Annotated in this window: 78 protein-coding genes, 1 rRNA gene and 1 riboswitch; of the genes, 46 read left to right on the top strand and 33 right to left on the bottom strand. The window is 47.6% G+C overall.

The genetic code is table 11. The features are described 5' to 3' along the window. Window positions 1-856 (bottom strand): 16S ribosomal RNA (locus MK185_13915); the annotation flags it as partial. A 704-nt stretch (window positions 857-1,560) separates the two neighbouring features. Between MK185_13915 and queC the strand changes: the two genes are divergently transcribed. Next, window positions 1,561-2,235 (top strand): 7-cyano-7-deazaguanine synthase QueC, encoded by a 675-nt coding sequence (gene queC, locus MK185_13910; protein ID MCH2041722.1) that lies wholly within the window; start codon window positions 1,561-1,563, stop codon window positions 2,233-2,235. After that, entirely contained in the window at window positions 2,235-2,975 is a 741-nt protein-coding gene (gene queE, locus MK185_13905; GenBank protein MCH2041721.1) for a 7-carboxy-7-deazaguanine synthase, read from the top strand. The genes queC and queE overlap by 1 nt, the downstream gene beginning before the upstream one ends. Window positions 2,976-3,169: 194 nt before the next feature. On the opposite strand, the gene MK185_13900 is transcribed toward queE, so the two are convergent. The 3 genes from MK185_13900 to MK185_13890 are packed head-to-tail and all read right to left on the bottom strand — an operon-like array spanning window position 3,170 to window position 6,047. Then, window positions 3,170-4,144 (bottom strand): zinc-binding dehydrogenase, encoded by a 975-nt coding sequence (locus tag MK185_13900; GenBank protein ID MCH2041720.1) that lies wholly within the window; start codon window positions 4,142-4,144, stop codon window positions 3,170-3,172. Beyond that, window positions 4,141-5,562 (bottom strand): AmpG family muropeptide MFS transporter, encoded by a 1,422-nt coding sequence (locus tag MK185_13895; GenBank protein ID MCH2041719.1) that lies wholly within the window; start codon window positions 5,560-5,562, stop codon window positions 4,141-4,143. The genes MK185_13900 and MK185_13895 overlap by 4 nt, the downstream gene beginning before the upstream one ends. Then, on the bottom strand, window positions 5,562-6,047 hold the full coding sequence (locus MK185_13890; GenBank protein MCH2041718.1) for a YajQ family cyclic di-GMP-binding protein: 486 nt from the start codon (window positions 6,045-6,047) through the stop codon (window positions 5,562-5,564). The genes MK185_13895 and MK185_13890 overlap by 1 nt, the downstream gene beginning before the upstream one ends. A 143-nt stretch (window positions 6,048-6,190) precedes the next feature. On the opposite strand from MK185_13890, the gene MK185_13885 reads away from it, so the two are divergent. From MK185_13885 to MK185_13805, 17 genes are all read left to right on the top strand, one after another. Continuing rightward, window positions 6,191-7,255: a hypothetical protein gene (locus MK185_13885; GenBank protein MCH2041717.1), complete on the top strand. Its 1,065-nt coding sequence runs from the start codon at window positions 6,191-6,193 to the stop codon at window positions 7,253-7,255. Window positions 7,256-7,276: 21 nt separating this feature from the next. Continuing rightward, on the top strand, window positions 7,277-8,164 hold the full coding sequence (locus MK185_13880; GenBank protein ID MCH2041716.1) for a 2-dehydropantoate 2-reductase: 888 nt from the start codon (window positions 7,277-7,279) through the stop codon (window positions 8,162-8,164). Window positions 8,165-8,216: 52 nt separating this feature from the next. Further along, the gene (locus MK185_13875; protein ID MCH2041715.1) at window positions 8,217-10,211 is read left to right on the top strand and encodes an ATP-binding protein; all 1,995 of its coding nucleotides are present in this window, start codon (window positions 8,217-8,219) and stop codon (window positions 10,209-10,211) included. 87 nt (window positions 10,212-10,298) lie between these two features. Beyond that, window positions 10,299-10,543: riboswitch (cobalamin riboswitch) on the top strand. Window positions 10,544-10,638: 95 nt separating this feature from the next. After that, window positions 10,639-12,618 carry a TonB-dependent receptor gene (locus MK185_13870; protein ID MCH2041714.1) on the top strand — a complete coding sequence of 660 codons (1,980 nt, stop codon included), beginning with the start codon at window positions 10,639-10,641 and terminating at the stop codon, window positions 12,616-12,618. A 5-nt stretch (window positions 12,619-12,623) separates the two neighbouring features. Continuing rightward, window positions 12,624-13,820 carry a hypothetical protein gene (locus MK185_13865; protein MCH2041713.1) on the top strand — a complete coding sequence of 399 codons (1,197 nt, stop codon included), beginning with the start codon at window positions 12,624-12,626 and terminating at the stop codon, window positions 13,818-13,820. Window positions 13,821-13,829: 9 nt separating this feature from the next. Further along, window positions 13,830-14,387, top strand: a complete 558-nt coding sequence (locus MK185_13860) for a cob(I)yrinic acid a,c-diamide adenosyltransferase (protein ID MCH2041712.1) — start codon at window positions 13,830-13,832, stop codon at window positions 14,385-14,387. A gap of 12 nt (window positions 14,388-14,399) precedes the next feature. Beyond that, the gene (locus MK185_13855; GenBank protein MCH2041711.1) at window positions 14,400-15,743 is read left to right on the top strand and encodes a cobyrinate a,c-diamide synthase; all 1,344 of its coding nucleotides are present in this window, start codon (window positions 14,400-14,402) and stop codon (window positions 15,741-15,743) included. Beyond that, entirely contained in the window at window positions 15,740-16,423 is a 684-nt protein-coding gene (locus tag MK185_13850; GenBank protein ID MCH2041710.1) for a sulfite exporter TauE/SafE family protein, read from the top strand. The genes MK185_13855 and MK185_13850 overlap by 4 nt, the downstream gene beginning before the upstream one ends. Before the next feature lie 11 nt (window positions 16,424-16,434). Then, window positions 16,435-17,619 (top strand): cobalt-precorrin-5B (C(1))-methyltransferase, encoded by a 1,185-nt coding sequence (locus MK185_13845; protein MCH2041709.1) that lies wholly within the window; start codon window positions 16,435-16,437, stop codon window positions 17,617-17,619. Next, on the top strand, window positions 17,616-18,464 hold the full coding sequence (locus MK185_13840; GenBank protein ID MCH2041708.1) for a precorrin-6A/cobalt-precorrin-6A reductase: 849 nt from the start codon (window positions 17,616-17,618) through the stop codon (window positions 18,462-18,464). Before MK185_13845 ends, MK185_13840 begins: the two co-directional genes overlap by 4 nt. Then, the gene (locus MK185_13835) at window positions 18,454-19,122 is read left to right on the top strand and encodes a precorrin-8X methylmutase (GenBank protein MCH2041707.1); all 669 of its coding nucleotides are present in this window, start codon (window positions 18,454-18,456) and stop codon (window positions 19,120-19,122) included. Before MK185_13840 ends, MK185_13835 begins: the two co-directional genes overlap by 11 nt. Then, complete coding sequence (gene cbiE / locus MK185_13830) at window positions 19,122-20,420, top strand: precorrin-6y C5,15-methyltransferase (decarboxylating) subunit CbiE (GenBank protein ID MCH2041706.1); 1,299 nt, start codon at window positions 19,122-19,124, stop codon at window positions 20,418-20,420. The genes MK185_13835 and cbiE overlap by 1 nt, the downstream gene beginning before the upstream one ends. Continuing rightward, complete coding sequence (gene cobI / locus MK185_13825; protein MCH2041705.1) at window positions 20,417-21,127, top strand: precorrin-2 C(20)-methyltransferase; 711 nt, start codon at window positions 20,417-20,419, stop codon at window positions 21,125-21,127. Before cbiE ends, cobI begins: the two co-directional genes overlap by 4 nt. A gap of 4 nt (window positions 21,128-21,131) precedes the next feature. After that, window positions 21,132-21,935, top strand: a complete 804-nt coding sequence (locus MK185_13820; protein MCH2041704.1) for a cobalamin biosynthesis protein — start codon at window positions 21,132-21,134, stop codon at window positions 21,933-21,935. Then, a complete protein-coding gene (gene cobJ / locus MK185_13815; protein ID MCH2041703.1) occupies window positions 21,932-22,723 on the top strand; it encodes a precorrin-3B C(17)-methyltransferase in 792 nt (263 codons plus the stop codon). Before MK185_13820 ends, cobJ begins: the two co-directional genes overlap by 4 nt. Then, window positions 22,720-23,529: a precorrin-4 C(11)-methyltransferase gene (cobM, locus tag MK185_13810; protein MCH2041702.1), complete on the top strand. Its 810-nt coding sequence runs from the start codon at window positions 22,720-22,722 to the stop codon at window positions 23,527-23,529. Before cobJ ends, cobM begins: the two co-directional genes overlap by 4 nt. 50 nt (window positions 23,530-23,579) lie before the next feature. Beyond that, a complete protein-coding gene (locus MK185_13805) occupies window positions 23,580-24,776 on the top strand; it encodes a sirohydrochlorin chelatase (GenBank protein ID MCH2041701.1) in 1,197 nt (398 codons plus the stop codon). 86 nt (window positions 24,777-24,862) lie between these two features. Here MK185_13805 and MK185_13800 read toward each other — a convergent pair whose 3' ends face one another. From MK185_13800 to aceE, 3 genes are read right to left on the bottom strand one after another with little or no spacing between them, the layout of a single operon-like run. Continuing rightward, entirely contained in the window at window positions 24,863-26,884 is a 2,022-nt protein-coding gene (locus tag MK185_13800; GenBank protein MCH2041700.1) for a methyl-accepting chemotaxis protein, read from the bottom strand. A 57-nt stretch (window positions 26,885-26,941) separates the two neighbouring features. Further along, on the bottom strand, window positions 26,942-28,561 hold the full coding sequence (locus MK185_13795) for a dihydrolipoyllysine-residue acetyltransferase (protein MCH2041699.1): 1,620 nt from the start codon (window positions 28,559-28,561) through the stop codon (window positions 26,942-26,944). Between the two features lie 43 nt (window positions 28,562-28,604). Next, window positions 28,605-31,298, bottom strand: coding sequence for a pyruvate dehydrogenase (acetyl-transferring), homodimeric type (aceE, locus tag MK185_13790; GenBank protein MCH2041698.1), 2,694 nt, complete (start codon window positions 31,296-31,298; stop codon window positions 28,605-28,607). A gap of 131 nt (window positions 31,299-31,429) precedes the next feature. Between aceE and cobO the strand changes: the two genes are divergently transcribed. Next, window positions 31,430-32,074: a cob(I)yrinic acid a,c-diamide adenosyltransferase gene (gene cobO, locus MK185_13785; GenBank protein MCH2041697.1), complete on the top strand. Its 645-nt coding sequence runs from the start codon at window positions 31,430-31,432 to the stop codon at window positions 32,072-32,074. A gap of 7 nt (window positions 32,075-32,081) precedes the next feature. Here the strand turns inward: cobO and MK185_13780 are convergent, their stop codons facing one another. Continuing rightward, window positions 32,082-34,055: an EAL domain-containing protein gene (locus MK185_13780; protein ID MCH2041696.1), complete on the bottom strand. Its 1,974-nt coding sequence runs from the start codon at window positions 34,053-34,055 to the stop codon at window positions 32,082-32,084. Window positions 34,056-34,442: 387 nt separating this feature from the next. Between MK185_13780 and imuA the strand changes: the two genes are divergently transcribed. Genes imuA through MK185_13760 form a run of 4 tightly spaced genes read left to right on the top strand, consistent with a single transcriptional unit; the run spans window position 34,443 to window position 41,492 of the window. Then, complete coding sequence (imuA, locus tag MK185_13775) at window positions 34,443-35,135, top strand: translesion DNA synthesis-associated protein ImuA (GenBank protein ID MCH2041695.1); 693 nt, start codon at window positions 34,443-34,445, stop codon at window positions 35,133-35,135. After that, window positions 35,132-36,607 carry a DNA polymerase Y family protein gene (locus tag MK185_13770; GenBank protein MCH2041694.1) on the top strand — a complete coding sequence of 492 codons (1,476 nt, stop codon included), beginning with the start codon at window positions 35,132-35,134 and terminating at the stop codon, window positions 36,605-36,607. Before imuA ends, MK185_13770 begins: the two co-directional genes overlap by 4 nt. Further along, on the top strand, window positions 36,604-39,738 hold the full coding sequence (locus tag MK185_13765) for an error-prone DNA polymerase (protein MCH2041693.1): 3,135 nt from the start codon (window positions 36,604-36,606) through the stop codon (window positions 39,736-39,738). The genes MK185_13770 and MK185_13765 overlap by 4 nt, the downstream gene beginning before the upstream one ends. 44 nt (window positions 39,739-39,782) lie before the next feature. Then, the gene (locus tag MK185_13760; GenBank protein MCH2041692.1) at window positions 39,783-41,492 is read left to right on the top strand and encodes a GMC family oxidoreductase N-terminal domain-containing protein; all 1,710 of its coding nucleotides are present in this window, start codon (window positions 39,783-39,785) and stop codon (window positions 41,490-41,492) included. Window positions 41,493-41,499: 7 nt separating this feature from the next. Here MK185_13760 and MK185_13755 read toward each other — a convergent pair whose 3' ends face one another. Continuing rightward, window positions 41,500-43,758: an EAL domain-containing protein gene (locus tag MK185_13755; GenBank protein MCH2041691.1), complete on the bottom strand. Its 2,259-nt coding sequence runs from the start codon at window positions 43,756-43,758 to the stop codon at window positions 41,500-41,502. A gap of 305 nt (window positions 43,759-44,063) precedes the next feature. Next, window positions 44,064-45,587: an FMN-binding glutamate synthase family protein gene (locus MK185_13750; protein ID MCH2041690.1), complete on the bottom strand. Its 1,524-nt coding sequence runs from the start codon at window positions 45,585-45,587 to the stop codon at window positions 44,064-44,066. 175 nt (window positions 45,588-45,762) lie between these two features. Between MK185_13750 and MK185_13745 the strand changes: the two genes are divergently transcribed. From MK185_13745 to MK185_13730, 4 genes are read left to right on the top strand one after another with little or no spacing between them, the layout of a single operon-like run. Further along, window positions 45,763-47,292 (top strand): cryptochrome/photolyase family protein, encoded by a 1,530-nt coding sequence (locus MK185_13745; protein ID MCH2041689.1) that lies wholly within the window; start codon window positions 45,763-45,765, stop codon window positions 47,290-47,292. 35 nt (window positions 47,293-47,327) lie between these two features. Continuing rightward, a complete protein-coding gene (locus MK185_13740; protein MCH2041688.1) occupies window positions 47,328-47,492 on the top strand; it encodes a DUF2256 domain-containing protein in 165 nt (54 codons plus the stop codon). Continuing rightward, window positions 47,482-48,939 (top strand): DASH family cryptochrome, encoded by a 1,458-nt coding sequence (locus MK185_13735; protein MCH2041687.1) that lies wholly within the window; start codon window positions 47,482-47,484, stop codon window positions 48,937-48,939. The genes MK185_13740 and MK185_13735 overlap by 11 nt, the downstream gene beginning before the upstream one ends. Beyond that, the gene (locus MK185_13730) at window positions 48,917-50,443 is read left to right on the top strand and encodes a deoxyribodipyrimidine photo-lyase (GenBank protein ID MCH2041686.1); all 1,527 of its coding nucleotides are present in this window, start codon (window positions 48,917-48,919) and stop codon (window positions 50,441-50,443) included. The genes MK185_13735 and MK185_13730 overlap by 23 nt, the downstream gene beginning before the upstream one ends. A gap of 22 nt (window positions 50,444-50,465) precedes the next feature. Here MK185_13730 and MK185_13725 read toward each other — a convergent pair whose 3' ends face one another. The 4 genes from MK185_13725 to MK185_13710 form a co-directional block, all read right to left on the bottom strand. Further along, window positions 50,466-50,801 (bottom strand): DUF6482 family protein, encoded by a 336-nt coding sequence (locus tag MK185_13725; GenBank protein MCH2041685.1) that lies wholly within the window; start codon window positions 50,799-50,801, stop codon window positions 50,466-50,468. Window positions 50,802-50,982: 181 nt separating this feature from the next. After that, the gene (locus MK185_13720; GenBank protein ID MCH2041684.1) at window positions 50,983-51,312 is read right to left on the bottom strand and encodes a hypothetical protein; all 330 of its coding nucleotides are present in this window, start codon (window positions 51,310-51,312) and stop codon (window positions 50,983-50,985) included. Between the two features lie 289 nt (window positions 51,313-51,601). Beyond that, the gene (locus MK185_13715; protein ID MCH2041683.1) at window positions 51,602-52,516 is read right to left on the bottom strand and encodes a TIGR01777 family oxidoreductase; all 915 of its coding nucleotides are present in this window, start codon (window positions 52,514-52,516) and stop codon (window positions 51,602-51,604) included. A gap of 41 nt (window positions 52,517-52,557) precedes the next feature. After that, a complete protein-coding gene (locus MK185_13710) occupies window positions 52,558-54,327 on the bottom strand; it encodes an acyl-CoA dehydrogenase C-terminal domain-containing protein (GenBank protein ID MCH2041682.1) in 1,770 nt (589 codons plus the stop codon). Window positions 54,328-54,469: 142 nt separating this feature from the next. Between MK185_13710 and MK185_13705 the strand changes: the two genes are divergently transcribed. The 15 genes from MK185_13705 to MK185_13635 all read left to right on the top strand — a co-directional run bounded on the left by MK185_13705 (window position 54,470) and on the right by MK185_13635 (window position 70,138). After that, window positions 54,470-55,462, top strand: a complete 993-nt coding sequence (locus MK185_13705) for an FAD-dependent oxidoreductase (protein MCH2041681.1) — start codon at window positions 54,470-54,472, stop codon at window positions 55,460-55,462. A gap of 15 nt (window positions 55,463-55,477) precedes the next feature. After that, complete coding sequence (locus MK185_13700) at window positions 55,478-55,861, top strand: CbiX/SirB N-terminal domain-containing protein (GenBank protein ID MCH2041680.1); 384 nt, start codon at window positions 55,478-55,480, stop codon at window positions 55,859-55,861. A 224-nt stretch (window positions 55,862-56,085) separates the two neighbouring features. Further along, on the top strand, window positions 56,086-57,063 hold the full coding sequence (locus MK185_13695) for a DUF523 and DUF1722 domain-containing protein (GenBank protein MCH2041679.1): 978 nt from the start codon (window positions 56,086-56,088) through the stop codon (window positions 57,061-57,063). Continuing rightward, window positions 57,053-57,982, top strand: coding sequence for a MerR family transcriptional regulator (locus MK185_13690; GenBank protein MCH2041678.1), 930 nt, complete (start codon window positions 57,053-57,055; stop codon window positions 57,980-57,982). Before MK185_13695 ends, MK185_13690 begins: the two co-directional genes overlap by 11 nt. Further along, entirely contained in the window at window positions 57,982-59,544 is a 1,563-nt protein-coding gene (phrB, locus tag MK185_13685) for a deoxyribodipyrimidine photo-lyase (protein ID MCH2041677.1), read from the top strand. Before MK185_13690 ends, phrB begins: the two co-directional genes overlap by 1 nt. Further along, on the top strand, window positions 59,544-60,485 hold the full coding sequence (locus tag MK185_13680) for an acyl-CoA desaturase (protein ID MCH2041676.1): 942 nt from the start codon (window positions 59,544-59,546) through the stop codon (window positions 60,483-60,485). The genes phrB and MK185_13680 overlap by 1 nt, the downstream gene beginning before the upstream one ends. After that, entirely contained in the window at window positions 60,482-60,913 is a 432-nt protein-coding gene (locus MK185_13675) for a nuclear transport factor 2 family protein (GenBank protein MCH2041675.1), read from the top strand. Before MK185_13680 ends, MK185_13675 begins: the two co-directional genes overlap by 4 nt. Next, a complete protein-coding gene (locus tag MK185_13670; GenBank protein MCH2041674.1) occupies window positions 60,910-61,695 on the top strand; it encodes an SDR family NAD(P)-dependent oxidoreductase in 786 nt (261 codons plus the stop codon). The genes MK185_13675 and MK185_13670 overlap by 4 nt, the downstream gene beginning before the upstream one ends. Before the next feature lie 15 nt (window positions 61,696-61,710). Then, a complete protein-coding gene (locus tag MK185_13665; protein MCH2041673.1) occupies window positions 61,711-63,075 on the top strand; it encodes an FAD-dependent oxidoreductase in 1,365 nt (454 codons plus the stop codon). After that, window positions 63,075-64,034 carry a DUF1365 domain-containing protein gene (locus MK185_13660; GenBank protein MCH2041672.1) on the top strand — a complete coding sequence of 320 codons (960 nt, stop codon included), beginning with the start codon at window positions 63,075-63,077 and terminating at the stop codon, window positions 64,032-64,034. The genes MK185_13665 and MK185_13660 overlap by 1 nt, the downstream gene beginning before the upstream one ends. Then, window positions 64,031-65,383, top strand: coding sequence for a cyclopropane-fatty-acyl-phospholipid synthase family protein (locus MK185_13655; GenBank protein ID MCH2041671.1), 1,353 nt, complete (start codon window positions 64,031-64,033; stop codon window positions 65,381-65,383). The genes MK185_13660 and MK185_13655 overlap by 4 nt, the downstream gene beginning before the upstream one ends. Before the next feature lies 1 nt (window position 65,384). Beyond that, window positions 65,385-65,978: a DUF2878 domain-containing protein gene (locus tag MK185_13650; protein ID MCH2041670.1), complete on the top strand. Its 594-nt coding sequence runs from the start codon at window positions 65,385-65,387 to the stop codon at window positions 65,976-65,978. A gap of 34 nt (window positions 65,979-66,012) precedes the next feature. Beyond that, window positions 66,013-66,786, top strand: coding sequence for a hypothetical protein (locus tag MK185_13645; protein ID MCH2041669.1), 774 nt, complete (start codon window positions 66,013-66,015; stop codon window positions 66,784-66,786). Window positions 66,787-66,867: 81 nt separating this feature from the next. After that, window positions 66,868-68,958, top strand: a complete 2,091-nt coding sequence (locus MK185_13640; protein ID MCH2041668.1) for a hypothetical protein — start codon at window positions 66,868-66,870, stop codon at window positions 68,956-68,958. 202 nt (window positions 68,959-69,160) lie between these two features. Beyond that, window positions 69,161-70,138, top strand: coding sequence for a LysR family transcriptional regulator (locus MK185_13635; GenBank protein MCH2041667.1), 978 nt, complete (start codon window positions 69,161-69,163; stop codon window positions 70,136-70,138). Window positions 70,139-70,292: 154 nt separating this feature from the next. Here the strand turns inward: MK185_13635 and MK185_13630 are convergent, their stop codons facing one another. From MK185_13630 to MK185_13555, 16 genes are all read right to left on the bottom strand, one after another. Further along, the gene (locus tag MK185_13630) at window positions 70,293-70,916 is read right to left on the bottom strand and encodes a hypothetical protein (protein ID MCH2041666.1); all 624 of its coding nucleotides are present in this window, start codon (window positions 70,914-70,916) and stop codon (window positions 70,293-70,295) included. Further along, window positions 70,894-73,062 carry a polysaccharide biosynthesis tyrosine autokinase gene (locus MK185_13625; GenBank protein MCH2041665.1) on the bottom strand — a complete coding sequence of 723 codons (2,169 nt, stop codon included), beginning with the start codon at window positions 73,060-73,062 and terminating at the stop codon, window positions 70,894-70,896. Before MK185_13625 ends, MK185_13630 begins: the two co-directional genes overlap by 23 nt. 39 nt (window positions 73,063-73,101) lie before the next feature. After that, window positions 73,102-73,668 carry a polysaccharide export protein gene (locus MK185_13620; GenBank protein ID MCH2041664.1) on the bottom strand — a complete coding sequence of 189 codons (567 nt, stop codon included), beginning with the start codon at window positions 73,666-73,668 and terminating at the stop codon, window positions 73,102-73,104. Window positions 73,669-73,835: 167 nt separating this feature from the next. Beyond that, entirely contained in the window at window positions 73,836-75,059 is a 1,224-nt protein-coding gene (locus MK185_13615; protein MCH2041663.1) for an outer membrane beta-barrel protein, read from the bottom strand. Between the two features lie 126 nt (window positions 75,060-75,185). Beyond that, window positions 75,186-75,566, bottom strand: coding sequence for a hypothetical protein (locus MK185_13610; protein ID MCH2041662.1), 381 nt, complete (start codon window positions 75,564-75,566; stop codon window positions 75,186-75,188). Beyond that, on the bottom strand, window positions 75,556-76,959 hold the full coding sequence (locus MK185_13605) for an undecaprenyl-phosphate glucose phosphotransferase (protein ID MCH2041661.1): 1,404 nt from the start codon (window positions 76,957-76,959) through the stop codon (window positions 75,556-75,558). Before MK185_13605 ends, MK185_13610 begins: the two co-directional genes overlap by 11 nt. Window positions 76,960-77,136: 177 nt before the next feature. Then, window positions 77,137-78,303 (bottom strand): nucleotide sugar dehydrogenase, encoded by a 1,167-nt coding sequence (locus MK185_13600; GenBank protein MCH2041660.1) that lies wholly within the window; start codon window positions 78,301-78,303, stop codon window positions 77,137-77,139. A gap of 171 nt (window positions 78,304-78,474) precedes the next feature. Next, entirely contained in the window at window positions 78,475-79,950 is a 1,476-nt protein-coding gene (locus MK185_13595) for a mannose-1-phosphate guanylyltransferase/mannose-6-phosphate isomerase (GenBank protein MCH2041659.1), read from the bottom strand. A gap of 86 nt (window positions 79,951-80,036) precedes the next feature. Further along, the gene (locus tag MK185_13590) at window positions 80,037-80,342 is read right to left on the bottom strand and encodes an acyltransferase (GenBank protein ID MCH2041658.1); all 306 of its coding nucleotides are present in this window, start codon (window positions 80,340-80,342) and stop codon (window positions 80,037-80,039) included. Then, window positions 80,335-81,621 carry an oligosaccharide flippase family protein gene (locus MK185_13585; protein ID MCH2041657.1) on the bottom strand — a complete coding sequence of 429 codons (1,287 nt, stop codon included), beginning with the start codon at window positions 81,619-81,621 and terminating at the stop codon, window positions 80,335-80,337. Before MK185_13585 ends, MK185_13590 begins: the two co-directional genes overlap by 8 nt. Next, on the bottom strand, window positions 81,611-82,921 hold the full coding sequence (locus tag MK185_13580) for an O-antigen ligase family protein (GenBank protein ID MCH2041656.1): 1,311 nt from the start codon (window positions 82,919-82,921) through the stop codon (window positions 81,611-81,613). The genes MK185_13585 and MK185_13580 overlap by 11 nt, the downstream gene beginning before the upstream one ends. Continuing rightward, complete coding sequence (locus MK185_13575; GenBank protein MCH2041655.1) at window positions 82,902-83,867, bottom strand: glycosyltransferase; 966 nt, start codon at window positions 83,865-83,867, stop codon at window positions 82,902-82,904. The genes MK185_13580 and MK185_13575 overlap by 20 nt, the downstream gene beginning before the upstream one ends. Further along, entirely contained in the window at window positions 83,867-84,826 is a 960-nt protein-coding gene (gene murB, locus MK185_13570) for a UDP-N-acetylmuramate dehydrogenase (GenBank protein ID MCH2041654.1), read from the bottom strand. The genes MK185_13575 and murB overlap by 1 nt, the downstream gene beginning before the upstream one ends. A 5-nt stretch (window positions 84,827-84,831) precedes the next feature. After that, window positions 84,832-86,133 carry a UDP-N-acetylglucosamine 1-carboxyvinyltransferase gene (locus MK185_13565; GenBank protein MCH2041653.1) on the bottom strand — a complete coding sequence of 434 codons (1,302 nt, stop codon included), beginning with the start codon at window positions 86,131-86,133 and terminating at the stop codon, window positions 84,832-84,834. Next, window positions 86,130-86,945: a WecB/TagA/CpsF family glycosyltransferase gene (locus MK185_13560; GenBank protein ID MCH2041652.1), complete on the bottom strand. Its 816-nt coding sequence runs from the start codon at window positions 86,943-86,945 to the stop codon at window positions 86,130-86,132. The genes MK185_13565 and MK185_13560 overlap by 4 nt, the downstream gene beginning before the upstream one ends. Then, complete coding sequence (locus MK185_13555) at window positions 86,935-87,924, bottom strand: NAD-dependent epimerase (GenBank protein MCH2041651.1); 990 nt, start codon at window positions 87,922-87,924, stop codon at window positions 86,935-86,937. Before MK185_13555 ends, MK185_13560 begins: the two co-directional genes overlap by 11 nt. 435 nt (window positions 87,925-88,359) lie before the next feature. Here MK185_13555 and MK185_13550 point away from each other — a divergent pair, with 435 nt between their 5' ends. The 3 genes from MK185_13550 to MK185_13540 all read left to right on the top strand — a co-directional run bounded on the left by MK185_13550 (window position 88,360) and on the right by MK185_13540 (window position 90,989). Beyond that, window positions 88,360-88,926 carry a hypothetical protein gene (locus tag MK185_13550; protein MCH2041650.1) on the top strand — a complete coding sequence of 189 codons (567 nt, stop codon included), beginning with the start codon at window positions 88,360-88,362 and terminating at the stop codon, window positions 88,924-88,926. A gap of 79 nt (window positions 88,927-89,005) precedes the next feature. After that, window positions 89,006-90,310: an O-antigen ligase family protein gene (locus MK185_13545; GenBank protein MCH2041649.1), complete on the top strand. Its 1,305-nt coding sequence runs from the start codon at window positions 89,006-89,008 to the stop codon at window positions 90,308-90,310. A gap of 16 nt (window positions 90,311-90,326) precedes the next feature. Further along, complete coding sequence (locus MK185_13540; protein ID MCH2041648.1) at window positions 90,327-90,989, top strand: metallophosphoesterase; 663 nt, start codon at window positions 90,327-90,329, stop codon at window positions 90,987-90,989. A gap of 41 nt (window positions 90,990-91,030) precedes the next feature. On the opposite strand, the gene MK185_13535 is transcribed toward MK185_13540, so the two are convergent. From MK185_13535 to MK185_13525, 3 genes are all read right to left on the bottom strand, one after another. Then, a complete protein-coding gene (locus MK185_13535; protein ID MCH2041647.1) occupies window positions 91,031-92,185 on the bottom strand; it encodes a response regulator transcription factor in 1,155 nt (384 codons plus the stop codon). A gap of 209 nt (window positions 92,186-92,394) precedes the next feature. Further along, window positions 92,395-95,052, bottom strand: coding sequence for a LuxR C-terminal-related transcriptional regulator (locus MK185_13530; protein ID MCH2041646.1), 2,658 nt, complete (start codon window positions 95,050-95,052; stop codon window positions 92,395-92,397). A 172-nt stretch (window positions 95,053-95,224) separates the two neighbouring features. After that, window positions 95,225-95,779: TonB-dependent receptor (locus MK185_13525; GenBank protein ID MCH2041645.1), on the bottom strand; the 555-nt coding region annotated here is incomplete at its 5' end.

Raw genomic sequence — 95,779 nt, 5'->3', positions numbered from 1 at the left:
CGCCACTAAGGAATCAAGTTCCCCAACGGCTAGTAGACATCGTTTACGGCGTGGACTACCAGGGTATCTAATCCTGTTTGCTCCCCACGCTTTCGCACCTCAGCGTCAGTATCAGTCCAGGCAGTCGCCTTCGCCACTGATGTTCCTTCCCATCTCTACGCATTTCACCGCTACACAGGAAATTCCACTACCCTCTACTGTACTCTAGTCTGCCAGTTCGCAATGCAGTTCCCAGGTTGAGCCCGGGGCTTTCACATTCCGCTTAACAGACCACCTACGCGCGCTTTACGCCCAGTAATTCCGATTAACGCTTGCACCCTCCGTATTACCGCGGCTGCTGGCACGGAGTTAGCCGGTGCTTCTTCTGAAGGTAACGTCACAGTTGCAAGGTATTAACTTACAACCTTTCCTCCCTTCTGAAAGTGCTTTACAACCCTAGAGCCTTCTTCACACACGCGGCATGGCTGCATCAGGCTTTCGCCCATTGTGCAATATTCCCCACTGCTGCCTCCCGTAGGAGTCTGGGCCGTGTCTCAGTCCCAGTGTGGCTGATCATCCTCTCAGACCAGCTAGAGATCGTCGCCTTGGTAGGCCATTACCCCACCAACTAGCTAATCTCACGCAGGCTCATCTAATAGCGCAAGGTCCGAAGATCCCCTGCTTTCCCCCGTAGGGCGTATGCGGTATTAGCAGTCGTTTCCAACTGTTGTCCCCCACTACTAGGTAGATTCCTACGCGTTACTCACCCGTCCGCCGCTCGACGCCTGATAGCAAGCTATCATCGTTTCCGCTCGACTTGCATGTGTTAAGCCTGCCGCCAGCGTTCAATCTGAGCCATGATCAAACTCTTCAGTTTAAAAAGTTTCGACTGGAGGAATATCCAATCTAAATCTTGCTCAAGAATAAAACTGACAATAAATCTATAAATGAATTATCGACGAGTTCTTACTTGAAATTTTGTGTGCCGACTCACTCGAAAGAGCAAAATCAGCGTGTCTCCACAACACCTCAGTAAGTACCCACACGAATTACTTAATGCTAATTTTTAAAGAACGTCGCTTTGTTTCTCTCAAAGCGGGCTGCGTATTTTAATGATCTAGCGCAGCGTGTCAAGCGTTTATTTTTAAAAGATTTTTCAGATCTTTTCGCCTGACGACAACCCCGAAGAGCTGCCTCAAATCAAGGTGGCGCATGTTACGCATTTGACTCAACGAGTCAACCCTTAACTTGTTTATTTCGCTTGACTAAGAATTCTTAATAAATTACTTAACCTGTTGAAATAAAAGAGCTTTTTAGCTCTTTCCGAACCACCTCAGTGGTCAGGAGCGGCGCATTCTACAGACTGAGAAAAAACCGTCAATACCTTTTTGTAAGTTTTTTACAGAAAGTTGTATGACTCAGTGTCAGCAGTTTATTTCTACTTCCTTAACTGAAGAGAACTAACGCGCTAATGGTGAATGACCGTATACTAAGCATTGCCGTCGGACACTGCTCCGATTGCCTGATCCGGACTGTTTTCCGTTTCAGTATCTTGGTAATAAAAGAAAGAGACACATCATTATGACTGCAGCAGTTGCTGATAAAGCCGTTGTTATCTATTCCGGTGGCATGGATTCCTTCACTATTCTTAACAAGGCAAAAGAAGAACATCACGAATTGTACGCACTGACTTTCGACTATGGTCAGAAGCACTCAAAGGAAATCGAATTTGCTAAGCGTGTATGTGCGGATCTTGGTATTCATCATAAGATCATTGATATCACCGCCATTAATCAGTTGTTGCAGAGTTCTTCTTTAACCTCTGATATAGAGATTCCAGAAGGCCACTACGAAGCAGCCAATATGAAGTCTACGGTTGTACCAAACCGGAATATGATTCTGTTGTCACTCGCCATTGGCTATGCAGTGGATATCGGCGCGAGTAAAGTATTTTATGGTGCGCACTCCGGTGACCATGCAATCTACCCGGACTGTCGCCCTGACTTTGTTCATGCCATGAATAGAGTTGCCAAGCTCGCTAACTACGAACCCGTTGATATTGTTACCCCTTACCTCGACAGCGATAAGATTCAGATCCTTGCAGACGGTTTAGCGATGGGTCTTGATTACGGAAAATCCTGGACCTGCTATAACGGTCGCGCAAAAGCTTGTGGCAAATGTGGTTCTTGTGTTGAGCGCCTGGAGGCGTTTGAAAAGAACAATGCAACCGATCCACTGCAATACGAGACTGCCTGATGGCCTCAGCTAACACCGGTAATCAGGCACGAGAAAAGCTTTACCGAGTCAAAGAAATTTTCTACACCCTCCAGGGCGAGGGCGCTCAGGCTGGTCGTCCTTCGGTATTCTGCCGTTTCAGTAAATGCAATTTATGGAATGGTCGCGAAGACAGCCGTGAAAGCTCTGTTTGTGATTTTTGCGACACCGACTTTATTGGTACCGACGGCCACATGGGTGGCAAATACACGGCTTCAGAACTTGCACAACAGATTGCCGATCTTTGGCCAGGCGCCAATGGTAATAAAGTTGGCAAACCTTACGTCGTTTGCACTGGCGGCGAGCCATTACTTCAATTGGATGAAGCGCTGATCGCTGAACTTCACAAACAAAAGTTCGAGGTCGCAGTGGAAACTAACGGTACTTTGCATGCGCCAGACGGCATCGATTGGATTTGTTTAAGCCCCAAAGGTAAATCAGATATTGCACTGATTCGCTGTGATGAACTGAAGCTGGTTTACCCTCAGCCGGATGCTATGCCGGAGCGTTTTGATTATATCGAAGCCGATCACCGCTACTTACAGCCAATGGCGGATTATCAGCCGGTTGTTTTGGCCAGCGACAAAGATCTGGGTGCGCAATTAGAGGGAGCTAAAGAGGGTCTTTCGAAAACCAATACTCAAAAAGCGGTGGATTTTTGCTTAAAGCACCCCGAGTGGAAGCTGAGCTTGCAAACTCACAAAATGCTGGGTATTGAGTAGATCGGATCGAAAGATAAAGAACGGATTGTTTTTCGTAGCAGCAACAGGATGTTGCGGTAGGATCAAGGATGGCCCACTGGTCCGGCGGCTGAAACATAGTCGGTTTTTTATCTATACAGCAATAGGGCAAGCCAAACCCCGTTATTTTTCACCGCCGCCCAGAAGGCACATCCCGGTGCCTGCTAAGCTACCGATTAGAAATCCGCTTTCATCACGACTTTATTTTTTAATTCACCTGCCTCGTAAGCACGGTGAATATCAGCAACATCCGACATCCGCTTTTCCTCTGCTTGCGGCACCTCAATGAAACCGGCATCTATTTTCCTACTTAATTCAGCTAAAAACTCGCCATGCGCCTTACGACCCTTCCCCGTTAGAAGTGGTAGCAACATAAATACCGCATGTAACGTTAGCGACTTAGCGTGAGCCTGAGTCAGATCGTAAGTATTTCGGGCATTGATGGTTGCTACCTGCGCATAAGGCGCAGCCATCTCCAATGCCTTTTGCAGACTGCCACCACCGAAGGTATCCAACACTTTCTCAAACCCTGCAGCAGATAACTCAGCAACATCGTTATGCAGCGCCGCATTGATACCCTGTTGATTCAGTTGTTCAACACGCTCTTGATTTCCAGCGGTACCGTAAACCGAAACACCGGTTGCTTTCGCCAAACGAGTAGCCCACTGGCCAACTCCGCCAGAAGCGCCCATCACCAGCAATGTTTCATCGGATTTCGGCGCTAACCGTTGCAAAGCTTCAAACGCAGTAATAGCAACAAGAGGAATCGCCGCGGCCTGAGTCAGAGAAACAGCAGTAGGCGCTTTCGCTAACAGGTCAGCATCACACACCATTTCTGCAGCCAACGCTCCGCCATTGCCCTTTACACCTCCGGCGCAGCCATACACTGAATCTCCAACAGTGAGGTGAGTAACACCTTCTCCGATCGCAATCACTTCACCACTGACGTCACAGCCCAGCACACCAGCGTCATTAAGAATGGGAGCAAGACCTGCACGTATTTTGGTATCAATTGGATTAAAGCCCGCAGCACAAACCCGAATGATTACTTCGCCCGACTGAGGCTCAGATAATTCAATGATGCCTTTTTCTAAAACAGCCGGTGTGCCGGTTTGTTTTACCCGCCATGCAGGGGCCGATGTTATTGTCATACTTTAACCTCTTCTTTCTCGTGCTGGCTTTTCTGCTCATGCCATATCAAAACCAACACTAACGAAATCGCCGGGACTCCCAAGGCAGAAGCCACAATAAAGAACTCACTATAACCCGCACTGTCGACAACCCAACCGGAAAATCCGCTGATAAATTTGCCCGGCAAGGTCATCAGGGAACTGAACAAGGCATACTGAGTGGCGGTATAACTGCGATTCGTCAGGCTGGATAGATACGCAATAAACGCGGTGCTGGCAATCCCGCCTGAGAGATTATCGGCGCTGATCACAAAAGCCAGCCAGGCTAATGTTGGTGTAATCACATCTGAGAGCGGGTTATCAATGCCAGACTGCAAAGCCAGGACAGCGAATAATAAATTGGTAACCGACACCATGACTGCGCCGATAAAAAGTGGCTTGTAAATTCCCCAGCGAACCACCAGCACGCCGCATAACGCTGAGCCGGCAATTGTCATGAAGAAGCCAAAAACTTTCGCAACACTGGCGATATCCGCCTTGCTGTAACCCAGATCGAGATAAAATGGATTCGCCATCACCCCCATGGTGATATCGCTAAGACGAAATACCGCAATGAACGTCAGGATTAACAGCGCAAATAATCCGTTGCGCTGAAAGAACTCGAGAAACGGGCAAACCACTGCACCGAGCAACCATCGCTGCCATCGTGGTCGCTGCGTCAGATACATAGGCCGCCCCATGATGTCATCAACCATGGCAGCCTCATCAGTGGCACGCTGCTCAGGTGTTTTGCGTGTTGTGGCATCGGCCCACAGAGTCGCCAGCATCGCGAGTCCCATCAGAGCAGCCATCGCGCTGTATGCCATGCTCCAGTCAGACCATTCAGCGATGTACAAAGCACCAGCCCCTGCCATCAACAGAGCCAGCCGATAGCCAAAGATGTAGGCCGCCGACATAGCGCCTTGAAGATTGTCTTCTACAATTTCGATGCGATAGGCATCCAGTGCAATGTCCTGGGTCGCTGAGGAAAACGCCACCAACACAGCCGCAGCGGCAATCCACCATAAAGAATGCTGAGGATTCATTGAACTCATCAACAACAGCCCGACTGCAATGCCAATCTGACCAAGCATAATCCAGCTCCGGCGCTGGCCAAGCCATCGTGATAACAAAGGGATTTCCAAACGATCAATAATCGGTGCCCAAAATATCTTGATGGAATACGTCAACCCGACCCAGGCAAAAAAACCGATAGCTGTGCGCTCAACACCTTCGTCCCGCAACCAGGCAGTTAAAGTAGAAAAAACCAATAGAAATGGTAACCCGGCAGAGAAACCGAGCATGGCGATAGCAACAACTGGTTTTTTACTATACACCAGCAACGCCGCTCGCCAGCTGTTCGCTTCGGGCGTGGCTAGCGGTCGAGTAGCAGAGGTCATCAGTCTTTGAAGTTCTTAAACAAGAGCGGCATCGTAATGGTTTCATCAGCGCGATAGAGTGCCATCACATCCTGCAGTTCATCACGCTTCTTACCGGTAACACGCACCATTTCACCCTGAATCGATGCCTGAACTTTAAGCTTGCTCTCTTTGACGATTTTCACCATTTTTTTAGCCAGTTCTTTATCAATACCCTGACGCATGGTGGCATTTACTTTCACCTGCTTACCAGCGCCAACACAGTCACCGTATTCGAGACAACTCACTTTGATCTTACGCTTGATCATGGCGCCCTCTAACATCGGCTTCATCTGCTCGATCTGAAACTCTTCATTGGCCGTCATTACGACAACAAAATCTTTTAACTCAAAACTGGCATTCACACCTTTGAAGTCAAAGCGGGTTGAAAGCTCGCGATTGGCCTGGTCTACCGCGTTTTGCGCTTCGTGCTTATCGACTTCAGACACCACATCAAATGAAGGCATTACCTACTCCTGCACAATTCGTTCAAATTTGACTAATGCCGCCTTGTATACCGCGAGTGTCACGGAATTGCAAAATTCCCCGACCGACAAGGAACGCTGGAAAATGCACAAAAGTCAGCTACCTTTTTGCTATGGAAACGAAAATGACACTGCACGGTGCCGGAACGTATTACTTCTCGGTACACGGAGCCAAAGATCAGCCTATCTTCCACTCGGTATTTGAGTACGAATACGGAGTGCAGATTCTGTCGAGCGTAAAACAAACCCGGCTACTGGCGTATGTTTTTGATGATCATCACATCCAGTTCGTACTGCAAAGTGAGCGTGACTGGACGGAAGTGATGGACGATATCCAAATCGCTTTCGATGACATGCATGAGCGCAGCTGGCATAAGCGCAAGCAGCTGTTGTCTGATCAGGGCATTGTGATGCTGGTTGATGAGCAGGCTTATCTCACCGACCTCGTCATTCAACTGCATCGTTGGCCGGAAACTTCACGCAAAGTGGTCGACGCCAGTTTGTATTCATGGAGCAGCGATGGCGGTTATCGTTCATTAACGCCGCCAAAGGGCCTACATGTCGACCCCATGCTCAACCTTCTCTGTCATAGCCGACATGGGCGGGCGCAACGGTATGAAGCCGTCATGCAACAGCCACAAAATAACACACTGGATCTGCAGCATGGCAGTCATCCAACGTATCAGGCCCTGGCGCGCGACGGTTTCGTTAATCAACATTTGAAAAAGCAAGCGTTATCACAGGCCGCACGAACCGATGAAGACTTACGCCGACTGTTCGATGATGCCTGTCAGCTGGTTGGTGAGCGCTTCGACGTATCGGCACAACAAATGACCGATTCACGCAATCGCAGACAATTTAATCGCCTCATGCCGATTGTGGTTTGGCTGTTACAAGAACGTGGTGCCCATCTCGACGACATAACCAAGTTGGTGGGTGAGGATGAAGAACGGCTGCAATTATGGCTGCGAAATTTACCAGCGGATCACTCTCCGGAGTTGCTAGCCAGATTGCAAAAGCTCTGGTCACCGATGCCCCTGAGCACATTAAACCTGGATTCCGATCAGCCGAGCGCGGAGCTTCAAACTCAGATTCAAAACCAGAAAGCTGACGTTCAACCAGATGCCGATCAACAGGAGCATATTGTCGCTGAAGATAACGAAGCGCTGCCTTCCCATTCAAATTCGTAAAACGCGTCTTATAATCGGCGCATGACTCAATTTACGAACCCTTCTATCGCGATTGTTGGAATGGGTGCCATTGGCACCCTGTTGGCCTATCATTGGCGTGATCTGGATCCATTCTGCGTCAACCGTGATCAGACCCCCTGCCATCGACAGCTGACCACCACTAACCACCGTCAACACACGCTCGACTTGCCGGCCTGGCCAGTTAATCAGCACCAACAACATCCGCTGGAGTGGTTGGTGATCACCACCAAAGCGTCGGATACCTTAACGGCACTCGAGCCTCTGAAGCCGGCAATGATTTCAGTAAAGCGCATTCTGTTATTGCAAAATGGCATGGGGCAACAGCAACAAGTAGCCGACTGGCTGGAGACGCAGGAGCAGGTTCCGGAGCTGTGGGCAGGCATTTCCACCGAAGGCGCTTACCGCCGCGGAGACAAAGAGGTTGTGCATGCCGGCCACGGAGAAACCTTGATAGGCTGCTGGTTTGACCACCATAAGCCCACCACTACTGATGTAACCCCGCCCGCAGTGAATGAAGTGAGCGACATTCAACAACGCATTCGGGCAAAGCTGGCAATCAATGCCGTTATCAATCCGCTCACTGCCGTCTTGCGCTGCCGCAATGGAGAGCTGGTTGAACGCCCGGCTTATCGAGAAAAACTGGAACAGCTGGCACAAGAAACACAAACGTTTATCGAACGTTGTGGCTGGCAACTGCCTTTTGACCTTAAACATCGAGCGGCTGAAGTCGCGCAAGCAACGGCAGCCAACCAATCATCAACGTTACAGGATGTTTTGAATCAGCGGCCAACCGAGTTAGCCTACATCAATGGCTTTCTGCTGCAGCAAGCGCAGCCAGGAGATTTACCGCTAACGCGCCAACTGATGCAGCAACTTGGGGAAATCTGAACATCACCATGAAAGGATTCATAGGCAGACATTTCAACCGGATTCCTCCCTCATGATGCTGGCGCGGCAAAAGGCCATGCTGGCGACGATTGTTGCCATCAGCCTCATCATCACCGTCACCACCGTTGCCTATATCGCGGCAGCAGACCGTGTTGGCCGTGAACATCTGGCGCCGCAGATCAGCCAGACATTTGCTGATCTGATTCAGATTGAGTTAACTCAACAACGGGATGATCTGGTGCTGCGTTCTGTTATCGAACGAATGACTCAACATTATCAAATCAGCGAAGTTGCTTTGTATAACCCTCAAAATCAGCGGTTGATGCACAGCTATCACCACGATCATCAACCCGGTTTACCGCCACAATTAACAGACGGTTATCATCAACCCTGGCTAACGCTGTATCGTATCAATCGCCAGACCCCTGGCAAATTGCCTGAAATGTTTACCCTGGCAATTGTTAGTCAGGTTTCTTTACCTTATTTCTTTCTGCTGGATACCGTCACAACCACCTTATTTATAGTGTCATTCTCGGCCCTGCTGGTATTCCTTCTGTATCTGATCATTCGACAATGGCAGCGCCAGCCTTACCTTCAGCTGCTGGCGGAAGTTCACAAATATTCCAACAAAGGCAAATCTGCAGCCGATGAGAATCCTCAAGACGAACCCATTCGTATCCAGACACAGGACCCGGATATTCAACCTCTCGTCCATGCGTTAAATGATTTATTCTGGCTGCGCGACCAACGTCACTTGCATCTGAAAAGTGCCCATCAACAAGCCGAAAGCGCCCGCATAAGGGCAACACGGTTATCGGATGAAACCCGGATGATGAATGATAACCTGGCCAGAGAAGTATCTGTGCGACGCGGGATTGAGGTGCAGTTACAACACACCAAGCTGTTGCTCGACAGTATTCTGAATGCCATGCCATCCGCCATTTTTGCATTGGATAAACAACAACGGATTGTTCAGTGTAATCAGCAGGCAGGTTCCTGGCTGCAAATGGATGCATCTCAGCTTATTGGTCGCCCGCTCTATCAGCTCATACCCGAATTGGAAAAACAGCCACAGATCACACGACCCAGCACTGGTTATGCTGCAAACGACCGAAATAAAATAGAACGCTTAAAACTGAGCAGTCTGACCCCAGCCATCATTGCCGATGTTCAACTTTTTTTAATGGAGAACGAACAACAAGCACACTGCGTGATACGTATTGATGACATCAGCCAACGTCAACGCATGGAAGAAATCATGGTACAGACTGAAAAAATGATGTCTGTTGGTGGGCTTGCAGCCGGTATGGCACACGAAATTAACAACCCATTGGGCGCCATGCTACAAAACCTGCAGAATATTCGTCGACGATTATTGGCTGACTTGCCAGCCAATAATCGGGTTGCCGACGAACTTGAGATGACGCCACAGCAAATAGAACATTACGTACAAGGCCGGGAAATCGATAAACTTCTCGATAACATTCAGGATGCCGGTGAGCGTGCCGCACGTATTATTCGCTCGATGCTGCAGTTCGCACGCAATAATCATCTGCAGAAGAACTGGGTGAATGTTCGCGATTTAATCGACACGACCGTCACAATCGCCACCACAGATATCGACCTGAAACAATTACAACTGCATAAACACATTGCTGCTAACCTGCCCGATATTTATTGCGTTCCCGGAGAAATTGAACAGGTACTTCTGAACCTGATTAAAAACGCCCAGCAGGCCATCGACAAACACACGCAAGTCACGCCAGAAACAGCAACTAACGCACATATCTGCATCTCCGCATCCATAAAGGAAGATTATCTCAGTATCCTCGTTGAAGATAATGGCCCCGGCATTCCTGCAGAAGTCGCATCGCATATGTTTGAGCCATTTTATACCACCAAAGATGTTGGAGAAGGGACTGGTCTTGGTTTGTCCGTTTCTTACTTCATTATCACCGCTCACCATCACGGTAAACTGATCTATCAACCGATTGAAGAAACAGAAGAAGACAGCGGCTCACGATTCGAAATCCAACTGCCGCTTTAACTTCGGGTATGCCGCGCTCTAATATTACTTAATAGCAATATACAGATCATTCGAATGCCTCAAACTTGACCGAATATCATACAAACTATATCCTGCCCGCCCTCAGGTGCTCTGATCTTTGATCAAGTTAAACGGGAAGTTGGTGTCCTCCTTAGCTCCCGCTAAGACAGTCCAACGCTGCCCCCGCAACGGTGATCGGCTTAGCTGACTGATACATAGCCACTGTGATTGAACTGGTTTTCATACCAGTAAGTCGTGGGAAGGCATCAGTCAGTGTTATCTCAGGATAAAAGCCGTCAGCCCGGATACCGGCCTGTAACTGCTAACAAATACTAGCAAAGTGACCAATAGTTGCGGTGGGCGACGATGGGGAGAAATATTACTTCTGTCCTGTCGTACTGCTGCTCAGATTAAGAGCACAACTCTGATGAAATTCTTTGTATGGCTATCCACTATTCTGGTTGCCATATCAACTCAAGCCAACGAAGTGATTTTACCCGAAGTAGAAGCAACTGCCGATGTTTCGCTGGCCGATGTTGCACCAGCAGATTTTCCGGGAGACCACCAGCGCATAGAGTTGCAGGATCACCGTTATGGTTCTTTGCTGATCGAGAATATTCTGGAGCGTCAAGCTGGTATTCAGGTACGACATCTCGGCGGTAAAGGACAATTTGTCTATCCGAGCATTCGTGGTGCCAGCGGTCAGCAATTGCAAATAATCTGGGACGGTATCCCCCTAACAAACCTCAACAGTTCAGAGGGTGAACTGCCCAGTATTGGTTTTTCCGTGCTGAAGTCTATTGATATTTATCGAGGGATCGCACCTGTCGAGCTGGCTCCGACTGCAATCGGCGGAACAATTCATTTGGTATCAAAAGAGCATTTTGATCAATCGAGCTCCGGAGAAGCCAGCCTGGGAACGGGTAGCTTCTCCTCCCACATTGGCGGTGTATGGCAACAATGGCAGGATCACTCCTGGCAGGTCTTCGGGGCACTGGACTGGCTACAAGCCGAGAATGACTTTACACATATCCAAGAGATAAACTCCTACAAAAATCCGAACGAACCAACGAAAGAAAAACGATTAAATAATGCAGCGTCCCATCGTATTGGGTTATTTAGAATTAATTATCGTGCTCTTAAAAATTGGTCACCTTCTCTACTCATCCAGAAACAAAGAAAAAAGCGTGAGCTGCCTGGCGTACGCAATATCCCAGATAATAAAGCATTCTTCTCGACCGACGACACTCGCATGAGTTTCAAACTTGGTTATCAACAAGGGGATCGTTCACTAAAATTCATTACCGCATTTTATGACCAAAAAGAGATTTATGATGACAAAGCCGATCTTATTGGCTTAGGACAACAAAGAGACAGATACAATACAGAGGGAAAATTACTCAAGTTTAACTACAAAAATAAGCTTCCATATAACATCGGTTTTGTAGCTACTCTATCCCACCAGCAAGAAGATACTGAACAACAAAACGATCTCTTTTCACAAGAGGTAATTAAAAGTAACTGCCTGAATGGCGGTTCTTGCCCATCGGCCTATAACCGCAAACAATCATCCATCGGTACTCGTTTATCTTGGATATCCACTAACGGCAATATGGTTTATGGGCAATTCAACCATCTGGCTCTTAAAGACAAGCAAAACAGTCGCTACGTCGATAAAAGAGAGCACCGTGAGAACGATCACTGGGTGTATGACACAGGTATATCTCTGGTCATTGGACAATACTTAACCCTAGATACAATCTATGCGAGACAAATTCGTCCTGTAGCTACCCGAGAATTATTTGGTGATCGCGGCCTGACCCTGGGTAATCCAGATTTGAAAAATGAAAGCTCTGAAAGTAAAAGTGTGTCTTTACAGCTTCAGCATGAACATTTGACCGCGTCTGTTTCGGGATATATGAGAACCCGGGATAACGCTATTGTCGGCTCAGCTGACAGCCGGGGAGTTATTCGTTATGAAAATCTTGCTCAGACCGAGCATGAGGGATTTGAGTTTAATGGCAGTATTGATCTGACTAAAAACCTATCCTTGTCGGGAAACAGTGGTTGGCATAACCAGAAAATCAGCAAGCATGACCGTCCATCTTTTATCGGAAAACGTGTTCCAAACCAGCGTACCTGGGATCACAACTATCTTATCTCTTACGCAACAAACCAATGGAATATTTCAGCGAACTACCTCCGCCAGAGTGGTGGGTTTTATGAAACTACCAACCTCCGGCCGATAAAAACGCGGTCTCAACTTGGTCTATCGCTGTCTCTTTGGTCAAACAGTAGTCGCCTGACACTGGAAGCAAACAATCTAAACAATAACCGGGTGTCTGACTTTACGCAGTTCCCAAGCCCGGGAAGAAACTATTTTATTAAATTCACTCAATCATGGTAATCACAATGAAAAAACTCTTAACATTGGCAATCGTTAGCAGCAGTTTGCTTCTGACAGCTTGTGATGATGAAGATAAAGTTGATACAGCTGGGAACCCGACAACGCCACCCGTTTCGGAGAAAGTTTTTGCTGTTATTCAGCAGGCAATATACGGTACTGGTTCAAATGTTATTGTGGCTGATGCCAACAATTTATCGGATGCTACGGAAGGACTTTACGCCGATACCAGAACTGACTTTTTTCTGACGTCGTATAAAGATCATTTCTTCTATGTTGGAAAAGATGGTATCAATAGCATTAACAAATATGATCCCGATAATCCTAATGCCGGTTTCTATGGTACCGACGGCTACTCGTTAAATACAAATGATGGTGTTGCGAGCTCCAATGTTCATGACATCGGTTTTATCTCAGATACTAAATCGTACCTGACCCGTTACGCCGCTAAAACAGCCTGGATTGTTAATCCTGCCGCAACACTCGCTAATAACTTCAAAACTGGTGAAATTGATTTGTCGGCCTATGTTGCGACTAATGATAAAGCCTCACCGGCGCCAGAAATGGATGACATTCATATATATAATGATAAAGCCTTTATTGTTATGCAGCGTCTCGGCAATGATACTAATGGTTATGCAGCAGTACGCTCAGGTTATGTTGCAGTCATTGATACCAGTACGAATCAGGAAATTGATACCCTAAAAGGGCAGTCTGGCCTTAAAGGTATTGAACTCCAAATCAAGAATCCACAAAACACTGCAGTTTCTGGAAAATACCTCTATGTTCAGGGACTCGTCTACAGCGGTAATACTCAATTCGACGGTGGGCTGGTGCGAATTGATATGGAAACTTATGAGCAGGAAATCATTTACGATGCGACAGCAGAAACCGGGAAAATTTTCACTGCTACGATTATTAACGACAACGAAGTTTATGTTTCTATATACCATGGCTGGAAAAATAATAGCCTGGCCAAGGTTGAAGCCGACGGCAGCCTGACTCCGGTTGATGGTTATAAAAATATAAATATTACTTTGCTCTCCAGCGGTCCCGAAGGAAACCTTTGGTTAGGTATCGGTGGTGGAGATAATAAAGATGCAGTGCTCTATAAACTTTCGAAAACAGATATGTCTGTATTGGATTCGCGTACCCTGACTCTGGACGCAGAAGATATAACGTTTGTTTCAATTGCAACTAACTAAGGTATTCACATGGGCAACCGACTTTCTAAAATCGCTACCAAAACGGGCGACAAAGGGGAAACAGGGCTAGGCGATGGATCACGCATCAGTAAGAGCAGCGAGCGCATGCATGCCATTGGTGATGTTGATGAGCTGAATTCCTGGGTTGGTATGCTCAGAGCTGAACTGGATGAAGCAGACGCTTTGATTCCTCTGCTTCATCAGATTCAGCACGATTTGTTTGATCTTGGCGGTGAGTTATCCGTACCAGGCTTTAATGCGTTGCAGGAAGTTCTGATCTCAGATCTGGAAGATCATCTGGAAGCACTGAACGATACCTTGCCTCCGCTCAAAGATTTTATTCTCCCCGGAGGCAGCAAAGCAGCAGCTTTGTGCCATATGACGCGTACTGTATGTCGCCGGGCAGAGCGCTCATTAGTCCAGCTTAACCAGGTTGATGAACTGAACCCACTGGCATTGCGCTATGTTAATCGTCTGTCGGATCTGCTATTTGTAGCGGCACGCGTCTTCGCACGGCGCGAGAATGGTTCAGAAATACTGTGGAAAAGTCGCCACCAACCCGAATAGCAGGCAACCTCCATGCAACAGCCTCCAGCAACATGTCCCGCCGTATTTTTAACGGCGCCTGCATCCGGTCAGGGCAAAACCACGATCACTGCGGGTATTGCCCGGTTACTGAAACGCCAGCAATGTAAGGTAAAAGTCTTTAAGTGTGGACCGGACTATCTCGATCCTCAGATTCTGGAGCAAGCGTCGGGTCAGGCAGTCGAACCTCTTGACCTGTGGATGGCAGGCGACCAGTATTGCCAGCAGCGTTTCTTTGAAGCCGCTCAGCAAAACGATCTGATTATTGTCGAAGGTGCGATGGGAATGTTCGATGGCACTCCTTCAAGTGCAGATCTTGCAGCGCGTTTTAATATTCCTATGGTGCTGGTCATGGATGTCAAAGGCATGGCACAAACAGCCGCAGCCGTGGCTTCAGGATTGGCTTCATTTCGTCAGGACATCACAGTCACCGGGCTGATAGCCAACCACTGCAGTACCGCAAGGCATCGGGAGTTAATTGAAGACAATTTACCCGAGTGTTTACCGCTGTGGGCGAATTTGCCACGGGCAGAGAATATCGCGCTACCAGAGAGACATCTGGGACTGGTCCAGGCAAACGAGATACATCAAGAGCTGGAACAAAGATTTGAAGCAGCCGCAGATGCTTTACAGCTGGCGGGTCTATTACCGTTAATACAATCGCTACCCGCTACCGAGTTTTATGCCGTTGACAGTTATTCCGGGGGCTGCGACAACATTGATCAGGCATTAGCTGGAAAAACCATCGCAATTGCCAAAGATAATGCGTTCAGTTTTATTTATCAGGCAAATGTCGATTTACTCAGAAAAATGGGGGCCAAGGTCTGTTACTTCTCCCCTTTGTCAGATCATGAACTCCCGGCTTGCGACGCCATTTGGTTACCTGGCGGCTACCCTGAGTTACACGCTCGGTCATTGTCAGAAAATACCCAAATGTTGCAGCAAATTCGTGAATCGGTTCAATCTGGGTTGCCGGTATTGGCTGAATGTGGGGGTTTCTTATACTGTCTCGAAACGCTGACAGACCTGAACGATCAACAATATCCGATGGCAGCCGCATTAACCGGTCATGGAGCGATGCGTGGTAAGCGCGGCTGCCAGGGCATGCAAACCGCACCATTACCGGAAGGGAATGTGCGAGCACACGCGCACCACAGGTCACTTGCCCATGGTACGCCTGAAGCAATCTCCTATGGCAAACGTCAGCGGCACAGCGCCCCCGGCGAGGCTGTGTTTCGCCAAAATCGGTTAACGGCCAGCTATTTGCACTTATTTTTTCCATCCAATCCACTCGCCATCGCTAAATTGTTTGGCTACCAGGAAGTACCCTCAATATGACTCCAGAAATTATGACACTTTTATTCACCGGGCTAGGGTTAGGACTGTTACACGCACTGGATGCTGATCATGTGATGGCTGTTTCTGCATTGAGTAACCGTCAACCCGGCCTGCGCCGCACATTAAAGTTCAGTGCTAATTGGGCAGTGGGTCATGGTGGCGTGTTACTGATTCTCGGTATGCTGTTATTTGGTTTGGGCATTGCATTACCTGAACCTGTGCAGCGTGTGGCCGAATCCAGCGTTGGTGTTCTGCTGATTGTTTTAGGAATGGTGTGTTTCTGGCAATTCCGTAAAGAAAAGCTGAGTATTACAACTCATAGTCACGGAACCTTACGTCATACCCATATTCGCGTTGATGGCCATGAACAGACACCGCAACATCAGTTTCAGGAAGCACATACTCCGGTCATGGTGGGTGTACTTCATGGCTTGGCCGGCAGTGCACCTGCTCTGGCCTTAATTCCGGCCATGATCCAGGCCGAAACCAGTACGGCCTTAGCATACCTACTGTTATTTTCTGCCGGTGTTCTGGTATCCATGGTCACCTTTGGACTGATCTTCGGACACGTGCAGAAACAGTTACAGCAAAAATCGATTCGCCTGTTTATGATTTGTCGTCAGATCATTGCAGGTGCGGCCATCGCTATTGGTGGCTTCTGGCTGTATCAGGCGACCTGAGACTTTATCCTGTGTGGCCCGAAAGTCAGGAGACCAGTCCGACAAAAGCACTGCGTACCGGCTACACCACAGGCTGCTGCGCAACGGCCTGTTGTGTCGCAGCTGCGGAGTTTTTATTGGGTAACAGAAAACCCAAAACGGTTTCAGTCCTACTGCCACAAAAACGCCGTAAACAAACAACCGATACCTCCGCCGAGGCGGAAAAATATGCCGAGCTGATGATCGAAGGTTATCAACCCATCGAAGGCTCTGATCGCGCGGTTCGGACCAGTACGATTAAAGATGCAGGCGATGATCCTGACGTCACCCATGGTGCCGAAATCATTGCTGAGCTGCATTTAACCGAGCAGCCCGGTATTGCATTTCGTGCCGCGGAAGGTGTCGGCACGGTTACCCGTGAAGGCCTGTCCCTAGCCGTGGGCGAGCCAGCCATCAATCCGGTGCCACGACAAATGATCTGCCAACACTTACAGATCCAGGCGAAACACTACAACTACGCCGGCGGTTTTGAGGTTGCCATTGGTGTTCGGGACGGCGAAAAAATTGCTCAAAAAACGATGAATCCCCGATTGGGTATTGTCGGTGGTTTATCCATTCTGGGAACAACCGGTATTGTCAGACCGTTTTCCTGCGCCGCATTTATCGCCAGCATTCATCAGGGTGTTGATGTCGCAAGCCATAATAACCATCGTCATATTGGAGCCAGTACCGGCACCAGCAGCGAGCGTTTGTTAGTTAAACGCCATCAATTAGCCGATATGGCATTGATTGAAATGGGCGACTTTGCCGGCGCTCTGCTGAAGTATCTGCGCAACAATCAGAAAATTACTCATCTGAGTTTGTCGGGCGGATTCGGAAAAATATCCAAACTGGCTCAGGGGCATCTTGATCTGCACAGCCGCGCTTCTTCAATCGATCTGACATTTATCAGCAATACCGCTGCTGAAATCGGCGCTGATAGTGACCTGTGCGAAAAAATCATCGCAGCGAATACCAGTATCGAAGCACTCGCATGGTGTCAGCAGAACGACATTCCACTTGCAGATGCGCTGTGTCACAAAGCACACACCTTTGCCAGCCGCTATTTACCGGAGCACATGAAACTGGAAATACTGGCGATTAATCGCCAGGGTGATCTGGTGGGATCAAGCAACGCCTTCGCAACGCCGCCTTTGGGCGCCAGTCCATTGCTATGAATATTCTGATCCTTGGCGGTACGGCCCTTGCTAAACAACTGGCGCAAGCACTGTCCCAAGTACATGGTATTCATGTCACGTACAGCATTGCTGGCCGTGTTCGCCAGCCAAACCTGAACTGTGCTGTCATCAGCGGTGGGTTCTCACAATATGCTGCCAATGACCAATGCCCCAGGTTCCTTAAAACATCATTAGCTGACAATAATTGCCATCACGATGGTTTATTTCACGTCTGCAAGCAACAGGCGATTGATCTGATCATTGATGCCACTCATGCATTTGCAGCGGCCATCAGCCGACAGGCGTGGCAAACATCGATTACGACCAAGATACCCTTCTGGCGTTTACATCATTTGCCATGGCCAACATCCGATGCGTTGCAACGATGGCAATATGAGTCAATGGAAGGCGTGCTTGAGGCGGTAACGCAACACAGAATTAACGGACAAATATTCCTCGCACTGGGCCAGTTGGATAAATCAACCGTTGATGCTTTATCGCGTTTCAGTAATTCAGAAAAGAAAGGCAGCTCCGTCTCGTATCTGCTGCGCTCGATTCATGCCCCTGTTCAGTTACCGGAGAAGTGTCACTGGATTTCTGATATCGGCCCCTTTGACCTCAGTGCTGAAATAGCGTTATTAAAACAACATAACGTTCAGGCAATTATTTGCAAAAACAGCGGCGCGACCTCATCTGAAGCAAAACTGACGGCCGCTACAGAACTGAACATTCCCGTATTTATGCTCGCCAGACCGACATTGCATAGCGCTCAACGTACCTTTTCAGAGCTTTCGGCTTGTCTTCGGGCTGTACAACACTTTCAGGACTTAAATAATGCCCTTTGACTACATTATTGATCCGCAACAGATCGAGAAAAACAGCTTTATCACGATTCGTGAGCAAACCGATTTATCCTCCTTCGACAATCATCAGCAGCAGGTCGTGATGCGTATTGTTCATAGTATTGGTATGCCTGACGTTGCCGACAACATCCGCTTCAGCGCCGCAGCTTGTGAGCGAGGCCTGACCGCCTTAAAAAACAAGGCACATATTTTGTGTGACGTTGAAATGGTGAAGCAAGGAATCACCAAGCGTATGATTCAACAACCACCACTGTGTTTCCTGAATGATCCGAGAACCGCTGAACTGGCAAAAAAAACCGGTGAAACCCGTTCTATGGCAGCCGTTAAATTCTGGCGAGAGGTGTTGCCGGGAAGTGTCGTTGTTATCGGGAATGCGCCAACCGCATTGTTCCGTTTATTGGAAAACCTGGAGCAATTACGTGAAGCTGATAAAGAAGAATACGAACGCGTAAAACCCGCTCTTGTCATTGGGATGCCTGTGGGCTTTATTGGCGCTGCAGAGTCCAAACAAGCACTGTGGGAAGAGCATAAGCGACTGGAAATAGAATGTATTACCTTGATGGGAAATCAGGGCGGTAGCGCTGTCTCCAGTGCTGCCTGTAATGCTTTACTGCGGATTAACCGCGGAGAGATTTACTGATGCTGCATATTATTGGCCTTGGAATTGATCACCCGGTATCGCTCAGTCAACAGTCCCTTGCGGCTCTGCAACAGGCTGACTGTGTTATTGGTTCACAACGACAGTTGGCAAGTGTCGCGGCACTGCATCAGCAACCCAGTAACGTGCTCCCGAAATTAGCGGATCTCGAACAGCTGATAAATACCTTCGATATTGAAAAAAATGAGCTGGTGATTCTGGCTTCAGGCGATCCACTGCTGTTTGGTATTGGCCGCTGGTTGACGCGACAATTCAATCCTTTGTGGCTGCGCTTCCATCCAGCACCGTCCAGTTTACAGGCGGCTTGTCACCGTCTGAAAATTTCATTTCAGGACTGTCAGATTTTATCACTGCATGGACGACCGCCCGAAAATATCCGCTCCGCACTTAAAGATCATCAAACTCTGCTGATTCTCACCGACCAGCACAGCCATCCACAGCGCCTGGCCCAGGAGTGTGTGGCGGCAGGATATCATCAAGCAGAAATCACAATCCTCAGTGATATGGGGTATCCGCAGGAGCAGATACAGAACTTTATCGCCGTCGACCTCAGTGAACTCGATCAAAAATTTCCTGAACTGCAAGTCAGCGTTATAAAAACACATGGGGTTTCCCGCTGTTTTCCACAGTTTCCCGGTATTCCCGACGAAGAATTTATTACCGGTAAAGCACCGGGAAAAGGGCTGATCACTAAACGCGAAATCCGGCTTGCAGCATTAACCTTATTACAACCGGCTAATGGTGATACCGGCTGGGATATTGGTGCTGGCTGCGGAGCACTTGCGGTTGAATGGGCCTACTGGAATCAACAGCAAACGGTGTATGCAATCGAACATCACAGCCAACGCTTTCAATGCCTGCAGCAAAATCAAAAACGTTTTGGCGTCAGTCAAAATCTGAAGCCACTCCAGCGGCGTGCGCCCGAGGTGTTAACTGATTTACCGGTCGCGAATAAAATATTTATTGGTGGCAGCGATGGTGAGCTGGAATTACTTCTTAAGCAATGCTGGCAACAACTGCCTGTGTTATCGGATCAACGCAGCATTATAGTTGCCAGTGCAGTAACAGAAGACAGTAAACATATCCTGCTGCAGTTTTATCAATCGCTTCAGCAAATGTCTGCTTTATCGACTGACAATAAAAGATATCAGACTCGCTGTGAAACTCTCCAGCTGAGTGTCAGCCGGGGTGAACAACTGGCAGGACACATGTTATATCGACCCAATCTGCCAGTGACGTTATTCAGCTTTGAAAAAATACCTTTTGGAGAGTCAGCATGAGCGCTCAATTTGTTGGTGTTGGTGTTGGTCCGGGTGATCCAGAACTGCTGACTCTGAAGGCGATGCGGATTATTCAGCAGTCTGACGTGGTTGCTTACTTATGTAATCATGATGGAGAATCCCAGGCGCTGGAGATTGCCCAACTCGCGCTTGCAGACAGCGATGCTGTTCACTTTCCGGTGACGATGCCGATGAAAAACGATCGTACCGAAGCAAATGCAGTTTATGACAATGCGGCACAATGTATACGTGAGTTTATCCATCGGGGCAAATCCGTCACATTCTTATGCGAGGGGGATCCGCTTTTTTACGGTTCATTCAGTTATCTGCTCGAACGATTGAGCGACGAGGACATAAGCACGCAGGTTATACCAGGCATCACTTCTTTTACCGCGGCATCAGCTGAGTTACAAATGCCACTGTCAATGCTCACGGAATCTGTTGCTATTCTTAATGGGCGTCATACACAAGCCCAGCTTATACAAGCACTTGAGCAACACCACAGCCTGGTAATCATGAAAGCAGGTCCCTATCGCGCTAAAATTATTCAGGCACTGCGTCAGAGTAATCGTATGCGTGACGCTCGCTATCTTGAGTATGTAGGCCGTGAGCAGCAAAATATCGTTTATGATGTTGCTGAATTGCCTGAATCAAAGGGGCCTTATTTTTCCCTGTTTATTGTAACTGCAAACCAGCGGCCGGATTAATTGTATGAGTCCCGTCAAAATAATTGCTCTGACAGAAGCCGGCATTTTGCTGGCGCAGCGATTGCAAAAAATCGTTACGAATCAGGGGGCGGAATGCCAGATTTTATTTAAACCAAAGCCTTTTGCCGAGATCGTGCAGCGCGCTTATCAACAAGGCGAACGCCTGATAGCGATATGCGCTACTGGCATCATTATTCGCACTCTGGCCCCAGTGCTGACTGATAAATATCGTGATCCGGCCGTTCTCGCCGTGGATGAAGCAGGACAATTTGTAATCCCCCTACTCTCTGGTCATGAGGGCGGTGCTAACGACTGGGGTCATAAGATTGCCATGAAACTCGGGGCGACATGGGTTTCAACCACTGCCAACAACTATATTTCGCCACAATATACGCTGGGTTTGGGGTGCGAACGTAACTGTCCTGCTGAATACCTGGAAAGTCTCATTCATGACTGCCTGAAGCAAGCAGACATTACGATTGATCAAGTCCACAGCTTTAATAGCATCGACTTAAAGGCCGACGAGCGTGCCATGATTACAATCGCGCAGAAATATCAGCGTCCATTCTCAACCTGGACAGTAGCTGACCTTAATACCGTCTCCGCACGACTGAAAAATCCTTCTCAATACGTATTCGATACTGTTGGCGTTGCCGGTGTTGCGGAATCCAGCGCGTTATTAGCGGGCGATCGGTTAGCGGCATCCTCTGCCGAATTACTGGTGGAAAAACAAAAAAATGCAAAGGCAACCTGTGCTATTGCCCGGGTCTACCCTAATAAACAATCTGAGATAAAAAGCAGTTTATGAGTGGAAAATTATTTTTAATCAGTACCGGTCCCGGTGATCGTGATCTCGTTGCACCCAAGGCCAGTTATGCACTATCACAATGCAGTGATCTGGTTGCTTATGGTTTATACCTGGATTTACTTGGAGACGTATGCAATGGCAAACGACACCATGATCTGCCATTAGGAGAGGAGATTGGTCGTGCACGCCTGGCGCTTGATCTCGCCGCCCAGGGTAATAATACCGCCCTGATCTCAAGTGGCGATATTGGTATTTATGCCATGGCGACACTGGTGTTTGAACTCCTTGACCTGCAGCTACAGGGAAAAGAAACCGAATCGCTGCTATCAGCGCAATGGCTTGATGTGGACATTGAGGTTGTCCCGGGTATATCCGCCATGCAAGCCGGAGCCAGCCGTGTCGGCGCTATGCTAGGGCATGACTTTTGTACCATTTCGCTGTCGGATTTATTAACGCCGTGGCAAACCATTGAAAAGCGCTTACATGCATGCGGTAGCGGCGACTTTGTTGTATCGTTTTACAATCCAAGATCGAAGAAACGTGACTGGCAAATAAATAGTGCCCGCGACATTCTGTTGCAATACCGCCCTGGTAATACTCCCGTATTATTGGGACGACAACTAACCCGGGAAGACGAGTGTATTACCATTACGACACTTGAAAATCTCGATGCCAACGATGTTGATATGTTCACACTGGTGAGTGTCGGCAACAGCGAGTCACGCCATATTATCAATGGAGAAAAGCATTGGATTTATACACCGCGGGGTTACAGTAAAAAACTATGAAGGTTTACTTTATTGGAGCAGGTCCGGGAGACCCGGAATTAATCACCGTTAAAGCTCAGAAACGCATTAATGCTTGTCCGGTAATTTTATATGCGGGTTCTCTCGTTCCGCGTGCCATTATGGCTGATGTTGAAGACAGTGCCGAATGTATTATTGATACCGCATCGCTGAGCCTTGACGAAATTATCGGACATATTCAACAAGCCGCAAGTAAAGGTCAGGATGTCGCCAGAGTTCACAGTGGCGATCCATCAGTCTATGGTGCCATCGGTGAGCAAATCCGACGCTTAAAGCAGTTAAATATTGATTTCGAAATTATCCCGGGTGTTACCGCCACTTCAGCATCTGCTGCCTGGTTGGGTAAAGAGTTGACTCTTTCTGGTGTTTCGCAAACCGTTATTATGACCCGTTATGAGGGTAAGACGCCCTTTCCTGAGCGAGAACGTTTACCTGCCCTGGCTGCCAGCGGTGCGACACTGGCGATTCATCTGGGTATTACACGGATACATAAAATAGTCGATGAATTAATTCCACATTACGGTGAGGATTGTCCGGTAGCGGTATGTTACCGCACCTCATGGGAAGATCAGGATAAGGTCATGGGTACGCTGAAGGATATTGTCGAAAAGGTTCGGCAAAAGAAATTTACCCGAACATCGTTAATTCTGGTCGGTCATGTATTGGCCAGTGACGATTTTGCCGATTCCTACTTATATGACGAAAGTCAGGCCCACGTCTATCGTCCAAAAAATAAACGCAAAGTTGCCCGCGATGTAAACTTCAGCAGCGCACACCCAAAAATTTAAAAATAATAATTCGCGAACATATAAGACGAATAAACGACTGAGATCACCTCATGAAAGATTACAATCAACTATTAAGCCAATTACCTGAACGCAGTGGTGTACTTATCTGTGGTCACGGCAGTCGAGCAAAGATTGCCGAGGAAGAATTCAGCTTGTTGGCTAAAGGATTACGCCAGCGCTTCCCGCTGCTAAAAATCGAATACGGTTTCCTTGAATATTCTGCACCCAATATTCATATGGCGCTGGATCGTCTGCGTGAACAAGGTGTTGAAAATATTCTGGCTGTCCCGGGAATGCTGTTTGCAGCCACGCATGCAAAAAATGATATTCCCTCTGTACTGACTACCTACCAACAGAAATACCCAAACCTGAATATCGAATATGGCCGTGAGCTGGGATTACACAATGAAATGCTTCTTGCCTTTCAGCAACGTATCCTTGAATCACTCGGCTACGATCAAATTCCGGAAGCCGGTAGTTTGTACGACACCATGCTGATTGTTGTCGGCCGTGGAACTTCGGTCACCGAGGCCAACGCTGAAGCCGCTAAATTAACCCGCATGGTCAGCGAAAATCTCGGCTTTGGGTGGTCGGAAACGGTTTATTCCGGGGTCACCTATCCCAGCGTAGGACGTGGACTCGAAATGGCGTGTAAGCTTGGTTTTAAGAAAGTGGTGGTCGCGCCTTACTTCCTGTTTGGCGGACGCCTGATCGACCGGATTTACGCTTATGTCGATAGCGTTGCCGAACAGCAACCGGATGTACAGTTTATTAAGGCTGACTATCTGAGAGATCAGTCTCACGTACTGAATACCTTCATTACCCGTATCAGTGAGATTCAGCATCAGGCACAAAACCACACTGGACAGCTAACCCTGATGGAAGACTTTGAAAGGCGTTTGGCCGCAGGTGAAGTGGATGTCCATCATCACCACGCAGAATTCCAACCTGACCATTCACACGACCATTCAAACGACCATTCAAACGACCATTCAAACGACCATTCAAACGACCATTCAAACGACCATTCACACGATCATTCACACGATCATTCACACGACCATTCACACGATCATGGTCACCACCATGCTCCCTACAAACACATTGCTCATCCACATGGGCCACGCACGATGATTAATGACAATATCTGCTGTTGTTTTATGCGTCAGTTTCCACAACACGTTATTGATGAGGAGAAGGCGATTAAAGCAGAACAAGACAGAGTCCCCACCTGTAAACGCCGTTAAACCCGGATAGCGGTTATAATGCAAGACCCAATAAAAAGAGCGACCCATTAGTCGCTCTTTTTTTATCTGTCCGTCACTGTACCCGATTACTGTACCTTAAATTGTTCGACCCGTTGCGATAGGGAATCCGTAATTGCTTGCGCTTTGCGTACCGCATCCACGGTGCCTTCGGCATTGGCTGAGGTTTCCTCGCCACTCAGTCGAATGGCATCCAGATTGGTTTCCAAAGCACTGGCATTATTCTTCTGTTCTCCGGCGGTCACTACAATATCATTGGTTTTCGACTGTATATCGCCCATGCTTGTCTGAATTTCAGATAAGGTAACTCCCACTTGCTCTGAATTGGTTACGGTTGTTTCAACCATATCGCGATTCACCTTCATGGTATCAACAGCGCTGACAATATTCTGCTGAACGTCGCTGATGAGGCCCTCAATTTCTTGCGCTGAGCCTTGAGTACGACTCGCGAGCGTGCGAACTTCGTCTGCAACGACCGCGAAACCACGGCCCTGCTCACCCGCTCTTGCAGCTTCAATTGCAGCATTGAGTGCTAACAGATTCGTTTGTTCTGCAATACCTTTTATCGTTTCAAGAATGCTGGAAATACTCGTTGAATTTTCAGCCAATCGATTGACTGCCTCCATCGAGTTCTCCATTTCCTGTGACAGACGTCTGACCTCTCCCATCACATGAGTAACCACCTGACCTGCTTCATCCGATTTCACCTGGCCCGTTCTTGCTGCCTCTTCGGCAGCCTCTGCCAGTTCCGTAACCATTACTGCACGATCAACCATTGCTCCCAACGCATCAGAAACCTCATGCGTCTGATCAAGCTGGTTCTGCACGGCCTGACGACTGCGCTGGGCAATGCCTTCAACGTCGTTGACGTTGTTGGTAACTGCAGTAGCCGATTCCTTAACGGCTGCCAATGTCGTACGGATATTCGACACCATGCCGTTAAATGAGTCGCGTAATTGACCCATCTCGTCCTGCCCCTGGAATCTGATCTCCTGAGTCAGATTACCCTCTGCAATGGAGCTTGCCGTTTTCGAAAAACGTTTAATTGTGAATCGGATCGACATGAAAAATGCGAGATACAGGTATGCAATAATGGACAGTACAACCGCAATAACAATTAGAAAATTACGCACTTTACTTTGTTGAGTTTGCAGACGTTCCCGCAGCTTTTCGGCAATCAGTGGTAGAATCTTGGCTTCGATATTCTGTAATTGATTCATCTCCGTCTCAAAAAACTTATCATACTCCTGCCATGTCATTTCCACAGAAACAGCAGAGATGGCCTCGTCGTCGAGTTTGATGCGGATATTCTCCAGGGAGTTATTTGCTGCATAAGCCGCTTCCCCAAGCTTAGAAAAACCCGCTTCATTAGAAGCGGCAACAACAACCGCCATAACAGCTTCCGCAGAAATTAAGGCATCGTAAGCATCGTTTAATAAGTCGAAGGTGGTGGACTTAATGTACTTCTCAATCATCCCGTATGTACCAATCGCACGGGCAGTCCCCGCAGCTTCAATCACTTGTGGCATATCATTTAACAAGATGGATACCAGCCCCTGAATTTCGAAATCAGGATCTAAACTCACGCCGCTGGCCTGGCTGTATTGACGAATTAACGATTGAAATTCGTCAACGGCCGTCTGGTAATGCTGTAATTGATCGGCGTAAACCGATTGCCGGTTTTCTCCAACAATACTTAATCGAATGCCATAATCACGACGCCATGCTTCCAGGTTTTCACGCAGCGCCTCTGTTTGACTGTTATCAATCAAGCGCTTCAGCTGAATTTCAATGCCGTCTTTGTGGCGGGACATTTTTTGTTCAAGCTCAGCATTACTCATAAAAGGTAACACCGACGCCTGATCACGATAGAGTTCAAGATCATGAGAGAACTCTATCAGTTCTCCAATGGTGCCGATGGCGGATAGTTCATACTCGGTTTTTTTCACTGTTTCAAAAGCTGACAAAAATACCTGTCCACTAAGCACCACCAACGGCAAAGTAAACAGAAAACTAATCAGGCCAAATTTAGCGGCGTAATTGAGTCGCCCCATAAATTTAATAGCTGGCCACATAAGAGCCTTTAACATGAGCGATTAAACCCCTTGTATTTTTATAGTCGGCTGCATGCAACCCACTAATCACGATTACATCAGCACGTTTCTTAAATCTTGCAGGCAGTCAACCAAACGTTGGCTGAATCTGGCCGCTTCTGCCCCGTCAATTACCCGGTGGTCATACGATAAAGAGAGTGGCAACATCAGTCTCGGAACAAACTCCTGTCCATTCCATATCGGCTTCATTTCAGATTTCGATAGTCCAAGAATAGCCACTTCCGGTGGGTTCACAATCGGCGTGAATGCAGTACCACCAATGCCACCCAGACTCGATAGACTGAAACAGCCACCCTGCATATCTAATAAGGTTAGCTTACCATCACGGGCATTTTGCGCTTTTTCATTAATCTGCTGTGTGATTTCTGTAACAGAAAGTTGATCAACGTCACGAATTACAGGCACCAGTAATCCTTTTGGCGTATCAACGGCCACACCAATATGAACATAGTCTTTTAAGATCAAAGACTCGCCGTCACGACTCAGTGACGAAGCAAATTGTGGAAATTCCCGTAAAACCTTAGCCAGAGCTTTCAATACAAACGGCACGACAGAGAAACGTAAACCTTGGCTGAGGTACCGTGTGTTCTGGGTCTTACGATAGCTTTCAAGGTCAGTAATATCGGCCAGATCAAACTGGGTAACCTGGGGTACATTCAGCCAGGCAGCCGTCATTGCTTTGCTTGTCGCCCGTTTAATATTATTCAGAGGTTCGGTCGATACAGCACCAAATCTGGAGAAATCGATCTCTGGTATGGCCGGAATTCCTCCCCCTGCAGCGCTATGAGGGGCGTTAATACGTTGCTTAACAAACTGCTGAACATCATCCTTGGTGATACGTCCCTTACGACCACTGGCATTGACTTCTGACAGCTCGACACCGAATTCCCGCGCCAGTTTTCTCACAGCAGGCCCTGCATGCACCTGGCCAGAGACCCGCGTCGGTGGCGGCTGCACTACTGAATTTGGGTCAGGATTGACAGGTGTTTTCGGTGTTTCAGTGTGTAACGTTACATGGTTGCTGTTCTTTGAGGCGAGGTCCTGTGGAGACGAAACATCGTCGGACGTATGGTCGTCTGAGCTTGCCGCCAACCGCAGAGTCAGCATTGCATCCCCTTCGCTCACCTTGTCACCCACGACAACAGCCAGAGAAGTAATCTCACCGGCTTCGCCAGCTGGAATTTCCAGGGTTGCTTTATCGCTTTCCAGCACCAGGATGGTTTGCTCCTCCTCTACCTGATCTCCAACCACGGCATTCACTTCGATCACTTCTACGCCTTCACTCCCTCCCAGATCCGGAATAACAATGGCTTTTTCAGTACGTTCAGTCACCCTATTCGTCTGACTTTCCGACGCAGGAACCGTAACCTCCGTTGTTTCGACTTCCGCGACTGTGGCCTCGACAGATGAATTGTCAGAGCGGGATACAATGCTGATAAATACATCGCCTTCATTAACTTTATCACCAACCGCGATCTTTATAGCTTCTACCCGACCGGCATCTTCCGCTGGGATTTCCATACTGGCTTTGTCTGTTTCAAGCACCAGTAAAGTTTGTTCCGCTTCGATCTGATCGCCCACTGCGACGGAAATCTCGATCACTTCAACGTCGCCCGCCCCGCCCAAATCCGGAATTCGGAACTCTTTGCTCATACGTATTTCTCCTTACTACCCTGCCTGGTTATGAGTACGCTTATTACGAGTAAAGCGGATCGGGTTTGCTGGCATCGATGTTGAGCGCTGTGCGCCATTGTTCCAGTTCAGTCGGCTTCAGATCGCCCTGCTTCAGCAGTTCAAAACCCGCCGCCCAGGCCACATGTTGCCAGTCAACCTCAAAGAAACGACGCAGGTTTTCGCGTGAATCACTACGGCCAAAGCCATCGGTGCCTAAACAACGATAACGACGACCTTCAGGAATAAACGGACGAATTTGTTCAGCATATGCTTTCATATGATCCGTGGTTGCCAGGATAGGACCACTGGAAGCCGCTAACTGCCGGGTAACATACGGTTGTACCTGCTGATCCCCCGCGGATAGATATTCCTGACGCTCACAAGCCAGACCATCACGACGTAATTCATTAAATGACGTGACACTCCAGACATCTGCACTGATACCTTGATCGGCCAACCATTCCGCCGCTGTTTCGACCTGACGTAAAATCGAACCGCAGCCCAATAGCTGAATTTTCGGACCAGACTGAGTGTTGGCTTTTAGGCGATAAATACCACGGCGAATGCCTTCTTCCACACCGTCAGGCATTGCCGGGTGTGCATAGTTCTCGTTCAGACTGGTGATGTAATAAAAGACTTTTTCTTTCTTCTCATACATCCGCTTTAAACCATCCTGAATAATTACCGCCAACTCGTAGGCATAGGTTGGGTCGTAAGACACACAATTAGGAATGGTTGAGGCGAGAATATGGGAGTGACCGTCCTGGTGTTGTAAGCCTTCACCATTCAATGTGGTACGCCCGGAAGTAGCACCAATTAAGAAGCCCTGACATTGCATATCACCGGCTGCCCAGGCCAGGTCTCCAACTCGCTGGAAACCAAACATGGAGTAATAAATATAAAACGGTATCATCGCCAGGCCGTTAGTGCTGTATGAACTTCCCGCAGCCATCCAGGCAGAAAATGCGCCTGCTTCGTTGATGCCTTCCTCCAGAATCCGACCTTTTTTATCTTCGCGGTAATACATTACCTGACCCTGATCAACCGGCTCATACAATTGACCTTCCGAGGAATATATACCCAACTGGCGGAACATACCTTCCATACCAAAGGTTCGTGCTTCATCCGGCACAATCGGGACGACTCGATCCCCCATGGTTTTGTCTTTAATCAACTGTGACATGATGCGCACAAATGCCATGGTGGTCGAAATTTCGCGTTCTCCCGTACCATCGGTTTGTGCTTTGAAGAATGCTAAATCCGGTGCGGTCAGTGCGGTCCAGTTTTCATTGCGCTGTGGTAAAAAACCACCCAGTTTTTCCCGCTGCTTACGCATATATTGCAGCTCAGGGCTGTCTGCAGGAGGGCGATAAAAAGGCAGATGTTCCAGATCTTCATCACGCACCGGAATATCAAAACGATCACGGAATGCGCGAATACTTTCGATATCCAGTTTTTTTACCTGATGCGCTTGGTTCTGTCCTTCAGCTTCTGCTCCCATACCATAACCTTTTACGGTATGCGCAAGAATAACCGTTGGCTGCCCCTTATGGTTCATAGCCGCCTGGTACGCCGCAAATACTTTGTAAGGGTCGTGACCACCACGATTTAATTTATAAATATCGTCATCGGACAAATCTTTAATAATTTCTTTTAATTCAGGATAGGCTTCAAAGAAATGCTCACGTGTGTATTTTCCACCTTTGGCTTTGTAATTCTGAAATTCACCATCGACGGTTTCATCCATTCGCTTCTGCAATAGTCCTTTGCGATCTTTTGCCAGTAATGGATCCCAGAAACGACCCCATACCACTTTAATGACATTCCAGCCGGCGCCCCGGAACTGACTTTCCAGCTCTTGAATAATCTTGCCATTGCCCCGCACCGGGCCATCCAGGCGTTGCAAATTACAGTTAATGACAAAGATCAGGTTTTCCAGTTTTTCACGACCCGCAAGACCAATCGCTCCAAGTGTTTCCGGTTCGTCACACTCACCATCACCGAGGAAGGCCCAGACTTTACGATCTTTTCGTGGTACCAGCTCGCGGGCCGATAAATAACGCATAAAATGCGCCTGATAAATCGCCTGCAAAGGCCCTAACCCCATGGATACCGTCGGAAATTGCCAATAATCCGGCATCAGTTTCGGATGAGGGTAGGAAGATAACCCCGGACCCAGCGCCTCCTGACGAAAACGCTCAAGATCGGATTCCTGAAAACGGCCTTCCAGATACGAACGAGCGTAAATACCCGGTGCAACGTGACCCTGGTAGTACAGCAGATCACCGTGAGGACAGTCCTCATTGGCTGAATTCGGCGCCCGAAAAAAATGGTTAAAACCCACATCGTATAACGTTGCACTGGAAGCAAAACTGGAAATATGACCTCCCAGATCACCACCTCCTTCCTTATTTGCTCTCAGTACCATCGCCAGTGCATTCCAACGCACCAGCGAGCGGATGCGCCGTTCCATAAATAAATCGCCCGACATCGGGGCTTCATTTTCCGGTGAAATCGTATTGCGATAAGGGGTATTTAACGCATATGGCAATGGCATGCCGCTTTTCGTTGCCCGTTCGGCAATACGCTCAATCAGATAATGCGCCCGTTCGACACCTTCAGCACGGATGACAGAGTGAATAGCATCCTGCCACTCTTTGGTTTCCTGCGGATCGATATCAACAGTTTGGGCATTATCCAGCGGATTCTCGTCCATTAAAGGCTCCCGGAGTTTATCGGTTATTACTGAGTACCTGATTGCTCAAACACTGCAAAGTCGTTGGTGAGTGAGAACTGTTCCTTAATCCAGTATAGTCAAAGGATCTGGGGAACGACTGTGAAGTGAACATGAGCCAAGAAAACGAAAAGTTGACCGCTGAACAACTAACCGACAAAGAGATAGCAAATCAGCGCCATAAAGAAAAAATGGCGCGCCACAAAGCCAAAGTAGATGCCGCCATCGAACGCGCCCAGGAAGAGCGCGGTGTGGTGATCGTGTTAACCGGAACCGGTAAAGGTAAAAGCAGTTCGGGCTTCGGTACCGTTATCCGGACGTTGGGACACGGTTACCAGGCCGGATTGGTGCAATTTATTAAAGGCACCTGGAACTGCGGCGAAGCTAATATCCTGAAAAATCTGGATGGGCTGCAACATGAGGTCATGGGGTCCGGTTTCACCTGGGAAACTCAGGATAAAGAGCGCGATCAACTGGCATTTGATACCGTTTGGCCCAAAGCCAAAGCCATGCTGGAAAATCCACAACTGCGCACCGTAATGTTTGATGAAATTACGTATATGCTGGCTTACAAGCTGCTCGACTGGGAAACCTTAAAGGAAGCTCTGGATAACCGTCCAAAGGATCAGAACGTGATTCTTACCGGCCGCGGTGCACCGAGCGCTTTGCGTGAATACGCCGACACAGTTACCGATATGAAAATGGAAAAGCACGCCTTTAAGGCCGGAGTAAAAGCTCAGGCAGGGATCGAGTGGTAACAGCTATTTATTGGTGATGGATCACTTCGATACCAGCACGGGTAGCTTCCAGCGAGGTTAATGACTCCAGTGGCTGCGGCATAGCGTAGAAATACCCTTGCTGCAGTAAAATGCTGGTGCTACTCAGAATATCTTTCTGAGCCATCACCTCAACACCTTCAGCAATGCACTGCATATTAAATTTCTCGCATAAATCGCGGATAAAAATCAGTGTATTGTGATCTTGCTGCAGACGATCAATAAACGCTTTATCAATTTTAACGTAATGTGCTGGCAGCTGACTGATATAAGCCAACGAGGAATAGCCGGTACCGAAATCATCAATGGCCAGTTTAAACCCGGCTTCCACCAGCTGATCCAGGCAAGGATTATTTTCTTCGACAACGGGTACCAGTACACTCTCTGTCAGTTCCAGCACCACATCATCAGCCTGATAATTATACGAAGTTAACAACGCCACCAGTTTGTCGATGAAACCAGGCTGAACCATGTGTGCGCCTGATATATTAATAGTGACTTTTGCCTGCGGTGAAAAACGCTGACGAATATCCGTCAGATCACGGCAGACTTGTTGAATAACCCAGGATTCCAGACGCGCAATTTTACCGCTGTCTTCTGCTACCGCAATAAATTCCAGCGGCGACAAATGCCCTAATGTTGGATGATGCCAGCGTAATAGCGCTTCAACCATTACGGTCTCATTACTCTGAGCATTAATAATTGGCTGATAATGCAGAACAAATTCATTATTACTGATGGCTTCATCCAGATACTGCAGAATTTCAGTACGACGTCGCAGATACGATTCCATGCCCGGTTGATAAACCACAGCCTGATTACGTCCCTGTTTTTTCGCTTCGTACATTGCTGCATCCGCCTGAACGACCAATTCATAAATATCAGACGAGTCTTCCGGAGAACAGGCAATACCAATACTGGCGGACACTCTGACAACACAATCACTGGCCACTTCAAATGGACGTGATAAGTCGTATAACAACTGTCGTGCCTTTTCGAGAATACCTTTAGTACTGTTTTTACCGAGAAAAACCACAACAAATTCATCGCCACCAAGGCGCGCACAGACTTTTTTACCAGGCTGCGACATCAACACATTGGCCAGACGGCGCAGCAATGCGTCTCCGGCGTTATGCCCGTAACTGTCATTAATGGGTTTAAAACCATCCAAATCGATATAAAACAGCGAATATTCTTTACCCTGATGGCTCGACATATATTGCAGTAAACCACGACGATTCATTAATCCGGTTAACAGGTCGGAGCGGGCTTCATTAGCGGTTTCAATTTCGCGCAGCTTACGTTCCTGAATATCAATCAGGGTAAGGACATAACAAGGTGAAGAAGAAATTTTATGCTGGATATTCACTTCAGCGTGATGCCAGCGCATCCCTTTGAGGGTATTCAGCTCAATATCACGGCCATTGGAACTCATGACTTTAACGAACCAGACACTGATGTCGTCAACCAGAACCTGGCGCAGGTTTTCGATATTGTCACCGAACTGTTCGATAAACGGAGGATTAACGCTGATGATGCTGCCGTCTTCATCAAAAATAACGGCCATGGCAGCCGAAGGTATACCACCATCACTGAGCATTTCCGGTGAGAACTGCCCTTCCAGTAACATCACCATGCGCTCGCTACCGTCTTCCAGCTCGACCATCACGCCAGACAAACGACAGAAAACCCGTTTTTTCTGCCCTTTTGGTTGTATTTCCCACCAAACGTCGATGTGTTCACCGACGTTAAAGCGTTCCATATATCCCATCAGAGTTTGCTGTACCGCCTGAGATTGATCACTGGAAAAATCCCGGTTACAAAACTCGTCCAGGCTGTCAGCGTCCCATAATTCCAATGCAGATGCATTAGCCCAGACCATTTTCTGACCAACCACATCGTAGGCCCAGACCGGGGATCTGAGCTGGGAAACAGTTAAGGCATTCAGACTGGGTAACTTCATTGACAACTACTGCAGACTCGGAACAATTGATAAACCTCGGTTTATCAAAAGATAAATATATAAATTAACCTTGTTCACGAATTAAAGACGCTAATCAGACAAAAGTACAGAGTTATAGCGGCTAAGCATGGCATCTTATAAAAATCCTTACCGGGCCTTGCTTACGTCTCTAAGTACCTGAGTTTCCGGAGTTTATATGCAGGATTGTAAATTAATCGAATATCATTATTAAAATCTTAAAGCTGCAACTGGTGATAAACGTCAATAGATACCGGAATAACAAAGCAGCTGTCATTTCAGGCATCTCATGGTTGGTTGTGTTCCCAACCATTGAATACTGGTTATTTGTACAGTACTGTATATAAAAACATATACCGGCATTCAATAATGGTCAGCACACAACACACAGGGCTTTACAAAAAAACAGCAAAACAACCGGTCGATACGCTGCAGCAGATGATTGGTCTGGGCCAGGTTTGGTCTGCCAATGACTGCCAGGACGAATCCGATAACATACTGAGTAGTGGTTTTACCGAACTGAATCAGTACTTGCCTGGTGGCGGCTGGCAGCCTGGTCAGGTGTGTGAAATCTACGCCCAGCCAGGCAGTGCCGAGGTCAGTCTGCTTTTACCGGCACTGGCAACACTGAGCCAGCAAGCCAAGTGGTTGTTATGGGTCGCGCCACCCGCCATTCCTTATGCCCCCACATTAATGAGTGCCGGAGTCGAGCTGAAACAGATACTGGTTGTACACAGCCAGAGTTATGAGCAAGCTTTATGGTGCATGGAGGAAGGTTTGCGCAGTGGTCAATGCAGTGCCGTGCTGGGTTGGCCGCAACAATGGCACAAACAACATATCCGACGGTTGCAGATCGCGGCCCAGGACAGTCAGAGCTTTTGCTGGCTATGGCCACAAACTCCGTTTGATGCCAGCGGTTCTCCGGCGGCATTGCGGTTAAAACTGCAGCGCCAGCGACAAGGCCTGACACTGGAATTCCTGAAGCGCCGGGGCAGTTGGCCAAGCAGCCCTTTCACTCTGAACCACGATCTGGCGCACATCAGCCCGGCACCGTCTTTATGAATTTCTGGATTTATCTGTATTTTCCGGATTTGTACCTGCACAGCTTCCATCAGCAGCAGGCGGGTCCCTTCGCTCTGCTGGAAGCCCAGGGAGGGCAGTATTATGTCTGTCAGCGCAATACACGGGCAGCCGATGCCGGTGTCGAAGTGGATATGCCCTTAGCCAGCGCTCTGTGTCTGTGCAGCAACCTGCAAACCAGCCTGATGGATCCGCACAAGGCCGAACAGCTGCTACAGCAACAAGCGCTGTGGGCATACCGTTTTTCTGCTCAAGTATGTCTTGATCCGCCACAAGGACTTTGGCTTGAGGCTGCCAGTATGCAAAATTTGTTTGGTGGCGCATCCGCTTTGTGTCAGCAGATTCAGAAACGGGCTGAAGCGTATCAGTGGCCACTGCAAATAGCCCTGGGCTATACCCCCGCGGTTGCCAAAGTTCTGGCCGTCAATAACTGCGGCCAAACCCGGCAGTGGCAACATCCGCTTAAACACCAGCAGTTAAAGATGGATAACCAACAACAACTCCGGCCGTTATCGATGGCGCAGCTGGGGTTAGCAGAATCTCATCAGCTGGCGTTACAGCGCTTCGGTGTTCACCATTACCACCAACTACTGAAACTGCCACTATCGGAACTCGCCAGTCGCTTCGACAGTGACTTGATTCACTGGCTGATGCAGTTGAGTGGCGACAAACCAACCACAATGAAATTCTTCCAACCACCACTCGACTTCTGTGATGAAGCGTTATTCATTCACGACGTTGAACACGTTAACGGCCTGTTGTTTCCATTACGCCGACAGCTCAGCGTCCTCAGTGCTTTTCTGCACCAACGGCAACTGGCGATTGATCATGTCAGAATTCGACTGAAGCACCGCCAACATGCCGGGGATCTCAATAATGACAGTCATTGGTTGATTCGTTTTGCCCGGGCGGAATACCGTCAGCAGGAATTAACCCAGTTAATTCGTTACCAATTAGAGAAGAAGACGTTAACCGCGCCAGTACGGGAAATGGTTCTTCAGGTGTGTCGATTTGTCAGTCAGCAGCCACAGCAAACAGACTATTGGCCAGATTCTGTACATTGTCGCCAGGAACACGGCCAGCAGTTGCTCAATCGCCTGCAAGCCCGACTGGAACACAACCAGTTATTCCGTTTAACCAGTAATGCCGATGCCCGACCCGATCATGCCTGGCAGGCACTGCAGGCTGAACAGGTCTATCCGGCAAACAATCGTCATCGTGTGACGGGCCAAAACGACCGGCCATTATGGCTATTGGCACAGGCGATTCCCTGTGCAGAACCGGAACACATAATTTCTGGTCCCGAACGTATCAGTAGTGGTTGGTGGCAACACGGAGAGCAGCAACAACGTGATTATTATCAGGTGATCGAACAACAGAAAAATACACGGCAACACTTATGGGTATTTCGTGATGCCCGTAAACAATGGTTTATTCAGGGCTATTTTTCATGAGTGATGATTCTGGTAATAATACCATTCGCCCCCGACAATATGCCGAGCTGCACTGTGTCAGCAACTTTTCTTTTCTACGCGGTGCCTCACACCCACAGGAACTGATTGAACGTGCCGATCAGTTACAGTATCGCGCTCTGGCGATTACCGACGAATGCTCGCTGGCGGGTGTTGTGCGTGCACATCAGGCGATAAAAGACCAAAAGTTAAAAACTCGGTTAATTATTGGCAGTGAGTTTTATGATGAGAAAAAACGTAGCTGCTATGTATTAATTGCTCCGAATAAAAAAGCCTATAGCGAACTGAGCCAGTTGATCAGTCATTGTCGTCGTCAGGCAGAAAAAGGCCATTATCGGTTTTCCAGTCAAGATTTATTGCCTCTCAAACATCTCTTTTTATTGTGTCGTCCGGCAGATATTCATCAGTATGAAGAGCAACAGCTGATCAACCAATTTTATCATCCACAACCCGATAAAAATCGCTATTGGCTATTAGCAGAACGTCTGCTGGATGAACATGACAGTCACAACTATCAACAAATTCTGCAATGGGCAAAAAGTGAAGAGCTACCCGTTGTCTGTGCTAATGATGTTCATATGCATCATAGTCAGCGGAAATCACTACAGGATTGTCTGACGGCGATACGCATGAATCAGACCATTGAGCAAAGTAAAGACCGATTATTCAGCAATGCCGAGCGTCAGCTGCGCTCCACCCAAAAACTGCATCATCTGTATCCGCAAGAACTGATTTCAACCACGTCGGAGATCGCTGACCGATGTCACTTTAATCTTGATGAAATTTCCTATCACTATCCAGAAGACCTGGTACCTGAACATCAGTGCCCGCATCAGCATCTGAAAGATCTGGTCATGGCGGGTGCCAGAAAGCGTTTCCCCAAAGGTATTCCGAAAACTGTAAAAAAAACCATAGAAAAAGAACTGACACTGATTCAATACAAACACTATGAACATTATTTTTTAACCGTTTATGACATCGTTCGATTTGCCAGATCTCAGAACATTCTCTGCCAGGGACGTGGTTCAGCAGCAAACTCGATCGTTTGTTATTGTCTGGAAATTACCGAGGTCAATCCGACTGAAGTCAGCTTGTTATTTGAACGGTTTATTTCCGAAGAGCGCAACGAGCCGCCGGATATTGATGTTGATTTTGAAAGCCAGCGACGCGAGGAAGTGATCCAGTATATTTATCGCAAATACGGACGAGAACGAGCAGCACTGGCAGCCACCGTAATCAGCTATCGCCGTAAAAGTGCCATCCGTGATGTTGCCCGAGCACTGGGTCTTAATCTGCTGCAGTTAGAACAACGCATTGCCAACTACGGTTGGCGTTATCATGGCGAAAACTGGCTGGATGAACTGTTAACCGGCAGTCAGGAGCCTGGTCATTTATTGCGTTCGCTTAAACAACTGGTCGCTGATATTATCAATTTCCCCCGTCACTTATCTCAACATGTCGGTGGTTTTGTTATCTGCGAAGGTTTATTAGCCGATCTGGTCCCTATAGAAAATGCCAGTATGGCTGACCGTACTGTCATTCAGTGGGACAAAGAAGATCTGGAATCACTCGGACTGATGAAAGTTGATATTCTCGGGCTGGGTATGCTGTCAGCGATTCGCCGCTCTCTGGAAATGTTATCGACAACAGAACAACAAACAACGCTGGCAGATATCCCACGCGATGATCCGGCTACGTATCAGATGTTACAACGAGCCGACAGCGTGGGGGTTTTCCAGGTTGAAAGCCGGGCTCAGATGAATATGTTACCGCGGTTAAAACCTCGTAATTATTATGATCTGGTTGTACAGATCGCTATTGTCCGTCCCGGTCCGATTCATGGTGACATGGTTCACCCTTATTTAAAACGTCGTAATCAACAAGAAGCTGCAGACTACCCGATGGAGGCATTGAGACCGATTCTGGAGCGTACTCTGGGTATTCCTTTATTCCAGGAGCAGGTGATTGCTTTTGCGATGGTTGCTGCCGACTTTACCGCCGCCGAAGCCGATTTATTACGACGTTCAATGGCCAGCTGGCGTAAAAAAGGTCATATGCACCGATTACAGCAGCGGCTGGAAGCCAATATGTTGGTTAACGGCTTTGAACAGGAATATATCCGCCGTATCCAGCGTCAGTTGGAAGGGTTTGGTGAATACGGATTTCCCGAATCACATGCAGCCAGTTTCGCTCTGCTGGTCTATGTTACTGCCTGGCTGAAATGTCATTATCCTAATGTGTTTTGCTGTGCGTTATTAAATAGTCAGCCGATGGGGTTTTACAGCCCGGCGCAATTAATTGAAGACGCACGCCACCATGGCGTAAAAGTGTTACCTGTGGATATTAATCACAGCGGCTGGGATCATCGAATCGAGGTTGATCAGGGTATAAATAAAAGTCAGCCACTTCGTTTAGGTCTGCGACTGGTTAAAGGATTTAATCAGGATGCAGCGCAGCGCTTACAACAACATAAGCCTGAAAACGGTTACAACAGTATTGCTGAATGTATTCGCCTGGCACAACTGAATAAACAAGAACGGGAGTCACTTGCCAGCGCCGGTGCGTTTGATAGTTTATCGCAGCACCGATACCAGGCACGCTGGCAGGTCGCGGAACCCATTCAGGACGATTTATTAACCCCATTACAGTTAGATAATCCCTTCTCACAAGATTATCTGCAGGCACCGAATGAAATTGATAACTTACAGGAGGATTATCAAAGCCTCGGACTGACACTGGGTCGGCATCCGTTAGAAATATTGCGCGAACAAGGCAAACTCGGCGCCAGTGTCACCGCACTGGGCCTGACGCAATGCCAGCACAACAGCGAGGTGTATGTTGCCGGACTGGTTACTTGCCGCCAACGGCCCGGAACCTCTGCCGGAGTGACATTTATCACACTGGAAGACGAAACCGGCAGTATTAATATCGTTGTTTGGCTATCGACGGCCAAACGCCAACTCAAAACCCTGGTGAAATCTCGTATTTTACAGGTCTATGGCAAACTCGAAAAAGATGAGAATTCCGGTGTGATTCATATGATTGCCTACCGGCTACTGGATTTAACCGACACCATCAAACAGCTGGAAATCACCTCCCATGACTTCCATTAATCAGGTAGTCTGTGACCCTGTTAACAATACTGTAAGTTGAAATCATGCCCGTTTACCAAGCACACAAACTTCCGGAAACATTTCCACAGCAATTCGATTTTATTATTGTTGGCGCCGGTTCAGCCGGATGTGTACTGGCCAATCGATTATCGGCGAATGGCCATTATTCGGTGTGCTTACTGGAAGCCGGGCCTGTGGACCACTCTGCCGCGATTCGGATCCCGGCGATGGTCGCGGCTTTGATTCAATGGAAAAAATACAACTGGAAATTTTCCAGCCAGGAAGGTACGGCGTTGAATCATCGCCAGGTGTACAGCCCAAGGGGAAAAACGCTGGGTGGCAGCAGTGCAATTAATGCCATGGTGTATACCCGCGGCCACCAGCAGGACTATCAGCGCTGGCTATCTGTCGGCGCCAGTGGCTGGGGTTATGACGACCTATTACCCTACTTTCGTGCCACCATGAAACAACAGCGTTCACAGCTACAGGACGATCATTACCACGGTATTCATGGTGAATTAGTCGTCAGTGATTTAAATCATATTCAGCCTATCAGCCGTAATTTTGTATCGGCCGCCCAACAAGCTGGTCAGCCATATAATCACGATTTTAATGGTACCGAACAACGCGGTGTCGGTTTGTATCAAGCCACCATCAATCGCGGCGAACGCTGCTCCAGCGCCCATGCTTTTCTTCACCCGATACTGACACGAAAAAACCTGACGGTAATTACTGATTGCCAGGTAAATAAAGTACTGACAGAAACGACGGCTGACGATCAACTGACAGCCACCGGTGTCGAGATTCAATTATCACACACCTCGGGATCATCCAGAAATATCAGCGCCGTCAGGGAAGTCATCTTATCTGCCGGAGCATTTCAAAGCCCGCAGCTGCTGATGCTATCTGGTATTGGTGATCCGGAAGAACTCGGACGTCACCAGATTCCCTGCCAACTGGCGCTGCCAGCCGTCGGTAAACACCTGCAGGAGCACGTGGATGTTGTGGTAGTCAACCGGGCGAACAACCCCAAGATAAAAACCTCTGGGCTGAGTTTTTCTCCGGCCATATTGCCACGCCTGGTCAAAGAGGCGGGTAGATACTTCCGTCCGTTCAAGCAGCCGCAACGCCAAGGATTGCTCAGCAGCTGCCTGATTGAAGCCGGTGGTTTTATTTGCTCAGATAAGCAACAGTCAGTACCCGATTTACAACTGATGTGTACCCCAGGGTTATTTGATGATCACGGTCGTAATCTGAGATTTATGATGGGCTGGGGATTTTCAATGCACATTACCCTACTGCGCCCGAAAAGCCGTGGGCAAATACGTCTGAAGGACAATAATCCGGCATCATCACCCCATATTCATTTAGGGTTGTTAAGTAACGAGGCAGATATACAGCCTCTGCTCAAAGGTATTCGCCAGGCACGTGACATTATTCAGTGCGAGGCGCTGGCTCAATATCAACTCGAAGAGGTCTTTCCCGGAAAACACCAAACCAGCGATGAACAATTAATGGCTTTTGTCCGTGATAAGGCAAACCACGTCTATCATCCGGTCAGCAGCTGTCGCATGGGAGAAAACCCTCAGGATTCCGTTGTGAATAATCACCTACAGGTTCATCACTGTCGTCACTTGAGGATTATGGATGCATCGGTCTTTCCGGATCAGATCAGTGCTAATACGAATGCAACGGTTATCGCCATGGCAGCGAGAGCTGCAGACTTGATTTTGCAGCGCCCCGTCCTGAGGTAATCATCACCTAAGCCTGACCAGGCATGTCATCACAAACGGTATCGGCCGCAACGTTGCCAGCGGCAGACTCGACAAAATGACGCAGTCCCTCAACATCGAGGGGCCGGGAAAACCAGTAGCCCTGATAATGATCACAGCCCAAAGTATTCAACATGCGAACCTGTTGCTCGGTTTCGACGCCTTCTGCCAATACCGACATGCCATAGTTCTTCCCGATGGCAATGATGTTTTTAATCATCTGACGGGCTTTTTCGTCATGATGAATATCATCAACAAAGCTTTTATCCACTTTTAACTCATCAATTGGTAATTTCTGCAGCACACTCAGCGAAGAGTAACCGGTACCAAAATCATCAAGCGAGAGATTAAAGCCATGATCACGCAGCGCAAAAATAACCGAACCAACGTTATTCATATCCTCAATAAATAAGTTTTCGGTTATCTCCAGTACGATTTCGTGCGGCGAAAACCGGTAACGCTGGATAAGCTCTGCAAGCATGTGAACAAAGCCTGGCTGCAGCAACTGGCGTACAGAAATATTCAGTGATAAGTTGAAATGAGATGACAATACATCCTGTACCTGACGTATATCCCGCAAACTGCGTTCAATAATAAAATTTCCAAGCTCCGTCATCAAACCACTGGTCTCAGCCACAGCAATAAACTGATCCGGCGGAATAAAACCCAACTCAGCATTGTTCCAACGCACTAATGCTTCAACGCCGACTAAACTGCCGGCCCGATTCATCTGCGGCTGATACACCATAAACAGCTCGTTGCGATGATACGCCAGCCGCAACAGCTGCTCGATGCGATTATGCCGGAGATACGTGTCTTCAATTTCGTCACGATGTATCACAACACTGTTTTTGTCTTTTTTTGCCTCGTACATGGCGATGTCTGCTGCACGTAATAATGCGTTCAGAGAATCACCATGCTGAGGGTAACGGGCAATACCGATACTGGCGCCGAGATGAAACTGCATATTACGCACACTGAATACCTGGCCCAGACTGTTAATGATATTTCCGGCACAGGCTTTTAATTCCTGTTCGTCGGATCTGGTGGTGATAACAACAAATTCGTCCCCCCCCAAACGCGCCACTAACTCCGATTGACCAATCTCACGACCCAGGCGCCGCGCCACATCCTGTAACACCTGATCACCAACATCGTGACCAAAATTATCATTGATGCCTTTAAAGTTATCGATATCGATAAAAAGTAAACTGAAGCGTTCGACACCAATATCAATCAGATGAGATGTGCGATTGACCAAAAAATAACGGTTCGGCAATGCTGTTAATACATCGTGAGCGGCCTGATATTCCAAATGATTACGAGTTTTTTTGTCTGCTGCTGCGATAGATCGGAATAACGCCAGAATAATCAGCTGCAAGATCAGAAAAATCGCTGCGTAAGTCATCAGCGTAGGAATAAGCTCCATCACCACATCGTTAAAATCAACCGATGAAGACACCCATAAATCGTAACGGTTATCATACAGCGTCGCCTCTATACGCTGCCTGCCATCACGTTCAACCTTATACGCCATCGCACCCGGTAATTGGCGAATACCCGCAAAGTCTGTGTTGGCTGCAGCCATTAAAGCAGAAAAGCCGTTATCCAGTATCGTGTCAGACAAAGGTTGCTGGTAAATCACATCAAGATTTTTGGCACTGGATGAATGGTATTGCAGGTAAAAATCGCTGCCACGAATCAGGTTAACCTCATCGGTCGTGCCGTAATGCAGATCTTTCTCGAATATTTTTGACGCCCCCCGAACGCGAATACCGGCGGTCATTACCGCCAGTACATTGCCCTCGCTATCGCGCAGAGCTTTACGAATAGGAATGCTCCATTCCCCCATCGCTTTTATATAATAAGTGCGGCCAACCACCATATTGTGTGATAACAACGTATCACGAAAGGAATCTCGACTGCTGTCCTGGGTCGCCAGGTTAGGTAACAGGCTTTTATCCTGAGCCGAATTCACCAGCACCAGCTCACCATCTGGTCGGGCCAGACCAAAACCCGAAACCCAGGGGTTAACCACTAATAAATCGTCGAGTATTTGAGGCGATTGAGGGGATGTCAGATCACGATGTTCGCGCAGTAACTGTTGGCCTAAAACATCCAGTAGCATTTCCTGACTGACAAACACAGCATGAATGGCAGATGCAACCTGCTCCGCGCGATGAATGTGCTGCTGTTTATACTCGTTAACAACGCCCTGCCAACGATGACTGGAAATTACGCCAGCCAAAACAATACTTACCAGCAAAAATATAAAGTAGATGGTCCATATGTTACGTGTCAGCTGGACCATGATCCTGAATACCACATGTTTAGATAGCCACGAATTTTCCTTAGTGTGACAACTATAGTGACAAATCAATCATCTTCCAGCAGAGAAACCCGCAAATGACATAAATCAACAAAGTAATTGATAACGTAACTGTCAGTAAATAACTCACATCATACAATCAACACGTAAACCCGGAACCGAAACTGGAGTTTATATATCTTACGGTTATATACATTTAAATTAACAGCACGCAATAACGTCACTCAACCATGACGAAAGTCGCCATCCGGTCGAAAATCGTGACTGGCGTATAAATCCGACAGCAACACGGCAGCACCGCTGGGCTGAACCATGCGGGCATGAGTGCGTTTCAAGCGACGAGGTTCATCAACACCGCAGGAATGCGCAATCACCCCAACCTCCTGAATCATGGAGTCAACGTATTGTGCGACGCGACGCGCCTTATCGTTAACCACCAGGCCGTTCTGCAATTTAGGGTCGTGTGTCGTAATACCGGTCGGACAGGTATTCGAGTTGCACTGCAGTGCCTGGATACAACCCAACGCAAACATAAAACCACGGGCCGAAACGACAAAGTCCGCCCCCGTACACAAAGCCCAGGCAACCCGATCTGGATTAATCAACTTACCCGAGGCAATCACACGAATACGCGGGCGCAAATTAAATTCATCCAACGTATCGATCAACATAGGTAACGCCTGATTTAAAGGCAGCCCCATATAATCCATCAGCGGCTGTGGTGCCGCACCGGTTCCACCTTCGGCGCCGTCAAGCGTGATAAAATCAGGCGCAGAGTCAATGCCCCGCAGCATAATTTCGTGACACAAGTCGCGAATCCAATCCATGCCGCCGAGTACTGTTTTAAAACCCACAGGTTTACCGGTTAACGCGCGCAGCCGGGCAATCATGTCCAGCAAATCATCCACCGAGCGGATATCCGGATGACCGTTCGGGCTGATGGAGTCCTCGCCTTCGGGAATGCCGCGGATAGCCGCAATCTCAGCAGAGACTTTAGCACCCGGTAACATTCCACCTTTACCGGGTTTTGCCCCCTGGCTCAATTTAATCTCAAACATGCGTACCTGCTCATGGGCGGCAATGGTGGCTAATTTCCCCTCGTCCAGTTCACCCAGCGGCGTACGCACACCGTATTTGGCGGTACCAATCTGGGCCACCAGATCACAGCCACTCTCCAGGTGATAAGGCGAAACTCCACCTTCACCACTGTTGATCCAGCAACCTGCTTGTTTTGCACCGTGAGACAATGCCCGAACCGCCGGTTTCGACAGCGCACCATAACTCATCCCGGAAATATTAATCAGCGACTTGGTGGTGTAAGGATGCCTACAGTTTTCACCAATAGTGATTTCCGCCGGTTCCGCAAATGTCTTTTTTAATGCCGGGAATGGACTGTTCACAAACAACACGGTACCCGGTAAATCCAGTCGACGGGTGGAACCAAAAGCGACGGTGGTGTTCACCTTTTTGGCCGCTTTATAAGCCCAGCCACGCTCAGCTCGGTTGAAAGGCATTTCCTCACGGTCCATGGCAAAAAAATACTGGCGGAAAAATTCCCCCAGATGTTCAAAGAAATAACGAAATCGACCAATAACCGGAAAATTCCGTCTCACGGTATGACGGGTTTGGGTTACATCGACCAAATACGCCATGACCAGCCATAGCAGAGTGGCCAGTAGAAAAATGGCCAGCGCACCAAGCAACGCCAACACGCCATAGGCTGCAATTATCAGAACTTCTTCAGACATAGTCACCTCTCATCATCACGGCGTTAGGTTACTGCCCGGCTGTCATAGATAAAAGTCAAATTTATCAGGAAGGACAGTTTCACCATCACAAAGAGGGTGACTCAGACGCAGGACTCTGGACTAAAAAAGCCAATACCTATACATTACCTATACATCATTAATACAAGAGTGAGTTATGAAGCTTGGGCTGATACTTGCTGATCAACTGACAACCAACCTCGCCAGTCTCCGGGCACTGAATCCTGAGCAGGACATGCTGGTCATGGCCGAGGTCGCCGAAGAAGCACAATATGTCCCTCATCATAAGCAGAAAATAGCGCTGTTGTTCAGTGCAATGCGACACTTCAGCAGGCAACTCGAGGCAGCCGGATGGCGTGTTCATTACCATAAATATCAGTCAGACAGCGCTCACACACGGTTGATAGAAGTTATACAAGCCGTTTGTTTTGAGCACGACATCGAGGCCGTAGTCGTGACTGAATGCGGTGAGTACAGGTTGCAACAAACCATCGACGAAGATTGGCAGAATCAGTTGTCTCTGGCCGTCGAAAGTTATCAGGATGATCGCTTTATAAGCTCCCAGGAAGAATTCCGTGACTGGGCCAGCGGCCGTAAGCAGCTGCGGATGGAGTACTTTTACCGTGAGATGCGTCGCAAAACCGGGCTACTGATGGAGCAGGACGAACCCTGCGGAGGCCAATGGAATTTCGATCAGGATAACCGCAAACGCTACAAAGGAGAGGTGGCCCTCGTTCCCCGTATTTGTCACCAACACGATGACATTGATCGCGAGGTGATGGCGCTGGTCGAACAGGAGTTTTCCCAACACCCCGGTACTCTGGAGCACTTTAGCTGGGCCACAACCCGGGAGCAGGCACTGGCCGAACTCAGCCATTTTGTTCAATATCGGTTGCCACATTACGGCGATTATCAAGACGCCATGGTCATGGGGGAACACACCTTATTCCACAGCCTGATTTCACCCTATCTGAATTGCGGTTTATTAACACCGCTGGAAGTCTGCCAGCAAGTGGAACTGGCCTATCAGCAAGGCAAAGCTCCGTTAAACGCTGCAGAGGGCTTTATTCGTCAGATCATTGGCTGGCGTGAATATATACGCGGTATTTACTGGCTGCTAATGCCGCACTATGGACAACAAAATCAGCTGGACAACCAGCGCCAGCTGCCAGGCTATTTCTGGCATGGTAATACGCGTATGAAATGCATGAGCGAGTGTTTCGAAAATACTTTTCGTAATGCCTATGCCCATCATATTCAGCGTTTGATGGTCACTGGCAATTTCTCACTGCTGGCGGGTATCACGCCACAGCAGGTTTGCGACTGGTATCTGGCCGTGTATGCCGATGCGTATGACTGGGTGGAACTACCGAATACTCTGGGCATGGTAATGCATGCAGACGGTGGTCGCCTGGCGAGTAAACCGTATGCTGCATCAGGCAATTACATTAATAAAATGTCGGATTACTGCAAACACTGCAGTTACTCCGTAAAGACTTCCACCGAAGAAGACAGCTGCCCTTTTAACAGCCTGTATTGGCACTTTATTCAGAGGCATCGGCCACAATTCGAGAAAAATCCACGCATGGCCATGATCTACCGTAGCTGGGCAAAAATGGCCGACGATAAACAACAGGCAATCATCAATCGTGCCGAATACCTTCTTGATCATATTGAGGCACTTTAGCCATGGCTCATAAAAAATTAAACCTACCCGAGAAAATGTGTCAGCAATGCAAACGACCCTTTGCCTGGCGAAAAAAATGGCTTCGTTGCTGGGAAGAAGTGAAATATTGCAGTGACGCATGCCGCAGAAAATCGAAACAAAAAACTCAATCAGTCACACCGAATTTATGTCAGGCAGGTCAGGTCGAAGATGAATTTTAATGTAATCTGGTTACGTCACGATTTGCGTCTTAACGACAACCCGGGGTTTTCATTAGCCAAACAAGCCGGACTTCCATTGCGGGTTGTTTTCATTATGCCGCCGTTCTGGCTTAACGTGGATGAAGAAACACCTTTTACTTCAACTGTCCGGCCTCAGTGTAAAGCAGATACCGGCCGGATTGGACTGGCAAAAGCACGTTTTTTGCGTGCCTGCTTAATTGATTTACAACGGCAACTGGCACTGCAGAACATCGATTTTAAAATGGTTTATCAGCAGCCTGCTGAATTATTCCGTGACTGGAAAAAACAAGGTATGCAGCAGGTATTTACTCAACATGCTCAAGCACCAGAGGAGAGTCATTGGCTGGAACAGCTGGAGCAACAGAACATAGCGCTAACGCTGTATAACAACCAAACGTTGTTCGAGGGACAACAGATCGGTCATTTATTTGAACGCTGGCCAACCTCTTTCAGTGCATTCCGTCGAAAAATTGAAAAACAATCCATCACCCCCGATGCACCAAAACCGCCGGTAACCATCAGCCATCTTTCCGATCACTTCGATGGACGAATTCCTTCAATTCCCTGGCACAATGACTTTAACACCACGGCTAACAGCGCCAACCAGGACCCAGGGCAGTCGTTCAATCTGATTGGCGGCGAAAACGCCGGTCTTGCTCATCTGTCATCGTACCTTTGGCAGGCGCGCGGTCTGTTGCACTATAAAGACAGTCGCAATCAGCTGTGTGGATTAAATTTTTCCTCACAACTCAGCGCTCACCTGGCATGGGGGGCATTGTCTGTGCGCAACGTCTGGCATGAGACCGAACGTTGGGAGCAACAACATGGTGAAAATGAACACAGCCAATGGTTTAAACAAGAATTACTGTGGCGTGAATATTTTCACTGGAGCATGCGAATTTACGGCCGTAAGTTTTTTCGCTACCAGGGGCTGAAACAAGAACCTCTCACCCCCCCGCCATTTAATGCCAGTCACTGGCAGCAATGGGTGAAGGCCGAGACCGGTGTGCCTTTAATTGATGCAGGTATCAAAGAGTTAATAACCACCGGCTACAGCTCTAATCGCATGCGACAAAATCTAGCCAGCTATTTTATTCAGTATCTCAAGCTCGACTGGCGTCTGGGTGCTGCTTTTTTCGAGCGACATTTACTGGATTATGACGTCGCCAGTAATTGGGGAAATTGGGCCTATCTGGCAGGCGTTGGCCAGGACCCCAGAAGCAGTCCGGGCAAAGGCCGTATCTTCAACATTAATTTCCAGTTGCAGAATTACGATCCGGAGCTGACTCATATCAAACTCTGGCTGCCAAAGTTAGCACAATACAGTCTCAAAGATATTCAGCAGCATAGCCGTGGCGATAAACTGCTACCCGATTATCCAGCTCCGATAGCGACCGAAAAAGATGCTGCAACTGGTTTGGTTTAAACGAGATCTTCGCAGTACCGATCATCAGGCACTTCATCAGGCAGCTCAAGCAGGACCGGTATTGGCATTTTATTGTCTCGAACCGGATTATTGGCAGTTAGCCGACACCAGCGTACGGCAATGGCAATTTGTCAGAGAATCGTTACAGGATCTGAGTAACGAACTGGATGGCCGCCTACAGATATTTCAGGGTAATGTGGTTCCGTTATTAGCGCAGTTAAAAACTGTACTCGGACAATTTACTCTGCACAGCCACCAGGAAACCGGCAATAACTGGACCTATCAGCGTGATATCCAGGTCGCTGCATGGTGTCGGCAACATCAGATTAACTGGCAACAATACCAGCAATTCGGTGTACTTCGACCCAACCCCGGACGTGATCATTGGGCAAAAAACTGGCAACGTTTTATGCAGCAGCCAGCCGTTCAACCGACTGATCACTCCACGATAAGTGCCATTAATTGGCATGCCTTTACCGGAGATTGCAAATTACCGCTGGCCGAAATAAATCAGGATTATGGCAAGCTGCAGCTGCCCTGTCCGGGACGCCAACATGGTGGGCGGCAACAGGGTCTGGCATTATTAAACAGTTTTCTGCAGCAACGCGGTGAATTTTATCGTTCGTCGATCAGTTCTCCAATTTCTGCTGAACACGCGTGCTCTCGACTGAGCCCGTATCTGGCCTACGGTTGTTTGAGCATGCGCGAAGTATTAACTGCGGTGCAGCTAGCTCATCAGAAGCAGCCCACACGTTATTGGAAAAACAGTTTAAAAGCCTTTGAAAGTCGCCTTTGGTGGCACTGCCATTTTATTCAAAAGCTGGAAGATCAACCGGATATGGAGTGGCGTAATCTGCACTCTGCGTATAACGAATTACGCCAGCATTATAATCCACAGTGGTTGGTAGCCTGGAAAACCGGTAATACGGGTTGGCCAATGGTGGACGCGTGTATGCGCTATTTACACCATCATGGCTGGATTAACTTTCGTATGCGCGCCATGTTAATGTCGGTCGCCAGTTACCCTTTGTGGCTTCCCTGGCAGGTTACCGCTCCCTTTCTGGCCCAGCTATTCGTTGATTACGAACCCGGTATTCATTATCCACAAGCCCAAATGCAGGCCGGAACAACCGGCATTAATATCCCCAGGATTTATAACCCTACTCTGCAGGCACAGAAACTGGACCCCTCTGGTACGTTTATTCGTCAGTGGTTGCCGGAGTTACGCAACGTACCCAACAGTTGGATTCATCAACCTTGGTTGATGCCCGAAAAACTGCAACAGTCATCAGGCTGTGTTCTGGGCAGGCACTATCCACCACCACTTGTTGATTTCAGTGAGGCGTGTCGAACAGCACGCCAATTTATTAACAGCGTAAGAGACACAGACTTTCGTCAACAAGCTAATCAAATAGGGGAAAAACACGGCTCTCGAAAAAAGCAGAGCCGTCGTCGAGCAAAGAGTAATCGTCAAAGCAATTCCCAGCAAATGACATTATTCTGATCATTGTCATCTGCGAGACGATTTAATGCTCAGTACTGGTAACGCCTTTAGGATTGCCAAGCTGATTCCTGCCAAATGGCACTTCAATCGCATTGCTGCCCTCACGCACTGGTTGCCCCACCATTTCATCGTAAGCACTGGTATGACGCACCACCAGGTTTTTAATCGGGTATTTCTCGAACATTGCCTGAAAGGATAAAACACTGTGACTGCGCAGTAGTTTACCTTTGTCGTCAGTGATAAATTCTTCTTTATCATCAATAATAGCGGAAGCCTGATACAAGCATAAATCAAGAGAATGTATGATCACCTTTTCAATATGATCCCGCTTTTTTAATGCACTGATTTTAATCGTCATAACACGCAACCTTACTGGAAATAATCCGCTTTAGTATAAAGGATATAAATCACATATTCGCTCAATTCAATTCTAAAAATCGCAAAAAAAAGCCCGACATCTCTGTCGGGCTTTTCACTGGGTGCTAACCTACTGGGTGCTTTATTCTGTAGGTACCGGAATCCTTTTCCGGAACCTCATATCAGGCGGCAGGCGTAATATTTTTTACATTCTTTGCCGTAAAATAGGCAAATCCGCCCTCGGAATCACCGACCTCAATGCGATTGGGTGATAGCGGTGAACTTTTGATTGCCGCAATGTAGATTCCGTGGCTGGCAACCAGATTTTTATTCACATCACTGAACTGTGGTTGAGAGAACGCAAACGTTTTACGCTCGCAATCCCGTTCCAGGGTCAGAATTAATTGCGCATCCGTTAGTTCGTTAGCCCGTGAGAAGTTCACATAGGTAACGCGATATCCCTGATCGAATTCGTACAAATTTTGTTCAAGAGTTTGACGACTGATGCTCATAGGGGAAATAAACCTGTATCGGTAACAACTTAATTATCTTTAGGTTTAGCTTCTCCTAATCCGCACCGCAATGCGAAATAACACAAAACTACAGTCTTTTTGTAAGCGCTCAAAAACGGCAGAAATTTGTCGGTAATAGTCTTCAAAAACCCCGGTTTGCTAGGTTAGACAGGCGTCAAAAAAATGGGTTTTACATTGTGTTCACAGTATCTTACATACTCAGGAATACTGTATTTTTGTACATAGTCACCGGTCACTGGACTTGTAATCACTTTACGCGCTTGGTCCATCACCAATGAGTATGAATTTCCCGCAAAGCGTCGTGAATGTCAGCATAGTCGTACACAAAACCCTGACTGAGTAATTGTTGAGGTAACACTCGCTGGCCTTCAAGCAACAACTCCGACATCTCACCAAACAACATCTCCGCAACAAAACCCGGCATCGGAGCAATCGTTGGGCGTGACATAACCCGTCCGAGTGTTTTGGTGAATTGGCGGTTAGTGACTGCCTGTGGCGAAGTCATATTGACCGGCCCCGCTACAGCGTTGTTACTGATAAAATGCACGGCACGACGATAATCGTCGAGATGAATCCAGGAAAGAACTTGCTGACCACTGCCAATAACACCGCCCAAGGCGAGGCTGAATGGCAACCACAGCCGAGCTAGCATGCCGCCGTGTTGTCCCAATACCACACCGGTTCGTAAAATAACCAGGCGCTCGCACAGAGTTTCAAATTCATGGGCGACTGTCTCCCAGTCCCGGCACAGCTGCGAGGCAAAACCGGCGCCATTAGCCGATTGTTCGGTATACCCGGCTCCCTGCTGTTCGTCATCCAGGTGAGAGCCATAAAAACCGATGGCGGAACCCGACAATACAAGATCAAAGGCTTGGCGACTGTCCTTTGCCCATTGCAACAGATCTCTGGAGAGATCGATACGAGACTGGCGCAGCTGCTGTTTGCGCTTATCACTCCAGCGTTTATCAGCAATGCCTTCACCGGCCAGATTGACCAGCCAGTCAAAGCGCTGGTTCAGCGTCGCCAGTGAAGAGGCCGCATCAACACGACCTCCCCAACGCCGCTTCACCCACTCAGGGCGACGACTATAAACAACAACATGATGACCTTCAGTGACCCAGTCATCCACCAGACGCTGGCCGATAAAGCCGGTTCCTCCGGTAATCAGAATTGTTTTACTCATAATCGTCTCCTCATGGCTTCAGCAACTGCAGTCTGACACGATCAGAACTGGGCCATGGTCATTGCCATCAGGCTGTCTTTGCCCGATTCAATTTCGCTCATCAGCCCGCTGGTCTGTGGCAAAATTTTCGCCATGTAGAACTCAGCACTGTTCAGTTTAGCCTGATAGAAATCAGTCTCGGTGGTGCCATTGTCGAGCTGCTCGCGCGCAGTCAGTGCCATACGGCTCCAGAAATACGCCAGCGACGTTAATGCCATCAAGCGCAGGTATGGCGTTGCTGCAGAACCCGCTTGTTCGCGGTCGGTCATACCGTTCTGCATCAGCCACATGGTCGCTTTCTGCAGTTTCGCCATGGCAGCTTTTACTTCGCCAATGTGCGGTGCGCCTTCGTTCTCCTTACAGTAGCTTTCCAGCATCGCCAAGAAGCGTTTCAGCGGACGACCGCCAGCCATACCCAGTTTACGGCCTACCAGATCCAGTGCCTGGATACCGTTAGTACCTTCGTAAATACGGGTAATACGTGAGTCACGTACGTACTGCTCTACCGGCCAGTCCTGAGTGAAGCCATTACCACCCATCAACTGAAGGCCATCATTGGCGCAGAAGAAACCCTCATCGGTCAGGAAGGCTTTTACTACAGGCGTTAACAGCTGAACCATATCGTCTGCGTGTTCACGATCTTCCGCCGTTTCACCGTGCTGAGACACATCCAACTGCATAGCAGTGAAGTACGCCATTGCACGACCGCCTTCAATGGTTACTTTCTGACGCAACAACATACGCCGAACATCCGGGTGGACAATGATGCAATCGGCAGCCTGATCGGGTTCCTGTGGACCGGCCAGAGAACGCGACTGACGGCGGTCTTTAGCAAATTCCAGCGACGTCTGATAAGCAGCTTCGGCAATACCCAGACCCTGCAGACCAACCATCAGACGAGCACTGTTCATCATCACGAACATTGCCTGCAAACCTTTATGTGGCTCACCAATTAACCAGCCTTTGGCTTGCTCGAAGTTCATCACACACGTTGCTGAACCTTTAATACCCATTTTATGTTCCAAACCGCCACAGAACGCTGGGTTACGGCTACCGTCTTCCAGGAACTTAGGTACCAGGAACAGTGAAATACCTTTCGAACCGCCCGGAGCATCCGGCAGTTTTGCCAGCACCAGGTGGACGATGTTGTCGGCCAGATCGTGTTCACCACCGGTGATCCAGATCTTGGTACCAGAAATAGCGTGAGAACCATCAGCCTGAGGCTCAGCTTTGGTGCGGATCAGACCCAGGTCAGTACCGCAGTGAGGCTCGGTCAGACACATGGTGCCGGTCCACTCGCCACTGATCAGCTTTGGCAGGAATCTGTTTTTCAGTTCATCAGAGCCGTAGCTCAACAGCGCGTTGATTGCACCGTGAGTCAGGCCCGGATACATGCCCAGTGACAAGTTAGCAGAGCACACCATCTCTTCCGCCAGTGTATTCAGCGTGTGAGGTAAACCCTGACCGCCGTATTCCACTGGTGAAGAAAGCGCCGTCCAGCCGTTTTCAGCGAACTGTTGATAAGCCTCACGGAAACCTTTCGGGGTAGTAACGGCTTTGGTTTCTGGATCGTACTGACAACCCTCACGGTCACCCGGCATGTTCAGCGGAGCCATCACATTTTCAGCCAGCTTTGCACCTTCGGTGAGCACAGCGTCCATGATTTCACGGGTTGAATCTTCGAAACCCGGTAGTGATGGCAGTACCTGATCACCGTTCAGTACTTCGTACAATGCGAATTGCATATCGCGCAGGGGCGCCTTATAAGTCATGCTTTTATCCTCGTCATCAGCATTGAGCTTCATTAACTATACAAATGTTATACAACATTTGGACTATACAACAAATCAAGATACACTTGCCAGCCAATGTAGAATTAACATTTTGTTGTACAAGTTTAAGGAATCTCATCCTATGGCACACATTGCGATTGTAGGTGCTGGTATGGCGGGTCTCAGCGCTCTGCAGCGACTGAAAGAACACGGTCATCAAGTCACAATATTTGACAAGAGCCGTGGTTCTGGTGGTCGCCTGGCCACTAAAAAAGTGGGTGATGCCAGTTGGGACATGGGCGCTCAGTTCATGCGCAGCCACGATGAGGGATTTAAACAAGCGCTGCTTCAATGGCAACAGGAAGGATGGATTCAGCACTGGGATTTCCAGCCGCATGTCATCAATGACGAGGGCATTCACGAATCCCCGGATGATGTTGAGCGTTACGTCGGTGTCAGTCGCATGACTGCACTCAGCCGCAAACTGCTGGCGTGCGCCGATCAGTTCCACGCCAGTACACGCATATTGCAATGCCGCCGGAGCGACCAGAGCTGGCACCTCGAAGACGACATAGGTAATCAGTTCGATGGCTTCGATGGTTTGATTATCAATACCCCACCACTGCAGGCGCAGCCACTGCTGCAGGACATTGCACCTGAGCTGGCAGCGCAATGCGATGTTGACCTGATGCCGACATTTACCTTGCTGTTGGCATTCGATCAACGCCTCAGTAACGCCACGGCAAACGACATCAAAGGGGCGTTTGTGAAACATCCGATTATCGATTGGGTTTCACAGAATTCCAGTAAGCCTGAGCGGGATCAGAACCTGACCACCTGGGTGGTGCATGCTGATCATGATTGGACGCGTACTCACTCGGAAGCCCCGCGTGATGGTATACAACAACAAATGCTGGATGCCTTTTTCGAGGTAATGCAAAGTGATGTCATCACCCCGACAGAGAGCTGGCTGCACCGCTGGCTTTACGCAATCGCTGAACAGCCACTGCACAAGGGCGCACTGGTTGACGAGCAACAGCAGCTGGCCGTTTGTGGAGACTGGGTTGATCGGGGGGCTGTTGAAGGCGCCTGGCTCAGTGGCCAGAAGGCCGCGCTGCAATTTATCAATAACTGACCGGGGAATTCTCAGGTGAAAAAAGCAACTGTATTGCTCGCCCATGGCAGCTCCGACCCTCATTGGCTCGAGCCTTTTGACCAGCTGACACACAGTATTGCTCAGCAATTGCCTGCCGGTACACCGCTGCAGCTGGCTTACATGGAGCTGGCCGAGCCGATGCTGGAAGACGCCGTGATCGACTTAGTTAAGTCCGGCCATCAGCACATCGATATTCTGCCACTATTCTTTGCTGCAGGGCGCCACCTGCGCAAAGACGTGCCGGAAATGCTGGATGCCGTCAAACACAAGCTGCAGCAACAGGGATTCTCTTGTGAACTTGATCTGCACACACCAATTGGTCTGGAACCTGAAGTTGCCAGCGCAATCAGTCAGGTTGTTATACGCCAGCTAAGCTAACTGCTGATCGGTATGATCGGTCGATAGCGCTCTATGGCTTTCAGCTGCACAGCCACCCTCTTCGGCTGTGCAGCTTTTTTATATCCGTATCTTTCGCAGCCACAACCATTTCTTATACAACTTTACACTTTTCTTGTACAAAACCTTTGACAGATACAACCTGATACCGCTAAATTTTTCTTATACAGAGATGTACAACGTCAATGTACAACGAGGTAGAGAAGATGAGCGAGCAACACACCAGCAGCGTGAAAATCCCGATTGGCATCAGTGCCTGCCTGATGGGCCAAAAAGTACGATTTGATGGTGGTCATAAGCGCTCGCGATTCTGCACCGATGTGTTGGCCGAGTATTTTGACTATGTACCGCTTTGCCCCGAAGTCGCCATTGGTATGGGCACACCGAGGCAACCAATTCGGCTGGTCGGCGAATCAAAAGACACAACCAATGTTTTTGCCCGTGGTACCCGTGACACTGAGCTTGATGTCAGTGATCAGTTGCGCGCTTACGGTCAGGAGCAGGGTGAGCAGCACAAAAATCTGTGCGGTTACATCTTTATGCAGAAAAGCCCAAGCTGCGGCTTGTTTGGTGTGAAGCGTTATTTGGATAACGGCATGCCGGAAGGCACCGCCCGCGGTTTGTACGCTGAAGAATTCTGTAAAAAACAGCCACTGCTGCCGGTCGAGGAAGCTGGGCGATTGAATGATCCGGGTTTACGTGAAAACTTCCTGGTCAGGGTATTTGCATATCACGATTGGCAACAGTTTTTGGCCAGTGACTTCAGCGCCAAAGATCTGATCGGATTTCATGCGCGATACAAGTACCTGGTTATGGCCCACAGCCAGCAGTACTACAAAAGCCTTGGCCATCTACTGTCCGACCTCAGCAAAGCAAAGCTGCACACAATAGCCGAAGAATACTTTAAGCAGTTGATGGCTGCCCTTGCTAAACCGGCGTCTCGTAAAATGAATACCAATACGTTAATGCACTTACAGGGTTACCTGAAGAACTGCCTCAGTTCCGGCGACAAGCAAGAGCTTACCGATCTGATTCAGCACTATCACCAGGGAATTGTCCCTCTAATTGTGCCATTGACCTTGCTGAAACATCATCTCAGTCACCAGCAACAACAGCACTACGCCAACATGCAGGTGTACTTAAACCCATACCCTTATCAGCTGGGCCTGCGCAATGCCATCTGATAACGATGTACACACCATGACCATACAACGCTCATTTTCCGGCTTATATCCGATCCGCGAATTTGCCCGGCTGACTGGCGTTAACCCAGCGACCTTACGAGCCTGGGAGCGTCGTTACGGTATTGTCCAGCCACAACGAACCGACAAAGGACATCGTTTTTACAACGACGAGGATATTAAGCAGGTTGAACACATCCTCTACTGGCTTGATCAGGGTTACCCGATTCGCCAGGTTAAGTTATTGCTGAATGACAATATTAAATCCAGCCTGGATAACACCAACGATGAATGGCAAATGCAACAGCAGCAATTGCTTGATGGTATCGAAAATCTGAACCTGCCATTACTCGACAGTTTATGGAATGAAGCACTGGCCAACTACCCGATGGCGGTTTATTACCAACGATGCCTGACGCCAGTACTCTTCACTCTGCGACAATATTCCCACCTGCACCAACAGGTTTTTATCCAGCATTTTAAACGTAAGTTACTCAACTATATTCAGCATCAACAGAAACACAATCAGGGTGATGTGTTACTGCTGGTTGCCAATCATGTTGACGCCGAGCTGGAGTTACTCGCTGTTGCCTACGCACTGGGCGCGGCATCGTTCCACATCGAATATTTTGGTTATGAACTGACGCCAGCCGATATTCTGCAAGCCAGCGAGCAGCTGAATTGCAAAAAGATCTGGCTGCATTTGTCACCTGGCTTCCAGAGTGACCACCAACGCTGGCTGAACTGTGTAGACGATAATCCTCAATATCGATTTTTTGTTTCTGGTACGCAGGCCAGTGACTCATCGCCGCAACATTTACATTATTTAAACGGCGATTTTTCAGAACGGATAAAAACCTACATCACCGCCAACGGTGCATTTTCTGATGCATCCCCCGAACTGCCGCGAGGTCAACAATAATGAAACGCATGGTTTGGTTCCGCCGTGACTTGCGCGTACATGACAATCCTGCCCTGTGGCATGCGTGCCAGGGGAATGATGGCCAGCATATCGACGTTATTGCGGTCAGTTTTATTTGTCGCAAACAGTGGCGCCAGCATGGTATGGGCGACCGCCTGATTCAGCTTACCATTAATGCGATGAAGCATCTTGAGCAACAGCTTCAGGCACTGAATATTCCGCTGTTAATCATCGACAGCGATACTTTCAGCGACAACACCCAAGCACTGCAAACGCTCTGTACCGACCTTAAAATTGATCAGCTGTACTTTAATTACGAATACGAGATTAATGAAATCAATCGCGACATGGCGCTGAATCATTGGGCTGATAATAACCGAGCTTTTTCACCTCAGCTGTTCTGTTATCACGACCAGTGTATTATTCCTCCGGGGCAAGTACTCAATAAACAACAACAGATGTTTAAAGTGTACTCCCCCTTCCGCAAAGCCTGGTGTCAACACTTCCCCCAGTTTCAGCAGCCACCGCTTAATAAACCAGCCCAAATAACGTCTAACCATTTTGTAACAAAAGAAGCCGAAACTGCGGTCAACCTGCTTGTATCGCAAATCTCCGCAGAGAAGCTGGGCGATGAAGCAGGCGTAGAAGAAGTAGTCGATTCGCTCTGGCCAATTAATGAAGAACTGGCGCATCAGCAATTGCAGAACTTTTTACAGCAAAGGGCGAGCGATTATCACAATTGGCGAGACTTTCCGGCAAAACCAGCCACCAGCCGCTTATCCTGTTATCTCAGCCTCGGCTTACTCAGTGGACGCCAGTGTTTATACAGTGCCTGGCAGATGAATGCTTGTATGCTGACCGACGGTGAACCCGGTTTGAACGGTTGGATTAATGAAATTATCTGGCGTGAATTTTACCGTCATTTACTGGTAGCCTTTCCCGACCTGAACAAACACAAAGCATTCAAACCAGACACAGAGTCGGTTCCGTGGCGATACAGCAAAACTGATTTTGATGCCTGGTGCCAGGGAAAAACCGGTTACCCAATTGTCGATGCGGCACAACGTCAATTGCTGGAAACAGGCTGGATGCATAATCGTCTGCGGATGATCAGCGCCATGTTCCTGACCAAACATCTACTGATTGACTGGCGCTGGGGCGAAAGCTGGTTTGCCAGTCATCTGGTGGATTTTGATCTGGCCTCTAATAACGGCGGTTGGCAATGGAGCGCATCGACCGGCGCCGATGGTGCCCCTTACTTCCGTATTTTTAATCCAATTACGCAATCTCAGAAGTTCGATCCTGATGGTGAATTTATTGCGCAATTTGTTCCTGAACTGGCGACATTACCAATCAAAGCAAGACACCAGCCAAATGCCATTCAACGCAGTCAGTGTGGCTATGCCAATGAAATTGTAGAGCATAAATTCGCGCGATTAAGAGCACTGGCAGCATTTAAAGGTGAAGGCCTGTTAACCCAACCAGGAGTTGATGAGGCAACGCCCGAAACGGATTTATTTACTCTAACCGGAGCTGGCGCAGTCAGCAGTGAGAAAGCCTGATGGACACGAAATTATCCCCCTGGCGCAATGTCGTACGCTGGTTCGATTCAACCGCTGCAGAACAGGAAGAAATGAACTCAACCCAATTTAATTGGGTCAGAGTTATTCCATTTCTTACTCTCCATGTCGTGGCACTGATGGCCTTTTTTATCGATAGCAGCACCACCGCGATTGTTACCTGCCTGGCATTATATTGGTTGCGGCAGTTTGCGATTACCGCGTTTTATCACCGCTACTTTTCCCACCGCTCGTATAAAACCAATCGGTTCTGGCAGTTTATTTTTGCGTTGTTAGGCAATATGGCAGCACAACGCGGACCATTGTGGTGGGCGGCGCACCATCGGGCACACCACCAGCACTCTGACAAAGAGGGCGATTTACACTCCCCCGTACAACGTGGTTTCTGGTGGAGCCATGTCGGTTGGTTTACCTGTGATGCCAGCTTCAAAACTCAGTATCGTCGTATTAAAGATTTTTCCCGCTTTCCAGAACTTCGCTGGCTGGATCGCTTCGACAGCTTTGCACCGTTGCTCTTGATTGCTTTGCTGTATCTGGCTGGGGAATTGGCTGCCTATTTTTCCCCCGGCTTAAACACCAACGGTTTTCAATTGGTGATATGGGGATTTTTCGTGTCTACCGTGATGTTGTTTCACTCGACTGTCGCCATTAATTCTTTAGGCCATATCTGGGGGACCAAACGCTTCAAAACCAAAGATCAAAGTCGTAACAACGCTTTCCTGGCACTGCTGACACTGGGTGAAGGCTGGCACAACAATCATCACCGGTTTGCGGTATCCGCGCGTCAGGGGTTTTATTGGTGGCAGATTGACATTACCTACTACGTACTCAAGGTAATGAGTTGGCTCGGCATTATTCACAGTCTGAATCCCGTGCCAAAGCACATTCTCGCTGAAGGTCGCCAGACCGGAGAGTCATCATGAATGATGCTGCAGTTGCTGCGTTTCAGAACCTTTATCATCAGCTGCAACGTGGCAATGTCGACAAAACTACATTGGCCACGGTGTATGGTGAGTCCATTCAGTTTAAAGATCCGTTTCACAACATAAATGGTTTGGAAGCGATGACACGTTATTTCGTGTCCATGTACGAAAACGTCGAGAGTATTGAATTTACGTTTGGCCATTGCTGGCAGGAGGATAATCACGCTTTTATTCGCTGGCAGATGGTGTATCAGCACCCGCGTATTAATTCCGGCAAGCCAGTAACCGTCGACGGTGGCAGTGAATTGATATGGGGCAACGACAAAATTATCCAACACCGTGATTTTTTTGATGGCGGACAAATGCTGTACGAGCACTTGCCGCTGCTCGGTTGGGCAATTCGCAAACTAAAGGAGCGCATGTCATGAGCTCAACACAACGTACAGCCCCACCATTGAATAAACAGGTCATATGGCTAACCGGTGCCTCTTCGGGCATTGGTGAATCTTTGGTAAAACCCCTGGCAGAACGATGCCAGCAACTGGTTATCAGTGCCCGCAATCATGAAGCACTGGAGCGAATACGCAATGACACAGGATTCAATAATATTCTTTGTCTGCCAATGGATATTACCGACAACTGGTCTGTGCATCAGGCAGCCAATGAAATTGAGCACAAATATGGCCGCCTTGATACGCTGATTGCCAACGCAGGTACCTGCGAATACGTCGATGTAAATCAGTTTGATGCGCAGTTATTTCAGCGTGTGATTAATACCAATCTGGTGGGTCTGGCCAATTGTGTTGAAGCCGTATTACCTCTGCTGAAACATAGCCAGCGTGGTTATCTGGTGGGCATGAGTTCCAGCGTAGCCTGGTTACCCCTGAGTCGGGCTCAGGCTTATGGCGCCAGCAAAGCGGCTACTACACATTTTCTGGAAGCCATGAAAATCGATTTGGCTCCGCAACAGATTGATGTGTCAGTGATTGCCCCCGGCTTCGTAAAAACGCCGCTCACTGATAAAAATGACTTTCCGATGCCGATGCGTATCAGCTCCGAGAAAGCGGCTGAAGAGATTATTAATGGTCTCGAAAGTCGTCGCTGGGAAATTCATTTCCCGAAAAAGTTCACTCTGATTATGAAATTCATTGCGGCGCTGCCTGCTGGTCTGCGTATGCGTATTACCCAATCCATGGCACGACAATCTTAAGACGAGGCTAACCCTATGAACCCAACAACTGCTGATAACCCTGCTTGTCGTAAAAAAATTGCCATTATTGGTTCTGGTATTTCCGGACTGACATCGGCTTACTTGCTGAATCATAAGCATGATGTGCATTTGTTTGAGGCGAACGATTACCTGGGTGGTCATACTCAAACAACCGATGTCGATATCGCTGGAGAGATGTATCCGGTCAACACAGGATTTATCGTTTTTAATGACTGGACCTATCCGAATTTTATCGAACTGATGGATCAGCTGGGCGTGGCCAGTGAAGATTCAGACATGAGCTTCAGCGTAAAGTCGCCATTAAAAGACATGGAATACAACGGCCACGATTTTAATGCGCTGTTTGCCAAACGCTCCAACTTATTCAATCCAAAATTCTGGCTGATGCTGCGTGATATCTTACGTTTTAATAAAGAGACACGTGCCGAACTTGCAGCCGATGATATCAACCGTAATGAGACATTGGGCAGCTATCTGAATCGCAAACGGTATGGCGATTATTTCCGTCGTTATTACATTATCCCGATGGGTGCCGCTGTGTGGTCAGCCAGTGAAGAAATGATGATGTCATTTCCACTGTATTTCTTTGTCCGCTTCTTTAACAACCACGGTATGTTGAGCGTTGATGATCGTCCACAATGGCGCGTGATCAGTGGCGGATCACGTTCTTATGTCCGAGCCATCGAAGCTTTGTTACCAACCAACCAGGTTCACCTGAGTACCCCCGTCATTCAGGTAAGCCGTCATTCAAATGGTGTCGAGATTTGCTACCGCAAACAGGGCGAGGAATTATCCAGCCACTTTGACGAGGTGATTTTTGCTTGTCACAGCGATCAGGCTTTATCAATGTTGGCGGATGCCACCACCAGCGAACAGCAAATACTCGGGGCCATTCCCTATCAGATGAATGAAGTGGTGCTGCATACCGACCAAACCATTCTGCCTAAACGTAAAGCAGCCTGGGCCGCATGGAACTATCACATCGACGAAAATAACAGCGATCGCGAAACGGTTGCAGTAACCTACTATATGAATCGTCTGCAAAACTTTGATCACTGCCCGGAGCACTTCTGTGTCACATTAAATAAAACGGAAGATATCAATCCGGATAAAATCATCCGGATTTTTAACTACGCTCATCCCGTATTTACTCTTGAAGGCATGCGTGCTCAAAAAAATCACCACCGGATTAACAACCAGCAACACACACATTTTTGCGGTGCATATTGGCTTAATGGTTTCCATGAAGATGGAGTCAACAGCGCGCTTCGGGTCTGCCAGTCGTTTGGTATTGATTTGAAAAATCACAACCAGAGCGACAGCAGTCACACCGATACTGAGCAGACTCAGGTGGCCTGATGGACAGCTGCATATACAAAGGCTGGGTTCGTCATCGTCGCCATACCAGCGCGCGTCACGCATTTACCTATCAGGTTTTTATGGTATTGCTTGATCTCGATGACGTGGAAGACATCTTCAGCCGTTCGCCATTCTGGTCCACCCAGCGATGGGCTCCGGCACAGTTTCGTCGTCGTGATTATTTTACGGCAACAACACCCGCCGCCATTACCCGCCAACAGCGTGGTAGTGGTTCGGATGGCAGTTATGACAGCGCTGATTTAAAACACGCGGTGATTGATCAGTTTTATCGTGATACCGGATTAAGAGCCAGTAAAGTCAAACTGCTGACTAATTTGCGGTACTTTGGCTACCTGATCAACCCGGTGTCTTTTTATTACTGCTACGACGATCAGGGGAAATTGCTAGGAACGCTGGCAGAAATTACTAACACCCCATGGGACGAGCGATTTCATTACACGTTAATGGAACCTGGTGTGGACACACTGCAACCCTCACAAGCCGAAGGCAGAAGGGCCATCGCTGCCGTATCCACCAGCGGTCCGGAAAATCAGCCAGCGCATCATTATCAGTTCAATAAAAGCTTCCATGTTTCACCCTTTAATCCATTAGATATGCAATACCGCTGGGTTATGCAGCAACCCGGTGATGATTTGTTGATTCATATGGAAAACTACACGGATGAGAAGCGTGAATTTGATGCCACCATGCGACTGAGTGCAGAACCGTTCACCACTCAGACAATGAACCGGGTATTGCGCCAGTATCCACTGATGACACTCAAGGTATTTGCCGGGATTTATTGGAACGCGCTGAAACTCTGGTTAAAACGTTCGCCCTTTTATGACCACCCGCAAAACCAGCCAGAAAACACGTTTCGTCAGAAGCACCCTGAAAACTACTTTACCAATCCGACCAGTGATGACCAAGCGGTGCATCAAAAGGAGTCAATGTTATGAAAACTTCGTCAGCTAAAACACTCGCTTCCGATAGCCAAAACATACACTGGCTTGATCGCCTGTGTCGCCAGGGACTATTCAGTACGCTTGAAAAACTGCATACCGGATCATTAATTATTACCGAAGGTGATCAGACTTATCGCTTTGGTCAATCCGAGAGTGTAGGCCCTTATCAACAACACAACGCACGAATCGATATTCATGATTTTGAAGCCTATCGTAATATCGCTTTATACGGCAGTGTTGGCGCTGGTGAAGCGTACATGACACACGACTGGAGCAGTCCGGACCTGCCAATGGTGATTCGGGTGCTGGCGTTAAATAAAGATGTGGTTGATCAAATTGATGGTGGCTGGGCAACCGTCGGCAAGATTGCGCTGAAGTTTTTTCACCAGCTGAATAAAAATACCGAAAAAGGCTCCAAGCGAAATATCGCGGCTCACTACGACCTGGGCAACGATATGTTCGAATTATTCCTTGATCCAACCATGATGTACTCCAGCGGCATATTCCCCAGTGAAGACGCCACCATGGAGCAGGCGTCGGTTTACAAGCTGGATCGTATTTGCCAGAAACTGGACCTGAAACCGGAAGACCATCTGGTGGAAATTGGAACCGGTTGGGGTTCCATGGCGATTCATGCGGCTAAACACTATGGCTGTCGCGTAACCACTACAACCATATCCGATGAGCAGTACGCCTGGGCGGAAAACAAAGTCAAAGAACAGGGGCTGGAAGATAGAATTACGCTGCTAAAACAAGACTACCGTCTATTAGCCAGTGAACGCGCCGGACAATTCGACAAGCTGGTCTCGATCGAAATGATTGAAGCGGTGGGCTATCACTACCTCAACACTTATATTGATGCTTGCAGCGCACTGCTAAAAACCGACGGTGTGGCTTTAATCCAGGCCATTACAATCGATGACCAGCGCTATGAACAAGCCAAAACCGAAGTCGATTTCATCAAACGCTACATTTTCCCCGGCAGTTTTATTCCCTGCGTCACCGCAATACAAAGCGCTGTAACTCAGGCTTCGGATATGAAAATGACGCATATGGAAGACATCACACCCCACTATGCCCGCACTCTGGCAGAATGGCGTAAGCGTTTCCTCAGTAATGAACAGCAAATCAAAGCACTGGGCTACGACGATACCTTTATCCGTTTATGGGACTTCTATTTTGCCTATTGCGAAGGCGGCTTTGCCGAACGGGTTATTGGTGACGTACAACTGATGTTTGCCAAACCTTATAACCGTCGCAAACCGGTACTGGGAAATGTTGCAGATTCAGTGCTGGCTGGTGAGTCTGCTCAGCCATTGGCAGCTGAGATCCGGGAGCCTTGATATGCATACCCCGACCTCTACCTCGCAGGCTACGTCAGACCACACCGTGGTCTCAGAAACAATGACAGCCGCAACCAAAGGCAATCACTGGCCCAAGATTCTGGCCAATGCCGTGCTGTTTCAACTGTGTTGGGTAGCTTGTGTGATTGGTGGTGATAGCTGGGCGCTGGCAAGTTTAATCCTGCTGGCGATTGTGCATGTCGGTTGGGTGGTCGATCGGGCTGATTTACAGTACGAGTTCCGCCTGATCCTGCCGGTCATCTCGGTTGGTATTGGCTTCGACACCCTGTTATTTCATCTGGGCTGGTTGTCTTTTCCACAACATTCATCGTTTGTTATCCCGTTTTGGTTAATGGCGTTATGGCTGGCGTTTGCTACAACCTTGCGCCATTCACTCGCCGGGCTTCTGAAACGCTATTGGATTGCTGCATTATTTGGTGCTGCCGGTGCACCCTGGAGTTATTTTCTTGGCAGTAAATTTGGTGCCGTAGAGGCATCATCTGCAGCTTTGATTGCCATCAGTCTGTTTTGGGCAGCGTTACTGATTTGGGTATCTGCGCAACCAAATCAACAGCAGCGTGGTCAAACATTGTGATACCCACACTACGATGTAACCACGGAGCAACATAATGAGGTCGTTCGACGATAATCGGATTCGAATAAACTTCCGCACGCTGTCAGGAATAGCAGCCTTCACCCTGTCGGCATTAACAGTCAATGTTGCTTGGGCAGAAACACAGTCTGTTGATTACATCGGTGAAGCTTACGATCTGGAACAACCTGATAAATTGCTGTACCGGGAACAGCACAGCCTGAGTCAGCGTCGTAATAACGACGGTAGCGTTACCCCGATTAGTCGCCGGGTCGAGTACTTTTCAGCGGATGGCGAACTGATTGCAGAAAAAACCAATCAGTATCGCGGTCTGGCAACCCAACCAGATTTTATCCTCAAAGACCTGCGTCACAACTATGCCGAGCAAGCAGAACAGCTGACGGATGGCTGGCGCCTGACGTTGAAGGAAGATGGAGCCAGTGAGAGCCGTATGATCAATGACGCCGATTACGAGCTGGTGATTGATGCCGGCTTTGATGACTTTATCCGAAAACACTGGGATGCATTACTGAAAGGTCAAACCGTGCCGTTCAGCTTTGCTTCCGTTGCCCGCCAAACCAGCGTCAACTTTGAGGTCGAAGCCAGCAATCCAGAACGCTTGCAGCAACCGCTGAAAATTACCATGACTCTGCGCTCTTCCCTGTTATCCTGGCTACTCGACCCGATTCAACTCGATTACCAGCGCTCAACCAGGCGATTGCTGCGTTATCGTGGTCTGAGCAATCTTCAGGATAATAAGCAGAAAGGACAGCAAGTGGATATCCGCTACCGCTATTTCGATGACAAGTAACAACGATAAACCGAAAATTCAGCTGCAGTTAATAAACATAAGACACAATTACAGGCAAAATAGCTTCTTCAGGGAAATCTCATGGAACGCCTAATGTCATCTCAACGGATATTACAAACAACGGTCGCTGGCTTGTTAGCGCTCTCGCCATTTTTGGCTTCAGCAGAGACTGAGCCCGGCAATGGAAAAACAGACGCTGTAGAACTGGATAGTGTCAGAGTGCAAGGCGATGATGCGCCACTGGCCGAGATATCGACGGACAAACTTCTGCGCGTACCCGGTTCAGGTAATGATCCACTGCGCGCCATCGAGAGTTTACCCGGTGTCGTATTCGCCAGCGGTCGTCGCTCTGAGCCAGCCGTACGTGGTTCATCACCGGCAGATAACGCATACATCATCGACTTCCTGCCAGTGGGTTATATTTTCCACCAGGACGGCAGCAGTATCCTGAACGATAACGTCGTTAAAGACTTTAAACTTGAAGCTGCGGCTTTTGGTCCCGAATATAACAACGCCACCGGGGCGGTGATTGACGCTGACTCACGCCTGCCTTACCAGGACAGAGATCAGACGATCATTGACTTCAGCCTGTTAAAAGCCGGTATTTTTGTCGAAAATCAGGTAACCGATAATCAGGCGTTTTATTTTTCTGCCCGTCAGAGTTTATTCCAGTACTACATTGAAAACTTTCTCGACGATGAAGATTTTGAGTTCACTCAGGTTCCCGAGTTTTATGATTACCAGGGTAAATACACCTGGCGCATCAGCAACAACGAAAACCTGACATTTCAGGTGATTGGTGCACAAGACAAAGGCGGAATTTTATTCGACGAGGATTCCGATGCAGTACTGCAGGACCCCGGGCTTGAGGGTGGCCTGCGTTATAAAGCCTTCTTTAATACTCAAGGTCTGGTTTGGGACAAACTCTACGATTCTGGTCTGACCCACAAAATTGGTTTCTCACAACTGGAAGAAAAATTTGGTTTCGGCATCGGTCAGGAAAACCGTATCGATGTAAAAGTGAATTCTTACCATCTGCGTTCACAATTCAGCTATCCGATTAATTTTGAACATGAGCTGCAATGGGGATTGCAATTAAAAGAAGCCCATATCGGTTACAACGGCCAATTCAATGCGCCGCCGTGCGACGAGTTTGATCCGGATTGTCGTATTATCGATGGTACTGAAACCATCAAAGGAAAAGGCAAACCGGTGGTCACCACCTGGTATGCGAGCGTTGCCGATGTCTGGTCGGTCACACCAACCTGGACCTTAACACCGGGCGTGTTGGTTTCCAGTGACGACTACACCAATCAGGATTTCACCGAACCCAAACTGAACAGCCGCTGGGAATTCCGGGAAAACTGGGCCTTCACCTCAGGCTACGGTCAGTACCATATTTTGCCGGATAACTTTGGTTCCTACACACCGGAGTTTGGTAACCGTAATTTGAAACAACCAACCGCAGACCACTATGAAATCGGTATCGAAAATGAAATCGCTGATGATCTGCTATGGAAAGTTGAAGCCTATTACAAAAAACTGGATGACATCATTATTTCCCGTCCAGATCCGGACTTTTATGGCTACGACCTGAACAACGAAGCCGATAAAACGGCTTATAACGCACTCCCGCGCTACACCAACGATGCTGATGGTGCGGCCTGGGGAATGGAATTCTTCATTAATAAGAATCTGACCGACAAATGGTATGGCTGGCTGTCTGCTGCTTACTCACGCACTGAGCGTAAGGATCAACTGACCAATGAAGACTTCCGTTATAACTACGATCAGCCAGTGATCGTCAATATGGTGGCAAACTACCAGTTCAGCAAGCACTGGCAAGTCGGCTTTAAATGGCGCTACCAGAGTGGTCAGCTAATCACCCCGCTGCTGCGGGCAGAACAAGATACAAACGACCCAGAGTTGTATAACCCGGTCTACGGCAAAACCAATTCCGAACGCTTACCGGCTTATCACAAGCTGGATGTGCGTGCCGACCGTACGTATATCTTTAAAACCTGGGAGATGGATTTTTATGCAGAGATTCTTAACCTTTACGGTCGCAGCAATGTCGTAGATTACGAGTACGAAGGCGCTGACTTCAGTAACCGCGAGGAAGTGACTGATCTGCCCACAATCGTGTCATTTGGTATTAAGGCGAAGCTGTAAACAGGTTGTGATGGTTACCGTTGTAACCATCATAACCACAGCAACCGGATACCCGATGTGAAACCATCGACACGGTGATCGTGCCGGAATCATGGATCAATCGGGTATTTTTAAGGCAAATTGTTCCAAAAAGCTTTAAATCTCCGAAAGTAACCCCATACTGTGACTCATACCTCACATTTTGCTATCTGGAGAGCAGTCGATGTTAATTGGTAAACGTGAAGAGTTCGATCTGAACGAAATGGCGATTTTCGTTCATGTCGTAGAAGCCGGAAGCTTTACCGGCGCGGCAAAAAACCTGGGGCTGCCAAAGTCCACTGTCAGCCGCAAGATCACTCAACTGGAAGAGCGTCTGGGTATTCGTCTTATTCAGCGCACAACCCGTAGCCTACGTCTTACCGATACCGGCAATGCTTATTACAACCACTGCGCCCGCATCCTGAGCGAAATCGAAGAAGCCAACATCGCCGTCACCCAGATGCAAAGTACACCAACCGGCACACTGCGTATCACGGCGCCGGTTCTGTTTGGCTCCACGGTGTTAAGCAGCCTGGTTGCCGAATATATGGAGCAACATCCGCAGGTTTCGATTGATCTGGTATTGTCTGATCAAAGACTGGATCTGGTACAGGAAGGTATTGATATTGCGTTCCGCATTGGTCAACTGGAAGATTCCTCGCTGATTGGTCGCCACCTCGGTGACGTTCGCGGCCTGCTGTGTGCCAGCCCGGATTACATTGCCCGCCATGGTTCGCCACAACACCCATCCGATCTGGCAAATCATACCTTATTGAGTTCACCAGAATGGAACAGCTGGTCACTGGTTGGCCCGAACGAAGAAGAATTCACTGCGCAGGTAAAACCAAGACTTCAGGTTAATGACTTTGCCAGCCTCTACACCCTGGCACTGTCTGGTGTGGGTATCGCCCCCCTGCCAATGCTCATTGCAGCGTCTGCAATTCGTTCCGATAACCTGGTACCCGTGCTGTGTGACTGGCCGTTCGAAGCCAATCCCATTCATGCTCTTTACCCAAGCAATCGTCACCTATCGGCTAAAGTCCGGAGCTTTGTAGATTTTGTGATTGAAAGTGTTCGACCCAACCCGCCCTGGGAAGTAGAGCTCGGTGAAGCGGGCGAATGCCCAAAACTTGAGGACAGCAATCCGGCTCTGTTGCAATAATCGTAAACCAATCGCTCCGAGGTCGTGTAATCACGACCTTGGACCACAGCTCCTATCAGAACGCATAAAATAATAAGCCGATGTAACCAGCGTCCGGCTACCCAGTGACTGACTGTATCCGGTTATAGCGATAAAGCGGAATCGTCTCTGTGGGTTACTTACAATAACGACGCGACTTTTTAATCGGAAGATGCACACAAATCAGTGTTTTGCGATTCATACGTTCTGCAGCTTGCAGCACGTATCTTAATTCCCCGGCACTCAGCCTATCTAAACGATCACTGATCCAGCGTCGTTGATCACGTGTTAATTTTGCCCACGAAAACACGGCCAACTCAATCAGATATTTGTCCATGCCCCGTTCATTCGGGGTCTGTTTGATAACCGTGTCGATCGTTTGCTGAATATCCGCAGCGGGCTTATTCAGCATCACTTCAACGTGTAACGCATTTAAATGATGATACGGCCACAATGGTCGGGATTTGACAGCTCGCTGCCAATTCTGCAATGACTGCTGCAATAAAAGAGTACGCTTCTCACCCTCTGACAGCAGCGCTTGTTCCCGCTGATAAGTTCCCAGTGCGGTAACCGCTTCCGGGTCAGAAAATGATAATAAATCAGCCAGTCTCAACCAGTGATTATCGCTGGTCGTCACTGTTTGTTGTTTACCAATAGCTACCAATGCCGACACCAAAAATACCTGTATCGTAGCAACAAAAAGCACCGCAACCACCGCTTGTAACAAGCGATTAACGTTAACTGCTCGCTTTATATTCATAGGTATCGTAATAACCGCCGTAATGGCCGCCGTACTTCGCTTCTTTATCAACGTCTACCTGGTTCAGAACAACACCAAGAATGCGGGCATTCGAATCATCCAACCGACCAAGACCACCTTTGATCAGCTTGTCTTTGGTTGAATCGGACTTGATGACATACACCACGCCATCAGTCAGAGTCGACAAGTAAAGTGCATCACTTACCGCCTGCATCGGAGCAGAGTCAATAATAATACGCTGATACCGTCCCTTCAGTGTTTCCAGCAAACCGGCAAAGTTTTTCGACGACAATAACTCCAGAGGATTAGGTGGAATAAAACCAGCCGGAATCACATCAACCTTCATATCGTCCAATGAATAAATGCATTCATCCAATATTTCCGGATTCGCTACAGCATTCGATAAGCCTTTACTGCCGGATGGTAAACGAAGTTGCTTGGCAACTGTTGGACGCCGCATATCGGCATCAATCAGCAGTACTTTTTCCATCTGGCCATAAGCGGCCGCCAAATTTAATGATGTTGTGGTTTTACCTTCTGCCGGTACAGAGGAAGTAAACAATAATACCTGAGCCGGACTTTCAAGCGATGCCAGCGTTAAACTGGTTCTCAGAGTACGTACTGATTCTTTAAATCCATGAGTACCGTTATGCGCAAACGCTCTTGCCATGGCATTTTCAGGCGTATCCGGCAGATCTTTTTCTCGTTTCATCATCGGCACCAGGCCTAACATAGCGAAACCCAGTTTACGGTCCACATCTTCAGCATTTTTTACCGTGGCATCCAGCGCGTCACGTAAGAAAGCCAGAGCGATGCCAAACATCACGCTCATGACCATCACTAACGCGACAATCAGTGACTTTTTAGGCTTAAAAGGCTTCTCTGGTAAAACTGCCGGATCAACAATCCGCGCATTGGCTGTTTGCAGATCACCGGTTTCCGACGTTTCACGAATGCGCTTGAAGAAAGCATTATACAAAGAGCGGTTAGCTTTAACCTCACGAGTGTATTCACTCAATTCAAACTCAGTGCGGTTTAAACTCTGAATTTTTTTCTTAACTTCGTTTAACGCTTTTTCCAGTGAACGCTCCTGGGTTTTAGCGACCTGATAATCCTGCTTAATACCGGATGCCAAACGCTTCATCTGAGTTAATACTGACTCACGTACCGCATCCAGGTCTGACTGGGCCGCTATCATACGCGGGTGCTTAGGGCCATAACGTTTGCTGAGTTCCGAAACCTTTAGCTCAGCAGTGGATTCGTTTTGCCGTAATTTAACGATTAACGGGTTTTTCAGAATCACCGGCAAAGAGCTGAGGTTTTCATAACTTAGCTGTTTAATATTCTGTAGCTGGGTATAAGTCCCCTCAATATTCAGGCGGTTGTTACGGGAATCCACTAACTTTTCAGTAATCTGATCCAGTTCTTTCGCATACAAAGTATTACCGCCCTTGATATCGATCAGATTGTTTTTCTCGCGGAAGTCCTGAAGTTCACGTTCAGAGTTCTCCAGTTTGGTTTTTAAACCACCTAAACGATCTCCCAACCAGTCTGCGGCTTGTTGGGTAACGCCCACTTTGGCCTCTAGCTGACTTTCGATATACGCCTGAGCAACCGTATTGGCAGCAATCGGGGCAAGCGCTTTGTCTTCCGTTTCAACCGATACTTTAACCAACTGGGTTTTACGCACCGGTGACACACTGATTGCACTCCAGAAGTTATCAATGGTGGCATCCTGAATCTGTTTCTCAGTGGGGGTTTCACCTTCACCGAAGATCAGTGCTTTCAGACTAAAACCTTTCTTGATCGAAGGGTGAAATGGATTAAATTCCGGCTTGTTAGCCAGGCCAAGTTTGTCGACCACACGTTTGGCCATCTCACGTGATTTTAATATTTCAAACTGAGTCAGAAAGTACTCGGAAGACTTACTGGATAAACCGTAAACCTCTTCAATCGACAGAACTTTAGCCTCTTCGGCTTCAATCAGTATTGTCGTGGTAGCCTTATATTTCGGCGTCATCGACAACACCACCAATACTGCAATCAGCGTGGCGATAATCGACAAAGCAATGATCATTTTCAGCTGACGGCGCACAACATGCCAATAATAACTGAGGTCGATCACTTCAACGGATGAATCATTCATAGTCTGGTACTTCGCTTTATTTCCCATCATTAATCACTATCAGAAGAAGCTCTGTTCAACAGTGATTACATCTCCAGGCTGAACTACATCGTAGATTTCAACCGATTCCTTTTCTTCACGCTCTGAATTGTTGTCTGTATCAGGCTGATTTAAGTCGTATGATTGTTTACGCTCATCGTGCTTTACGTAAATACTGCGTTTAGACGCCCTTTCCGTGAAGCCACCGGCAATAGAAATGGCACGCTCAACGGTTAAACCTGGGTGAAACGCATAACTACCTGGCTTTTTAACTTCACCGGTAACATAAAACGGACGATATTCAACGATCGACACGGTCACACTTGGATCAATCAGATAAGGGCCTTTTAAACCTGCGGTCAGTTTTTGTTCCAATTCCTTTGGACTCAAACCCGACACCACAACATCCCCCAGTAACGGGTAAGAAATCTGTCCGGACAACCCGATACGAACTTCCAGAGTCAGATCTTTTTCGTCATAAACACTGATGTTGATCAGGTCACCGGCGCCTAAACGATAGCGATTGATTTCAGCAGAGGAGAAAAGAGACAAACAAACAAGCAGCAAGCAGCTGATAAAACGAAACATGCGGACATCCTGTAACACTTACGCACTGTCAATGGCACTGATTAACGCCACATAAAAAACGGCCCGACAACATCCGAAATAAAACAGAGCGAACTCTGCCAGCAAATTGCTTGCTCTTTATTCCGGGCCTTGTCAGGCCGCTTATTATAAGTGAACTAAGCGTTAAATTATAATGCTAAAGTAACACCTAAGTTTACTACCTGAGAGTCGTAGTCCAGCGTGTTGTCGTTCGAATCACGATCAGACTGCTTCAGGGAAGCTTTAATATCTACCCAGGTTTTTGGAGAGTAGGTTACGTTCACACCGTACGAGATGGTTTCATCTTTACGCGCAGCGCCACTTACCGAATCGTCACCCACGTACTCATCAGAAGCACGAGATGCTTCAACACCCGCAGAAATGAAAGTAGAGAAGGTGTGGTTCCAGTTTGCAACGGTATTGGTGTTGGCAATGTAATTACCCGCGCCATTGGTTTCGTTGTTGTTCTGAGAGGTGCTCAGTGTCAGCGTTGAATAAGTCAGCGGGCTCCAGCTAACGTTACCGCTCCAGCTCAGACGTGTATTTGATTCAACGTCAGAGTTTTTGAAATCACGGTTAGCGCTACCAATTTTGAACTCACCGGAGGTCTTACCTGTGATGTCCCAGCTTGCACCTACCAGCACTTTCAAGATGTCACCTTCACGCTTGTCAGCGGAATCTTCTTCATAGCTTACGGTGCTCTGCGAAAGCTCCAGCAGCGCTTTGGTCGCCGGGCTCAGGTTCAGCTTCAGAGCAGCGGAGCCAGTCATTTTATTGTGATCACGACTCTCGATACCGGTAGCATTTCCGTCTTTATCAACCTTGTTGTTGGTATAACGCTTTTGGTAGCTGTCCGCTTCCACTTCGATGTTAGCGAAAGAAGAATCAGCACCAAAGGTATACTTCAGACCCGCGGTTGTTTCTTCAAATTCATCCGGATCAACAACCGACAGAGCGGCGTCACCTTCGGTAGTACCCGCGCCACGGTTATCATGATCAGCATTAAAAGCAGCTTTTACATCGATTTCGTTACGGCTGTTAATGGCAAAGCCCGCAGCAACATCGATTTTCTGATCCAGGTAGTCATCGTCTTCGTCGTTGCTGAATACACCCTGCTCAGCACGGTAATTTGCTTGCCAGTTTACTTTACCCATGTCGCCCGTCAGGCCAAGCGCCGGAGCAATACGCGTAATAGTAGAATCTACTTCTTTACCGCCAGATTGCAGGTAGATGTTGTCGTTGTTAGAAACAGTTACATCAACACTCGGCAAAAATGTAACTCCGTTACCCAACCCCATGCCTACAGGTTCAACAGCAAATGCAGATGCGCTAGTCAGAGCAGCAGCGAGAGGTGCCAGCTTCCAGGCTTTCATAGTAGTCCCCTAATTAAAATCAAATTTAAATTTGGCCGCTATACTAGCTACGGCGTAATCCCTTGTCACCCCCAAAATCCCGGGGAAAAACGTTTTTTTTTCCTAAGCGAGCAATCTCAGATCATATTAATACTTTAATCTGACCAGTATCAGGTAAATCAGACCACCGCCGACAATTCCGGCAATCCCATAAAGGCTATCTAGCCAGTCGAAATGACGATGACTGAGCCAGAATTGCAGTACTTCATCGCTTACAATTGCCAACGAAAGCAACACCAGTGACAAAAACAAGCGGTGTATTAAAGGAATCCTGCACGTGGCTGTTGCCCACAAAAGTAATGGTGGTAATGGCATCGCCAGCCAAAAATGCAACCACTTATCCCCGCCCATCAGCTTTTCCAGTGACAAAATATATGGGGTAAATATGACAACAGACTTACAGACACTCAGGCAAAGTAAAATCAGCGCGTAACTGAAAAACGGCCAGTAACGTTTATTAATGTACATTACTGCCGGTAAAGCCTTTAAATACCGTCATGAACACTATTTTAATGTCCATCCACAAAGACCAGTTACGGATATAATCCAGATCGTAATCTACACGCCCTTCCATCTTATCCAGGGTATCCGTCTCGCCGCGGTAGCCATTTATCTGCGCCCAGCCGGTGATGCCCGGCTTCACTTTATGTCGCAACATATAATACGGAATCAGCTTGCGGTATTCCTCGTTGTGAGCAACCGCATGGGGGCGTGGACCAACAACCGACATACTGCCCTGCAACACATTAATAAACTGTGGCAGTTCATCCAGTGAGGTTTTACGAATAAAAGCACCAACCGCGGTGATACGAGCATCGCCTTTCTTCGCCTGCACAACCTTATCGCCGTTGTCCATCACCGTCATACTACGGAACTTCCACACATGAATTTTACGACCATCCAGCCCATATCGATATTGCTTGAAAATAACCGGGCCACGGGAGGTAAACTTCACAGCGGCTGCAATCATCAACATCGGGATTGCAATCAGAGCCAGCACACTAAAGGAGAAAACAATATCAAATAAGCGCTTTAATACGTCATTAAAACCAAAAATCGGGGTATCGTAGATACTGATTGTCTGTACATTGCCAACAGCACCCAACCGAGCGTTAATAAGATTATAAGTAAAGAAATCCGGTATCAGATGCACATTGGCTGTGGTATCGCCGCAGCGCTCCAGAATCTGTGCGATACGCTTTTGTGCTTTTAACGGCAATGCGATAAAAATCAGATCGTATTCGCCTGATTTTGTGCGATCAAGCAATGTTTGAATGGTGCCTTCCAGCCTCTCTTCGGGGTAATCTTCACTGAAACGTTCGTGGCTGCGATCATCGAAGAAACCATCAAACCGAATTCCCAACTCAGGATGATCGTTTAACTGACTACGCAGACGCATGGCGTTTTCGTTTAACCCGACGATTGCCGCGCGACGACTGTTGTGACCGCGTAGCCGCATGATTTGCAGCACCTTACGAAAACCGAGCCGCCAGCCACACAAAATCAACAGCGTAGCCAACATCCAACTGCCCATCACCACCCGCGAAAAGCTTTCACCCACCTTGGCAAAAAAACCGATTAACACCAGCAACAAACAAGCAGCGACCCACGATCCGGCTGCTGCAATTAACATTCTGGTAGCAGATACAGCCCGCCAGGAGCCATAGATACCAAACGACTCGGCCATCAGATAAAAGGTAACCGCCGCGATTAATACCGCGGATAGATACATGGAGTTCAGAGTAATTCCGTACAAACCAGCAGCAACAGCCAGGCTGGCCAGAATAATAGTAAGATCGATCAGGCGATAACCCGCGGCGAAGCTGCCCTGCCGTGAGCGAATCATTCCATGTTGTGACATCACGTCATCCCTGTTTGAGCTGTGTGGTGAAGGCGCGCAAAACTACCACAAGAATTTCCACTTCACCAGTGTTTGTCGTATTAAGTCATATCGCGCTGCTGTTTTCTCTATGACCCATAAAAAAAGTGGCCATACTGGCCACTTTTTCATCAATTCACTGCAAAACAGATCGAACTATCAATCGCTACCGAACAAATCGCGCGTGTAGACTTTATCTTCCACGTCCTGCAGCTCGTCTGCCATACGATTGGCGATAATAACGTCCGCTTCGGCTTTGAAATTATTCAAATCACGTTCAACACGGGAACGGAAGAACTCATCGTCATCCATGGTTGGTTCATAAATGACAACTTCAATACCTTTAGCCTTTATACGCTTCATAATTCCCTGAATTGCAGAAGCCCGGAAGTTATCGGAGCCAGACTTCATTACCAAACGATAAACGCCGACCACTTTGGGTCCTCGGGCAATGATGGAATCGGCGACAAAGTCCTTGCGAGTGGTATTCGCGTCAACGATGGCGCGCACCATATTGCTTGGTACCTCGCGGAAGTTGGCTAATAACTGCTTGGTATCTTTTGGCAAACAGTAACCACCGTAGCCGAACGACGGGTTGTTGTAGTGATCACCGATACGAGGGTCCAGGCCAACACCCTCAATAATTTGACGGGTATTTAAACCATTAACTTCGGCATAACTGTCGAGTTCGTTAAAGTAAGCAACACGCATCGCCAGATACGTATTGGAAAACAGCTTAACCGCTTCCGCTTCAGTCGATTCAACAAACAGCTGAGCAATGTCTTCTTTAATCGCACCCTGAGCCAGTAAGGCTGCAAACTCACGTGCACGCTGGCTGTCTTCACCGACGATAATACGTGACGGATACAGATTATCGTAAAGTGCCTTACCTTCACGCAGGAATTCAGGCGAGAAAATAATGTTGTCTGAACCCATTTCTTCTTTTATACGGCGAGTAAAGCCAACCGGGATGGTGGATTTAATCACCATTACTGCATCCGGATTATGGCTCATCACGTCACGAATAACGGCTTCAACACTGGAGGTATTAAAGTAGTTGGTTTCTACATCGTAATCGGTTGGAGTAGCAATAATGACAAAGTTGGCATCTTTATAAGCCTCCGCCTTATCCAGGGTGGCACGAAAGCTCAGGTCATCGCGACGGAGAAACTGTTCAATTTCGGCATCGACAATCGGAGACTGCCGCTCATTTAACAGCGCGACCTTGCGCTCGTCGATATCCAAAGCAACCACATCATTATGTTGCGCCAGTAACATCGCGTTGGACAACCCAACGTACCCGGTCCCTGCAACGGTAATCTTCATCTTGATACTCACTATTCCTTAAAACAGCTGATTATGATTCAGCTCTGACCATATAAAAACCGGCGCTAACGATACCACTGCACTAAGTCAGATAAAAGACGATGGTATAACAGTCAACGCATTAAACAGCCTATTTCTCATACATAGATAGATAGCAAGATTGAAAGATGCTTAACGGCCTTCTCGGCCGTAACGATCTTCTAAGCGCTCAATATCATCTTCCTCGAGATAGCTGCCAGTTTGCACTTCAATAATAACCAACGGCTCACTACCAGTATTCTCCAGCTTATGAATCTCCATGGGTGATATATAAGTGGATTCGTTTTGTTTGACCCTGTACGTTTCCGATCCTCGGGTCACCTGAGCAAAACCGGAAACCACAACCCAGTGCTCAGCACGGTACTGATGCCGCTGAAGCGACAGGCTTGCTCCCGCATTTACGCAGATTTTTTTAACTTTATAGCCATTACCATAAGTCACCACATCGTAGTAGCCCCATGGACGATGGCTGATTTTTTGTTGCATAACACCTTGATTCGCAGCGCCCTCGCGACGGCCGTGTTTTAGCTTCTCAACAAGGTGTCTTATATTCTGATCCTGATCACGACGGGCAACCAATAGAGCGTCAGCCGTATCTGCAATAATCAGATTGTCGATGCCTAACGTTGCAACAAGGCGCTCATTGCCACACACAATGGTGTTACGACTGTCTTCGAAAATTGTCTGCAGACCTTGTGAATTGCCAATAACAACATTGTTGCTGGCATCAGCATCGTATTGCTCTGCAAGAGATGACCAGCTGCCAATATCACTCCAGCCGCTTTCTAGCCTGCTGACAACAACCTGCCCTTCAGTGGCCAGTGATTCCATCAAAGCATAATCGATGGAGTTTTCGGGGCACTGTGCAAAAGCAGCAGCATCGATACGAATAAAGTCGAGATCGGTCTTTTGCAATTCAACCGCCTGTTTGCACGCGTCATACATGCTCGCCTGACAGCGTTTTAACTCCTCAAGATACCGATCAGCACGAATCAGAAAAATACCGCTGTTCCACAACCATGAACCTTCACCTGAAGCCGAAGTTGACCCTTGATCAATATAGTATTGTGCTAATTCTGAATTGGGCTTTTCAACAAAACGATCAGCGACAAAGACGGATTCTGAAATCGCTTCTCCGGTCTTTATATAGCCATAGCCCGTATGAGGAGAATCCGGGGAAACACCTAAGGTTCCGAACTTACCGGCCTCCACAGCCGGCAGCGTGGCTCTGACAGAAGCTTCAAAAACTGCCACATCATCCAACTTATGGTCTGCCGGTAACACCAACATAACAGGGGCTTTTTCTGGATGTTGTTTGAGTAGCTGAAATGCAGCCAGCGCAATAGAAGGTGCAGTGTTCCTACCTTCCGGCTCTATCAGAATAGTGGCATTGGTATTTCCACGAAGTTGCTCTGCAACGATAAACCGATGCTCATCATTACAAACCACAATACTCACTCCATAGGCAAGGTTGTTTACCCGCCCGAGGGTTTGTTGCAACATCGAAGACTCTCCGCCGAGGGAGAGAAATTGCTTGGGGTAGCCTTCGTGGGACAAAGGCCAAAGGCGGCTACCCGAGCCGCCCGCGAGAATAACGGATACAAGCATTTATCTTATTCGATTAATCATTGCTTTAATTTCTGATTTAAAGGGAAGAAAAGTATTTCGATATAAAAATGACGTAAATCGGCGATTCACTGGTATTCTCCTTTCCATATTCCTTCGGGAGAGATAATGATAAGCCCAAGCAAACTAAAGATTACAACAACAGTTGTATTGGGGAATACTCTTCTGAAAGTATTCATGTAATAATCGATCACATGCTTAGGCTTTAACGAATCATGCTTCATTAGAGACAGAGACATAAAAAATGCAGCTACCACAAAAAAAACGTCAACCCCACCCAATACTCGCTGAAACCATATATAATAGATGGCCATCATCAGTGCTGCGAGCGTGCGTAGCCCCTGAATCTCTGTCACAATTTTTCTTTTACTCACGATAGCTTCTCTTACCCCAAATATTAAAAGCTGCATTAATAGTAGTTTTTATTTCTCCCCTACTCATAATTAATAAATCTGAAATTCTTGAGTCATTAGCCAGATATTTAACAAAAACTAAAAACGCCCCGAACCTACCTAAAAGAACTATAAAAGAGACGTCAACTAAATCTTCAGGAGTAAAGATATAAAGCAGCATTACCACCACACTAACCCCAATCGTATTAGCTAGCACACTTACATAAACCTTATTCTGAGCCGCAAGCGCGGGAGAGATTGTCTTGGAATATCCTATAAAGGGTAGAGAAAGACCTAGAGTTGCTAGGATATCAAAAACAATCTCATCGTTAACATCACTAAAAGCCTCTAAGGCCAAACTAGCAGTCAGGACAACAACAGAACCTAAGAGCATTAGATACATAATACTTTTTGCAATCTTTATAGAGTATCCCATTCCATCGGATATAGTTTCTTTTTTAACACCCTTAGAGAAAGCAACAAACCCTATAGATGAAGATATTTCACTAAATATTTCTACAATTTTATAAGCAAAGAAAAAATACCCAACATAGCCAGTCGAAAATTTAGCTTCTATATAATGCAATACTATAACGGGATAAGCCGTAACCAGAGCCACTGAAAGTGAAAATGGAAATCCATAAGCAAACATTTCCCCACTAGGGAAGTTAGGCCTATATTGCACATTATCCTTAACTCGAATATTACGAATTATCAATAGAGCCGAAAACAAATAACTTATAGAAAATACAGATATTGCAAGCTTCACACTGATAAAATCCAACCCCCAGAGCAACAACACGATAACAAGTGTAATATTACGCGGTGCAGCCTCAGACAGGCCAAAAAGCTTTATATCCCCTTGCCCCAATAGAAGCCCCTGTAGAAGGTTCACCAACAACACCGATGATACAGAAACAACAAAATAAATATAATATTGCTCGGGGACAACATACATCTCGAACAACCTTGAAAGCAGTGTAAAAATCACAGCAATCACAACCGTCATTACAACCCAAAATGTTGCCAACTTATTGAAAGCCGAGGAAATTGATATATTTTTTTTACCTACTGAATATCCTATTGCATGCCTTACCCCCAAGTTAGATAAAAGAGCTACAAAGAATACAGAAACTGTCAATAGACCATACTCACCAACGTCAGTAGGAGACATAGCAAGAGCCAAGACGGCTAAGGTTAAAAAAGCCCCGCCCCTAGCAACAAATCTTGAGAAGACAACCAATATATAATCAAACACCATCGGCCTCTTTGGTTCTGTCTATAGAGCCTGCAGAGAAAAATATCATCGCAAGAGTAACAAAAACCAGCATACAAAGTGAAGGGTATGCATCAATATCCTGAAACACAAGAAACAATAGACAACAGATATAACACCCAATTAAATATAGAGGCACTTGATCTAGCGAACTATCTTTTAGCCTACTTACATATATTGAATAGCATTTTGCTATTGGTAGTATCACAAACATAAAGAAAGCCATAATCAGTGCCACCCCGCCCCCTCGAACCATCAGACCAATAAACGATGAATGAGACCCAACTGGTATTAACATATGCTCATATCTAGGCTTAACTCCTATACCAGTCAGGAAGTTTTCCTTAAGGACAATATCTATCGACAAAAGATATGAAAACATTCGTGTATTGGTTGAGCCCTGTCTAGATTCAAGACCAACTTGAAAAAGCTCCACCAAATAAGGCACAGACAACATTATAAATATCAATATCAAAGGCAACAAAACACCCAACATCCTTTTCGAAATAGATGCAAATACAACAATCATAATTCCTAAGATATAACCTGTTACCGTTGCACGGGAAAGTGTCAATATAACTCCGATAAACATACACATTAAGAAAAGCCACCTCAACTTACTGCTGGTATTTTTCGAATGTAAGTACGCAGCCCCCCAGAAAGCACAGATACACCCTACGAGAGCAGTACCCGTTGCATATGGCGCGAGTATAAACAGCCTAGGGGTCGCATCTCCCATAAACCAATTTGAACTTACAAGTATTGCCTCTTGATACTTCCCCAACAAACCCGGGGCTTCCGGTGTAATGATTCCAAACAATGTAGGCACACGCATTCCCTCACCACCGGTGCCGTTTACCACAAAATAAAATAGAAATACTGCTAAAGCAATATATACCAAAGCGATATAGTAGCCAGCCCTCAGAATATCCGGAAGCCTAACAAAACCGCGCTTTAAAAAAAAATCAGACAAAGAATAATAGCAATACCCCACTAGCAAGACTGAAGCATTATTGATTGCAGAAAAATGTCTAAATGGTTCAAAATCAAAAAACAGATACGATATAAAGTTCGACAACAATAATATAAAAACCATGAGTATCAATATGACTTTTACTGGAGCATCTGGCTTGTAAATCGCTGGCAATCGAAAAAGAAAATAGATTGCCACCAAATGATACACAACGAAATCAACACCCAATATCCACCACAGCGGCAACAAAGAGATGCTATATAAAAAAACCGATACCTCTTTAGCCAAGAAACTATTTGTAGCTTTTAACACCCACAACTCCCTGACATATATTTAAGACTCCTCTTCCTAGCATTGTGTTTCCAATAAAAACTAATGACCTAATGAGTAGCTTAGCAACTTCACTATCAAAATACTTTGTAAATCCAATAGCTCCCTCAAAGTCTCTCCACAATACTGCCCTGATACTGTTACTAAATATTCTACGTTGTATAGCCGAGTCACTAACGATTGTATCGACACCCTGAGTTTCCACCTCTAACAAACTACAATCGGGTAAACTACCGTTTGCTAAAGACCTTGCGAGAAAAGAATACTTGGCCTGAGCAACAGACTTTTCAGGCAGATAAGAGACACCGCTAAACTGTACGAATCTGTGAAATAGTTCTTCTTCAACAGTAGCTAATTTACCAACTTGTATCATTCGAAGCCATAGGTCATAGTCCTGGCAGAATTTAAACTGCTTTCTGTACCCACCTGCCTGATCATAACTACTTCTTCGAAACATCACTTCTCCATGGGAGTATACATTACCCCTCAACAACTCCTCCTTACTCATCCCATTTGCACTAGGTGTTCTCTTTCGCTGAAGGCCACTTGATTCGATGATATTTTTGTAAAAGCATCCTACAACTGATACATCTCTCTGCTTTTCTAGCAATTTTACTTGCTTCTCAATTCTTAATGGTAATGACACATCACCAGAGCTTTGTATAGCTATATATTCAGAATCAGTAGTCGATATTGCATCAATAAGCCCTTGCACAAAACCTATATTCTTTTCATGCCTTATCAGTCTTATATTCGTATTATTTTCTTTATATTCTTTGAGCTTTTGAAATGTTCCGTCAGTGGATGCATCATCAAACAATATGATTTCTAAATTTTCGTAGGACTGAGCCAAAAGGCTTTCGACTGTTCTAGATACCAGACTCTCGCGATTATAATAGCCTGATATTACACTTACCTTGGGTAACATTACATTAATCCTAAAACTGTTGTATTACCATCTTCTGACACATACCTGACTTCCGCTTTCATATAATAACCTGTAGAGTTTTTTATACATTCTTGAACATAACTAATTAAGGCACACATATCACTAGACTTAGCTTGGCCATCATTCACAAAAAAATTAGCATGATGCTCAGATATCTTCGCACCACCAATTGAGAACCCTTTCAATCCGAGCTTTTCAATAGCAAATCCTGGGGGGCCGATTTCTTTATACATCGCGGGATTACTGGCAAATACTGAGCCGCAGTTTGGCTGCTTCAAAGGAAATTTCAGCCTTCTACTTTTCAATATTTCGAGCATTGCTCTTCTTATCGACTGAGTATCACCTGTATCAAGCTCAATGACTGCAGAAGTGATAATCGCTTTATTACTAAGGAATATGGAATTTCTATAAGAAAATTCACAACTGTCTCTATCGTATTCAACGACTTCCCCAGAAGGTAGAACAGCACGGACAGATAACAAATTATCGCCAATGCCTTTTCTCTGGCTACCACCATTCATACATATCAGCCCACCTAAGCGACCAGGTATCCCTGCTGTATGCTCCAAACCTGACAAGCCTTTAGCAGCTGAGAAACGAGCAAGGCTCGGAACCCAAGCTCCGGCTTGCACATGAATACAGCGCCCAATAACCTGTTTAGATGACATTTCGTTCCCGATTTTTATAATCAGAGCATTAACGCCTGCGTCATCAAACAGAAGGTTAGAGGTATCTCCTATAACAAGAAATGGAACTGAATGGTCATTACAGTATTGAATAACTGCAGAGATACATTCTTCTGAATGAGGATGTACGACAAGGGGCGCAATACCACCAATCTTCCATCGGCTTATAGCAGATAAATCGATACTGGAAGAAACCCGAGCATTTGTCAGTTTCAAAATATCGCTAGTGATCTTGCTCCAATTAAAGCTCATAACGCTCACTCGTATACTTCTTCGACGTTGATTCCTAGAGACTTAAACTTCGATAGAAGATCGTTATAGCCTCGAAGTGCCATATGAGCATCATTAATTGTACTCATACCATCAACGAGCAAAGCAGCCATCATTACAGCCATGCTTCCACGAAGATCGGTCGACTCAGCAACTGCCGCATATCCGGCTTTATTACCATCTACAGTGATACATCCTTCTTCAGCACTGTATGATTTAGGGAAGAATTTGGATAACTCATCAACGTAGCCAATACGTTTAGGGTAGCGGTAATCATAAATCCGTGACTTCCCTGAAGCTTGTAAGGCCAATAACACATAAAAAGGCTGCATATCAGAGATCACACCAGGGTGTGTTCCACACGCCAGTTCAAATGGTTGGATACCGCCATCTTTTAAACAGTTTTGATTAACATAAATACTATTATCATTCCTAAATATATTTATGCCAGCTTCTTTCAGATGAATTAAAGGTATTTCCATATGCTCAAATGGAACATCCTCAATTAAAATTTCTCCTCCAGTCAGAATACCAATAACAATCCATGTAAGTGCTTCAATTCGGTCTGGCATGACAGGCATACGCGTTCCAGTTAACAGCCCACCCTTACCATTTACCTCAATATAACTATTACCAACAATCGTAATATCGGCACCCATTCTTCGTAACATCGATACAAGGTCAGTTACTTCCGGGGTTATATAGGCATTGTGAATAATCGTTTTTCCAGAAGCGACCGAAGCACACAGCAGAGCATTCTCTGTTCCTCCAACTGTCGATTTGGGGAAATCGATAACACCTCCAGTTAGATTACCTTTTATCTCGATGTATTCTGGTTGTTCAGAAACAGTGCAACCTAATTTTTCCCACACCAGAATATGGAGGTCATACCCTCTGCTACCAATTTTACACCCGCCTGGGTAAGGGATACGAGCGATACCACTACGACATAATTGAGCAGCAGCCAATAAGTATGTTGTGCGGATAGGATATCCAAAGTCAGGTAGCTTATCGTAATGAATACTTCCACCAAGCAACTGAACTTCTTCCAGATCGTAGTCAACCTGAACATCAAACCCTATGTTCGCTAAAAAACGAAGTTTATGTTGTGCGTCTACTAATTTTGTTGGAAAGTTACTCAGGACAACACGTTCGTCAGTCAAACTGGCTGCAGCTAAGAGTCGAGTTCCAGAGTTTTTTGCGCCGCTTACTTTAACTCGACCTTTAGGAACCTGACCACCAGGAATAATTAACTTTGATGGAAATTTAATAAGATTTTCAATTGTCATATACCACCTCGATCCTTCGAGCCTAAAACCAGAAGAAAAATTGTATGAATATTTGTTGTTAGATAACGCCAAAGAAAGCGCTTGGGATCACTCAGAGTACGATGCGCCCACTCCAAACCAGCATCCTGCATCCACTGAGGAGCACGTTTGTTACGCCCGGACAAGAAGTCGAAAAGTCCACCACACGATTTGATCCAAGGAATACCCTTCAATCGCTCTTTATTCCGAATACAGAAGAGCTGTTCTTTCGGCTTTCCCATTCCAACCCAGAGAACATCTGCGCCTGATGCTACAATCTCTTTGCAGATTTTCTCTTCTTGCGCCTCGTCGAAATAGCCATTCCGGCGGCCAACAATCTGTAGGTCAGGGTATTGTTTGCGAATATTCTTTTCAGCTTCAAGGCTCATCTCTTCCGATGCGCCCAACATATAAAACTTTAAGCCGTATTTTACTGCATACTCAGCAGCATCATGAAAGAAGTCAGTCGTGGCGATACGCTCAGGCAGAGCATCGCCCTTATTCAAAAAACGTGAAGCTTTGACGAGCGACTCACCATCAGCCTGAATGTAATCAGCCTGTTCCATTGCTTTGCCGAATTGAACACTGGTAGAACACAAAGACATCGCCTGACCATTCATTGAAAAGCCCAACTTAGGTAGACAAGTCACATCTCTATTACGGGCAGCCAAACAGTCTCTGACCATCAACTGAGCAAAGCCTTCTCGTGTTAACTTAACATGAGGCCATCCAGCTAAATAAACCATATCAGGGTCAGGTGTATTTATAATCTCTGGAATTTTTTCAACTAACATATTCTTTGTACCAGTTCGCAAAGTTATTTATTCCAGATTGCAACGCTGTGTCCGGCTTAAATCCTGTAACCGCTTCTAACGCAGACACATCTGCGAATGTACGAACAACATCGCCGTCTTGCATCGGCAAATAGTTTTTCACCGCTTGTTTATCCAGTGCATTCTCAATACAACGAATAAACTGTTCCAACTCCACAGGTTGGTTGTTACCAATGTTATAAACCCGGTAGCAAGGAGACATCCCTTCAACACATCCTTCGTTATGTTGCGATGGGATAACATCCTGAATTCTGATGACACCCTCGACGATGTCGTCGATATAGGTAAAGTCGCGCTGCATCTTGCCGTCATTAAATACCTTGATCGGGCGATCATTTGCGATGGCATCTGTGAACAAATAAGGCGCCATATCAGGGCGACCCCACGGGCCATAAACGGTAAAGAAGCGCAAGCCGGTTGTTGGTAAGTTGTATAGATGGCTATAGGTATGAGCCATCAGTTCATTAGCTTTCTTCGTTGCGGCGTATAACGAAACCGGACTATCAACAACATCATCGGTGGAAAATGGAATCTTTTTATTCATTCCATAAACTGAACTGGATGAAGCGTATACAAGGTGCTTTACGTTATTGTGGCGACATCCCTCCAGGATTGTGCCCATACCTACAAGGTTGGAGTCTATGTATGCCATTGGGTTTTCAATTGAATACCGAACACCAGCCTGAGCGGCCAGATGAATCACCCGCTCGAAGCCTTCCTTTGCAAACAAGTCTGCAATGGCCTCTCTATCTGAGAGATCCATCTTTATAAAACGGAAGTTATTAAGGTGTGCGATACGATCTAACCGAGCGTGCTTTAGTGCTGGGTCGTAGTAGTCATTCAGGTTATCCAGACCTACAACTTCGTGCCCCATGCCGCACAAACGCTCCGCGACAAAGTTCCCGATAAACCCTGCTGCACCCGTGACCAAATACTTCATTTACGACTCTTCGCTCTGTATAAATTACTTAAATTAGAGGAAGCAATTGAGTAGAACCGACGCTTTCGATACCCATACACTTCCATATGTCTCAGCAATTCCAGTTTTATTGGCTGAAAACCGCGCGCACAATACACAACCCAACGAGCATTGTGAATGCTCCTGTTACAAAAAAGTGGCGCATTTTGCCATTTCTACGGTATGGCGCAAACAATCACATTTGGCTGCCTGCTTGTCATACAAACTTCACATTTAATAAGACCCCACAGTCGCACCGTCTCTGGGCTACGGGGCATTTCAGATCAAAACTAGTTCGATCGTCGTACTTCGTACTTTTTATCCACCGATTACGCCATTTTTGCTTGGCATTCACAATTAGGCGCTTTAGAATCCGCTCAAACTTCACCCATTAAAATTACATAAGGATTTGGACTTATGCGTAAATTACTGACCATTGCTGTCATGGCTGCTGCAATGCCAGCGTTCGCCGCTGAACAATACACTCAGGCCCAGCTTTCTGAAGCCGCTACTCTGAAAGCAGAAGCAGCCGCTTGTGATACGTCTGCTTGTGAAGCGGAAACTGTTCAGAAAATGATTGAAGCAGGCCTGCCACTGGCGCTGGTTGTTAAAACGGCTGTTGACGCTGGTGTTCCGGTTGCAGACGTTGCTACGGCTGCTATCCAAAACAACCAAAGCGTTGCTGACGTATTAGCGGCAACCACTGCAGCAGTGGATAGCCCAGAAGTTGCTGTAACGGCTCTGTTCGTTGCAGCCAACAACGTTGAAGGCGTTGACGCAGCAGCGGTTAATGCAGCGGCTGACAGTCAGAACATTCCGGCGACTGTAGTAGCATCAGCGCAAGAGTCTTCTCTGGCTATCACTGGCGAATCAGCCCCAACGGCTACGGGTAATCAACCAACGGTTCCGGTTGTTCAGCCAACAAATACTCAGGCTCAAGATCCTAACGCCCCTGCTCCAGGCGGCTCAATCAGCCCGGCTTAATAGACCGCAAGGCTGACGAATACCCGGCTATGCCGGGTATTTTTTTGTCCGACATTCAGACACCTCGTCAAAGAAGATTATGAAAAGCTGGAATTCTTATCAGGCACTGGTTTTTTGCTTACCGCTGGCCTTCGGCGGTTATGCTAACTGGGTTTGGCCACTCTACAGTGCAGTTGCTTTACTGCTACTGGCGACCGAAGTTAACAGGCTTGTTCAGAGACAAGTGAACCAACAGCTCGACGTTTTGCTCTGGCCCAAAGCGCTTAAGAAGAGCTTACCGATTCTGTTATTACTGCTGGCCGTTCAGCTGTGGGTCATCGGGCAGTCGCTGATGCTGGCCAATGGCCAGCATGATATCTGGCAACATGCTCTGCAGGGGCTGGGCCTTACAGCATTTATGGCGGCCAGCCTGTTAATTCTGAATTCACGTGAACGTATCAAACGAATTATCTGGGTGGTTATTCTGGCTGCTTCGTTCCAGGCTATCTACGGTTCATTAATGGTGTTAACCGGCCTTGAATGGGGCTTTTTCCAAGAGAAGGAAGCCTATCAGGGTAAAGCCACCGGTACCTTTGTAAACCGCAACCATCTGGCGGGGTACCTGGAAATGAGTCTGGCATTGGGCATCGGTTTTTTACTATCTCAGTCTAACCGCTATTACGGTAGCTGGCGCCAGCGTATGCGCCAGGCAATCGATACTCTGCTCAGCCCCAAAGTTGCGATGCGGTTATTGTTGGCTGTTATGGTGATTGCTCTGGTACTCAGCCGTTCGCGCATGGGCAATACCGCCTTTTTCGCCAGTCTGATGGTGACCGGCGGTCTGGCTTTGTTGCTGATGAACAACAAATCCCGTTCTACCACCATTCTGTTGAGCAGCCTGTTGGTGATTGATATCGCCATTGTCGGTACTTTTTTTGGCGTAGAAAAAGTCGCTGAACGCTTGCAGAACACAACGGCGAGTAAAGAAAGCAGAGATGAAGTATCACGCGACACCTTCCAGATGTGGCAGCAAAATCCGGTATTTGGCATTGGCGCGGGTGCATTCGAATATACTTATCCAGCCTACCGGGGCGATGATGTTACGACCCGCCAACTGTACGATCACGCTCACAATGATTATCTGCAGTTTCTCGCGGAGTATGGTCTGGTTGGCTTTATGGCGCTGCTTATTGCCGCTGGCTGGAGTTTCTTTTGGGCAATTGAGGCCATGCGCAAACGCCGCAGTGAATTATTCAAAGGCCTCGGCTTTGCTTCCACCATGGGCATGATGGCCATTGCGATTCACTCCACGGTGGATTTTAATCTGCAGATTCCGGCTAACGCCTTTATGTTTGTATTATTGATGGCGCTGGCAAGCCTTGCCCGCTGGGCGCCAAATAAGTAGTAATGGAAGGTTCTGTATGAAGTTATCAGCCAGTAAATCCGTGTTAGCGACCAATACCCTGGGACGTGATTTTGTTGTCGGCGATATTCACGGCCATGCCTCTAAACTGATGGAACAACTTGATCAATTGCGTTTTGATATCGATAAAGATCGCCTGATTTGCGTCGGTGATCTGGTTGATCGCGGTCCGGAGTCCGCGCAGGCGTTGGCGTTGTTAAATGAACCTTGGTTTTTCTCGGTGCTGGGCAATCACGAATTGTTGATGGTGAGCGGCCTGAAATACCAAAACAGCCAGCATAAGATGTTATGGCTGCAACACGGTGGTGAGTGGATAGCCAGTTCTGACCCGAGCCAGTGGCCGTCGTGGTTCGATGCCATTGAAAAACTGCCGCTGGCGATTGAGGTCAGCGGTAAATCCGGCAAACGTTATGGCATTGTTCACGCAGATTTTCCGGCATTAAATTGGGGAGAGTTCGAGTCGCTTTCCAATAAGCAGCTGGAGCAATGCATCTGGGGACGCAGCGCTTTTAAGGAAAGGCGCGAGCATAAAGTTACCGGCATCGATCTGATTATCCATGGTCATAATGTGTGCGAGCAGGAGCTGCAGCTGGGTAATCGTATTTATATTGAACCGGGTGTTTATCAGGGCCGCGATTTTATTATCAAAGAGTTGCTGTAGAAGTTCCGAACGAACTTCTGGTGCAACAACTGCAATTGCAGCTATTGCAACAAACGCTGCAATTCGCTGGCATCGATATGCGCTTCGCTAAACAGGCGCTCTACTTCATGCAGGAATTCTTTCAGGCCACGATCGAGCTGCATGCCTTCATTAAAAATACGACTGGTATCAATAATGCCGGTTTCCATGATTTTCTGTAACGCCCTTTCCTGATGTTCATCCATGCCGAGGAACTGGATACTTTCTTCCACACCATCGGCCATATTTTCAACCACATCGGCGATCTGGCGCATCACCTCTTGATAAGCGTCATCGACATCAGCCATCTGAGTTCGCATCTGGCTGGCCATCTGCTTCACCAGTGTTCCCTCTAATTCGAGATTCTTCTGATTATCCAGTGCGACCACACGCGCATGTGCGCCTTGCAGTAAGGAGAATACATTGTCTTTTATAGCGCCGTATTTTTTATCGTCGTCAACCGGCATGTTTTTCACTAACAGCGAAACGGTCTCGTAGTTCATGATGGAGCGATGGCCGAAATCAACATAACGTCCCTGATCCTTACATTCATCCATCAGCACAGATTCCATCGCTTTTGCCATACCATTGGCTTCCATATTTTTTATGCCGTGCACACTGCGCATTTGCAGGCTGCAGCTCAAGCCGTAATTCTGCAGCGCCTGAAACAAACGCATTCCCAGCTCATCCAGGTTATTACAGGTGCTACAGTCGAGCAGAAACTGTATGTTAACCCCCAGATCGGAAGTATCTGACATGGCGATAAACGCCATTTCGTTGGCTTGCTGTAATTGTGCTTTAAGTTGGGCGTTGGCCAGTTTGTTAAATACAACCCGATCGATGCGGGCACGTAACTCCCACATTGCATCGTTGCCAATCAGATCATCAAAGCCCGCTTCGAAGGCATCCATTCGATCAGCAAGCTCATCACGATCGGCCAGCATTACAATGGGCACATCGTTAAAAATATCTTCCTGCTTTAGCTTTCGGCACCAATCCATCGCGGCCACCATGCCGACAACCACCTCGTTGATGATTAATACCTGGCAGGGAGTTGAGTGAGCAAGATTAAGCAGGGTTTCGAAGTCATCGACACAGATAAGGGAATACGGGCTGCCAATTTGTTGTTCTAACTGTTGGCAGTGGCTGGCTCCTATCACCAGTGCGTTGTAGTCCATTCGTGCTTCCTTGTTGATTAGCTAATACACAGGTTTAGTTAAATGTTGGTTAATGTGCCAACTTTTTGAAACACATTGGCATATTTAATAGCTACACGTTTGATAATCCATCATCACTATTGATAGAAGTTACAACAAATAAACACCTTAAAATAGCATTACGTCCTGATGTAGGTCGGACGTCGTATTGGCTGGCGTCAGAGTTGCGACTAAATCAGTAATAATTCCTTGGCCCGATGCAGTGCCTGAGTACGACTTTTGGCGCCGAGTTTCACATTGATTTTGCGCGCATGGGTTTTTACCGTGTGCAAAGAAATAAACAACTGATCGGCAATTTCCTGATTCGACAAGCCCTGGTCAATTTTACGCAACACCTCCAGCTCGCGTTCACTGAGTGCGGCATTGGCTGGCAGATTGTTGGTTTCACCATTACTGCGCTCAACCAATGCCAGGTTCGGAATCCACTGGTCAAAGTTCATGCGAACACCGGCGCGTTCCAGCATCTGGTGAATATGGCGTAGCTGGTTGTCGCTGTCGGCCGGGTTGATTGAGCGCAACGCCGCGGCGCGAATCATATTCATCAGCAGCGCCATAATGCTGTGACCATTACTGCGGATATAAGTGTCGGCTTCCTGAATGCAGGCTTGGGGGTTGTTCGCTATCAGGTAAACCCGCGCACGGGTTACGGCGATAAAACCCGGCAACATCGGGAACATATCCGAACGCAACGGTCCGTCCTGCTGCATTTTAACGAATTCGTTGATGTAACTCTGGGCGCGGGACAATTTACCCTGAGAAATCCAGATGTTGGCTTTAATCATCGCCAGCCACTGGTAGCTTTCAACACCCACCTGCCAGCGCTGCATCAACCGCTCGGCCTGATCCAGAATGTCCAGTGCACGGTCAAACTTGCCCATCTCGGCCTTTACCATGGCAAACAATGCATAGCCATAACACACGGCGATATCATGGCTGTGAATGCTGGAAGATATGCCTTGTTGCAGCAACTCCACCAGTTGTGGACGAGGTTCGCCACTCAGCCACAGCAGAAAACACTTATAAATAACCAGGCGCCCACGAGCCAGACCAGACGCTTCATTGTTATTGGCAGACAGCTCTAACCCCTGCTGAATAACCTGAGCACTGCGCTGTATGTGCCCACGGTTGAGTTCGATTCTGGCGTATTCGAATAACGCCTGGGCTTCCATAGCAGGGACTTTAAATTGACGTGTCATATCTTGCGCCAGACGGTTCCAGATGCGCGCACCGTCGGCATCGTTATTCATCAGACAAAGGCTCGATAATGTCGAGATCATCAGAATACGTACGGTAAAGCGTTCCTGCGGTAATTCTTCCAGGGCCTGTTTACACAGAATTTCGGCTTTTTTGTTCTGGCCAACCAGGCGTGCCAGATAGCCCTCCAGCGCAGCCCGTTCGTATTCCTGCAGATTATCGTCACGCTGCAACCGCTGCACCAGAGGCTCGGCTTTCTCGCGTTGTTGGGTAAACAACCAGGACCAGGCAGCGATTTGCATCAATCTTGGTGATGACTGTAATAATTCCTGCCCCAACACATCGATCCATTCGAGCATGGCAGCAATATCGAGACTGGCAATGATGTACTCAGCCTGGGCTTCCACCCAGGGCACCACTTCATTGGCGATACCCGCCTGGCGCGCATGATGTAACGCTGCAATACGGTCATCACCGTCTTTATGCCATTCATAAGCTTTGCGGTGTAATTGCTGGCGCATGGTTTGCGGTAACTGTCGTGCTAACAGCTCAGCCATCACCGGATGAATCCGGTACCAACCTGGCTTATCTTCCAACGCCTGAATAAACAGGTTCATTGCCAGCGCTTTGTTAAGTTGCGGCTGGTAGTCGATCTCCTCAAGGCAATCATTAAGAATGCTGTCATTAAAACTACCGAGTACGGCGGCACGCTGAATAAAGCTCTGCAGTTCTTGCGGCAATGTGAACAGGGTTTCGCCTTGCAGGTAGTCGCTCATTTCCTGCTGACCTAACAGCGCCGGTGGATCAAACGGTTTGCCCAAAGCACGATAACAAGCCAGCCACAAGCCAAGTCCGGCAGGCCAACCCTGCAACCGGTTATTCAGTTGAGGAACCAAACGTCCGGCCTGCAAAATATTATTGTCCATTAACCAGCGTTGAAGCTGATCATCCGAAAATGCCAACATTTGATGGTTAAGCCAGACAATATTCTGGTGTAAACGCAGTTTTCCCAGCGGTTGAGGTAAATAGCGACTGGTCATTATCAATTTGAGATTGGCAGGACGATGACTCACCAGTTTACTCAGCAGTTGCAGCGCGCTGGTATCCGCCAGGTTATGAACGTCGTCGAGGCAGAGCAATAAAGATCGTTCGAAAGTGGCCATTTCAGAAAGCCACAACAGCAGCACCTGCTCGACGTCCATACGCCCCTGTCCTGCAGAAAAATGCCAGTGAGCCAATGCGTTCGTTGCTATGCCCTCAAGCTGACGTTCGGCTACTTCAAGCAAGTGACGCAGAAATAACTGCGCTCGGGCGTCCTGATCATCACAGCGAAACCACATCACTCCGGGAGAATCGTTTTGCTCCTGGAGTTCGTTGCAGTACTCACTCATCAACAAGGTTTTACCGTACCCCGCAGGCGCACTGATCCAGGCAGCATCGTGCTGTTGCATAGCGTGATGCAGTAATTCGGCCCGTGGCCAGAAATGAGAAGCAAAGGCAGGTCGTTTGCCTTTGTTATCGATCCAGATATTCTGAGCGTGTTGATCCAGCTCTTGCTGCCATTGTTCGCCCGATAGCTCGGATTGACGAAAGCCCGCAACAGCCGGTTGACCCGGTTTTTTCGTTGTTATCATGATGCCAAGGGGTATTTATCGACTGCGGCTATGGAAACACGGCCTCTGGCTGAACTCAACGCCGCAGATGTTCAGGTTACATTTTATTACAGGGTGTTAATCAACAATAAAAAAGGGAGCCAGGCTCCCTTTTCTATTTCTGTCTGAAAATTGTCGCTGATTGCGACCGATGTCAGAACGCCAGTTTCGCGCCGACATTAACAGAACGAGGTTTACCCGGACGGAAACCGTATGGTTTAGCCGATACCACATACTCTTCGTTGAGCACATTATCCACCGTGCTGTAGACCTGCAATTCCTGAGTCAGCTGGTAGTTGGCGGCTAAATCGAACACCGTGAAGGCATCGATTTTATCTTGCTCCGGAATGTCACCTTTGCCCGGTACGTTGCGCATCTCACTTTGGTACAGCGCTGACAGGTTCACGCGCCAGTCTCCGTGCTGAATGCCGGTCTGAATGTTCAGCCGATGCTCAGGCAGGTAACCGATTTCGAAGCCTTTCTCAATCTTCAGATTGGCCTGACCAAAAGCACCGGTGCCATCGGTAAATTCCTCACCAAATTCACCCTTGCTGTAGGTGTACGTCAGAGAGACAGGCACACTGTAACCGGCTACGACATGCTCGCTGCCCCAGCTCGCCTCGATACCGTATACCTGAGCATTACCGGCGTTCGACTGGTCACCAATGTTGTTATTGTTACAAGAACCCTGAGAGAAGCTGCACGTGCC

It is taken from the genome of Saccharospirillaceae bacterium, assembly GCA_022448365.1.
GTDB lineage: Bacteria > Pseudomonadota > Gammaproteobacteria > Pseudomonadales > Oceanobacteraceae > Bacterioplanoides.
This window is presented reverse-complemented; position numbering and strand designations above follow the sequence as displayed.

Bases quoted from the DNA above. Each gene is read 5' to 3' on its own strand.
- MK185_13535 (MCH2041647.1), bottom strand. From the start codon at position 92,185: ATGGACTACAACGCACTGGTGATAGGAGCCAGCCACTGCCAACAGTTA.
- MK185_13885 (MCH2041717.1), top strand. From the start codon at position 6,191: ATGACACTGCACGGTGCCGGAACGTATTACTTCTCGGTACACGGAGCC.
- MK185_13860 (MCH2041712.1), top strand. From the start codon at position 13,830: ATGGGCAACCGACTTTCTAAAATCGCTACCAAAACGGGCGACAAAGGG.
- imuA (MCH2041695.1), top strand. From the start codon at position 34,443: ATGGTCAGCACACAACACACAGGGCTTTACAAAAAAACAGCAAAACAA.
- MK185_13635 (MCH2041667.1), top strand. From the start codon at position 69,161: ATGTTAATTGGTAAACGTGAAGAGTTCGATCTGAACGAAATGGCGATT.
- aceE (MCH2041698.1), bottom strand. From the start codon at position 31,298: ATGGACGAGAATCCGCTGGATAATGCCCAAACTGTTGATATCGATCCG.
- MK185_13550 (MCH2041650.1), top strand. From the start codon at position 88,360: ATGCGTAAATTACTGACCATTGCTGTCATGGCTGCTGCAATGCCAGCG.
- MK185_13690 (MCH2041678.1), top strand. From the start codon at position 57,053: ATGCCATCTGATAACGATGTACACACCATGACCATACAACGCTCATTT.
- MK185_13725 (MCH2041685.1), bottom strand. From the start codon at position 50,801: ATGACGATTAAAATCAGTGCATTAAAAAAGCGGGATCATATTGAAAAG.
- MK185_13640 (MCH2041668.1), top strand. From the start codon at position 66,868: ATGGAACGCCTAATGTCATCTCAACGGATATTACAAACAACGGTCGCT.
- MK185_13750 (MCH2041690.1), bottom strand. From the start codon at position 45,587: ATGTCTGAAGAAGTTCTGATAATTGCAGCCTATGGCGTGTTGGCGTTG.
- MK185_13875 (MCH2041715.1), top strand. From the start codon at position 8,217: ATGATGCTGGCGCGGCAAAAGGCCATGCTGGCGACGATTGTTGCCATC.
- MK185_13530 (MCH2041646.1), bottom strand. From the start codon at position 95,052: ATGATAACAACGAAAAAACCGGGTCAACCGGCTGTTGCGGGCTTTCGT.
- MK185_13670 (MCH2041674.1), top strand. From the start codon at position 60,910: ATGAGCTCAACACAACGTACAGCCCCACCATTGAATAAACAGGTCATA.
- MK185_13630 (MCH2041666.1), bottom strand. From the start codon at position 70,916: ATGAATATAAAGCGAGCAGTTAACGTTAATCGCTTGTTACAAGCGGTG.
- MK185_13575 (MCH2041655.1), bottom strand. From the start codon at position 83,867: ATGTTACCCAAGGTAAGTGTAATATCAGGCTATTATAATCGCGAGAGT.
- queE (MCH2041721.1), top strand. From the start codon at position 2,235: ATGGCCTCAGCTAACACCGGTAATCAGGCACGAGAAAAGCTTTACCGA.
- MK185_13645 (MCH2041669.1), top strand. From the start codon at position 66,013: ATGAGGTCGTTCGACGATAATCGGATTCGAATAAACTTCCGCACGCTG.
- MK185_13650 (MCH2041670.1), top strand. From the start codon at position 65,385: ATGCATACCCCGACCTCTACCTCGCAGGCTACGTCAGACCACACCGTG.
- MK185_13560 (MCH2041652.1), bottom strand. From the start codon at position 86,945: ATGTTAGTTGAAAAAATTCCAGAGATTATAAATACACCTGACCCTGAT.
- MK185_13855 (MCH2041711.1), top strand. From the start codon at position 14,400: ATGCAACAGCCTCCAGCAACATGTCCCGCCGTATTTTTAACGGCGCCT.
- MK185_13610 (MCH2041662.1), bottom strand. From the start codon at position 75,566: ATGTACATTAATAAACGTTACTGGCCGTTTTTCAGTTACGCGCTGATT.
- MK185_13870 (MCH2041714.1), top strand. From the start codon at position 10,639: ATGAAATTCTTTGTATGGCTATCCACTATTCTGGTTGCCATATCAACT.
- cbiE (MCH2041706.1), top strand. From the start codon at position 19,122: ATGCTGCATATTATTGGCCTTGGAATTGATCACCCGGTATCGCTCAGT.
- MK185_13720 (MCH2041684.1), bottom strand. From the start codon at position 51,312: ATGAGCATCAGTCGTCAAACTCTTGAACAAAATTTGTACGAATTCGAT.
- MK185_13895 (MCH2041719.1), bottom strand. From the start codon at position 5,562: ATGACCTCTGCTACTCGACCGCTAGCCACGCCCGAAGCGAACAGCTGG.
- MK185_13780 (MCH2041696.1), bottom strand. From the start codon at position 34,055: ATGAAGTTACCCAGTCTGAATGCCTTAACTGTTTCCCAGCTCAGATCC.
- MK185_13605 (MCH2041661.1), bottom strand. From the start codon at position 76,959: ATGTCACAACATGGAATGATTCGCTCACGGCAGGGCAGCTTCGCCGCG.
- MK185_13695 (MCH2041679.1), top strand. From the start codon at position 56,086: ATGAGCGAGCAACACACCAGCAGCGTGAAAATCCCGATTGGCATCAGT.
- MK185_13600 (MCH2041660.1), bottom strand. From the start codon at position 78,303: ATGAAGATTACCGTTGCAGGGACCGGGTACGTTGGGTTGTCCAACGCG.
- MK185_13705 (MCH2041681.1), top strand. From the start codon at position 54,470: ATGGCACACATTGCGATTGTAGGTGCTGGTATGGCGGGTCTCAGCGCT.
- MK185_13565 (MCH2041653.1), bottom strand. From the start codon at position 86,133: ATGACAATTGAAAATCTTATTAAATTTCCATCAAAGTTAATTATTCCT.
- MK185_13765 (MCH2041693.1), top strand. From the start codon at position 36,604: ATGAGTGATGATTCTGGTAATAATACCATTCGCCCCCGACAATATGCC.
- MK185_13890 (MCH2041718.1), bottom strand. From the start codon at position 6,047: ATGCCTTCATTTGATGTGGTGTCTGAAGTCGATAAGCACGAAGCGCAA.
- MK185_13770 (MCH2041694.1), top strand. From the start codon at position 35,132: ATGAATTTCTGGATTTATCTGTATTTTCCGGATTTGTACCTGCACAGC.
- MK185_13835 (MCH2041707.1), top strand. From the start codon at position 18,454: ATGCCCTTTGACTACATTATTGATCCGCAACAGATCGAGAAAAACAGC.
- MK185_13730 (MCH2041686.1), top strand. From the start codon at position 48,917: ATGCTGCAACTGGTTTGGTTTAAACGAGATCTTCGCAGTACCGATCAT.
- MK185_13665 (MCH2041673.1), top strand. From the start codon at position 61,711: ATGAACCCAACAACTGCTGATAACCCTGCTTGTCGTAAAAAAATTGCC.
- MK185_13805 (MCH2041701.1), top strand. From the start codon at position 23,580: ATGAAAGATTACAATCAACTATTAAGCCAATTACCTGAACGCAGTGGT.
- MK185_13680 (MCH2041676.1), top strand. From the start codon at position 59,544: ATGGACACGAAATTATCCCCCTGGCGCAATGTCGTACGCTGGTTCGAT.
- MK185_13880 (MCH2041716.1), top strand. From the start codon at position 7,277: ATGACTCAATTTACGAACCCTTCTATCGCGATTGTTGGAATGGGTGCC.
- phrB (MCH2041677.1), top strand. From the start codon at position 57,982: ATGAAACGCATGGTTTGGTTCCGCCGTGACTTGCGCGTACATGACAAT.
- MK185_13820 (MCH2041704.1), top strand. From the start codon at position 21,132: ATGAGTCCCGTCAAAATAATTGCTCTGACAGAAGCCGGCATTTTGCTG.
- MK185_13620 (MCH2041664.1), bottom strand. From the start codon at position 73,668: ATGTTTCGTTTTATCAGCTGCTTGCTGCTTGTTTGTTTGTCTCTTTTC.
- MK185_13745 (MCH2041689.1), top strand. From the start codon at position 45,763: ATGAAGCTTGGGCTGATACTTGCTGATCAACTGACAACCAACCTCGCC.
- MK185_13840 (MCH2041708.1), top strand. From the start codon at position 17,616: ATGAATATTCTGATCCTTGGCGGTACGGCCCTTGCTAAACAACTGGCG.
- MK185_13795 (MCH2041699.1), bottom strand. From the start codon at position 28,561: ATGAGCAAAGAGTTCCGAATTCCGGATTTGGGCGGGGCGGGCGACGTT.
- MK185_13675 (MCH2041675.1), top strand. From the start codon at position 60,482: ATGAATGATGCTGCAGTTGCTGCGTTTCAGAACCTTTATCATCAGCTG.
- MK185_13660 (MCH2041672.1), top strand. From the start codon at position 63,075: ATGGACAGCTGCATATACAAAGGCTGGGTTCGTCATCGTCGCCATACC.
- MK185_13800 (MCH2041700.1), bottom strand. From the start codon at position 26,884: ATGTTAAAGGCTCTTATGTGGCCAGCTATTAAATTTATGGGGCGACTC.
- cobM (MCH2041702.1), top strand. From the start codon at position 22,720: ATGAAGGTTTACTTTATTGGAGCAGGTCCGGGAGACCCGGAATTAATC.
- MK185_13900 (MCH2041720.1), bottom strand. From the start codon at position 4,144: ATGACAATAACATCGGCCCCTGCATGGCGGGTAAAACAAACCGGCACA.
- MK185_13655 (MCH2041671.1), top strand. From the start codon at position 64,031: ATGAAAACTTCGTCAGCTAAAACACTCGCTTCCGATAGCCAAAACATA.
- MK185_13595 (MCH2041659.1), bottom strand. From the start codon at position 79,950: ATGCTTGTATCCGTTATTCTCGCGGGCGGCTCGGGTAGCCGCCTTTGG.
- cobO (MCH2041697.1), top strand. From the start codon at position 31,430: ATGAGCCAAGAAAACGAAAAGTTGACCGCTGAACAACTAACCGACAAA.
- MK185_13625 (MCH2041665.1), bottom strand. From the start codon at position 73,062: ATGAATGATTCATCCGTTGAAGTGATCGACCTCAGTTATTATTGGCAT.
- MK185_13760 (MCH2041692.1), top strand. From the start codon at position 39,783: ATGCCCGTTTACCAAGCACACAAACTTCCGGAAACATTTCCACAGCAA.
- MK185_13740 (MCH2041688.1), top strand. From the start codon at position 47,328: ATGTGTCAGCAATGCAAACGACCCTTTGCCTGGCGAAAAAAATGGCTT.
- MK185_13710 (MCH2041682.1), bottom strand. From the start codon at position 54,327: ATGACTTATAAGGCGCCCCTGCGCGATATGCAATTCGCATTGTACGAA.
- MK185_13555 (MCH2041651.1), bottom strand. From the start codon at position 87,924: ATGAAGTATTTGGTCACGGGTGCAGCAGGGTTTATCGGGAACTTTGTC.
- cobJ (MCH2041703.1), top strand. From the start codon at position 21,932: ATGAGTGGAAAATTATTTTTAATCAGTACCGGTCCCGGTGATCGTGAT.
- queC (MCH2041722.1), top strand. From the start codon at position 1,561: ATGACTGCAGCAGTTGCTGATAAAGCCGTTGTTATCTATTCCGGTGGC.
- MK185_13850 (MCH2041710.1), top strand. From the start codon at position 15,740: ATGACTCCAGAAATTATGACACTTTTATTCACCGGGCTAGGGTTAGGA.
- MK185_13540 (MCH2041648.1), top strand. From the start codon at position 90,327: ATGAAGTTATCAGCCAGTAAATCCGTGTTAGCGACCAATACCCTGGGA.
- murB (MCH2041654.1), bottom strand. From the start codon at position 84,826: ATGAGCTTTAATTGGAGCAAGATCACTAGCGATATTTTGAAACTGACA.
- cobI (MCH2041705.1), top strand. From the start codon at position 20,417: ATGAGCGCTCAATTTGTTGGTGTTGGTGTTGGTCCGGGTGATCCAGAA.
- MK185_13585 (MCH2041657.1), bottom strand. From the start codon at position 81,621: ATGGTGTTTGATTATATATTGGTTGTCTTCTCAAGATTTGTTGCTAGG.
- MK185_13715 (MCH2041683.1), bottom strand. From the start codon at position 52,516: ATGAGTAAAACAATTCTGATTACCGGAGGAACCGGCTTTATCGGCCAG.
- MK185_13615 (MCH2041663.1), bottom strand. From the start codon at position 75,059: ATGAAAGCCTGGAAGCTGGCACCTCTCGCTGCTGCTCTGACTAGCGCA.
- MK185_13865 (MCH2041713.1), top strand. From the start codon at position 12,624: ATGAAAAAACTCTTAACATTGGCAATCGTTAGCAGCAGTTTGCTTCTG.
- MK185_13735 (MCH2041687.1), top strand. From the start codon at position 47,482: ATGAATTTTAATGTAATCTGGTTACGTCACGATTTGCGTCTTAACGAC.
- MK185_13545 (MCH2041649.1), top strand. From the start codon at position 89,006: ATGAAAAGCTGGAATTCTTATCAGGCACTGGTTTTTTGCTTACCGCTG.